This window comes from Pusillimonas sp. NJUB218 (assembly GCF_003788685.1).
GTDB lineage: Bacteria > Pseudomonadota > Gammaproteobacteria > Burkholderiales > Burkholderiaceae_B > Neopusillimonas.
Window position 1 is genome coordinate 170221 of the sequence record NZ_NQMK01000004.1, and the last position, 93864, is coordinate 264084.

The 93864-nt window shown below is 55.9% G+C and carries 82 protein-coding genes and 3 tRNA genes (1 of these 85 only partly in view); 38 read left to right on the forward strand and 47 right to left on the reverse strand.

Annotated elements, in window-relative coordinates; genetic code table 11:
* The 6 genes from CHR62_RS07220 to CHR62_RS07245 all read right to left on the reverse strand — a co-directional run.
* On the reverse strand, positions 1 to 397 hold the 5' portion of the coding sequence (locus tag CHR62_RS07220; RefSeq protein WP_093969231.1) for an arginyltransferase. It extends 338 nt beyond the left edge of the window; only the first 397 of its 735 coding nucleotides appear in the window; its start codon is at positions 395 to 397; its stop codon lies beyond the left edge, outside the window.
* A gap of 42 nt (positions 398 to 439) precedes the next feature.
* Positions 440 to 1180 carry a leucyl/phenylalanyl-tRNA--protein transferase gene (gene aat, locus CHR62_RS07225; protein WP_123660475.1) on the reverse strand — a complete coding sequence of 247 codons (741 nt, stop codon included), beginning with the start codon at positions 1178 to 1180 and terminating at the stop codon, positions 440 to 442.
* A gap of 20 nt (positions 1181 to 1200) precedes the next feature.
* Positions 1201 to 1812, reverse strand: a complete 612-nt coding sequence (locus CHR62_RS07230) for an NUDIX hydrolase (protein ID WP_093969229.1) — start codon at positions 1810 to 1812, stop codon at positions 1201 to 1203.
* Between the two features lie 44 nt (positions 1813 to 1856).
* Positions 1857 to 2480 (reverse strand): DUF2946 family protein, encoded by a 624-nt coding sequence (locus CHR62_RS07235; protein WP_123660476.1) that lies wholly within the window; start codon positions 2478 to 2480, stop codon positions 1857 to 1859.
* A gap of 28 nt (positions 2481 to 2508) precedes the next feature.
* Positions 2509 to 2582: transfer RNA gene (locus tag CHR62_RS07240), tRNA-Cys, on the reverse strand.
* 58 nt (positions 2583 to 2640) lie between these two features.
* Positions 2641 to 2716: transfer RNA gene (locus CHR62_RS07245), tRNA-Gly, on the reverse strand.
* Positions 2717 to 3158: 442 nt separating this feature from the next.
* On the opposite strand from CHR62_RS07245, the gene murB reads away from it, so the two are divergent.
* Complete coding sequence (gene murB, locus CHR62_RS07250) at positions 3159 to 4178, forward strand: UDP-N-acetylmuramate dehydrogenase (RefSeq protein WP_123660477.1); 1020 nt, start codon at positions 3159 to 3161, stop codon at positions 4176 to 4178.
* Positions 4179 to 4240: 62 nt separating this feature from the next.
* On the opposite strand, the gene dapB is transcribed toward murB, so the two are convergent.
* Both dapB and CHR62_RS07260 read right to left on the reverse strand, forming a co-directional pair.
* Complete coding sequence (gene dapB / locus CHR62_RS07255) at positions 4241 to 5032, reverse strand: 4-hydroxy-tetrahydrodipicolinate reductase (RefSeq protein ID WP_093969226.1); 792 nt, start codon at positions 5030 to 5032, stop codon at positions 4241 to 4243.
* A 9-nt stretch (positions 5033 to 5041) separates the two neighbouring features.
* Positions 5042 to 5581 carry an outer membrane protein assembly factor BamE gene (locus CHR62_RS07260; protein ID WP_233574906.1) on the reverse strand — a complete coding sequence of 180 codons (540 nt, stop codon included), beginning with the start codon at positions 5579 to 5581 and terminating at the stop codon, positions 5042 to 5044.
* A gap of 77 nt (positions 5582 to 5658) precedes the next feature.
* Here CHR62_RS07260 and fur point away from each other — a divergent pair, with 77 nt between their 5' ends.
* The gene (fur, locus tag CHR62_RS07265) at positions 5659 to 6078 is read left to right on the forward strand and encodes a ferric iron uptake transcriptional regulator (RefSeq protein WP_123660478.1); all 420 of its coding nucleotides are present in this window, start codon (positions 5659 to 5661) and stop codon (positions 6076 to 6078) included.
* A 3-nt stretch (positions 6079 to 6081) separates the two neighbouring features.
* Here fur and recN read toward each other — a convergent pair whose 3' ends face one another.
* Both recN and CHR62_RS07275 read right to left on the reverse strand, forming a co-directional pair.
* Positions 6082 to 7725 carry a DNA repair protein RecN gene (recN, locus tag CHR62_RS07270; RefSeq protein ID WP_123660479.1) on the reverse strand — a complete coding sequence of 548 codons (1644 nt, stop codon included), beginning with the start codon at positions 7723 to 7725 and terminating at the stop codon, positions 6082 to 6084.
* Positions 7726 to 7728: 3 nt separating this feature from the next.
* Positions 7729 to 8628 (reverse strand): NAD kinase, encoded by a 900-nt coding sequence (locus CHR62_RS07275; protein ID WP_093969223.1) that lies wholly within the window; start codon positions 8626 to 8628, stop codon positions 7729 to 7731.
* Positions 8629 to 8751: 123 nt separating this feature from the next.
* Between CHR62_RS07275 and hrcA the strand changes: the two genes are divergently transcribed.
* From hrcA to dnaJ, 5 genes are all read left to right on the forward strand, one after another.
* Positions 8752 to 9762: a heat-inducible transcriptional repressor HrcA gene (gene hrcA, locus CHR62_RS07280; protein ID WP_093969566.1), complete on the forward strand. Its 1011-nt coding sequence runs from the start codon at positions 8752 to 8754 to the stop codon at positions 9760 to 9762.
* A 23-nt stretch (positions 9763 to 9785) separates the two neighbouring features.
* Complete coding sequence (gene hemH, locus CHR62_RS07285) at positions 9786 to 10847, forward strand: ferrochelatase (RefSeq protein ID WP_123660480.1); 1062 nt, start codon at positions 9786 to 9788, stop codon at positions 10845 to 10847.
* A gap of 143 nt (positions 10848 to 10990) precedes the next feature.
* Positions 10991 to 11554 (forward strand): nucleotide exchange factor GrpE, encoded by a 564-nt coding sequence (grpE, locus tag CHR62_RS07290; RefSeq protein ID WP_093969221.1) that lies wholly within the window; start codon positions 10991 to 10993, stop codon positions 11552 to 11554.
* A 99-nt stretch (positions 11555 to 11653) separates the two neighbouring features.
* Positions 11654 to 13579: a molecular chaperone DnaK gene (dnaK, locus tag CHR62_RS07295; protein WP_093969220.1), complete on the forward strand. Its 1926-nt coding sequence runs from the start codon at positions 11654 to 11656 to the stop codon at positions 13577 to 13579.
* A 102-nt stretch (positions 13580 to 13681) separates the two neighbouring features.
* Complete coding sequence (gene dnaJ, locus CHR62_RS07300; RefSeq protein ID WP_093969219.1) at positions 13682 to 14815, forward strand: molecular chaperone DnaJ; 1134 nt, start codon at positions 13682 to 13684, stop codon at positions 14813 to 14815.
* Positions 14816 to 14942: 127 nt separating this feature from the next.
* Here dnaJ and CHR62_RS07305 read toward each other — a convergent pair whose 3' ends face one another.
* The 3 genes from CHR62_RS07305 to CHR62_RS07315 are packed head-to-tail and all read right to left on the reverse strand — an operon-like array spanning position 14943 to position 19903.
* Positions 14943 to 17804 carry a pitrilysin family protein gene (locus tag CHR62_RS07305; protein WP_123660481.1) on the reverse strand — a complete coding sequence of 954 codons (2862 nt, stop codon included), beginning with the start codon at positions 17802 to 17804 and terminating at the stop codon, positions 14943 to 14945.
* Positions 17805 to 17825: 21 nt separating this feature from the next.
* A complete protein-coding gene (locus CHR62_RS07310; RefSeq protein ID WP_093969217.1) occupies positions 17826 to 18998 on the reverse strand; it encodes a VWA domain-containing protein in 1173 nt (390 codons plus the stop codon).
* A 32-nt stretch (positions 18999 to 19030) separates the two neighbouring features.
* Entirely contained in the window at positions 19031 to 19903 is an 873-nt protein-coding gene (locus CHR62_RS07315; RefSeq protein WP_093969565.1) for a MoxR family ATPase, read from the reverse strand.
* Between the two features lie 144 nt (positions 19904 to 20047).
* Between CHR62_RS07315 and CHR62_RS07320 the strand changes: the two genes are divergently transcribed.
* Both CHR62_RS07320 and CHR62_RS07325 read left to right on the forward strand, forming a co-directional pair.
* Entirely contained in the window at positions 20048 to 20401 is a 354-nt protein-coding gene (locus tag CHR62_RS07320; RefSeq protein WP_093969216.1) for a cytochrome c, read from the forward strand.
* A gap of 12 nt (positions 20402 to 20413) precedes the next feature.
* A complete protein-coding gene (locus CHR62_RS07325) occupies positions 20414 to 20773 on the forward strand; it encodes a cytochrome c (protein WP_093969215.1) in 360 nt (119 codons plus the stop codon).
* A gap of 107 nt (positions 20774 to 20880) precedes the next feature.
* Here the strand turns inward: CHR62_RS07325 and CHR62_RS07330 are convergent, their stop codons facing one another.
* From CHR62_RS07330 to CHR62_RS07355, 6 genes are all read right to left on the reverse strand, one after another.
* The gene (locus tag CHR62_RS07330) at positions 20881 to 21318 is read right to left on the reverse strand and encodes a DUF1841 family protein (protein ID WP_093969214.1); all 438 of its coding nucleotides are present in this window, start codon (positions 21316 to 21318) and stop codon (positions 20881 to 20883) included.
* Between the two features lie 166 nt (positions 21319 to 21484).
* A complete protein-coding gene (locus CHR62_RS07335; protein WP_123660482.1) occupies positions 21485 to 22132 on the reverse strand; it encodes a CoxG family protein in 648 nt (215 codons plus the stop codon).
* Positions 22133 to 22155: 23 nt separating this feature from the next.
* Positions 22156 to 22632 (reverse strand): (2Fe-2S)-binding protein, encoded by a 477-nt coding sequence (locus tag CHR62_RS07340; RefSeq protein WP_093969212.1) that lies wholly within the window; start codon positions 22630 to 22632, stop codon positions 22156 to 22158.
* Positions 22633 to 22642: 10 nt separating this feature from the next.
* The gene (locus tag CHR62_RS07345) at positions 22643 to 23512 is read right to left on the reverse strand and encodes a xanthine dehydrogenase family protein subunit M (RefSeq protein WP_123660483.1); all 870 of its coding nucleotides are present in this window, start codon (positions 23510 to 23512) and stop codon (positions 22643 to 22645) included.
* Positions 23505 to 25799: a xanthine dehydrogenase family protein molybdopterin-binding subunit gene (locus CHR62_RS07350; RefSeq protein WP_123660484.1), complete on the reverse strand. Its 2295-nt coding sequence runs from the start codon at positions 25797 to 25799 to the stop codon at positions 23505 to 23507. The genes CHR62_RS07345 and CHR62_RS07350 overlap by 8 nt, the downstream gene beginning before the upstream one ends.
* A gap of 194 nt (positions 25800 to 25993) precedes the next feature.
* A complete protein-coding gene (locus CHR62_RS07355; RefSeq protein ID WP_093969209.1) occupies positions 25994 to 26548 on the reverse strand; it encodes a MarR family winged helix-turn-helix transcriptional regulator in 555 nt (184 codons plus the stop codon).
* A gap of 101 nt (positions 26549 to 26649) precedes the next feature.
* Between CHR62_RS07355 and CHR62_RS07360 the strand changes: the two genes are divergently transcribed.
* Complete coding sequence (locus CHR62_RS07360; RefSeq protein ID WP_123660485.1) at positions 26650 to 27417, forward strand: SDR family oxidoreductase; 768 nt, start codon at positions 26650 to 26652, stop codon at positions 27415 to 27417.
* Positions 27418 to 27536: 119 nt separating this feature from the next.
* Here the strand turns inward: CHR62_RS07360 and CHR62_RS07365 are convergent, their stop codons facing one another.
* A complete protein-coding gene (locus tag CHR62_RS07365; RefSeq protein WP_093969207.1) occupies positions 27537 to 28259 on the reverse strand; it encodes a hypothetical protein in 723 nt (240 codons plus the stop codon).
* A 159-nt stretch (positions 28260 to 28418) separates the two neighbouring features.
* Here CHR62_RS07365 and CHR62_RS07370 point away from each other — a divergent pair, with 159 nt between their 5' ends.
* Positions 28419 to 29207: an SDR family oxidoreductase gene (locus CHR62_RS07370; protein WP_093969206.1), complete on the forward strand. Its 789-nt coding sequence runs from the start codon at positions 28419 to 28421 to the stop codon at positions 29205 to 29207.
* 13 nt (positions 29208 to 29220) lie between these two features.
* Positions 29221 to 30741 (forward strand): NAD(P)/FAD-dependent oxidoreductase, encoded by a 1521-nt coding sequence (locus CHR62_RS07375; RefSeq protein ID WP_123660486.1) that lies wholly within the window; start codon positions 29221 to 29223, stop codon positions 30739 to 30741.
* Here the strand turns inward: CHR62_RS07375 and CHR62_RS07380 are convergent.
* The 5 genes from CHR62_RS07380 to trxB all read right to left on the reverse strand — a co-directional run bounded on the left by CHR62_RS07380 (position 30707) and on the right by trxB (position 36328).
* Positions 30707 to 31708: an AraC family transcriptional regulator gene (locus CHR62_RS07380; protein WP_093969204.1), complete on the reverse strand. Its 1002-nt coding sequence runs from the start codon at positions 31706 to 31708 to the stop codon at positions 30707 to 30709. The two genes, CHR62_RS07375 and CHR62_RS07380, sit on opposite strands and share 35 nt — an antisense overlap.
* A gap of 92 nt (positions 31709 to 31800) precedes the next feature.
* Positions 31801 to 32355, reverse strand: coding sequence for a DUF934 domain-containing protein (locus CHR62_RS07385; RefSeq protein ID WP_123660487.1), 555 nt, complete (start codon positions 32353 to 32355; stop codon positions 31801 to 31803).
* Complete coding sequence (locus CHR62_RS07390; protein ID WP_123660488.1) at positions 32348 to 34087, reverse strand: nitrite/sulfite reductase; 1740 nt, start codon at positions 34085 to 34087, stop codon at positions 32348 to 32350. Before CHR62_RS07390 ends, CHR62_RS07385 begins: the two co-directional genes overlap by 8 nt.
* 479 nt (positions 34088 to 34566) lie before the next feature.
* Positions 34567 to 35379 (reverse strand): Smr/MutS family protein, encoded by an 813-nt coding sequence (locus tag CHR62_RS07395; RefSeq protein WP_123660489.1) that lies wholly within the window; start codon positions 35377 to 35379, stop codon positions 34567 to 34569.
* On the reverse strand, positions 35369 to 36328 hold the full coding sequence (gene trxB, locus CHR62_RS07400) for a thioredoxin-disulfide reductase (RefSeq protein WP_123660490.1): 960 nt from the start codon (positions 36326 to 36328) through the stop codon (positions 35369 to 35371). Before trxB ends, CHR62_RS07395 begins: the two co-directional genes overlap by 11 nt.
* A 45-nt stretch (positions 36329 to 36373) precedes the next feature.
* On the opposite strand from trxB, the gene CHR62_RS07405 reads away from it, so the two are divergent.
* From CHR62_RS07405 to CHR62_RS07415, 3 genes are read left to right on the forward strand one after another with little or no spacing between them, the layout of a single operon-like run.
* Positions 36374 to 38728: a DNA translocase FtsK gene (locus CHR62_RS07405; protein ID WP_123660491.1), complete on the forward strand. Its 2355-nt coding sequence runs from the start codon at positions 36374 to 36376 to the stop codon at positions 38726 to 38728.
* Entirely contained in the window at positions 38718 to 39353 is a 636-nt protein-coding gene (gene lolA, locus CHR62_RS07410) for an outer membrane lipoprotein chaperone LolA (protein ID WP_123660492.1), read from the forward strand. Before CHR62_RS07405 ends, lolA begins: the two co-directional genes overlap by 11 nt.
* Positions 39350 to 40675, forward strand: coding sequence for a replication-associated recombination protein A (locus tag CHR62_RS07415; RefSeq protein WP_123660493.1), 1326 nt, complete (start codon positions 39350 to 39352; stop codon positions 40673 to 40675). Before lolA ends, CHR62_RS07415 begins: the two co-directional genes overlap by 4 nt.
* A gap of 74 nt (positions 40676 to 40749) precedes the next feature.
* Here the strand turns inward: CHR62_RS07415 and CHR62_RS07420 are convergent, their stop codons facing one another.
* Positions 40750 to 41502 carry an SDR family oxidoreductase gene (locus tag CHR62_RS07420; RefSeq protein ID WP_123660494.1) on the reverse strand — a complete coding sequence of 251 codons (753 nt, stop codon included), beginning with the start codon at positions 41500 to 41502 and terminating at the stop codon, positions 40750 to 40752.
* Between the two features lie 124 nt (positions 41503 to 41626).
* Here CHR62_RS07420 and CHR62_RS07425 point away from each other — a divergent pair, with 124 nt between their 5' ends.
* Positions 41627 to 42520: a LysR family transcriptional regulator gene (locus tag CHR62_RS07425; RefSeq protein WP_123660495.1), complete on the forward strand. Its 894-nt coding sequence runs from the start codon at positions 41627 to 41629 to the stop codon at positions 42518 to 42520.
* Positions 42521 to 42760: 240 nt separating this feature from the next.
* Positions 42761 to 44101: a serine--tRNA ligase gene (gene serS, locus CHR62_RS07430; protein ID WP_093969196.1), complete on the forward strand. Its 1341-nt coding sequence runs from the start codon at positions 42761 to 42763 to the stop codon at positions 44099 to 44101.
* A 68-nt stretch (positions 44102 to 44169) separates the two neighbouring features.
* Here the strand turns inward: serS and CHR62_RS07435 are convergent, their stop codons facing one another.
* Together CHR62_RS07435 and CHR62_RS07440 are read right to left on the reverse strand one after the other, a co-directional pair.
* On the reverse strand, positions 44170 to 44499 hold the full coding sequence (locus tag CHR62_RS07435) for a hypothetical protein (RefSeq protein WP_093969195.1): 330 nt from the start codon (positions 44497 to 44499) through the stop codon (positions 44170 to 44172).
* Positions 44500 to 44647: 148 nt separating this feature from the next.
* Entirely contained in the window at positions 44648 to 45019 is a 372-nt protein-coding gene (locus CHR62_RS07440; RefSeq protein ID WP_093969194.1) for a hypothetical protein, read from the reverse strand.
* A 225-nt stretch (positions 45020 to 45244) separates the two neighbouring features.
* Here CHR62_RS07440 and CHR62_RS07445 point away from each other — a divergent pair, with 225 nt between their 5' ends.
* Genes CHR62_RS07445 through CHR62_RS07460 form a run of 4 tightly spaced genes read left to right on the forward strand, consistent with a single transcriptional unit; the run spans position 45245 to position 48886 of the window.
* Positions 45245 to 45595, forward strand: coding sequence for a c-type cytochrome (locus CHR62_RS07445; RefSeq protein ID WP_123660496.1), 351 nt, complete (start codon positions 45245 to 45247; stop codon positions 45593 to 45595).
* Positions 45596 to 45607: 12 nt separating this feature from the next.
* Entirely contained in the window at positions 45608 to 46903 is a 1296-nt protein-coding gene (locus CHR62_RS07450) for an NAD(P)/FAD-dependent oxidoreductase (protein WP_233574908.1), read from the forward strand.
* Between the two features lie 52 nt (positions 46904 to 46955).
* Positions 46956 to 48077: a YeeE/YedE family protein gene (locus CHR62_RS07455; protein WP_123660497.1), complete on the forward strand. Its 1122-nt coding sequence runs from the start codon at positions 46956 to 46958 to the stop codon at positions 48075 to 48077.
* On the forward strand, positions 48074 to 48886 hold the full coding sequence (locus tag CHR62_RS07460) for a thiosulfate oxidation carrier protein SoxY (RefSeq protein WP_123660498.1): 813 nt from the start codon (positions 48074 to 48076) through the stop codon (positions 48884 to 48886). The genes CHR62_RS07455 and CHR62_RS07460 overlap by 4 nt, the downstream gene beginning before the upstream one ends.
* Positions 48887 to 48903: 17 nt before the next feature.
* Here the strand turns inward: CHR62_RS07460 and CHR62_RS07465 are convergent, their stop codons facing one another.
* The 4 genes from CHR62_RS07465 to CHR62_RS07480 all read right to left on the reverse strand — a co-directional run bounded on the left by CHR62_RS07465 (position 48904) and on the right by CHR62_RS07480 (position 55142).
* A complete protein-coding gene (locus CHR62_RS07465) occupies positions 48904 to 51480 on the reverse strand; it encodes an EAL domain-containing protein (protein WP_123660499.1) in 2577 nt (858 codons plus the stop codon).
* Positions 51481 to 51499: 19 nt separating this feature from the next.
* The gene (locus CHR62_RS07470) at positions 51500 to 53194 is read right to left on the reverse strand and encodes a PAS domain-containing methyl-accepting chemotaxis protein (protein WP_123660500.1); all 1695 of its coding nucleotides are present in this window, start codon (positions 53192 to 53194) and stop codon (positions 51500 to 51502) included.
* A gap of 251 nt (positions 53195 to 53445) precedes the next feature.
* On the reverse strand, positions 53446 to 54060 hold the full coding sequence (locus CHR62_RS07475) for an ANTAR domain-containing response regulator (RefSeq protein ID WP_123660501.1): 615 nt from the start codon (positions 54058 to 54060) through the stop codon (positions 53446 to 53448).
* Positions 54057 to 55142, reverse strand: a complete 1086-nt coding sequence (locus CHR62_RS07480; protein ID WP_123660502.1) for a PAS domain-containing protein — start codon at positions 55140 to 55142, stop codon at positions 54057 to 54059. Before CHR62_RS07480 ends, CHR62_RS07475 begins: the two co-directional genes overlap by 4 nt.
* A 160-nt stretch (positions 55143 to 55302) precedes the next feature.
* Between CHR62_RS07480 and icd the strand changes: the two genes are divergently transcribed.
* The 5 genes from icd (at position 55303) to CHR62_RS07505 (ending at position 65297) form a co-directional block, all read left to right on the forward strand.
* Complete coding sequence (gene icd, locus CHR62_RS07485) at positions 55303 to 56562, forward strand: NADP-dependent isocitrate dehydrogenase (RefSeq protein ID WP_123660503.1); 1260 nt, start codon at positions 55303 to 55305, stop codon at positions 56560 to 56562.
* A 127-nt stretch (positions 56563 to 56689) separates the two neighbouring features.
* Positions 56690 to 58912 carry an NADP-dependent isocitrate dehydrogenase gene (locus tag CHR62_RS07490; protein ID WP_123660504.1) on the forward strand — a complete coding sequence of 741 codons (2223 nt, stop codon included), beginning with the start codon at positions 56690 to 56692 and terminating at the stop codon, positions 58910 to 58912.
* Positions 58913 to 59224: 312 nt separating this feature from the next.
* Positions 59225 to 59986 carry a carbonic anhydrase gene (locus tag CHR62_RS07495; protein WP_093969184.1) on the forward strand — a complete coding sequence of 254 codons (762 nt, stop codon included), beginning with the start codon at positions 59225 to 59227 and terminating at the stop codon, positions 59984 to 59986.
* 551 nt (positions 59987 to 60537) lie between these two features.
* On the forward strand, positions 60538 to 64506 hold the full coding sequence (locus CHR62_RS07500) for an autotransporter domain-containing protein (RefSeq protein WP_123660528.1): 3969 nt from the start codon (positions 60538 to 60540) through the stop codon (positions 64504 to 64506).
* Between the two features lie 260 nt (positions 64507 to 64766).
* On the forward strand, positions 64767 to 65297 hold the full coding sequence (locus CHR62_RS07505; protein ID WP_123660505.1) for a GAF domain-containing protein: 531 nt from the start codon (positions 64767 to 64769) through the stop codon (positions 65295 to 65297).
* 8 nt (positions 65298 to 65305) lie between these two features.
* On the opposite strand, the gene CHR62_RS07510 is transcribed toward CHR62_RS07505, so the two are convergent.
* From CHR62_RS07510 to CHR62_RS07525, 4 genes are all read right to left on the reverse strand, one after another.
* Positions 65306 to 67384: an ATP-binding protein gene (locus tag CHR62_RS07510; RefSeq protein WP_123660506.1), complete on the reverse strand. Its 2079-nt coding sequence runs from the start codon at positions 67382 to 67384 to the stop codon at positions 65306 to 65308.
* Positions 67385 to 67564: 180 nt separating this feature from the next.
* Positions 67565 to 68212 carry a class I SAM-dependent methyltransferase gene (locus CHR62_RS07515; RefSeq protein WP_123660507.1) on the reverse strand — a complete coding sequence of 216 codons (648 nt, stop codon included), beginning with the start codon at positions 68210 to 68212 and terminating at the stop codon, positions 67565 to 67567.
* A 202-nt stretch (positions 68213 to 68414) separates the two neighbouring features.
* On the reverse strand, positions 68415 to 68828 hold the full coding sequence (locus tag CHR62_RS07520) for a PIN domain-containing protein (RefSeq protein WP_093969168.1): 414 nt from the start codon (positions 68826 to 68828) through the stop codon (positions 68415 to 68417).
* Entirely contained in the window at positions 68815 to 69048 is a 234-nt protein-coding gene (locus tag CHR62_RS07525; RefSeq protein ID WP_123660508.1) for an AbrB/MazE/SpoVT family DNA-binding domain-containing protein, read from the reverse strand. Before CHR62_RS07525 ends, CHR62_RS07520 begins: the two co-directional genes overlap by 14 nt.
* Before the next feature lie 284 nt (positions 69049 to 69332).
* Here CHR62_RS07525 and CHR62_RS07530 point away from each other — a divergent pair, with 284 nt between their 5' ends.
* Positions 69333 to 70778, forward strand: coding sequence for an amidase family protein (locus tag CHR62_RS07530; protein WP_123660509.1), 1446 nt, complete (start codon positions 69333 to 69335; stop codon positions 70776 to 70778).
* Between the two features lie 87 nt (positions 70779 to 70865).
* Here CHR62_RS07530 and CHR62_RS07535 read toward each other — a convergent pair whose 3' ends face one another.
* From CHR62_RS07535 to CHR62_RS07550, 4 genes are all read right to left on the reverse strand, one after another.
* Positions 70866 to 71771, reverse strand: coding sequence for an AraC family transcriptional regulator (locus CHR62_RS07535; RefSeq protein ID WP_158213991.1), 906 nt, complete (start codon positions 71769 to 71771; stop codon positions 70866 to 70868).
* 81 nt (positions 71772 to 71852) lie between these two features.
* Positions 71853 to 72194, reverse strand: a complete 342-nt coding sequence (gene fdxA / locus CHR62_RS07540) for a ferredoxin FdxA (protein WP_123660511.1) — start codon at positions 72192 to 72194, stop codon at positions 71853 to 71855.
* Between the two features lie 171 nt (positions 72195 to 72365).
* Positions 72366 to 74534: a catalase/peroxidase HPI gene (gene katG / locus CHR62_RS07545; RefSeq protein ID WP_093969163.1), complete on the reverse strand. Its 2169-nt coding sequence runs from the start codon at positions 74532 to 74534 to the stop codon at positions 72366 to 72368.
* Between the two features lie 297 nt (positions 74535 to 74831).
* Positions 74832 to 74921 (reverse strand) — tRNA-Ser (locus CHR62_RS07550).
* Between the two features lie 187 nt (positions 74922 to 75108).
* Here CHR62_RS07550 and CHR62_RS07555 point away from each other — a divergent pair.
* The 3 genes from CHR62_RS07555 to CHR62_RS07565 all read left to right on the forward strand — a co-directional run bounded on the left by CHR62_RS07555 (position 75109) and on the right by CHR62_RS07565 (position 78015).
* Positions 75109 to 75894: a 3-hydroxybutyrate dehydrogenase gene (locus CHR62_RS07555; protein WP_093969162.1), complete on the forward strand. Its 786-nt coding sequence runs from the start codon at positions 75109 to 75111 to the stop codon at positions 75892 to 75894.
* A gap of 106 nt (positions 75895 to 76000) precedes the next feature.
* Positions 76001 to 76774 carry a peroxide stress protein YaaA gene (gene yaaA / locus CHR62_RS07560; protein WP_123660512.1) on the forward strand — a complete coding sequence of 258 codons (774 nt, stop codon included), beginning with the start codon at positions 76001 to 76003 and terminating at the stop codon, positions 76772 to 76774.
* A 14-nt stretch (positions 76775 to 76788) separates the two neighbouring features.
* Positions 76789 to 78015, forward strand: a complete 1227-nt coding sequence (locus CHR62_RS07565; protein ID WP_123660513.1) for a nitrate/nitrite transporter — start codon at positions 76789 to 76791, stop codon at positions 78013 to 78015.
* 11 nt (positions 78016 to 78026) lie between these two features.
* Here CHR62_RS07565 and CHR62_RS07570 read toward each other — a convergent pair whose 3' ends face one another.
* Entirely contained in the window at positions 78027 to 80240 is a 2214-nt protein-coding gene (locus CHR62_RS07570; RefSeq protein WP_093969159.1) for an FUSC family membrane protein, read from the reverse strand.
* A gap of 430 nt (positions 80241 to 80670) precedes the next feature.
* Between CHR62_RS07570 and CHR62_RS07575 the strand changes: the two genes are divergently transcribed.
* From CHR62_RS07575 to pssA, 5 genes are all read left to right on the forward strand, one after another.
* Positions 80671 to 82395 (forward strand): acetolactate synthase 3 catalytic subunit, encoded by a 1725-nt coding sequence (locus CHR62_RS07575; RefSeq protein WP_123660514.1) that lies wholly within the window; start codon positions 80671 to 80673, stop codon positions 82393 to 82395.
* A 10-nt stretch (positions 82396 to 82405) separates the two neighbouring features.
* Entirely contained in the window at positions 82406 to 82897 is a 492-nt protein-coding gene (gene ilvN, locus CHR62_RS07580) for an acetolactate synthase small subunit (protein ID WP_093969157.1), read from the forward strand.
* A 119-nt stretch (positions 82898 to 83016) separates the two neighbouring features.
* The gene (gene ilvC, locus CHR62_RS07585) at positions 83017 to 84033 is read left to right on the forward strand and encodes a ketol-acid reductoisomerase (protein ID WP_093969156.1); all 1017 of its coding nucleotides are present in this window, start codon (positions 83017 to 83019) and stop codon (positions 84031 to 84033) included.
* An 84-nt stretch (positions 84034 to 84117) separates the two neighbouring features.
* The gene (locus CHR62_RS07590; protein WP_123660515.1) at positions 84118 to 84771 is read left to right on the forward strand and encodes a phosphatidylserine decarboxylase; all 654 of its coding nucleotides are present in this window, start codon (positions 84118 to 84120) and stop codon (positions 84769 to 84771) included.
* A gap of 93 nt (positions 84772 to 84864) precedes the next feature.
* Positions 84865 to 85641: a CDP-diacylglycerol--serine O-phosphatidyltransferase gene (gene pssA / locus CHR62_RS07595; RefSeq protein ID WP_123660516.1), complete on the forward strand. Its 777-nt coding sequence runs from the start codon at positions 84865 to 84867 to the stop codon at positions 85639 to 85641.
* 12 nt (positions 85642 to 85653) lie between these two features.
* Here pssA and CHR62_RS07600 read toward each other — a convergent pair whose 3' ends face one another.
* Entirely contained in the window at positions 85654 to 86238 is a 585-nt protein-coding gene (locus CHR62_RS07600; protein ID WP_199722908.1) for a hypothetical protein, read from the reverse strand.
* A 206-nt stretch (positions 86239 to 86444) separates the two neighbouring features.
* On the opposite strand from CHR62_RS07600, the gene rpsO reads away from it, so the two are divergent.
* The 3 genes from rpsO to CHR62_RS07615 all read left to right on the forward strand — a co-directional run bounded on the left by rpsO (position 86445) and on the right by CHR62_RS07615 (position 89739).
* Entirely contained in the window at positions 86445 to 86714 is a 270-nt protein-coding gene (gene rpsO / locus CHR62_RS07605; RefSeq protein WP_093969153.1) for a 30S ribosomal protein S15, read from the forward strand.
* A gap of 91 nt (positions 86715 to 86805) precedes the next feature.
* A complete protein-coding gene (gene pnp, locus CHR62_RS07610) occupies positions 86806 to 88956 on the forward strand; it encodes a polyribonucleotide nucleotidyltransferase (RefSeq protein WP_123660517.1) in 2151 nt (716 codons plus the stop codon).
* Between the two features lie 144 nt (positions 88957 to 89100).
* The gene (locus CHR62_RS07615) at positions 89101 to 89739 is read left to right on the forward strand and encodes a carbonic anhydrase (protein ID WP_123660518.1); all 639 of its coding nucleotides are present in this window, start codon (positions 89101 to 89103) and stop codon (positions 89737 to 89739) included.
* A gap of 323 nt (positions 89740 to 90062) precedes the next feature.
* Here CHR62_RS07615 and CHR62_RS07620 read toward each other — a convergent pair whose 3' ends face one another.
* The 5 genes from CHR62_RS07620 to CHR62_RS07640 are packed head-to-tail and all read right to left on the reverse strand — an operon-like array spanning position 90063 to position 93178.
* Positions 90063 to 91088: an integrase gene (locus CHR62_RS07620; protein WP_233574909.1), complete on the reverse strand. Its 1026-nt coding sequence runs from the start codon at positions 91086 to 91088 to the stop codon at positions 90063 to 90065.
* Positions 91088 to 91294: a DUF4224 domain-containing protein gene (locus tag CHR62_RS07625; protein ID WP_123660519.1), complete on the reverse strand. Its 207-nt coding sequence runs from the start codon at positions 91292 to 91294 to the stop codon at positions 91088 to 91090. Before CHR62_RS07625 ends, CHR62_RS07620 begins: the two co-directional genes overlap by 1 nt.
* 50 nt (positions 91295 to 91344) lie before the next feature.
* On the reverse strand, positions 91345 to 91599 hold the full coding sequence (locus CHR62_RS07630) for a hypothetical protein (protein ID WP_123660520.1): 255 nt from the start codon (positions 91597 to 91599) through the stop codon (positions 91345 to 91347).
* Between the two features lie 56 nt (positions 91600 to 91655).
* Positions 91656 to 92924, reverse strand: coding sequence for a DUF1173 family protein (locus CHR62_RS07635; RefSeq protein WP_123660521.1), 1269 nt, complete (start codon positions 92922 to 92924; stop codon positions 91656 to 91658).
* Complete coding sequence (locus CHR62_RS07640; protein ID WP_123660522.1) at positions 92921 to 93178, reverse strand: hypothetical protein; 258 nt, start codon at positions 93176 to 93178, stop codon at positions 92921 to 92923. The genes CHR62_RS07635 and CHR62_RS07640 overlap by 4 nt, the downstream gene beginning before the upstream one ends.
* Positions 93179 to 93864: the final 686 nt, after the last annotated feature.

Below are 93864 nucleotides of genomic sequence, written 5' to 3' on the forward strand. Positions count from 1 at the left end.
CGCTGTCGTCATCCATGCCTGCATTGGCGTGTCGCGTCCCGATGTACTGTTGGTAAAGCTGGTAGTGCTCTGGGTGAAACTCAAGCGGAAGGACGCTGGCCGTTAGCGCAGCATGCCGCTTCCAGACACGTTTTTGCGTGCGTGTTGGCACAAAATTATTGACGTCGACACGAATGGGCCTGCAGGCCTGGCATTGATCGCAGTGTGGGCGATACGTAAAAATGCCGCTGCGACGAAAACCTTGTTCGACCAAGCGGCTGTATAGCGTGGTGTCGATCAGATGATTGGGGGCGGCAACCTGAGAGCGCGCGTTGCGGCCCTCGAGGTAGCTGCACGGGTAAGCTGCCGTGGCGTAAAACTGAAGCGTTTGACAATGGGGGTCGGTAGGACGGCTCATGACAGGGCATCGGGGTTGTTTGCCCGTTCATTATCGGTGCTTTCAGGGCAATGGTGCAATCGTACCGTTTTGTAATAGCGTGCCAGAGCGCCAAGGCGGCGGTGGGCGGTTAAGGGCTGTGCTCAGCCAGCTCATAAAGACAGCCCTGGGCACGGGTTTGGCACCCAGGCTGGCCAGATGTGGAGTTTCTTGCTGGCAGTCTATGTGTTCGACCCCGTGGCATTTTAAAAAGCCGGTTAAGTACACCAGCGCAAGTTTCGAGGCGTCTGGTGCGTGGCTGAACATGGACTCGCCAAAAAAGAAACCACCCAAACTGACGCCGTACAAGCCGCCTATCAGCTTGCCATCAAGCCAGGTTTCGATGCTGTGGGCTTTGCCTTGGTCGTGCAGCGCGCCATAGGCCGCCTTGATTTGCGGTGAAATCCAGGTGCCGGGCTGTCCTTTTCTGGGAGCGCTGCAGGCGTCTATGACTTGGTTGAAGGCGGTGTCGACGCGAATTTGCAGGCCAGAGGCGTCAATCGATTCAGAGCGCTTGAGCTGCCGTAGCTTCTTGGCCATGGAGTGCGAAACGATCAGATCGCAGCAAGCTAGCACCATGCGTGGGTCTGGGCTCCACCACAAGACCGGGTCGCCTTCATTGAACCAGGGGAAAATGCCTTTGCGATAGGCGGCCTCGAGGCGTGCGGGGCCGAGGTCTAGACCGGCGGCCAGCAGGCCGTCGGGTTGTGCATGGTGTGGGTCAGGTAGCGCGTCGTGCGGCCCAACCCAGGGTAAAACTGTCATGCCGGAAGGATGAGCGTGGATTAGTAGTCGCGTTTTGGGAGCGAAACTTCGTAGTAGTGCACCGGCGGATGCGCTCCGGGCTTGAAGTGGCCGCGTTTTTTGTCTTCGAGGTAGTGTTCGAGTGTTGTGATCACCGTACGGAACGCGAGTTCGGGCCAGGGGATTTCATCTTCGGTAAAGAAGCGGGCCTCGAGGCTCTCGGGCCCGGGAGCCAGTTCGGGACTGAGTACGTGCGCAAGATAAAAGAAATGTACCTGTTCGGCGTGTGGCACATCGATAACGGTGTACAGCGGCCCTAGTTCGATCTGGGCGCCAGCCTCTTCCTGGGTTTCCCGCATGGCGCCTTGAGCGGTGGTTTCGCCCAGCTCCATGAAACCAGCGGGTAAGGTCCATTTGTCATAGCGCGGTTCTATGCCGCGCCGGCACAGCAATATTTTGTCTTCCCATATTGGCAGCACCCCGACGACATTGCGCGGGTTCTGGTAATGAACCGCGCCGCAACTTTCGCATACGGCCCGCAACCGGTTGTCGTCGGGCGGTGTCAGGTAGGTAATGTGCGCGGCGCATTGGCTACAAAACTTTTGTGCGCGCGGCGCGGGGAAGTAAAACGATGATGCGGGTTGGGTGGCCATAAGAAATTATTCTTTTCTGTGTTGCGAAGCTTTATGCATTGCGCCTAAGCATAGCGTAATGCAGGTCGGCGCACAAAACCCAGAAGTGTTTCGATATGGTTTGCTGCGCAAAAGTGCAGCGAGGCAGGCTGTGTCTGGGAGGCGGCAAGTGCGGGTGCCACGACGATGGAATCTACAGTGGTGGCTTCAAGCGCGTCTGACAGCGGCTGCCCTTCGGGGGTGTGAAGGGTGTCGATGACCGCTGGCAAGTCGCGTCCGACAATGAGACCTGGGCCCAGGTTGGTTTGTGCGTAAAGGTGCCCTTCATCGTCGAGCCACCAGCTGCTAACGATGTCGACCACAGTGCCGGTGTGTGCTTGAAGGCTGCTGTTCTTGTTGTCGATGCGCAGTATTAACGGTGCAGCATCGAGCCGGACATAAACTTTTTGCGGCCCATTCTGAAAATACCAGCACCCGCTGTCGTCAGTCATGTAGTTGCGGCTGATGAAACTCGTAATTTGCGGGTTGCTGATGGATTCGCCCTCGGGATCTGGGTCGCCATCGTCTGGGGCCAGCGCGTTACCCGTGGGGTGCAGACGCCATTGGCCGTTGCGGGTTAAAGACAGCCAGCCGAAAACGTCGGGGACGTCTGGCCAGCGAGCCATTGCGGCACGAACGAGGTCATCCATGGGCAGGCCGAAATAGAGGAGGGGGGGATGGAGGCGCAACTCGGAATCGAACCGGGGTACACGGATTTGCAATCCGCTGCATAACCACTCTGCCATTGCGCCGAAACGTACTAAATTGTACGTAAAAAAGGGAAGCTTTGTGGGCTTCCCTTTTGGTATTTGGAGCGGGAAACGAGTCTCGAACTCGCGACCTCAACCTTGGCAAGGTTGCGCTCTACCAACTGAGCTATTCCCGCGTGGTGCGCACTTTTCAGTGTTTTCCTGTTGGCTTGCTAGCCCCAGGAAGCTTTGCATTATAACCTGTTTTTTTTGTTTTGCAAACTTAAAAACCGTTTTTTTTAACTTGTTTTTAAATTTTTACTGCATCACAAATTGCTTGGCTACTACATGCTGGGTTAAGACAGCTGCCTTGCGTTTCAGGTTATGTCATCGCAGTTATTACACTGCGTTTGCTGCTAACTGCTACACTTTTTGCGCTTGCCTTATTCAACTTTATGGCTTCACTTTCGTTTAGGCTTTAAAAGCTGCTTTGTTTCTGGCAAGGCCAAAATAATAACACAAAATTAAATTTGTGCGCAAATGGGTTGATGCGGCCAAAATTTCCGTCGTCGCGTCGGTCATTATTGGGTCATGGTGTAATAGCTGTCTTTCGCCCGCTTGTGTCTACGAGACTTACTCATGTCTTTGTCTGTCGAACCCAAAGATCTTTCTTCCATGAATACGTTGGGGTTGGTGTCGCATGCCTCCGCTTGCGTTGTCTTTACCGACGAGGCCCAATTGCCCGAGCTGACTCGGTTGGCAACTGCTTACGACCACGCCTTGGTGCTGGGGGGCGGGAGTAATGTGGTGCTGGCGCCGCAATTGTCCGGGTTGGTAATTTGTACGCAAACCCAAGGTATTGCCCTGATCGCGGATACGCCGGATGCTTGGCTGGTTGAAGCCCAGGCCGGTGAGACCTGGCATAACTTTGTAGGCAAATGTCTGGAAAATGGCTGGGCCGGCCTTGAGAACCTTGCGCTTATACCCGGCACTGTCGGGGCCGCGCCCGTACAAAATATTGGTGCCTATGGCGTTGAACTCGATACGCGCATCGACCAGGTGCACGCCTGGGACATTCAGCAGGGCAAAAGTCGGGTGTTTTCGCGGAGCGAGTGCGAGTTCGCCTATCGAGACAGTTTTTTTAAACGCCAGCCCGCGGGCCGGTGGCTGATTACACGGGTTCGGTTTCGTTTGCCCAAGCCTTGGGTACCGCAATTGTCGTACCCCGATTTATCGACATGTCGCGAAATGGCTGCATCGGGGCAGTTGACGCCCCGACAGGTATTTGATGCAGTTTGCGCTATCAGGCAAAGCAAATTGCCCGACCCGGCGGTGCTGGGCAATGCAGGCAGTTTCTTTAAAAATCCGGTGGTTGAGGCGTCGGTTTGGGAAGGCCTGAGGGCTGGCTTCCCTGACCTGGTTGGTTACCCGCAGCCTGACGGCACCTTTAAGCTGGCGGCCGGCTGGCTGATTGATCGTGCTGGCTGGAAAGGGCGCCGCCAGGGTGCGGTGGGTGTGCACGACCGGCAAGCGCTTGTATTGGTTAATTTTGGTGGGGCGACGTCTGCAGAGTTGCTGACGTTGGCGCAGAATATTTGCGCCGATGTTTACGCCCGCTTTGGGGTAAGGTTAGAGCAAGAGCCCGTGTTGTGTGCTTGATTGCCGGCCTCCAGGCGGTAGGCCGGCAAGCTTTGTGTTTTATTGGGTAATGCCTGTTCTGATCAACTAGAGAGCACGTCTTGCATGTCGAACAGGCCGAACTCTTTACGCGCCAGGTAACGTGCGGCACGCAGGCTGCCTTGGGCGTAGGTGGTCCGGCTGCTAGAGCGATGTGAGATCTCGATGCGCTCGCCGGCACCGCAAAAAAACACCGTGTGGTCACCCACGATATCGCCGCCGCGCATGACCGAAAAACCAATGCGGCCGTCTTCACGTGCGCCTGTATGCCCGTGGCGCGCCCAATCGGCGATATCGTCTAGCTTCTCGCCCCAAGCCCGGGCGACGGTTTCGCCCATAGCCAAAGCAGTGCCCGAAGGCGCGTCGACTTTGTTGCGATGATGGGCTTCGAAGACTTCGACGTCGTAGCCACTATTGAGCAGGCGCGCTGCCATGTCCAGCAATTTGAGCGTCGCGTTGACGCCTACGCTCATGTTTGGGGCGAACACAATGGCTGTTTTTTGACTTGCGGCCTGAATGGCCTGCTTACCCGCGATATCGAAGCCTGTTGTGCCGATAACGCACTTGACCTTATGTTTGACGCATGCCTCGAGGTGGGTAAGTGTGCCTTCTGGGCGCGTGAAGTCGATGAGACAGTCGGCGTGACTTAATGCGTCGAGGTCGTCGGTAATGTGCACGCCCGTCGTGTGGCCCAGAAAGCCACCGGCGTCTTGGCCTATGCAGGCCGAACCGGCGCGGTCGAGCGCAACGGCGAGCGTCAGGTCGGGCGAATTAATGACAGCTTCGATCAGCATGCGGCCCATGCGGCCGTCGGATCCTGCAATGGCGATGCGCATAGGGGTCTCTTAGCGTAAGGGTTCGGAAACAGGCTGGCTTTGAATCACGGCAGCCGGCGTGCGCTCAGGGTTGATCTCGATCTCGGTGTTGGGGCCAGCCCGGCGTTCGATGGCGGCTTTGCCAGCGTCGGCGTCTTGCGGTGCGCCTTCGGCCGATTGGGCGCCCGAATCACTCTTTTCGAAAGGTTGGCGGTCGGGCATTTGGTCTCCGGCCCATCGCAGTAGTACGTCGCCTTCGAACCAGACAGTGAACTTACGCTCTTCTTCTTCGCCGTAACCGGGTTTGTTGAAGTAGGGGTAATCCCAGCGGTCGTTGCGGAAGATGTCTTGCAGGGTGGGTGTGCCCAAAATGAAGCGAACTTGCTCACGGGTCATGCCGGGTTCGAGTCGCGCGACTTGCTCGGCAGTCACCCAGTTGCCCTGCTGAACGTCGGCCCGGTAAGGGAAGCCCCACTTGGTGCCGCCGCATGCGGTGAGCGTCAGGGCCAGCGCACCAACGGTCAAGCCTGTGCGCAACTTTGAAAATAGTGGTTTAGCAGTCGTAAGCACGAAGCGCCCCTGTGATTCAGGTTGAATAAAACCGTTATGATAAAGGCATAATGTCCACCTGCCCGAGAGCCTCGAACATGAATGAACAAAACGAACTGAAAAACATGGGTCTTAAGGCAACGTTTCCACGCCTTAAAATTCTGGATGTTTTTCGTAAATCAGACACACGCCACCAAAGCGCCGAAGACGTTTACCGTGCCCTTATCGCAGAAGATATCGATATTGGCCTGGCAACCGTTTACCGCGTGCTGACGCAGTTTGAACAGGCAGGTATTCTAACGCGTAGCCAGTTCGATGGGGGCAAGGCCGTTTTCGAGCTTAACGACGGCGACCACCACGACCATCTTATCTGCACCAACTGTGGCAAGGTGGTCGAGTTCACCGACCCCGACATCGAAAAGCGTCAGCACCTGATCGCCGAGCAAAAAAACTTTACGCTCGAAAGCCACACTATGATGCTTTACGGCATTTGCGGGTCGTGCCAGAAGAAAAAATAAGCTTCAGGCCCCCAGCATTTCGGCGGCATGCTGACGCGTAGTGTCGGTAATGCTTAGCCCACCCAGCATGCGCGCTATCTCATCGATGCGCGCTTTTTTATCGAGTAAATCGATGCGCGAGGTCGTTTTGCCTTTGTGCTGAGACTTGCTGACCTTGAAGTGATGGTTGCCGCAAGCCGCTACCTGGGGCAAGTGTGTGACGCATAGCACCTGATGGCGTTCGCCCAGGGCCCCAAGCAGTTTGCCCACTACTTCGGCCACCCCGCCGCCAATACCGCTGTCGACCTCGTCGAAAATAAGTGTAGGGACGCGTGCAGCCTGGCTGGCGATGACTGACAGCGCCAGCGACAGCCGGGCCAGTTCGCCGCCTGAGGCCACCTTGGCCAGCGGGCGAGGCTGTGTGCCGGTGTGGGCCGCCACCAAAAATTCAATGGTTTCGTTGCCGTTAGGGCCAGATGCACAAGGGGTGATGGCCACATCGAAGCGCCCGCCGGCCATGGCTAGCGTTTGCATGGCTTGAGTGACGGCGGGTGCCATGAGGCTGGCAGCCTTTTTTCGTGCGGCTGTCAATTGTGCCGCCCATGTCGTGTAGTGGTCGTGCGCTGCCTGGGCTTTGGCTTCGAGTGCTGCCAGGTCGATGCCAGCTTGTGTTTCGTGTAGCCGTTCACGCAAGCGTGTGGCCAAGGCGGGGATCTCGTCGGGTTCGACGCGGAATTTGCGAGCGGCGTCGAAGATGGCCGACATTCGCGCCTCGGCTTGCTGCAGGGCGTCGGGGTCGAGGTCGAGCTTGCTGATGTAGCTGTTCAGGTCGGATATGGCCTCGGCAGTCGCGATGCGAGCCGATTCGAGTGTGTCGCAAATTACGGCGAGTTGTGCGTCATGGCGAAGCATGCCTTGCAGCCGATGCGCTGCGGTGTTCAGGATGTGATGCGCGCCGGCGGTGTCGTCGTCTAATGCGCTTAAAGCCTGTGTGGCGTTTTCAAGTAACGATTGGGCGTGAGCCAGGCGGTTGTGTTCAGCCGAGAGGGCGTCCCATTCGCCGTCGGCCAGGCTTAGCTGTTCAAGCTCGTTGACTTGCCATTCGAGCCGGTTTTGTTCTTCTTGAAGTGTGTCGGTATGTGCGCGCGCATTGTCGAGCTGTTTGGTCAGTGTTTGCCAGGCCTGCCAAGCTTGCGCCACATTTTGGACTAGATCGGTGTGGCGGCCTTGCGTGTCGAGTAGTTCGCGCTGGCTACCGGGTTTGAGCAGGCTTTGGTGGGCGTGCTGGCCATGGATATCGACCAACTGTTCGCTTAGTTCGCGTAATTGGCCCAGCGTGGCGGGCACCCCGTTAATGTAGGCGCGGCTTTTGCCTTGCTGGTCGATTACGCGACGAAGCACCAGCGTATCGTCGGTATCAAGGTCGTGTTCGGTCAGCCAGCCGACCAGGTTGTCGGGCACGTTAAATACCGCGCTGATGTCGGCCTTGTCGGCGCCATCGCGAATAAAAGCGGTGTCGGCACGCGCGCCCAGCACCAGCGACAGGGCGTCGATAAGAATTGACTTGCCAGCGCCTGTCTCGCCTGAAAACACTGTGAAACCCGAGTCGAATTGGATTTCGGAGTGCTCGACAATGACGAAATCGGTAAGGCTCAGGGATCGCAACATGGTTTATTCGGTCTCGTCTGACAGGGTGGGCATTTGGTTCCAGAGCAATTTGCGCCGCAACGTCGAGAAAAAGCTGTAACCGGTTGGGTGAACGAAGCGTATGGTATCTTGCGCGCGCCGCACTTCGATGCGGTCGCCGGCTTGGCATTCGGACCAGGTTTGCATGTCGAAGTGAACGCTGGCACCTGATTCGACGCGGCTGAGCGATGTGATGGTGATGCTGAGTACGCCGCTGTCGGGGATGACGATGGGTCGGTTTGACAATGTTTGCGGTGCGACCGGTACCAGCAGCATGGTGCGCAGTTGCGGGTGCAAAATGGGGCCGTTGGCCGACAGCGCGTAAGCGGTCGAGCCCGTCGGGGTAGAGATGATCAGGCCGTCGGCGCGTTGGTTGTACATCAGGTTGCCATCGAGCTCGACGCCCAGTTCGATCATGCCGCCGCGGCCGGCGCGATTGATGACGACGTCGTTCAGGGCAACCCCCGAAAACATGATCTGGTCGCCGCGCATGACGCGGCCTTCAAGTAAGATGCGCTCTTCGATATTGAAGTTGCCTTCGATGACGCGTGTTAAAGCGGCGGCTGCCGACTGCAGCGGGATGTCGGTAATAAACCCGAGCCGTCCGTGGTTGATGCCGATAAGCGGTACATGGGCCCGCGCCAGCATGCGGGCTGCGCCCAGCATGGTGCCGTCGCCGCCCATAATAACGGCCAGGTCGGCCTGGCCGCCGATTTCGGCGTACGACGCGACAGCGTATTCGGTGACTCCGGTATTAACGGCAGTATCGGTTTCGACAAGAACGCGGCACCCTGCTTTTTCGAGGGTCGCGGCCAGTTCGCGCAGCGGGGCGTCAAGTCCGCTGTCCTGGTAGCGCCCGACCAACGCTACAGTTTTGAAATGCATTGTGCCGATACCTTGTTTATGATGTTTGGGTTCAGATAAATTTATTATATGTTCCACAAGCGTTTGTTGTTGTACCCGGAACGACAACTTTGTCTTCCGGAGGCGTAAGGTTTAAACATGGACATGGACGACAGAGCCAAAGCCCTGCTCAAGGCACTCATCGAGCGTTATATTGCCGATGGTCAACCCGTGGGGTCGCGCACACTTTCAAAAATGTTCGAGCTGTCCCCGGCCACCATTCGTAATGTCATGGCCGACCTCGAAGAGCTGGGGCTTATCCATAGCCCGCATACGTCGGCCGGGCGGGTGCCAACCCCGCGAGGCTACCGTCTGTTTGTCGATCGTCTGCTGGCGACGCAACGCTTCGAGGTTTTGCAACCCAGCCAGATACGCGAGATGTTGCCGGCATCCGAGCCGACACGAGCCGTTAATGCTGCGGCGAATTTGTTGTCTAACCTTACCCGCTTTGCCGGTGTGGTGCTGGCCCCAAAGCGCTCGCAAGTATTTCGGCAAATCGAATTCATCCGTCTTTCCGACAAGCGCGTTCTGCTGATCATCGTGACACCGGACGGTGACGTACAAAACCGCATTTTGTTTGTTCAGCGCGATTACCTCGACCAAGAGCTGACCGAAGCCAGTAATTTCTTTAATGCGCATTTTGCAGGCCGGTCGTTTTATGAAGTCCGCGAGGCCATTACCAACGAGTTGTCATCGCTTAAAGAAGATATTTCGCGTCTGATGCAACAGGCGGTTGAGGCGGGTACGGCGTCTGACGGCAGTGATGACGGCGTGGTGATTTCCGGCGAAAGCAAATTACTCGATATTTCCGACATCGCGTCAGACATGGATCGCTTGCGTCGCATGTTTGCACTTTTCGAGAAAAAAACCGATCTGTTGCAGTTGCTCGATGTCTCCAGCCGCGCGCATGGTGTGCAAATTTATATCGGCGGCGATTCACAGCTTGTCCCGCTAGAAGACGTCTCGGTTATTACAGCACCCTATGGTATCGACGGTAAAATCGTCGGCACTCTGGGTGTGATCGGGCCTACCCGTATGGCCTACGATCGCGTCATTCCCATCGTCGACATCACGGCGCGCCTGCTCTCAAACGCGCTTAGCCACAACACGTCCTGACCCCGATTCTTTCAAGGCCTTTCATGTCCAGTTTTTTGCCGTCTCGTTATCTGCCCGAAACGCCCGATCCTCATGGCCTTGATCCGAACCCGCCGGCGCGCGCCGAGGGCCCCGTCGGCGTTCTGCTGGTCAATCTGGGTACGCCCGATGCACCGACAGCGCCCGCTATCCGCCGGTATTTGTCCGAGTTTCTGTCCGACCCGCGCGTCATCGAAATTCCGCAATGGATCTGGCAATTTATTTTGCAGGGCATTATTTTGCGTATCCGGCCCCGTAAGCTGGTGCCGCGTTATGCCGGTATTTGGCTCGAAAACGGCTCACCGCTTACGGTGTACAGCCAGGCGCAGGCCGACCGCGTGCAAGACCTGTTAACCGAGCAGGGGCACGACGTGCACGTGGTCCTGGCTATGCGCTACGGCAACCCTTCCGTGGCGCAGGGTATCGAAGCCCTGCGAGCGAAAGGGTGCGAGCGCATCCTGACGGTGCCCATGTATCCGCAGTATGCAGCCAGTACTACCGCCACCGCGGTTGATGCGGTGTGCACTTATGCAGCGCGCTTGCGTAATCAGCCCGAACTGCGGTTTGTGAAACGTTACCCGACTTTGCCCGCCTATATTAAAGCCATGGCCGACAAGGTTCGCGCACTGTGGCAATCGCAAGGTAAGCCCGAGCGTCTGTTGTTGAGTTTTCATGGTTTGCCCCAGCGCACTATTAATCAGGGTGATCCTTATCATCGCGACTGCATGGACACGGCAGCAGCGCTGCGTGAATGTCTGGGCGAAGACGGCCATTTGGTGCATGTGTCGTTTCAAAGCCGGTTTGGCGCCGAGAAATGGTTGCAGCCCTATACCGAGCCCACCCTCAAAGCCTGGGCTGAACAAGGGGTGCGCCGGGTCGATGTCATGTGTCCGGGTTTTCTGGCCGATTGTCTCGAGACGCTCGAGGAAATCCAGGTGGAGTGTCAAGAGGCGTTTTTACATGCAGGCGGCGAACAGTTCCGTTATATCGAATGCCTCAACGATGACGAAACCTGGGCGCGCGGCCTGACCGGCCTGGTCAAGCAGCATCTGCAGGGCTGGTTGTAAAAGGGGCGGTCGCCGGCACATGGCTAACCCTCGGCGGGGCTAATCGCCTGCGCACTTTGTACACAGCTATTTCTGGTCTTGAAATGGGGGCGAGTGCCCCCATTTGCATTGAATTGAATCACTTGAAGTGGAGAGCTTTAACTATGTCGACGAACCAGCAGCCCCTTGATCCCAAAGACGAAAATCCGGCAACGGACACTTCCGAGCAGCTCGAGTCGAACGAGCCTCTAGGCGCCGAGGGTGCAGACCATGATCTGGCCGCTTTGCTCGAGGCCGCTCAGGCCCAGGTCGCCCAATACCACGATGAGCTTTTGCGCGCCAAAGCCGAGGTCGAAAATATTCGCCGCCGTGCACAGGATGACGTTGCCAAGGCTCGCAAGTTCGGCACCGAGTCGTTTGCCGAGAGCCTGGTGCCTGTCAAAGACAGCCTTGAGGCCGCGCTTGCATTGCCTGACCAAACGCCCGATGCCTGGCGTGCAGGTGTCGAGGCCACACTTAAGCAACTGGTGTCCGCGTTCGAGCGTAACCTCATGAAAGATGTAGCGCCGGTTCCTGGCGACAAATTCGACCCCAACGTGCATCAAGCCATTTCGTCGATTCCGTCCGACTTCCCCGAAGGGAGCATTGTGCAAACCCTCCAGAAGGGGTACACCATTGCCGACCGCGTCTTGCGGCCTGCGTTGGTTACGGTGTCTTCCGGCAAGTAAAAAAAATCGGGGCGTCGCCTTGAAAAGGTGTTATCAGGCCCCAATTACTCGACATCAAGCTGATTTTTACTAATTTCGAATTTTTCAGGGCTATATATTATGGGCAAGATTATTGGCATCGACCTGGGTACCACCAACAGCTGCGTGGCAGTCATGGATGGCGGCAAGGTCAAAATCATCGAAAACGCTGAAGGCGCCCGTACCACGCCTTCTATCGTGGCTTACATGCAAGACGGCGAGATTCTGGTGGGTGCACCCGCCAAGCGCCAGGCAGTCACCAACCCTGCCAACACGCTTTACGCCGTCAAACGTCTGATCGGCCGTAAGTTTGAAGAAAAAGCCGTACAAAAAGACATCGACCTGATGCCTTACAAGATCGTCAAAGCCGACAACGGCGATGCATGGGTTGAGGCGCAAGGCAAGAAGCTCGCGCCACCTCAGGTGTCGGCCGACGTGCTGCGCAAAATGAAGAAAACCGCCGAAGATTACCTTGGCGAAGAGGTGACCGAAGCCGTTATTACAGTGCCGGCTTACTTCAACGACAGCCAGCGCCAGGCGACCAAAGACGCCGGCCGTATTGCCGGTCTTGAAGTCAAGCGCATTATCAACGAGCCGACCGCCGCTGCACTGGCGTTTGGTATGGACAAAACGGAAAAGGGCGACCGCAAGATTGCGGTTTACGACCTTGGCGGTGGTACGTTCGACGTATCTATCATCGAAATCGCTGACATCGATGGCGAGAAGCAGTTCGAAGTGTTGTCGACCAACGGCGACACCTTCCTGGGCGGTGAGGACTTCGACCAGCGCATTATCGACTACATCATCGACGAGTTCAAAAAAGAAAGCGGCGTTGATCTGTCCAAAGATGTGCTTGCGCTTCAGCGCCTCAAAGAAGCTGCTGAAAAGGCAAAAATCGAACTGTCCTCGACTCAGCAAACCGAAATCAACCTGCCGTACATCACGGCCGACGCTTCTGGTCCTAAGCACCTGGCGCTTAAAATCTCGCGCTCCAAGCTCGAGGCTTTGGTTGAAGAGCTGATCGAACGTACCATCGATCCTTGCCGTATCGCCATCAAAGATGCCGGCGTCAAGGTATCTGAAATCGACGACGTTATTTTGGTCGGCGGTATGACCCGCATGCCCAAAGTGCAGGAAAAGGTCAAAGAGTTCTTCGGCCGCGACCCACGTAAAGATGTCAACCCCGACGAAGCCGTTGCTGCAGGCGCTGCCATTCAGGGTTCGGTGTTGTCTGGTGATCGTAAAGACGTTCTGCTGCTCGACGTTACCCCGCTGTCCCTGGGTATCGAAACCCTGGGCGGCGTGATGACCAAGATGATCAACAAGAACACGACGATTCCTACCCGGTTCTCGCAAGTGTTCTCGACCGCTGACGACAACCAGCCGGCGGTGACCATCAAGGTTTTCCAGGGCGAACGTGAAATTGCTGCCGGTAACAAGGCGCTGGGCGAATTCAACCTCGAGGGCATTCCGCCCGCACCGCGTGGTGTGCCTCAGGTCGAGGTTACCTTCGACATCGACGCCAACGGTATTTTGCATGTGTCTGCCAAAGACAAGGGCACAGGCAAAGAGAACAAAATCACCATCAAGGCCAATTCTGGTCTGAGCGATGAAGAAGTCGAGCGTATGGTGAAGGACGCCGAGGCGCATGCCGAAGAAGACCATCGTATTGCAGAGCTGGCCATTGCCCGCAACCAGGCCGAAAGCCTGATTCACTCGACACGCAAATCGCTTGAAGAGTACGGCAGCCAGCTTGATGACGCCGAGAAGCAGGCTATTGAAACCGCCATTAAAGATCTCGAAGAGGTCTTGAAAGACGGTGACAAGGAAGCTATCGACGCCAAAGTCGAGGCCTTGACGACGGCAGCTCAAAAACTGGGTGAGAAGATGTACGCCGACATGCAGGCTAAGGCCGCAGCTCAAGGTGGCGCCGAAGGGGCCACCGATAAGCCGGCCGACGACGATGTCGTCGACGCAGACTTCAAAGAAGTCAAGCGCGATCAATAAGGTCAATTCTTATTGATTAAGGCCCGGTTTCTGGTGTTTGCCGGAAATCGGGCATTCTTATTCATGTACAAGATACGCGTCGTGCGACGCACTTAGAAAATTATGGCAAAACGCGACTTTTACGAAGTTCTGGGCGTAGGCAAGAACGCGACTGATGACGAACTGAAAAAGGCTTATCGCAAACTCGCGATGAAGTACCACCCTGACCGTAATCCGGACAGCAAAGAAGCCGAGGAAAAGTTCAAAGAGGTCAAAGAAGCCTACGAAATCCTGAGTGACGAAGGGAAGCGATCCGCCTACGATCGCTTTGGCCATGCCGGTGTTGACCCGAATGCAGCCGGCGGCGGTGGCATGGGCGGCATGGGTGGCGCCGGCTTTGCCGATGCGTTCGGCGATATCTTTGGCGAAATTTTCGGTGGCGGCGGTGGTGGCCGTCGTGGCGGCCCGCAAGTGTATCGGGGCGCCGACCTTAAATACACGCTCGATATCACGCTCGAACAGGCCGCCAACGGTTTTGATACTGAAATCCGGGTGCCTAGCTGGGAAAATTGCGAAACCTGCAAAGGCTCGGGCGCCAAGCCGGGTACCAAGCCGCAAACCTGCCACACCTGTGGCGGCAACGGGGCCGTGCGCATGCAGCAGGGCTTTTTCAGTGTCCAGCAAACCTGCCCGACATGCCATGGCAGCGGCCAGGAAATCACAGACCCTTGCGTGGCTTGCGACGGCGTGGGTCGTATTCGTAAAAATAAAACCCTGCAGGTCAAGATCCCGGCGGGTATCGATGACGGCATGCGTATTCGTTCGGCCGGCAACGGTGAACCCGGCGTCAATGGTGGCCCACCCGGTGATCTTTACGTCGAAATCCACCTTAAGCCGCACGCTATATTCCAGCGCGATGGCGAAGACCTGCACTGCGAGCTGACGCTGCCCTTCACCACGGCGGCATTGGGTGGCGAAATGGAAGTACCCACGCTGTCGGGCAAAGGCTCAATTTCCATTCCCGAAGGCACGCAAACGGGTAAAACCTTCCGTTTGCGCGGCAAGGGGGTTAAAGGGGTCCGGTCCAGCTACCCGGGTGATTTGTATTGCCACATCGTGGTCGAAACCCCGGTTCGTCTGAACGAAGAGCAAAAGAAAATTTTGCGTCAATTCGAAGCCTCGTTGTCGCAGGGGGGAGAAAAGCATTCACCCAAAAGCGACTCGTGGAAAGACAGGGTGAAAAGCTTCTTTAGCTGAAAGTCGGTAACACTACCGCGCGTATAGGCCAAAAAAATGCCCGGGAATACCCGGGCATTTTTTGTTTGGTAACTTGCAACATCAAAGACCATGCTTTGCGCGTTGATGTTGCCTGAAAATGCGCAAACTATGGTTTGTTTTTGTCGAAGTCGCCGGCCAGTGCGTTGCTGAACGCATCGGGCTTAAGGTACGTGCGTAGCGCCGCATTGACGTCTTTAGCCGTCATTTTTGATAGCAAGTCGTCGATCTGAGCTGACCAGGCGAAACTGCGCCCTTCTTGCATGTAGTTGATCCACACGGCGGCCAGTACCTCGTCGTTGCTGCGGTTAAGTCGACGAAGGTTCATCAAGGCCTGAACGGCTTCCTTGACCTCTTCATCGGAGAACCCCGAATTGAGGGCCTTGTTCAGTTCGTCGTTCAGTGCTGCCCGGAAACGATCGCGGTTTTCGGGTGCCAGAATAGCCGACATGGACCATTCGCCCGACGGCTCGTAGGCCGACGCGTTGACGCCTGACCCGACGCTGTAAGAGATCCCTTCGGTGACACGAATGCGCTCCCAGAGTCGTGAGCGACTGGACCCGCCCAATAGGTAATTGGCGACGTACAGCGCCTGGAACTCGGGGTTGTCGTCACGCAATTTGAGCGGCAACGAGGCGATGTAAACCGCATTGGCCTTGTCGGGGGTGTTGATCGTGAATGATTGGGGTGTGACGTTGCGCCACGGGTCGTCGAGGCGGGTGTAGGCCGGGGCTTTCTTCCAGTCTGAGAACCCAGCTTTCAAGGCTTGGCGTACAGCGTCTGCGTCGAAGGTGCCGATTGCCGAGAAGCGCAACGTGCCCGTTCCGTAGAACTGCGCATGAAAATCTGCCAGTGCCTTTTGATTCAGTGCTTCGACGCGTTGTAACGCCTCTTCGAAGGTGGGTGTGTAGCGCGGGTCTTCTTTAGGCCAGGGGTTGTCGTGGCGCGCCAGCGCGCGCGAGGCCAATGCGCCGGGCTCTGTCATGCCGCTACGAATGGACGTGATCACCTGGGTCTTGTATGTGTCGAGCTCGTCAGCTGGAAATACGGGTTCGCGCAGAAGATGGGTGACCAGCGCAATGACTTGCGGCAGATTGTTGCCCGGCACCGAGATTTCGGCCACCACAACGCCATTGCCGCCGCCCAGGCCGACATCGGCTTGTAGTTCGGTGAATTTGTCCTGGATGTCCTGGCGCGACAGCGTTTTGCTGCCGTGATCGAGCAGAGACGCGGCGGCGGCCGCAACGGTGCTTTTACCGGCCAAAGACGCTGCGTCACCGAATTGCATCACTAGTTTGGCCTCAACCCGATTGCCGCGAGTCGGCTTGGGCAGCAAGGCCATGTCGATCTGTGTGCCGTCGGCCAATGCTAAGGGTTCGCGCTGGGTTTGGGCGTCGATGTTTTTTGGCGTGGCATCGAAGGCGGCCGTGTCGCCTTCCAGCGCGCGCCCGGTGTAGTCAGCCAGCATCTGTTCGATATTGATAGGTGTGGCGGCAGGGGCGCGCGTGGGTTGGTCTGTGGGCAGGTATATGCCTTCGGTTCTGTTATCGGGTACCAGATAGGCAGTCGTGACGCGTTGTATGTTGTCAAGCGTGGTTTGCTCTACCTGGTCTCGCTGCCAGTAAAACAGGCGCCAGTCGCCTAATGCAGCGGCTTCCGACAGGGCCGATGTCAGGTGTGCCGGGTCGGCATAGACTTGATTCCATTGCGCAAGGGCGCGCGATTTGACGCGATCGAGCTCTTGCTGGGTAAAGGGCGTTTGGGCCACGTCAGCAATAGCGGCGTTCATCGCACTTAGTGTTTTGTATGGGTCGGCGCCAGACTCGAGCTGAGCGCCGAAAAGGGCGTAGCCCGGTTGTTGCATAGGGCGGGCGAACCCGAAGCTTAGCACCGCCAGCCTTTTGTCGACCAGGGCCTTGTATAGGCGGCCCGAAGGTACGTCGGCAATGATGGATACCCCAAGGTCGAGCGCAACGAAATCGGGGCTGGCCCCTTGGGGAATGTGGTACTGACTGACGACGAGCGGGGTGCCGCCATTTCGTTTAACTACCACCTGCCGCTGGCCCTCTTGCACCGGTTCGACGGTGTACTCGGGGGGCAAGGTGCGTTCGGGTTTGGGGATGCCTTTGAAGGCGTCAGCGACCAAGGCTAAGGTCTGTGCAGGGTCGAACTTGCCAGAAATGATCAGGACGGCGTTGTCGGGCTGGTAGTACTGCCGATAAAACGCCCGCAGCTGCTGGATATCGACGTTTTCGACGTCGGAGCGAGCACCGATGGTGTCATTGGCGTAGCTGTGCCACTGGTAGGCCGCCGCCTGTGTTTTTTGCATCAGGGTTTCGAAAGGATTGTTTTCCCCAGCCTCCATTTCGTTGCGTACCACAGTCATTTCGGCGTCAAGGTCGCTGCGTGCAATGGTCGCATTGACCATGACGTCTGCCTGCCAGCGTACATACCAGTCAAGCAGGGCAGGGTCGGCGGCAAACGACGCGTAGTAGTTGGTGCGGTCGCTTGAAGTGGTGCCATTGGCCCTCAGCCCGCGCTTTGAAAACTCTGCCAAGGCATTGGGTAAGGATGGGGTGCCGCGAAACAGCATGTGCTCGAGCAGATGCGCCATCCCGGTTTCACCGTAGTTTTCGTGTCGTGAACCCACGAGGTAGGTCATGTTGACGGTGACTGAGGCCTGGGCTTCGTCGGGCGTCAACAGTACCTTGAGCCCATTAGGCAGGGTGTACGCGTGCGTGCCTTCGATGGCAGGGCCTGCAATAACGCCTTCAGGTAATGCGACAGACGTACCGGATTTTGCCGAGACGGTTTTGGCTGGGCTTTGCGCCGGCGCTGGGGCCGTTTGTGCGTGAACCAGCGGTAGGCTTGCCAGTGCTGCAATGGTCAGCGCCAGGCCGGCAACGCCGTTGCGCAGCGTTTGCACTGTAGCGGGTATTAGTCGATCGTTAAACAGCTTTAAACCAGGCATCGGGACTCCGGGGTGGCGGGGTTATTTGGAAAGGTGTCGCATGGCTTGTTCGAGCCCGCTGACGGTGACGCTGTACATTTGGTCGTGCATCAGGTTTTTTACAATGGCAATAGACTGCCGGTAAGGCCAGTACCCTTCGGGTTCGGGGTTGAGCCATACTGATTTGGGCCAGTTGTCGAGTAGGCGTTGCAACCAGGTGGCACCGGTTTCTTTGTTGTGATGCTCAACAGAGCCGCCCGGATGCAATAGCTCGTAAGGGCTCATGGTGGCGTCGCCCACAAGAATCAGGCGCCAGTCTTCGTTGTATTTGCGTATGACATCCCAAGTCTCGAAACGTTCAGCGTGACGTCGACTGTTCGTCTTCCAGAGGTACTCGTACGGGCAATTGTGGAAGTAGTAGACATCGAGATGGTGGAATTCGCTGCGGGCCGCAGAAAACAACTCTTCGACCCGCTGTATATGGTCGTCCATGCTGCCGCCGACGTCGAGCAGCATGAGCACCTTGACCGCATTGTGTCGCTCGGGAACCATGCGCAGGTCGAGAAAGCCAGCGTTTCTGGCGGTGTGGCTGATGGTGTCGTCCAGATCGAGCTCAAGTTCGGCGCCTTCGCGCGCAAAGCGCCGTAGTCGCCGCAATGCCATTTTGAAATTGCGGGTGCCCAGCTCCTGGCTATCGTCGTAATCACGAAATTCGCGTTTTTCCCAGACTTTTACAGCAGTGCGGTTGCCGGCCGATGGCCCGCCCACGCGGATGCCCTCGGGGTGATAACCGCCATGCCCAAATGCTGAGCTGCCGCCTGTCCCGATCCATTTGTTGCCGCCTGCATGACGTTCTTTCTGTTCTTCCAGCCGTTGCTTGAAGAGCTCCATGAGTTTGTCCCAGCCGTGTTTTTCAATGGCTGCCTTTTCTTCGGGCGACAGTTGTTTTTGGAACTCTTTGATGAGCCAGTCCAGCGGAAGGTCTTTGTCGGCCGGCAGACTGGCTTCGAGCTGCCGATAGAACGCGCCGAATGCCTGGTCGAAGCGGTCGAACAGGGTTTCGTCTTTGATGAGGGTCAGGCGCGACAAATGATAAAAGTCGTCGAGCGTGGGCGGCATGATGCCGCTTTTAAGCGCGCCCAGCAGTGTCAGATACTCGTTGACCGAGACCGGAAGACGGTGACTGCGCAAATGGTAGAAGAAATCCAGCAACATGACGTGAGATTACCAAACAAGGTTGCCGGAACTTAACGACGGGTACTGGCGCGCGTAATGGCGGCCAGGCGCTGCAAAAGGGTGAGGTCTTGCTCGTTCTTCAGCAGGGCGCCGGCCATGACGGGCAAGTCGTGGTCGGGGCGGCGGATATCGTCGGCACTGATGCTCTCGTTCATGAGCAGACGCAGCCAGTCGAGGAACTCGGATGTGGATGGCTTTTTCTTGAGACCGGGGGCGTCGCGAAGTGCAAAGAACGTATCGAGAGCCGCCGCCAGTACCTCTTGTTTGATGTTGGGGTAGTGCACATTGACGATCTCTTGCAGGGTGTCGCGCTCGGGGAAGTTGATGTAATGAAAGAAGCAACGACGCAGGAAGGCATCGGGCAGGTCTTTTTCGTTGTTGGACGTGATGATGATTAGCGGGCGATGACGGGCCTGAATGGTTTGCCGCGTTTCGTAGACATGAAATGTCATCTGATCGAGTTCGCGCAGCAGATCGTTAGGGAACTCGATGTCGGCCTTGTCGATTTCATCGATGAGCACGACGGTGGGTACGTCGGATTCGAAGGCCTGCCAAAGTACGCCCTTGACGATGTAGTTGGCGATGTCGCGTACTTTTTCGTCGCCCAGTTGCGAATCGCGCAGGCGCGAGACGGCGTCGTACTCGTACAGGCCCTGGTGCGCCTTGGTGGTTGATTTGATGTGCCATTGCAGCAGTGGGCGTCCGAGTGCTGCGGCCACTTCCTCTGCAAGCATCGTTTTGCCGGTGCCTGGTTCGCCTTTAATAAGAAGCGGGCGCTGAAGTGCAATGGCGGCATTGACGGCCAGCTTCAGGTCGTCGGTGGCCACATAGCGGTCGGTGCCGGTAAAGCGTTGTTCGGATGAGGCGGGTGCTGCAGAAGTCATGTTTTTGGTCCGTATTAAAATAGCGTCTTGCAGTGTAATTTTGGGTGAATAGCGATCTTCACAACAATTATCGTACAATCCCAACGTTTCGTCGGTCACCTGTGCGGTGAGCGGCCTTTTATTTACCGCCAAACAAGAGCTACTATGAAGTTGCGAACAAATTTCAAGCGCACGCTGTCTGCGCTGGCCGTTACGGCATCCTGTGCGTTCGTGGGTCAGGCCCATGCGGCCGATTCGGCCACCGTTGGCGATGCCAAAGCCGCCGTAAATAAAGTGTCCATGTGCATTGGCTGTCACGGTATCGAAGGCTACAAAGCCAGCTTCCCCGAGGTTTACCACGTACCTAAAATTGCAGGCCAAAATGCCGAATACATTGTGGCTGCCCTGAAAGAGTACGCCAGCGGTGCGCGCAGCTTCCCCACCATGGAAGCCATTGCCAAGAGCCTGTCTGAAAAAGACATGGCCGACCTGGCTGCTTACTACGCTAATTTGAAATAATCGGGGGCGACCATGAAGAAATTGACTCTTGCCCTGCTGGGTTCCGTTATGTTTGCCGCGGGTGCCGCTCAGGCCGCCGATCTGGCTGCTGGCCAAGCCGCTTATCAGCAATTTAACTGTGCCAGTTGCCATGGCGCCGATGCCAAAACGCCCATCATGCCGGCTTACCCCATTTTGGCTGGCCAGCATGCCGACTACCTCGAGCATGCCTTAAAAGCCTACAAGCGCGGCCAGGCCGGTGCGCCTGCAACGGCAAATATCCGTAAAAACGCCATCATGGGTGGCATGGCTATGGCGTTGTCCAACGAAGACATCAAAAACATGGCCGCCTGGATGGCCAGCCTGCCATCGCCTTTGGCTATTCGCAAGTAATCGCGTTTCCGCTGTCCTGTTTAAGGGCGGTGGTTCCGCATTAAAAAGATCAGGCCCGGGTGATACCCGGGCCTGATCTTTTGTGTCGGCGTCGTCTTGCGCCAGTTTTATCGACCGTGGCGTGTGCTGCGTTGCCTGATCAGTTCCAGATAGGTGTCGTTGCTGAACGGCTTGCCCAGTCGTTGGGCTTCCCACACCACTTCGCCCAAACACTCCATAATTTCGTGAGCGGCTTCGTGCGCTCCAATGCGCTGCGCCAGGCCGTCGTGGGCCGCTCGAATGCCGGGAGGCTGGTCAACAGAGAGCTGTTCGGAAATAGCGAGGTGCATCGACAGGTGCAGGTACGGGTTGGTTTGCCCGCCTTCCACCGTATATTCGGCTTCAAGCGCATCCGGGCGGTTCAGTTCGTCGTGATATTCGGGGTGCTGCACAATCCACTCAACGGCCATCGATTCAATCGGTGTCAGTACGTTGTTTTGGGTGTGTTTATGCCAGGCGCCACAAAAAAACTGCCTGACCTGTTCGCGGGATGGATTGAAAAGCATGGGCATTGAGCCTTTTTGGCGCGTGTTTAAAAACAAAGGGCCGGCCCCGGTTGTGGGGTCGACCCTTCAGATTTTACGTCAACGGCCGTTCGTCGAGAGGCCAGCCGTCTTTTACCATTTGCCCGAAGGCCTGTTGCCTTTTGGTTGGCCGCGTCTGGGCCGTGCTTTAAGACGATGGCCCAAACGCCGAGCGCATGCGTGACATCAGTGATGTTTTTGACGACTTGGCGTTCTTGTCTTGCGCATTAGCGCCGGCAGTCGTTGCGCCGGTTTCGGGCACAGTGGTCGCGCTTGCAATCGTATTTGCACCTTGACCAACGCCGTCTGTACCCGCAGCAGGCGTGTCGGCGGCCTTGGCGCCATTAACGCCGGTCACAATACGTTCGGCCAGGTTCTTGCCAAAGTCATCCCACATGCGGTCGGCCTTGGTTTTGACCATATTCATGCCAAAGCTGCCCAGGCGACCCAGCAGTTCAACGTTGACCTTGGTACGGAACTCGGTTTCGTTCGGTCCCAGTTCGGTCAGGAACACCTCGCTGGTATGTTTGAGCGAGCTGGTAATGCTGGAGTCCTCACCTGTACCTTCGCTTTTCAGGTAGGCGGGTGCGTCTGTTTGGGTAATGATCGTGCGCACTTTAAAGCGCGCACTGATGAACGACATTTTGACGTGGATGTTCACCAGGTACTCGGTATCGCTGATGACATCAATCGACTCCATGCCGGGTACACAGGCCCCCATTACGTTGGGGTCAAGCAACAGCGTCCAGACCTTGTCCCTGGGCGCTGCAATCGTCATTTTCTTTTCAATTTCCATTTGATTTTCCGGTGTTGGCGTCTTTATTTGGCCGCGAGCTTATGCGCGGCAGCTTGTACCGACTCGACTATGCTGACGTAGCCGGTGCAGCGACAAAGGTTGCCATTCAGGCCCTTGCGAATCTCGGCTTCAGACGGGTCGGGGGTTTGGTCGAGCATGGCGGTTGTGGTCATGATGAAGCCGGGCGTGCAGTAACCGCATTGCATGCCGCCACAGGTCAGGAAGGCTTCTTGCACAGGGTGCAATTCACCCTCGCACGACAAGCCCTCAATGGTGGTGATCGACTTCCCGTTGACCTGTACGGCCAATGACAGACAGGACTTGATGACTTTGCCGTCGACGATGACCGAGCAGGCGCCGCAAATGCCGGTTTCGCATCCGCGCTTGGTGCCTGTTAGATTCAGGTCGTCACGTATGAAGTCTGCCAATAGCCGGCGAGCGTCGATATCGACGGTCAGGGCTTCGCCGTTAACGACAACATCAATGGTGTGTTTGCTCATGAGCGTGTCCTTATTGCGCCGTCAGGCCGAAGAGGTTGATCAAGGCGCGGCGGATAACGACGCGGGCCATGTCTGCGCGGTAGTCGGCGGACCCGCGCGAGTCCGAGATCGGGTTGATATGCTGAACGGCAATGTTGGCCGCTTCCGCCGCCAGGGCCAGTGTCAGGGTTTGACCGGCCAGCAATTGTTCGGCGGGTGTCAGACGCACAGCGGTTGGCGTTGAGGCACCTAGCGCCATACGGATCTCTTTGCAATGCGTGCCGTTTTCAACGCGTGCGAGCAACGCCACGTTGACCAGCGGCCGATGCTCTGCCGCTGTGCGCAGGAAGCGTGTGTACGACCCAATGGCATCGTCGGGCAGCGCGGGTACCAGGACGTGTGTCAGGATTTCGTCCGGCCCCAGCGCGGTCTGAAAATAATCGACCAGAAAATCTTCGATGGGCAGCAGTCGCTCGCCTTCGGGCCCCGCAATGACCAGTTGCGCCCCAAGGGCCATCAGACAGCCTGGGGGGTCGGTGGCGGGGTCGCCGTAGCACAGGTTGCCGCCCAGCGTGCCGGCGTTGCGCACTTGCGGGTTGGCTACCTGTCGAGCCATGTCGGCCAACATGGGAAAGTGCTCTTGAATGACCGCCGAACTGGCGATATCGGCATGGCGCGCCCGCGCGCCAATACTTAACCCCACGCCGGGCTCAAACTCAATGTTGCTCAGGTCGTCGATTTTGCCCAGTGAAATTAAGTGCGTTGGCGACAGCATGCGCTGACGCATGCCCAGCAACAGGGCAGTGCCGCCGGAAATAATGCGGCTGTCTTCGCCGCATTCGCGCAGCAATTGGCAGGCTTCCTGTGCCGTGGTTGGTTCCAGATAAGTGAAATCATGCATGTTGGTCTCCTGCGTTGTGTTTCTCGCGCAGTGCGGCAAGGACTTTTTCGGGCGTAATCGGCAGGTCGTTGATGCGTACGCCGACAGCGTCGTAAACGGCATTGGCAATGGCGGCCGCGCCCGGCAAGACGGCGGTTTCACTGGCACCTTTTGCACCGTAGGGGCCATTCGGGTCATTCGATTCGATAAAGCCGCTCTTGAACGCAGGCAGGGCGTCGGCGGTGGGCATGGCGTAATCAGCAAAGTTGCCGTTCATGAGCCGGCCGTCTTCAAAGTTCAGGCTTTCATAAAGCGCCCATGCGGTAGATTGAGCGGTGGCGCCATTGGTTTGGCCATGCACGGCCATGGGGTTAAGGGCTTTGCCGCAGTCGTCTGACACAAAGCTATCAACGACGCGCACCTGGCCGGTTTCTGTATCGACTTCGACTTCGACGGCTTGTGCCGCGAACGAGTAGGCGGGGGCGACGTTGCCGTAGTAGTTGGCGTCGGCCATGACGGTTGGCGGGTCGTAGGTGGCTTGAGCGAAGATGCCCTGGCCGCCCACGCGAAACAGATGTAGCCGCACCGCGTCGGGCAACGACACCGCACGGGAGGTGTCTGCTTTGACGCGGATCATGCCGTCTTGGATTTCCAGTGCGTGCGGGTCCGAGTCGAGTTTCTCGGCGGCGACTTCAAAGAGTTGCTCACGCGCTTTGATGGCCGCTAAACGCACGGCGTTGCCGGCGATAATGGTGACGCGCGATGCGACGGTGCCAATACCAAACGGCGTCGAGTCGGTATCGGGTTGCGGTACGGTAACGTGGCTGATAGGGATGTTTAGTTCATGGGCGCAAATCTGACTAAGGACGGTGGCTGCGCCCTGGCCCATGTCGCATTCTGGCGTAATCAATGTCACTCGTCCGTCTTCATTCATTTTGACGATGGCCGTCGAGCCGTCCCAGTTGCCCAGTTGGCGGTTGGCGCTGACATGAATGCCCGCCGCTACACCCGTTCCGCGTTTGATGGGGCCGGCGTCTTTAGACGCCTTGCGTTTTTCGGCCCAACCAATGCCCTGGGTAGCCTGCGTCAGGCAGTCAGACAGGCCACAACTGCCCATATGCCAACCATGTACGCTGGTTTCACCGGTTTTGATGGCATTGCGTAATTGCACTTCAAGTGGGTCGATGCCGACCATCTCGGCCAGCATCGCAAGGTGGCTGTTTAACGGAAAAGCCATTTGTTGACCACCAAAGCCACGGAACGCGCCGCTGGGGATCTTGTTGGTGTAAACCAGCTTGCCACGTGCCCGGACGTTTTCAATGCGATGCATGTTGTCGCTACGCATGGATGTGACATGGATAACGTGCCCGGCCAGGCCGGTGTATGCACCGTTGTCACCGATAATCATCGAGTCTTTGGCCACGATCAGCCCGTCTTTTGAAAGGCCCATGCGCAGCCAGACTGTAGCCGGCATGCTTGACGGGGCCGCCAGGAAGTCTTCCAGGCGGTTATTGGCCAGACGCACCGGCTTGCCCGATTTGATGGCAAGCAATGCTGCGATGGGCGTATTGGCGTCTTCGACCGCTTTGCCGCCAAAGGCGCCGCCAGTCATGGTCTGGATAAAGCGGATTTGTGAGTGGGGCACGTCGAGCGCCTCAGCCAGTCGCGAACGCGACATGAAAATGGACTGCGTGGCGGCCCATACCGTAATGCGGCCGGTCGCGGTGTCGACGTCAACGACCGAGGCCATGGGTTCAAGATACCCGGGGTACTGATAAGGCATGCTGTAGGTGGCTTCGTAGACCGCAGCCGCTTGGTCGAAACCGCGTTCAACGTCGCCTCGATCGACATGGGTCTCGTAGGCAATGTTGCCCGTGCCTTCGTGGATCTCGATAGCGGCGGGTTCAAGGGCGCTGAACGGGTCAAGAACAGCGGGGAGTTCTTCATATTCCACCCGGATGAGGTCGATCGCATCGCGGGCGATGTCCTCGCTGATTGCGGCGACTGCGGCCACTTCTTCACCGGCGTACCGGACTTTGCCCGCGGCCAGGATACGGCGCTCTTTTCGCGATACCCCCCAAAGACGGGTAGGCGTGTCTTCGCCGGTGATCACTGCTTTGACGCCTTTCAGGGCTTTGGCTTTGGAGGTGTCGATACTGACGATACGGGCGTGAGGATAGGGGCTGCGCAGCACTTTGCCGTGCAGCATGCCGGCTAGCTTGATGTCGCCCGCATAGATGGCGGTGCCCGAAACCTTGGCGCGCCCGGTGACCTGTGGGACGTTGGCGCCGATGATTGCGTCTGTCATGTTGAGTGCTTCCCATGAGCGGTGAAGAAAGCAGCGCACTGCAATGCTGATGGATCGGCGGATGGCAGTGTGCCGTTGATTTGCTAGTGAAACGACGTATCGTTTCTGGAAAGCTAAAGTTAACGCTCATTTTGTTGATGTGTCAACAAAATGAGCGACAGGGAAAACCCGATGTCGGCCCGTGAATATCAGGTTTATCGGTCAGTAGCGTCGTGAGCGGTTGGAACGCGCAGCAATCCGGCGTCGGCGGCCTTTCTGAGCTTCATCAGGGCGGTGTACAAGGCAACGCGCTCGGGTTCATCCAGCTGCGCCAGGACATTGGCCTGGTATTTTTGCGCAACGGGCATGATTTGCTCGTACAGGTCGGTACCGGCTTCAGAGGCAACACACACCAGTTTCTTGCGGTTGCCACCGGGCTCGGGCTGAACCGAACAGAAGCCGCGTTGTTCCAGAATGCGCAAGGTGCGGCTGACCAGGGCTTTGTCCGAACTCGAGAGACGAACCAGCTCGCCAAAGGGCAACGGTGAAAATCGCACAATCAGCGCGAGAAGCCGCCATTCGGAGACGGTCAGCCCGAATCGTTCCGCGTATTGCGTCGTCACTTCACGGCGCAGCATATTGGCCAGTTGCACAATCAACGTGCTGGGAAACTTGTCGACGGTAAGGTTACTGCCGTCCGGCTCAACCCGCTGCCAGGGACAATTATCTTTACCTTGACGCGCCAAGGCGGCGGGTGATTTGGTTACCATGACGATTCAAGTCAAAATCAAACAGGCCTGAAGTGTAATGGCTGGTTCAACAAGGCGGCAAATAATTAGACGGCGGCCGGGCGTCGCCCAAAGGGGGAGAAGTGAGTCAGCAGCGTGTTCTGATTACAGCCGGCGCGTCCGGCATTGGTCGGGCGATTGCCCAGGCATTTGTGGCCAAGGGCGCACGGGTTTTTGTGTGCGATATCGATGAGCCCGCGTTGCGGGCCATGGCGGACGTTTTACCCGGCGTGCATACGGCCGTATGCGACATTTCCAGTCGTACGGCGATTGAGCAGATGGTGCCCGATGCCGCTGAACGCATGGGGGGGATTGATGTGTTGGTTAATAACGCCGGCATTCCGGGCCCGACAGCTGCCGTCGAAAATTTCGACCCCGATGCCTGGGAGCGCGTCATGCAAATCAATCTTACCGGTACGTTCAACGTGACCCGTGTTGCCATTCCCTATTTAAAACAGTCCGGGGCCGGGGTCATTATCAATATGTCGTCGGTGGCTGGGCGCTTTGGTTATCCGAATCGTTCTGCCTACTCAACCAGCAAATGGGGGCTCATCGGTTTTACCAAAAGCCTGTCTATTGAACTGGGGGGCGATGGTATACGCGTCAATGCGCTGTTGCCGGGCGCTACCGATGGCCCACGCTTTCAGCAAGTGCTTCAGGGTCGTGCCGCCATCAGCGGCAAAACACTGGAGCAGGTCAGTGCTGATGCCATGTCGTCGCAATCGCTCAAGTTCTTGGTCGACCCGAACCATATCGCCGACCTGGCGGTGTTTCTGGCGTCTGACAGCGGTCGTTCGATTTCTGGCCAAGCGCTGTCAATTGATGGTGATATGCAGCACACCAGCACCTGAATCGAAAGCGCGCCGGGTAAAAAAAGTTGGTGTTAGTTGCCAGCGGCGTGCCCGCACCCGGGCTTAGCCTGGGAGGCAAAATACATTTAATGTGGCACGGCGCTTGGCTTGCTTGTCGCTTACCGTACAGGCAAAAAGTTGAAGAACAACAGGCCCTGTACGTAGTTGATGCCCACCCGACGCAGGTTCTCGTCCAGCAGGTTGGCGATCAGGTCAAGGCGGCCCACAAGTTGGCCAAACTCACGCTCGAAACTCAGGTTGCTGGTTTCGGGCGTGATTTCGTTGGCCAGCAGCAAAGGTTGCCCCAGGCTGTTTTTGCGTGTCGATAGCATCCAGGCGGCTATTTCAACATTACGTGCGGCGTTATACACCTTTTGTGCCTCAAGAGCATCGGTGACGTAAAAGCGGGTTTTGCCGTTGTGGGCGCGCACGATGGTGTCGGCGAGCCCGAATACAAAGGCAGCCACGCGATCGCCCGTGTAGCTTGGATCGAGGGATACCGACAGGATCTGGATGTCGGCCAGCCCACGCAGGGGAGCCGGCGCCTGGCCGGATTCGATGGCAGCCTGCCCCCGTTTGATGGCGGTTTCTATGTCGCCGGCGCCTGATTTGCGCCATTCGGCCGGATTGCGTCTGTAAAGCTTTTCAAGCAGTCTGTTCAGGCTGTCGAGGTTGTCGCGCATGGCGACGGTAACGGTGCGGTTGAAATCGGTTTGCGCCATTTGATCGACCGACATGTCTTCGGTGCGCGGCGTGTTCGGGCCGGAAGGGCCAGGCAGTGCACAGCCTGAAAGTGCCAGCGCTGTGACGAATGCAAGGGTACCGGTGAAAAGTCGATTCATTCGAGGGTGCCTTTGTTTTACCGGTTGCACTGTAGCAGAAAAAGAATACCGTTCTTTGCACTTTCGGGATAACGATAGGCCTTGAGCAGGGCTGCTTCGCATAATGCTTCTGTCAAAAACACATAACTAAGCTTTCATTAATTGACAGGAGACAAGATCATGCAGGATATGCAAGATAAAGTGGCCATCGTGACGGGTGGCTCGACACTAATCGGCGCCGCCGTAGCCAAAGCGTTTTGCGACCGTGGTGCAGCCGTTGTCATTGCCGATATCGACGAGGCAGGCGGCCAGCGGGTAGCCGACAGTCTGGGCGAACGCGCCGTATTTGTAAAAACCGATCTGTCCGACGACTCGCAAATTGATGCATGCGTGCATCAGGCTGTCGCGCGCTTCGGTGGCGTTGACTATCTGGTTAACCTGGCGTGCAGCTACGTCGACAACGGCATCGAGGCCAGCCGCGATGACTGGCACCAAAGCTACGATGTGAATGTGGTGGGCGCTGTCATGATGATGCGTGCGTGCCGTCCCTACATGATCAAGCGGGGCGGTGGCGCTATTGTCAATTTCAGCAGCATCAGCGCCAAGGTAGCCCAAACAGGTCGTTGGCTTTACCCCGTAACCAAGGCCGCCATTGCTCAGCTGACACGCAATATGGCCATGGACCTCGCGGCCGATCATATTCGTGTCAATTCGGTCTCGCCAGGCTGGACATGGTCGCGCATCATGAATGAGCTGACCGGCGGCGACCGTGCCAAGACTGATCGGGTGGCCGAACCCTACCATTTGCTGGGGCGTGTCGGCGACCCATCCGAAGTGGCCGAGGGTGTTGTGTTCCTGTGCTCGCCGGGCGCTTCTTTTATTACCGGAACCGACCTCGCTATCGATGGCGGCTACAGCGCCATGGGACCCGAGCAGGCTGTTCCCGCCATTCCCCGTCTGTGTGAGTAACCGGAGTCAAGCCATGAAAATTGCAATCATTGGTGCCGGTTTTGCCGGCCTGTCGTCTGCCAAAGTACTGACCCAGTTTGGTCATGATGTGACCGTATTCGAGAAGGCACCCGATGTCGGGGGCGTCTGGAGTGCGACGCGTCGGTATCCCGGCCTGCGTACCCAGAACAATAAAGACACTTACTTTTTATCCGACTTCCCGATGCCGGCCGAGTACCCCGAGTGGCCCAGCGGTGAGCAAGTGCAGCGATACCTGGCGGCGTTTGCCAAACATTTCGATTTGGATCGCCGCATCCAGCTGAACACCGAGGTCATCGTCGCAGAGCCCGAGGGCGATAAAGGCTGGCGCGTCAAAGTACGCAACACGCAAACTGGGCAAGAACATGAGCATCAGTTTGAACATCTGGTGGTGGCTAACGGTATTTTCTCCGAGCCATTTATTCCGCCCTATTCGGGTGTGGCCGAGTTCGAGGCGGCCGGCGGTCGTCTGTGTGCAACGTCCGAGTTCAATAACCTGGAAGACGCGCGCAACAAGAATGTGCTGGTGGTAGGGTATGGCAAGTCGTCTTGCGATGTGGCGGCCGCCATTGGCGAAGTTGCAGCATCGACCAAAGTCATTGCCCGCGAACTCCTTTGGAAAATGCCGCGTAAGGTCATGAATGTACTGAACTACAAGTACCTGATGTTGACCCGGATGGGTGAAGGTCTGTTTCAGTATATCGAGGTCAAAGGCTTCGAGAAATTCTTGCACGGTGCGGGCAGCGGGGTTCGCGACAGCATGATTTCGTCGTTGCAAAAAATAGCAACGCGTCAGCTTAAGCTCGACAAACTGGGGCTGGTACCCGAGGGCACGTTCGACCGTATCGCCCGCAGTACCGTCAGTTTGTCTACCGACGAACTGTACGAGCAGGTCATTGCGGGCAAAACCGAAATCGCCCGTGAGTGCGAGATTGCTTCGTTGGGGGCCCGCGATGGCAAGCCTGTGGCGACCTTGACTGATGGGCGTACCGTGCCCGCCGACCTCGTCGTATGCGGTACCGGGTTTAAGCAGGTCGTGCCATTTTTACCGCAGTCGGTGCAAGATGAGATTACTGACGAGCGCGGTAACTTTGAGCTGTATCGTCAAATCTTGCCGCTAACCGTAAAGCGTCTGCATTTTTGCGGCTATAACTCGTCGTTCTACAGCCCGTTAAGCGCCGAAGTTGCAGCCTTATGGATTGCCACCCACCTGATGGGCGGGTTGGAGCTGCCTTCGGTAGAAAAGCGCCGCGAGCATGTGCGTCGACGCCTGAAATGGATGGAAGAGCGCACCGAGGGCAAACATGCGCGAGGTACCAATATTATTCCGTTCTCGATGCACAACGTTGACGAAATGCTGGACGAAATTGGTATTAATGTGGGGCCATTTACCCGCTTTAAACAGTGGTTGCTGCCCATTGATGCCCGTGACTACCGCATGGTGACACGCAAGTTGCTGGAACGGCAGAAGCAGGTGCAGGCTAACCCCGCAGCGTTTGCGAAGGCAGTTCATTGAACTGCTTGCGATAAGCTTGCGTAAAGTGACCCAGGTGCCCGAAACCCCAGTCCAGGGCTACCTGGGTGACGCTAATGCTTTGCCCAGCGCGTCGTGCCTGCAACAGGGCGTCGCGCACCTTTTGCAGACGCACCTGCCTGACGTAGCCCATGGGGCTGATGCCCCGGTGTTCTTGAAACCCCTTGTACAAACTACGCGTACTGATATGAGCATGACGCGCCAGGTCTTGCATGGTGATGGGCTCTTTGCAGTGCGCCAGAATGTATTCTTCGGCCCGCCGAATGTAGGGCAGGTCGGGTGTTGGCGCCGGGTTAAGCAGCGCAGCCGAATAGTTATGCGGATGTTGGGTTAACAGGGTGGTGGCCAATAGCTGCTCGAGTTGGCTGGTAACCAAATTACGCTGGTCGGCCCCGGCAATGAACTGGCTGGTGGTTAAAAATGCAATAAGTTGGCGCCAGGCCAGGCCACCGTCGCGACTTAAGTCCATGCCCAGTTTGAATTCGATGGGGCTGGGCAGGGCGTGGCCCAGCGCTGCTGCACACGCGGTTTCAAGGGCGTGTCGTTCTATTTTTACAATAAGCTGATCACAGACCCCTTGCCATTGCATGTGCACTGGCAAAGACGGCGTCAGAACTGACGCCATGTCGGGCGTGGAAATGATGTGGTCGGTGCCGCAGTGAATAACGGCTCTTCCGGCCATGGGCATTTGCACCAACAGGAAGTCATCGAGCGACTCGGGTTCGATGGTGACGTCTGCCCCATAGCGCAGCCGATTGATGGATGCCTTGCCCAACGACAGGTGATCCATTTCGGCATCGAGCTTTTGGCGCCGCCCACGTACGCCCAGTTCGTGGGGCTTGAAAATTCTCCCCACAGTGTCTCGGGTTTCGTCCAGGTCGTTCGAGTGAAAAAGCCGGTGTGCGGCCAAATGGCCGACAAGCTCGGGTTCTTTCGGGAAAAGCGCCATGGCAGCCTCGGTAGAACAGGGCGCGCCGATACGACTGGTGCGTGGGGTTGGTCAAGGGGTTAATCCTTGAATTCTAAAATAATTTCACGCGTTCAGATACCTAGGGGATACACCGTCTGGTAAGCAGCGGTGAAGGTGTGCAAGGCCTGTTGGGCGGCGGGCGTATCGTGGCCTGGCTTGAGCAGATAGCTGTCAAAACCGCAGCGGCGCAGGTAAAACACCGTGTCAATCATGACGTCGCCCGATGCGCGCAGTTCACCGGTCCAGTGGTGCCGGGTCCGTAGCAGTTGGGCCAGGGTAAAGCCTCGGCCGTCGGTGTACACCGGAAACTCGATGGTGATCCAGGCGGGGGCTATGGTTGTGTCGAGCCCCCCTAGCGCCGCCGGGTCGGTATCGCTGGTCAGCACCAGACCGGGAATATGCGTGCGGTTCGCCCAATCTGCCTGGTGAGTCAGCCAGTCGTTCAGTCCGACCTGCCAGTGAGGTGCGTCAGGAGGCAGGGCGGGCGCGGCGTCAGGCGCTGTTGACGAGGTATGCTCTGGCGGCACGGTCGAGCCATGACCTGTTTCCCAGGTGATGGGTTTCGGGATGCGCCGTGTATCGCCGCTCGCCGTCAGAAGTGTCTGGGGGTCTTGGGTATCAGGCATGTGCGTCTTCTTCGTTACGTGTGTGCTGGATTTTGCCGGTCACAATATTGGGGTCGCTGTACACCGCGGTTTTGAAAGGTTCGGGCCCAACCCGGTCGATGACGTCGATGAAGCGCTCGGTGTCGTCGTCGCGCAGGCCAAGATAGGTTTGTATCAGCCGCTCGATGACGTCCGGAATCTGTTCGCGGCTGAACGACGGCCCTATGATGCGGCCGATTTCAGCGCCTGTATCGCCGACTTGTTCAGTGCGTGCGGCACTTTGGCGGCCGCCCAGCGTGACCTGGTACCACTCCTGGCCCGCCTTGTCGACGCCCAGAATGCCAATATGTCCAACGTGGTGATGCCCGCAGGCGTTTATGCAGCCCGAAATATTCAGGTCCAGTTCGCCGATGTCGTGCAGGTAATCCAGGTCGTCGAATCGAGCCTGGATGGCGGCGGCTACCGGAATGGATACGGCATTGGCCAGCGCGCAGAAGTCTCCGCCTGGGCATGAAATGATGTTGGTGAGCAGGCCGATGTTGGGCGTGGCCAGGCCCAGTGCGTTCAGCGCATGCCAAAGTGCGGGCAGGTCTTGACGGGGTACGTCGGGCAGTAACAGGTTTTGTTCGTGAGTCACCCGTAATTGGCCCTGACTGTATTGTTCGGCCAGTGTGGCTATGCTGTCCATTTGGTCGGCCGTGATGTCTCCAGGGGGCGAACCCGTGGGTTTAAGCGATACGGATACAGCGGCATACCCGGCAACCTTGTGGGCGTGGGTATTGGTGCGCAGCCAGCGTGTAAAGGCCGGGTTGTTGGCCTTCAGTTCGGTAACCTGGCTGTCATGGCCGGCTTCGAAGGCTTGGTAGACCGGCCAATTGAAGCGTGAGGCAATTTGGTCAACGTGGGCTTGAGTCAGCGTGTCCGGGCCGTTTTTCAGGGCTTGCCAGTGCTCGTCTACCGCCTTTGCAAAGCCTTCGGGGGTCATGTCCCGAACCAGAATCTTGATGCGTGCCTTGTATTTGTTGTCACGGCGCCCATGCAGGTTATACACCCGCAAAATGGCACTTAAGTATGTCAGTAGATGGGGCCAGGGAACAAACGGGCTGATTTGTTTGCCCACGATGGGTGTGCGCCCCAGCCCGCCACCCGCCCAAACCTGGAACCCGGTTTCGCCGTTCTGGGTAACCGCCTGCAGCCCGATATCGTTGACGGCAATGGCTGCGCGGTCGGTAGTGGCGCCGCTGACGGCGATTTTGAATTTACGTGGCAAAAATGCAAATTCGGGGTGAAATGTCGACCATTGCCGGATGATTTCGCACCACACCAGCGGGTTGACGATTTCGTCGGGCGCAACGCCGGCGAGGTGGTCGCTGGTGGTATTGCGGATGCAGTTGCCGCTGGTTTGTATCGCATGCAGCTGCACGGTTGCCAGCTCGCCCAATATGGTCGGGACATCTTCAAGGCGGGGCCAGTTGAACTGCATGTTCTGGCGGGTGCTGAAGTGACCGTATCCGCGGTCGTAGCGCCGTGCAATGTCAGCCAATTTGCGCAGTTGGTCGGCGCGCAACAGGCCGTATGGGATGGCGACACGTAGCATCGGCGCGTGGCGTTGTATGTAAAGACCGTTTTGCAGACGCAGGGTGCGGAACTCGTCTTCGGTGAGCTCACCGGCGAGGAAACGTTGCGTTTGGCCTTCAAATTGGGCCACGCGTTCATTTACCAGTTGCTGGTCTGTTTCGTTGTAGGTGTACATCGGATCATCCTTCCAGGGTATGCGCAGAATTCTATAGAGTTGTGTGTTTCTCGTTGCTATATGCAAGGTGCTGCAAGTCATAAGGGACAGGGTCAATACCCTGTTGCCCACTTTTGGTATGATGATCGCGACCCGGCCTGGGGCAGCGCGCGCAACCTTGGTGAATGCATTTCGCCCCGTTGTGTTTCTGCAGCGCACAATATAGGTGCAATCCCTAAGTGTTTATTGCTAACAATTGGTGCACAATTCAATACATGCAGGTGAGGAGACAAAGCCCTGCATGGGCAAACCGATACAATCGGAAATAACTATACTTGCCACTCATGGCAAGAAGCGGTACCCATAAAAATCAAAAAATGCAAAAAGGCCAGCGTTTAGCGCTGGCCTTTTTGCGTTTTCTTTCTGGTGCGGCTTACATAGGGGTGTCGTGGACGACGAGGGGCGGTCTATGTCGGTGCGTCGGGTATTTGGCTTGGCCTTTAATTTGCCGACGCTGCTTTTAGCAAAACCTGCACCGCACCGCTGCCGCCGTTGTTTTCGGGGCACTCGGTGTAGGCCTGTACGGCGTCAAACTGGGTAAGCCAGCGCCGAACCACCTCTTTAAGTACTGGGGCGCCATCGCGCGACCCATACCCTTTGCCGTGTACAACCTGCACGCAACGCACATTGTGTGTAATGCACGATTGAATGAACTGGTCGAGCCGGTCGCGAGCTTGTTCCAGCGTGGCGCCGTGCAGGTCGATGCTGGCCACAATGGCCCATTTCCCGCGTTTCAGGTTTTTAAGAACATCGGGCCCGACGCCATGGCGCAGATAGTCGCTGTCGCCGCGTTCGGCATGTGGCAATGCCGGGGCGAAAACATCGGATACTTTTGGGGTAGGGCGCTCAAAGTCTTGCCCTTGGGCGGCAGCACGACGGTCTTTAAGTATGGTTTTGGCCGCTTTGGGCACAGGCGGCAAAATGGCCCGCCCGGTGTCTTTGATGGGCTGGACAAAGCGCATAGTTTGCCGGAACAACGCAACATCTTGCTCTGGAACGGCTTCGGTGCCGGCCGGCCAGGGCGCTGCGTTGCGCGCTCCTTGCCTGGACAGGTGCGCAGCGGGGCTTGCGCTAGCAGGCGAGACTGATTGATTGGAGGTTGTAGCAGACGACAACCCGCCAGAACCCAGGGGCTTGCCCCGGGTTCCTTTTTTCAGATTCTTGTTAGGCCTTGCCGCAGGTTTGGGTGCGGTGGCGGCTTCGGCCTGCTGGCGTAGCTTTTTAAGATCGGCCAGCCCGGGTTTATTGGCCACCGTTCTCGAGCCAGCGTTGGGCGTCGAGCGCGGCCATGCAGCCGGTGCCTGCGCTGGTAATGGCTTGGCGATAAACGTGGTCTTGCACGTCGCCCGCTGCAAAAACGCCGGGTACAGACGTCTGGGTAGCCATACCGCTTAAGCCGCTCTGGGTCACGATGTAGCCGTTTTCCATTTTAAGTTGGCCTTCGAAGATGCCGGTATTGGGCTTGTGGCCAATCGCAATAAAGGCGCCCGTGACGGCCAGGTCTTCGGTTTGGCCGGTTTGATTGTTCAGAATCCGTACCCCGGTGACCCCGGAATCATCGCCCAGCACTTCTTGCAGTTCGTAGAACAGTTTCAGTCGCATATTGCCGTTATTGACCTTGTCCATCATTTTGTCGATAAGGATGGGCTCGGCGCGGAACTTGTCGCGGCGGTGAATGACGGTAACCGTGTTGCAAATATTCGACAGGTAAAGGGCTTCTTCGACAGCGGTGTTGCCACCGCCAACTACGACAACGTTTTGTTTTTTATAGAAAAAGCCGTCGCAAGTGGCGCAGCCCGAGACGCCTCGGCCCATAAACGCTTGTTCTGAGGGTAAGCCCAGGTATTGGGCTGATGCGCCAGTGGCAATGATCAGGGCGTCGCAGGTGTAGACCTCGCCCGAGTCGCCATTGAGTGTAAAGGGGCGTTTCGATAGATCGACACTGGAAATGTGGTCGTAAACGAATTCGGTATCGAATCGTGCGGCATGCTCTTGAAAGCGCTGCATCAGGTCTGGGCCTTGCACGCCTTGGGCATCGGCTGGCCAGTTGTCGACGTCAGTAGTGGTCATCAGCTGCCCGCCTTGCTCCAGGCCGGTAATCAGGACAGGGTTCAGGTTGGCGCGCGCGGCGTAAACCGCAGCCGTGTAGCCGGCCGGGCCGGAACCAAGAATCATTACTTTGGCGTGTTTTGCAGTCGTCATCGCATCAATATCCGAAATTAGTGTGTAGCCAATTATAATGAGTCCATGGCTCGAATACCTGCAGCATCTCCCCGTTCGTCGCGCAACGCGCGCAATGGTCCCTCGGCATTGCAAACCCGTATTTCGGGCTTGCTGCGCGAGGCTCGTTGGATCGCGTTCGCCGCGCTGGCCGCCTGGCTTGGGTTGGTGCTGGCCACCTGGTCGCCTTCCGATCCCGCCTGGTCGCATTCCATGCAGTCAACGGTCACGCTTAACAAAGGCGGTACGGTAGGGGCCTATGTGGCCGACTTGCTGCTTTTTCTGTTCGGCTATTCGGCCTGGTTATGGGTGGTGTTGCTGGTGCAGCGCGTCGGGGTTGGTTTTTACCGGCTTACCGGCCAACTGCCTCCTGAAGAAAAGCTCGATGTCCTCCCTCGTTTGCGCTGGGAAGCTGGCGTTGGTTATGCGCTGATGTTTGTGGGGGTTATGGGCACCGAAGCCATGCAGTTGGTCGAAACGGGTTCGCATTTGCCCGCTGGGGCGGGTGGCGAACTGGGTAAATTATTGGCTAAGGCCTTGGGTTACACCTTGGGCACCACGGGGTGCACCTTGTTGTTGCTGGTGTTCATTGCCGTAGGATCCAGTCTGTTTTTCCGGTTTTCGTGGTTGCAGGTAGCCGAACGCATCGGGCTCTGCATCGAGCGGTTTGCGTTGTACCTGTGGCAACTTAAGTTAGCGCGCGAAGATCGCAAAGTGGGTCAAGTCAAAAAGGCCGAGCGTAAAGAGGTCGTCGAAGCCAAACAAGAACAGCTGGTTCACGAGCAGCCGGTACGCATTGAACCGGCGATCGTCAGCGTGCCCAAATCTATTCGCGCCGAAAAAGAAAAACAAAAAACCTTGTTCGCGGCGCCAGTGACTACAGATACCTCGGGCTTGCTGCCGGAAATCGGGCTGCTCGACGCGGTGACCGAACTACCCGAATCGGTGTCGCCCGAAACCATCGAATTCACCTCCAGGCTCATCGAAAAGAAATTGTCTGATTTCGGCGTGAATGTCACTGTCGTGGCGGCGCAGGCCGGTCCGGTAATTACACGCTACGAAATCGAGCCGGCCACAGGGGTTAAGGGCAGTCAAATTGTCAATCTAGCCAAAGACCTGGCCCGGGCGCTTAGTCTGGTCAGCATACGCGTGGTTGAAACCATCCCGGGTAAAAACTTGATGGGGCTTGAGCTGCCCAACCCGCGTCGCCAAATGGTCAAGCTCTCCGAAATCATCGGGTCGCAAACCTACCATGCGGCACCGTCGGTGCTGACCATCGCGCTGGGTAAAGACATTGCTGGTAATCCGGTTGTGGCCGATCTGGCCAAAATGCCCCACCTGCTGGTGGCGGGTACCACGGGCTCGGGTAAGTCGGTGGGCATTAACGCCATGATCTTGTCGTTGCTGTACAAGGCCGATGCTTCCCAAACCCGTCTGATTCTTATCGACCCCAAAATGCTCGAAATGAGCATTTACGAAGGTATTCCGCATTTGCTGGCGCCGGTGGTCACCGATATGCGGCATGCCGCCAACGCGCTTAATTGGTGCGTGGGCGAAATGGAAAAGCGCTATCGCCTGATGAGTAAGCTTGGCGTACGGAACTTGGCCGGCTACAACGCCAAAATCCGCGATGCTGCAAAACGCGACGAAACTATCCCCAATCCGTTCTCGTTAACACCCGACGAACCCGAGCCGCTATCGACCTTGCCCATGATTGTGGTTGTCATCGACGAGCTGGCCGACCTGATGATGGTGGTGGGTAAAAAAATTGAAGAACTCATCGCCCGCCTGGCGCAAAAAGCGCGTGCCGCAGGTATTCATTTGGTGTTGGCCACGCAGCGGCCCAGCGTCGACGTCATTACCGGCTTGATCAAGGCCAATATCCCAACGCGTATCGCGTTCCAGGTATCGTCCAAAATCGATTCGCGCACCATTCTTGATCAGATGGGCGCCGAAACGTTGTTGGGGCAGGGCGACATGCTGTATATGCCGCCGGGCACTGGGCTGCCAGTGCGCGTGCACGGTGCCTTTGTCAGCGACGACGAAGTGCACCGGGTGGTCGACAAACTCAAAGAGCAGGGTGAACCAAATTACGTCGACGGGGTCTTAGAAGGAGCCCCTGAAGGCGAGACCGGCGACGGGCTTGGATCGGTTACAGGCTTTGCCGATGCCGAGTCCGACCCGCTTTACGATCAAGCCGTTCAGGTCATTCTCAAAAATAAACGGGCGTCAATTTCGTCGGTACAACGGCACCTGCGCATTGGCTATAACCGGGCGGCGCGCTTGCTCGAGCAAATGGAGCAAGCTGGCTTGGTGTCGGCGATGCAATCCAACGGTAACCGCGAAATTCTTGTTCCGGGGGATTCTGCCAATGCAGATTAATCAAAAAATTGCGGCTTTTTTTGCAGCTGCTTTGCTGGCCACTGCGCCGCTCGCCAGTTGGGCGGCGTCGGCCGAAGCGCAATTGCGCCACTTTATTGGAAACGTACAGTCGGCCACCGGTCAGTTCCAGCAACAAACCATCACGCCGCAGGGGCAGGGTAAGCCATCGCAAACCGGCGACTTTTCCTTTCAGCGCCCGGGCAAGTTTCGTTGGGACGTCAAAAAGCCCTACGAGCAACTCATTGTGTCGGACGGGCGCCATGTATTGCAGTACGACCCCGACCTGGCGCAAGTGACCCAGCGCAGCGTCGATCAATCCATTGGCGCGTCGCCCGCTGCCATTTTGTTTGGCTCCGGTTCGCTCGACGAATCCTTCACGCTCGAAGCCTTGCCCGAGCGCGATGGCCTGGCCTGGCTAAGGGCAACGCCCAAAGGTGCCGATGCCGGTTTCAAATATGTCGATATAGCGTTTGCCGACAACCTGCCTGCGCGCCTCGAGTTGCTCGATGCCTTTGGCCAAACGACCGTTATCGACCTGGGCAAGGTATCGGTTAACCCCAGTTTGCCGGCCGGTAGTTTTCAGTTCAAGGCACCCGCCGGCGTCGACGTCGTCAAGCTTCAATGACGCCTCCCGACCTTTTTTCCGGCTCGGCCGGTGCGGCTTATGTGCCGTTGGCCGAAGCTCTGCGTCCTAAGACCTTAGACGAAGTCATTGGGCAGTCTCATTTGCTGGGTGAAGGTAAGCCATTGAGGCTCGCGTTCCGGTCGGGCAAGCCTCACTCCATGATTTTTTGGGGGCCTCCGGGCGTCGGCAAAACCACTTTGGCGAGGTTGACAGCTACAGCCTTCAAATGCGAGTTCATCGCCTTGTCTGCAGTCTTGTCTGGCGTTAAGGACATCAGAGAGGCAATGGAACAAGCGAGGCAATTTCTTGCGCAAGGCAAGAGCACCATCTTGTTTGTGGATGAGATTCACAGATTTAATAAGTCTCAACAAGACGCTCTGTTGCCTCATGTGGAGTCAGGGCTGTTCACCTTTATAGGGGCAACCACAGAGAACCCTTCATTTGAAGTGAACTCCGCTCTTCTGTCTCGTGCCCAAGTCTATGTGCTTAAGTCACTGACAGAAGAGGAATTGAAGCTTCTCCTGAAGCGAGCACAAGAAATAGCCCTTGGTGATTTGGCGTTTGAAGGCAAAGCTGTAGATACCATTGTTGGCTATGCAGACGGCGATGCAAGAAGGTTCTTGAACCTGCTTGAACAATGCAAGACGTCTGCTAGTACTGCAGGTGTTCAGAATATTGATGTTGAATTTATCCAGAATGCCTTGTCTCTCAATGCAAGGCGTTTTGATAAAGGCGGGGACAGTTTTTATGACCAGATTTCGGCATTGCACAAGTCTGTGCGTGGCTCACATCCAGATGCTGCCCTTTACTGGCTAACACGCATGTTGGACGGTGGTGCTGATGCAAGGTATCTGTCCAGAAGAATCGTTCGTATGGCATGGGAAGACATTGGGCTTGCTGATCCAAGAGCAATGCAGATAGCCAATGATGCGGCCTTGACTTATGAGCGGTTGGGCAGTCCAGAAGGCGAGTTAGCCCTTGCTCAGGCAGTCATCTATCTGGCAGTAGCCGCCAAGAGCAATGCTGGGTACATGGCGTATAACCAAGCAAGATCCTTCGTAAAGCACGACAAGAGCCGTGAAGTTCCTGTTCATCTTCGCAATGCGCCAACAAAGCTCATGAAGGAGTTGGGTTACGGACATGAGTACCGTTATGCTCATGATGAACCTAATGCCTATGCTGCGGGTGAGGCCTATCTTCCAGACGGAATGCAGGAACCGGGCTGGTATCAACCTGCTCCAAGAGGGTTGGAAATCAAGATTGGCGAAAAGCTGGCCCTGCTGAAAAAATGGGATGAAGACGCACGTAAGAAGCGACAGTAGAAAGATCGCTAATGGCAGGCTGCCTCTAACCGGAAATTGCAGACTTGCTTTTCTTGATGCGCAATGTTGGTCCCTTAAACAATACCGCCATTGGCGCGAATGACTTGGCCATTGACCCAAGATGCATCGTGCCCTGCAAGTACGGCGATCATCGCGGCAATATCTTCAGGTTGGCCCAACCTTTCCAACGGCGCCATTTTGGACAAATGTGCGATTTGTTCGGGCGTTTTTCCACTAAGGAACAACGCCGTTGCGGTGGGGCCAGGAGCCACTGCGTTGACCGTGATGTTCTTGCCACGAAGTTCTTTGGCAAGGATGTTGGTCATAGTTTCAATCGCCGCTTTGGTCGCGGCATAGATTGCATATCCGGGCAGGCCAAGACCAATCACGCTGCTGGAGAAATTGATGATTCGACCGCCGTTGCTCATACGGCGCGCCGCTTCACGCATAGTGTTGAAGCTACCTTTCACATTAGTGGCAAACAGGCGGTCAAAAGTCTCGTCGTCTGTGTCGGCCACATTTGGAAGTGACGGGGGCATGATGCCGGCATTATTCACTAACACAGCTACCGAGCCAAGCTGATGCTCTGTTTCATCGAATAAGCGCCGTGCCGCGAGGGGATCGGACACATCAGCTTGGATGGCTACAGCACGACCCCCTGCAGAAGTGATGACATCAACTATTCTTTGGGCTTCTGCTTGGCTGTTCGCATAGTTTACAGCTACAGCATACCCGTCACTTGCTAGACGGAGGGAAATCGCGGCCCCGATGCCGCGAGAGGCTCCAGTGACAAGGGCTACAGCGTTTGAAGATACCGTGTTGGTCATAAAAGGCTCCAGAGAGATACAGGCAGAAAAAATCATCTGTTGCCACTATATTGTTTTTTATAAATAGAATAAATTCTTATATATGAAAAAATAATCCATAAAATCTAAACAGTAGGAAGATCGTATGGATCGCCTTGACGCAATGCACCTGTTCTCACGGATCGTGGACCTAGGTAGCTTCTCAAAAGCGGCTGAGGAGCTGCGGTTACCAAGAGCCTCCGTGAGCTTGGCCATACAGCAACTGGAAGGCCGTTTGGGTGTTCGCCTACTCCAGCGCACTACACGGCATGTGAGTCCAACGGAGGATGGGCTGGCTTACTATCTTCGCTGCCAACAGATACTGGCGGATGTTGATGATGCTGAGACACAGTTCAGGAGCAATGCTGCGACGCCTCGAGGCAAGATAAGGGTTGATTTACAGGGCACGCAGGCGTTGCGCTTTGTGTTGCCTCGCCTCGGAGAGTTCCACGAAAGGTATCCGGACATTGAGTTGGATATTGGGCTTGGCGACCGGTATGTAGATCTGCTTCGCGAGGGACTGGATTGTGCGCTGAGATCCGGGGAGCCCAAGGATTCATCTATGGTGTGCCGTCGTGTGGCTCTACTTGAACAGGTTACATGCGCTGGCAAAGACTATCTGGCCCACAACGGCATGCCGCAAACTTTAGACGAATTCAAAACCCATGATGCTGTGAATTACATTGGAGCCAATGGTCGCAAATTGCCGTTTGAGTTTCTGATTGACGATGTGAAACGGAGTATGCAACTTGATGGGCCGGTCACAGTGAGTAGTGCTTATGCCTATGTGGCCTGTTGTCGTGCGGGTTTGGGGTTTATCCAGGTACCTCGATATCATGTTGAAACTTTTTTAAAGAGCGGGGAGCTGGTTGAGATTTTCCCTGAATGGGCTCCCGCACCAATGCCTGTTTCTGTCATGTATCCCCATGCACGATACTTGTCGTCACGGGTACGTGTTTTTATTGAGTGGGTGGCTGAATGCATGTCAATCGCCAAATAACGCATCCGTCGGGGCTCAGATTGCTGATCCTCGCCCTTGTTTTTCTCAAAGGGAAGCTCGGGGGTGGGCTTCTATCAGCCGACAGACCGCGGGCTAGAGGGTAAAATCACCGAAAAGCTGGCGTTTTTGCGTGATCTCGACCGTCGGCATCGCGGTAAAAAATAGCCGGTGCGGTCTTGGCAGTGTCTGGTACGGCCCACGCGCTATCGGCTTCCTTTCAATTATTTTATTTGGCTCAATATGTTAGACCCCAATCAGTTGCGTAAAGATTTGCCCAGTGTGGTCGCGGCGCTCGCCCGGCGTGGCGTGTCCTTCGATACCGAACGTTTCGCCCAGCTCGAGTCCCGTCGCAAGGCCGTGCAGGTCGAAACCGAAACCCTTCAGGCGCGTCGTAACGCGGTATCCAAACTGATTGGCCAGTTAAAGTCCAAGGGCGAAGATGCCTCTAAAGAAATGGCCGAATCCCAGGCCATCCCCGAGCAGCTTAAAGCGCTCGAGCAAGACTTGTCGGCTATCCAGGCCGAACTCAACGAATGGCTCATGACCATTCCTAATTTGCCGCATGACAGCGTGCCCGAAGGTAAGTCGTCCGACGACAACGTCGAGGTACGCCGCTGGGTGCCGGGCCCGACCGATGCCAATGGCAATCCGGCCCCCTTGCCTTTCGAGGTCAAAGACCACGTCACGCTAGCCGAGCGTTTCGGCCTTGACTTCGAGTCGGCACGCAAGCTGGCCGGTTCGCGCTTCATGATGCTGCGCGGGGCCGCGGCACGTTTGCATCGTGGGTTAGCCCAGTTCATGCTCGACCTTCAAACCGAGTCGCACGGCTACACCGAGTGCTACACCCCCTATATCGTCAACAGCTCAACCCTGTACGGTACGGGTCAGTTGCCCAAATTCAAAGACGACATGTTCTGGGTGACCAAGGGGGGGCAAGACAAAGAGCCCCAACTCGACGAACAGGGTAACCCGGTCGAGCGCGAAGACCTTTATCTTATTTCGACGTCTGAAATTACATTGGCTGGTTCGATGCGCGACACCATCACGCCGGCGGCCGAGCTGCCCATCAAACTGACGGCACACACACCATGTTTCCGTTCTGAGGCGGGTAGCGGCGGGCGCGACGTGCGTGGCGTAATTCGTCAGCACCAGTTCGACAAAGTCGAGTTGGTGCAGGTGGTGCATCCCGATGCCTCGTATCAGGCCCTCGAAGACATGGTCACGCACGCCGAAGCTGTGTTGCAAAAGCTGGGCATCCCGTACCGTGTGATGTTGTTGTGTGGCGGCGATATGGGCTTTGGCGCGGCTAAAACCTACGACCTCGAAGTCTGGTTGCCGGCCCAAAATACGTGGCGCGAAATTTCATCAGTTTCAAACTGCGAGGCCTTCCAGGCACGTCGTTTGCAAGCGCGTTATCGCCCCGAAAAAGGCAAGCCCGAATATCTGCATACATTGAATGGCTCGGGTCTGGCGGTGGGCCGGGCGCTGGTGGCCCTCATCGAAAACTATCAGCAAGCAGACGGTACGGTTATTGTGCCCGAGGCCTTGCGGCCTTATATGGGCGGTATCGAACGTCTGTAATGTAAAAAGCCCGGCGTGTTGCACAACGACGCCGGGCGATCACAGTCGAAAAAACAATTTAGTTCTTTTTAATCGCGGTGCCCGCGGTGTTTATGATGGCGCTTACCCCTGTGGTCGCGCCATTTTTTATGCGGATGGTAGTCGTGCCTTTTGTAGTAGCGGGGGTAGTCGTTGTAAACGACGCCGCCGGGCACCACCACAACCTGGGGCTGGCCCACGGTCACACTCCAGCCATTGGGTTCGTAATGCCGGTGATGGTGTCCATAGCGCGGCGGGTGCGGGGTGCTGTAAACAATGCCCGGCACGCCCACGGCAATGTCAATATCGACGTCGGCCAACGCGGGCTGTGCGCCGGCAAAACCCAGTGCCGCCAGGCCCGTCATGATCAGTCGCTTCATTCTTCACCTCTTGTTCAGCTTCAATGAGCCTATTTTGGCAATAAACCCGGCCAAAAGGTGTAAGTGCAATCAACTGAAGTGCTTCTAATCACAACGGCGCTGCTGCCGTTGTTACAACCTGGCAGCAAGGTGGCTGCATGACGGCGGGCTAATGCAGTACCGGGGGTTGGTGGTTTTGCTTGCCGCCCAACCCGGGGGCTCTGGCTGTCGCCTTGCCGACGTTGTCTTCGGCGTCGGTATCGGCATCCGGCGATGCCCAGGCCATCAAGCCCAGTATCAGGGCGATCCAGAACAACAAAGATAGCGTAACCGCCAGTAACCCGTTCAGGCTGCCATAGCCCATGGCTTCGGAGGCGTGAATACCTAAAGCGTTGGATACATAAGGAATATGGCCAAGACCTTCGACCAGCAGGTTACCCGGAAGACGGTAGAGATCGCGGATCAGCTCCCAGATTTCCCAGAAACTGTAGCGGCCGTCGGCATTGATATCAACAACCAGATTGAGCGATTTGATGTTCATGGCAGCTCCTTAAAACCGACCATGCAAGACCCGCGTGCACTAGGCCGGAGTCGAAAAACAGAACATAAATACGGCGTCCTGTATGGTCATCTTATGCTTCGGCGCGACGCAAATCAACTATATTTCTTCTGGTTATAAATAGGTCTCGATTAATTAGTTCTCGTGCCGGATGAAATTCGCTAGCATGCCTCAATTCTTTCAAGTTTCTGAACAAACGGAAAAATTATGAAAACTTTGATCAAGCAACTGTCTACCGGCGTTGTATCGGCTGTTGGGGTGCTAGTCCTGGGCTTGTCTGCACCTGCTCAGGCTCAGTCCACCTTTGATGTCACGGTACTGGCGGCGGCTTGTGCCAACTGTCATGGCACCGATGGGCGGTCGCCGGGAGGCATGCCGTCTTTGGCGGGCCGCCCCGAAGCCGTGCTCAAGGCCCAGTTAATGGCCTATAAGTCCGACACGCCGCCGGCGGGTACGACGGTCATGAACCGTTTGGCTAAGGGCTATTCCGACGACGAGCTTGCTGCCCTGGCGAAGCATTTTTCGCAAATCAAGCCTCAAGCTACCAATAAGAACTAAAGGGTAACCATCATGATCAATTCGAAAAAAATGACACGTCGCGAAATGCTGGCCACCGTGGGTAAGGTCGGTGCGGCAGGGGCTTTGCTGGTGGGTGCACCATCGTTTGCCAGTGGTTCGGCCGGTCGGGTGGTCGTTGTCGGCGGTGGGTTTGGTGGCGCTACGGCAGCCAAATACCTCAAGCGTCGCAACCCTGCCATTCAGGTCACGCTCATCGAGCCGGCGCGCGAGTTCATGACTTGCCCGTTTACGAATCTGTACTTGGGTGGCCTGCGTACGTTAGAGCAGCAGTCACATAACTACGACGAGTTGCGCGCTCTGGGCGTAACGGTTGTGCACGACTACGCTGATGCGGTCGATGCCCAGAAGCAAACCGTCAAGGTGGCGGGTGGCCAAACGTTCGCCTACGACAAGCTCGTGTTATCGCCCGGTATCGATTTCCGTTGGAATGCCTTGGAAGGTTATGACGAGGCTGCAGCGCAAAAAGCGCCACACGCCTGGAAAGCAGGTGCGCAAACCGAACTGCTTAAAAAGCAGCTTGATGCCATGCCCGATGGCGGGGTGTTCGTCATGGTGGCGCCTGCCAACCCCTATCGTTGCCCACCCGGCCCCTACGAGCGCATCAGCATGGTGGCGCATTACTTCAAAACGCAAAAGCCCAAGTCGAAAATCCTGGTGCTCGACCCTAAAGACGCGTTTTCCAAGCAGGGCTTGTTTACCGACGGATGGAAGCGTTTTTATGGCGATATGATCGAGTGGGTGCCGCTGTCTAAAGACGGTAAAGTTGTACGTGTCGATGCCAATACATTAACGGTCGAGTCCGAGTTCGGCGAGAAGCACAAGGCCGATGTGCTCAACGTCATTCCACCCCAAAAGGCCGGCGTCATCGCCGAGCGTGCAGGGGTCACCAACGAAAGCGGTTGGGTGCCGGTCAACCCCGAAACTTTCGAGTCGACGCGCGTGCCTAATATCTACGTGGTGGGCGATGCCACCGTTGCGGCGCCGATGCCCAAGTCGGGCTTTGTGGCTAATGCGCAGGCCAAAGTTGCCGCGGCAGCCATTGCCAATGCTCTGGCTGGCCGTCCAGCCGTAAAGCCGTCTTTCATTAACACCTGCTACAGCTTGATTGCGCCCGATTACGGTATCTCGGTGGCCGGCGTTTACGCGGTGCAAGACGGTAAAATCGTCGAAACTAGCGGTGGCGTCAGCCCGAAAGAGGCCGATGCCGGTTTCCGCAAGCTCGAGGCCGAATATGGCGTGGCTTGGTATAACGCCATCGCCCAAGATACCTGGGGTACGCAGGCCTAAGTCGCGCGGTTGCGCAGGCCTGGGCCCGGGTTAAACATCGCAAGGAAGCATTATGTCGAATGTCGAGCTCGTGCTCTGGTCTGCCCTGTGTATCGGGGTTGTTTTCGGGGTGGCCGGGCAACTCAGCGGTTTTTGTTTGCATCGTGGTTTGGCTCAGCACTTTCAGCGCTTGCAGCGTAGGCGATCGGGGTCGTCAGAGCACGTAGCCGCGCATGCTCATAGTGCAGCTGCGGCAAATCCGGGTCGCTCGGCTGTATCCGTTGCAACGCCCGAAACCGTGCCCGCCGTCAAGCTTCAAAGTTTCGCGCTGGCATTGTTCGTGGCTATTGTGGGTACTCAATGGGCCGCCTATGCAGGTTGGGTTGATCTGACGCAATCCATTTATCTGGCCGGTACGTTTTCCTGGCTATTGGTGCCCTTGGGCGGCGTGTTGTTCGGTTACGGCATGACGCTGTCCAATGGCTGTGGCGCAAGGGCGCTGGTCTTGTTGGGGCAGGGCAATCTGCGTGCCGCAGTGGTTTTGCTGTGTCTGGGTGTGTCGGCCTACGCTACGCTTACGGGCGTTTTGGCGCCGCTGCGGGTCGGCCTGGCCGAACTCACCTCGTGGTCGCCAGGCAGTTTCCGAGGGCCTTTCACGCCTTATTACGTGGCGGCGGCTTTGTTGTTCCTGGTGGGCTTGCTAGGGTTTTCGTTGCGTAAGGCAACCTTGCTAAGACACAAGGCCGACTTCTTCGGTGCGTTGGTCATTGGGTTGCTGGTGGTAGCCGGGTGGCTGGTCACGGGCGTGCTGGGTGCCGACGACTTTGATCCGGTCCCCCTCGAGTCCATGACTTTTGTTGCACCTGTGGGCGCAACGCTTCAATACCTGATGATTGCCACGGGGGTCGATGCAGGCTTTGGTGTGTTGGTGGTTGCCGGTGTGGTGGCAGGCTCGTTGGTGTCTGCGCTAGTTGGAAAACGCTTCAAATGGCAAGGGTTCGAGTCACCGCCCCAAATGCGTCGCTATATGGCCGGCGGCATTCTAATGGGGGTGGGTGGCGCCCTGGCCATGGGGTGCTCCATCGGCCAGGGTCTGACCGGTTTATCTACCCTTGCGCTGGGTTCTGTTATGGCCTTGCTGGGTATACTGGCTGGGTCGCGTCTGGCGCTTAATTTGCATCAAACCTCATCATGATTTTCCCTCGTTTTTTTGTTCGTCGCGTTCTGTCGGCGGCTTGTTTCTCGGCCGGGATGCTGGCTGCACCCCTGACGGTGGTGGCGCAAACACCCGCGTGGCAGCGCGTCGACGCGGTCAAGGCCCTGGTTGGCAACAACCTGCAGGCAGGGCAGGCGGTCAAGCTCGAATTGCCGCTCGTGTCTGAAGACGGTTCGTCTGTTGCGTTGTCGGTTATCGCTGATCAGCCCCTTGGCGACGGCGTATACATTCGTTATCTCGACATTTTTGCGCTGGGTAACCCCACACCGCAAGTGGCGCACTTCGAGCTGGGGCCCGAGGTGGCGCCGCTGAACCTGGGCTTGCGTGTTCGTCTGGGCGAATCGCAAACCGTGGTTGTGGTGGCCCGCAGCAGCGACGGTCGCGCGTTCGTTTCCGAGCGCGCAATTCGTATCACCACCAGTGGCTGTATTGCCGGGGCGGCTCTTCCCGACAAGGCGCTTGAAATGAAAGAGCGGGTGCGTTTGCCCAAGCAATTTGTGGCCGGCAAACCAGCCGAAGTGCTGACCATGATCACGCATCCGATGGAAACAGGGCTAGTGCCCGATGCTAGCGGCAAGTTGCCCGATCAGCGCATTATCGATAGCTTTACGGCTAGTCTGGGTGATCGTCAGTTCATTAAGGCTCAGTTTTACCGCTCAATGGCTGCAAACCCCTATGTGCGCTTTACATTGGCACCAACTGCAAGCTCAGACCTGCAGTTGGTTTGGCGCGAAGACACCGGGCGGCAAACCGAGTACAAAGCCACCATACAAGTGGCCGCCCAGTAAGTTAATTGATTTCCAAGTTAATTGATTTCCGCACCAGTCAGCAGTAGTTCTTCCAATGCCGGGGCGGGTACGGGCCGACTAAAAAAGTAACCCTGCATGTGGTCGCATTGCTCGTTGCGCAGGTAGGCCAGTTGGGCCTCGGTTTCAACGCCTTCGGCCAGCACGGTCAACTTCATGCTGTGGGCTAGCGTAATAATGGCCTTCACGATGGCCGCGTGGCTTTCGTCTTGTGTAATGTCCTCAATAAACGATCGGTCAATCTTCAATTCGTGAATTGGGAAATTACGTAGATAGCTCAGGCTGGAGTAGCCGGTGCCAAAGTCGTCTATCGAAAGCCGGATACCCATGTCGTTCAGGGTGTGCAGGGTGGCGGTTACGTGGTCCGGGCGTTCCATCAGCACGCTTTCCGTAATTTCCAGCTCAAGCGCATTTGCTGGGCATTGCGAGTCTTCAAGGATTTTTTCTATCTGCGAGACGATGTCCTGATTCTTGAACTGGCGTGCCGATAAATTCACCGACACGCGCATGTCGGGGTTGCCATGAGTGCGCCATTTCACAATATTTGTGCAGGCTTGTTTCAGCACCCATTGGCCGGCGGGCAAAATCAGACCCGTGTCTTCGGCAACCGGTATGAACTCGTCGGGGGCGATGCTTGTGCCGTCGGGCAATGTCCATCGCAGCAAGGCTTCGACGCCGATGATCTGCCCGCAACTAGCGCGGATCTTGGGCTGGTAGTGTAGTTGGAGTTCGTTCTGCTCTAGCGCGCGGCGCAAGCCGTCGGCAATGTACAGTCGCCGAATGTGCTGGGCATTGACTTCGGGGGTGTAGAACTGCACGTTATTGCGTCCGGCCTCTTTGGCCTGGTACATGGCTGAGTCGGCATGTTTCAACAGGGTATCGCCATCTTCTCCGTCTTTCGGGAACAACGCAATGCCAATGCTGGCGCCTGTGTACAGGTTACGGTCTTTGTATGTAAATGGGGCGGCCAGGGCACGCAAAATGCCTTGGGCTCTTGCCGTGGCAACGCGGTTCTCGTCTATGTTTTCCAGAATGACGACAAACTCGTCGCCCCCCAGTCTGGCGACGGTATCGGTTTCCCTGATGCTCGCAGTCAGCCGTTGAGCGGCTTCGGCCAGCATAGCGTCGCCTGCGGCGTGCCCCTGGCTGTCGTTCACATGCTTGAAACGATCAAGATCCAGATACATCACAGCAACTTGCTGGTGGTGTCGTTTTGCGCGGGCTAATGCCTTGGCTAGTCGATCTTGCAACAGTACCCGGTTGGGCAAGCCGGTCAGCGCGTCGTGTCCCGCCAGTCTGACCAGTTCCTCCTCCATGCGCTTCCGCTCGGAAATATCTTCAAGCACAACAATCAGGCCGATGCGGGCATCGTCTTCGCGAAGGCACGATACCGTTGCGCGAGTCCAGATAATATGGCCTTCTTTGTGCAGGTATCGCCGCTCTTTACTGTAGTGTTCCAGCTCGCCGGCCATGACGCGGCGGGTCATGGCGTCGGCGTCATTGCGGTCATCGGGGTGCGTAAGCTGCGGGAAACGCATACCCAGCAGTTCCTGACGTTCGTACCCCAATACATGGCACAGCTTTGGGTTGATGCGCGTGATACGGCCGTCTGCATCTGTTTGCGCCATCCCTACAGCGGCCAGGTTGAAGGTCAGGCGGTAGCGCTCCTCGCTTTGTGCGAGCTTGGCCTTGACCTGCAGCTTTTCGGTAATATCTTGCGCCATCACCAGCAGTAGCGGTTTGCCTCTGAACCTGATGCAGCTCAAGTTGAACTCGAGCCTCAGGCACGCATCGGCTTGATCCAGCGTGACGAAGATGCTGTTCTGGGCGTTGCCGGTATCCAGCACGTCAGCGCCGGCTTCAAGCAGCAAACTGCTTTTTACAAGGCTGGACAAAGGCAAACCTTCTGCCGACAAGTCATCATCCAGTCTGAAGATGGCGCGCATGGCCGGGTTCATCGACAGCACCATAAGGCTTGCACTGACGACCATCAGCCCCGTCGGCATAGTCGAAACAATGCTTTCGGCGTATTCCTTGTGTTCACGGATTTCTTCCGTATCGGCCTGAAAATAGGTATCCAGCGCCAGGCCAATATCAAAATTCACGACCTTCATTAGTGCGTCGCAGGTCTTCATGAATTCGTCTGGCATATGGCCCAAAACTTGCCACAACAGCTTTTGCATTTCTGCGACGTATTTTCGGTAGGCGCCCAAATACCAGGTCGGTTCAAGCCCGATGTGCTGGTGTACAAGGCCCACGCGCAGACGGTCGCGTACATAGTCGGGCCCATAATTGCCTGCAGTCAAGGTATTGAAGTACTGTCCTTGCACGTGCTTCAGCCTGTCCAGGCGGCCGTCCCCATCCAGCAGTGGTTTGAGTGCGTCAAATCGCGACAAATGCGCGTAAAACGCGTCGGCAAAACGTTTCGATTCTTTGCCCAGTAATTCATGAGCGCGTCGCAATCGTAGTGCGTCCTCTTCCGTCAGCTCCAGAAACGCCTTGCGTTGACGGATTTCATCTTCGTCAAGCCCGAGACTTTGGGCCAGAGCGTCTACAGCTTCTTTCAAGTCTTTCATGCGTCGGCCTTGTTGTTCTTTAACCCAGTTTCAGGCGGGCCACAGGTGCATTTCGTTTAAGCTGATGCAAAGGCTGCCGCTTCTTGGCCGAGCGTGTCGGTGGCAAGCCCGGCATTGTTGTGCGGGTCTCGATCAGCTTGAATGCGTCCAGCAGTGCATTAAGGTGAGTCGCCTGTACTTGCAGGGATTCGGCTGTTTTCGCCGTGCTTGCCACAGCTGCAGCGTTGTCCTGGGTAATGGCCTCAATTTGTCCGACGGCCTGGTTAATGTGAACAATGCCGGCGCTCTGTTCCTTTCCAGCAGAGGCTATTTCGCTCATGAGCGTGGTGGCTCGATGCGCTGAGTCCAGAATGTCATGCATGATCTGTGCGGTTTGGTCGACCTGTAGACTACCGGCATCAATGCGCGTAACTGACGCCTCGATCAGTGTCTTGATGTCTTTTGCTGCATCGGCGCTGCGCAGCGCCAGACTGCGCACTTCCGCGGCGACTACGGCGAATCCGCGCCCTTGGTCGCCGGCGCGTGCGGCCTCTACTGCGGCGTTCAACGCCAAAATATTGGTCTGGAAAGCAATCGTGTTGATCATGCCGATGATGTCAACCACCTTGCGGGCGCTTTCCTGAATTTCGGTCATGGTGCACGTGACCTGCGCCGCTGCTTGTGCCCCCCGGGTTGCGGCCTCGGCGGTCGAGGCGACCAGTTGGTTGGCCGCTTCGGAGTTTTCGGCATGCTGTTGAACAATCGAAGTCAGTTCGGCGACCGATGCTGAGGTTTCTTCGACGTTAGCGGCTTGCGATTCCGTGCGTTGTGCGAGCAGTGCATTGTCACGGGTCAAGTGCACAGCTTGTGCGCTTACCTGCTGTGTAGATTCCTTGATTTGCCCCACCAGCAGCTTGACGTTGATTTGCAGTTTGCGCAGTGACTGCATGAGATTGGCAATTTCGTTGTTGCCTATAGCGTCTATGCGGCCGGACAAATCGCCCGCGCTCATTCGGTCAATATCCTGCTGAGCACGCGCCAGCGGACTGATTAGGCGTCGGTAGATGGCGATGCCGCCGTAGGCCGACAGGGCTGCCCCAAAAAGCATCAGCAGCTCGGCCAGTAGCGGGAGGGCCGATGTGTCGCTGGTGTGAGCGAGGTTTAACTGCCACACGACGAAAGCATTGATCAGGAACAGACCCATCATGCACAGCGTCCATACAATCAGACGGGTTTTCAATGACAGTTCGTTGGGTGGCGTTTGAGGGTGGCGCGACAGACGGGGGCGTCGCACGACAGCGCCTTCTCTGACGGTAATGCGTCGCGTGCCTTCGCGTATTTCTTGGTAGGCCGCTTCTGCCGCTTCAACTTGTTCGCGAGAGGGTTTGACACGAACCGAGGTGTAGCCTGTGACCGCCCCGTTCTCGGTGATGGGAGCGGCGTGGGCCTCGACCCAATAGTGGTCGCCATTTTTGCATCGGTTCTTGACCAGGCCAGTCCAGGCTTTGCCGCTGCGCAACGTTTGCCATAGGTCGTAAAAGGCTTCTTTGGGCATGTCCGGGTGGCGCACAATATTCTGCGGTGCCCCCAGCAACTCTTGCTCTGAAAAGCCGCTGACACGGACAAAATCTTGATTGACGTATGTGATGTTGCCCTGCAGGTCTGTTTTCGAGACGATGGTCTCGGTGTCCTGCAATATATATTCCCGATGCGTGACTGCGCGTTCCTGTCTCATATCCTCTGGTCCTGGTGACGCCGGATGGCGCAACGCGCAATGCGGTCGCAACGCGCTTCATGTTGCCGGCGGTTTACGGGCAATGGCGGGTGCTGGGCCAGGTTTGAGATGGGTCGCGGGTTTTGGGCGACTGTGGCAAACGCGAGAGCGGGCGGGTTTGGGGCCGGCGGGCGTTGCCAGGTATTCGTTTGTTCTTGCTTTGTGCCCTGATTATTAAGGCATGAAAAGCCATTGGCTAGGTGTGGATTACCCTAGGCGTCGAACTGGCTAAGCGTTTCGTGAGCGGCAATCAGTGACTTGGCCAGATCTTGAACTTGCCGGCGAGTGCGACGCGCCTGTGACCGCAGCGCCTGAAAAGCCTTTTCGTGGTCCAGGCGAGCCCGTTCCATGATGATGCCTACCGCAATGCTGATTTCACGGCTTGATTCGAGGGCGTGGTTCAGTTGTGCTTCGCTTCTTTGAAGTTCAACAATGTCGGCGGCGCGTGCCAGGCCCGCTTTGATCGCCGGGATCAGTTGTGCAGTGTCGATGGGCTTGACCAGATAGCCGACGGCACCGCTTTCGGTAGCTTCTTTAACCGTTTCTTCGTCGCCGTAGGCGGTAAGAAAAATAAACGGAATCTGGGTGTTGGCCCGAAGTTGACGTGCTACGTCAAGCCCAGACACGCCTGGCATGCTGATATCCAGTATGGCCAGATCGGGGGTAATGTCTTGCAGCAGTTGCAGGGCTTGCTCGCCCGAGTAGGCTTCGCTGACGGTAAAGCCGGCATACTTGAGCCCCTTTGACAGTGTGGCCAGCACAAGGCGGTCGTCGTCGACAACCAGCAGGTGGGGGGCGACGGCGATGGTAGACGGCTGAGGTGTCATGTTGGGTGAGGTAGACGTGAGGGGTTGACGCTGTAAATGACCGGGGGTGAAAGCGTGAGCTGTGTTTCGACGAACCCGGCGCGATTGGCAAAGGTCAGGGTGGCGCCGTTTGCAGGCAGCATCGAGCGGACGAGTTCAAGCCCCGTGCCGATGCCCTGTTCGGCCGCAAAATCAAAGTCATCGGGTAGGCGGCCGGGGTTGGTAATGGTAATGCGCGCGCACTCAAGCTGCGCCTGCCAGGCGACACCCACGCTTAATGTGCTGTACCGTTCGGTGGCCGACAGATGCTTGGCGGCATTAAGTATCAATTCGTTCAGGATCAGGGCAATGGGTACGCGTTCTTGTTCGCAGACCCGGATGCGTTCGGGCACGTTCACGGTTACTGTAAAGTGCGGGCCGTCGGGTAGCACCAGCTCTTGCACCATACGGGCGATACTGGGCGCCATCTCGCACAACACTACTTCGTTGTATAGCGCTTTGCCTTCCAGCCCATGTACGACCGCAATGGTGCGTACCTGGGCGATTGCTTTTTCCAGTACATGGGCGGCCTGGGGTTCTGACTGGGCATGCTGGCGAAGCATGCCGGCAACCCCTTGCAAGCTGTTCTTGATGCGGTGATGCACTTCCCGGATCAGTACGTTGCGTTGCCGTTCCATGCGCGTTACGTAAGCCCGCGTCTGCTCTTCAATAAACGCTGTATAGGTATTGACGGTTTGGATCGCGACAAAATGCTGGAATTCGTTGTGATCGTTAAATATGGGGTTAAAGCTCAAGTGGACCCAAAACGACGTCCCGTCCTTTTTGTAGTTCAGCATTTCGCCTGAAAAATGCTTTTTATGGGCGACGCACTCACGCAACTGGTCGAGGGTACCCGTGTCGGTGTCGGGGCCATGCAGGAAGTCGCCGGGGTTTTTGCCGAGTACGTCGTCGGTGGCGTATCCCGTTAATACAGGCAGTTCGGGCGATGCCCAAATTACCTGCCAGTTTTCATCGCACATCAGGGTAAAAGCGCCGGCGCACGGAGAAACGACCGGTCGTTGCAGGTCGGGCAAGGTCAGGACGGGTTGTTGCAGTTGTGGCATGGTGTTCACTCAAATTTGTGCCAAATTGTATTTGGGTGTGCCTGAAATTAAAAGGTCGGGTTAGTCCCCATCGCGCCGCGTGATTACTGTCGCTGTTTTGCTCGCGATAAAATGCCTGAAACGCCGCATGCCGGCCACGCAATTACTCACCGGAGCACTCATGTCTTACCAGCATATTCAGGTCCCCAGCCAGGGCGGCAAGGTTACGGTCAACCCCGACGGTACGCTGCAGGTACCCGATCAGGTTGTCATCCCGTTTATCGAGGGTGACGGCACGGGTAAAGACATCATGCCGGTGATGCGTAATGTTGTAGATGCCGCCCTACAAAAGGCCTACAACGGCGCACGCAAAATTCACTGGATGGAAATTTATGCCGGGCAAAGCGCTGCCGAGCGTTATGGGCAAACGGCGTTGCCCGCCGAAACGGTACAGGCTATTAAAGATTACGTCGTCGGCATCAAGGGCCCGCTGACCACGCCGGTCAGTGGGGGTATTCGTTCGTTCAACGTGGCCTTGCGACATCAGCTCGACCTGTACGTGTGTTTGCGTCCGGTGCGTTATATCAAGGGTGTGCCGTCGCCCGTCCACCACCCCGAACGCGTCGATATGGTGATCTTCCGCGAGAACCAAGAAGATGTGTACGCAGGTATCGAGTTTCCGGCCGAGTCCGATCAGGCCGACGCGTTGATCGATTTTTTGCAGAATACGCTGGGGGCGCAAGATATTCGTTACCCCAAAACATCGGCCATCGGCATTAAAACAGCGTCTCGCGAAGGGTCTGAGCGCCTGATTCGTAAAGCGATTCAGTACGCCATCGACCACGACCGCAGTTCGGTCACGCTGGTGCACAAGGGCAACATCATGAAGTTCACCGAAGGGGCGTTCCGTGATTGGGGTTACGACCTGGCCCGACGCGAGTTTGGTGCGCAGCTCATCGACGAAGGGCCGTGGTGTCGCATTAAAAATCCTGTTTCGGGCCGCGATATCGTCATTAAAGACGCCATTGCCGACGCCTTTCTGCCGCAGGCTTTGTTGCGCCCTAAAGAGTTCGACGTTATTGCCACCACCAACTTGAACGGCGATTATTTTTCGGCTGCGGTCGCGGCACAGGTGGGGGGGACGGGTATTGCCCCGGGCGCCAATCTGTCCGATTCGGTGGCCTTGTTCGAAGTGACGCACGGCACGGCGCCCAAGTACGCCGGCAAAGATTACGTTAATCCGGGGGCGGCTATTTTGTCCGCCGAAATGATGCTGCGCCATCTGGGCTGGTCCGAAGCCGCCGACCTGATTGTGGCCGGCATCGAGGCAGCTATTCAAGACAAAGTTGTGACCTACGATTTTGCGCGACGCCTGCCAGGCGCCACACAGGTGTCTTGCTCAGGTTTTGGTCAGGAAATTATCAACCGTATGCCAACTTGACAGCGCTCTCGCTATAATAGGGGGCTGTCTTGTATCTTATATAAGACATATCACGCTAACCCGCGGTGCCAGTCCCGGATAACGGTGCCTGCTTTTTCCGCGACAGACACAGGCTCAAGAGGACACTATGACTTCCAAGATTATCTATACCCTTACCGATGAAGCGCCGGCTTTGGCGACGTATTCGTTGCTGCCAATGGTCGAAGCGTTTGCCCGTACAGCTGGTATCGCCATGGAAACGCGTGATATCTCTCTGTCGGGCCGCATTCTGGCGGTATTCGCCGACAAGCTGACCGCTGACCAGAAAATTTCCGACGCGCTGTCCGAGCTGGGTCAATTGGCAACGCAACCCGAAGCCAATATCATCAAGCTGCCCAACATCAGTGCTTCGATGCCGCAACTGAAGGCTGCCATTAAAGAATTGCAGGCCCAAGGTTATGCTTTGCCCGATTACCCCGATGAGCCTAAAACCGACGAAGAAAAAGACATCAAGGCGCGTTACGACAAGGTTAAGGGCAGCGCAGTTAACCCCGTCTTGCGTGAAGGTAACTCCGATCGTCGTGCCCCCCTCTCGGTTAAAAATTATGCACGCAAGCATCCCCATAAAATGGGTGCCTGGGCAGCTGATTCCAAAGCGCATGTGGCCAGCATGGCCGACGGCGACTTTTACGGCAGCGAAAAATCCGTCACAGTTGGGCAGGCTGGCGACGTCAAAATTGAATTGACGGCCAACGATGGCAGCAAAACCGTCCTGAAAGAAAAAACGACGCTTAAAGCCGGTGAAGTGATCGATGCTTCGGTCATGTCGGTGGCCAAGCTGCGCAGCTTTTTGCAAGCGCAAATCGAAGACGCCAAGCGTCAGGGTGTACTGTTTTCTGTGCACCTGAAAGCCACCATGATGAAGGTGTCCGATCCGGTCCTGTTCGGCCACGTTGTTTCGGTGTTTTATCAAGATGTACTGGCCAAGCATGCCGAAGCGCTTAAAGCCATTGGCTTCAACCCCAACAATGGTATCGGCGATTTGTACGCTCGTCTGGGCGACTTGCCTGCCGACCAGCAAAGCGCCATCAAGGCCGACATCGATGCGGTCTATCAAGCGCAGCCCGCGTTGGCCATGGTCAATTCCGACAAAGGCATCACCAACCTGCACGTACCTAGCGACGTCATTGTCGACGCCTCGATGCCTGCGATGATTCGCGATTCGGGCAAGATGTGGAACGCCGAGGGTAACTTGCAAGACGCCAAGGCCGTGATCCCCGATCGTTGCTATGCAGGTGTATATCAGGCCGTTATCGACGATTGCAAACGCCATGGCGCGTTCGATCCTGCCACTATGGGTAGTGTTCCTAACGTAGGCCTGATGGCGCAAGCCGCCGAAGAGTACGGCTCGCACGACAAAACGTTTGTTGTGCCGGCCGACGGTGTCGTGCGTGTTACCGACGCGTCGGGCAACGTTTTGCTCGAGCATGCCGTACAGGCAGGCGACCTCTGGCGCATGTGCCAAACCAAAGATGCCCCGATTCAAGATTGGGTAAAACTGGCTGTCAATCGTGCGCGCCTTAGCAACACCCCGGCGGTATTCTGGCTCGACCCTGCACGCGGTCACGACGCTCAGCTTATCGAAAAAGTCGAGCGCTACCTTAAAGACCACGATACCAACGGTCTCGATATCCGCATCATGACCCCGGTCGATGCCACCCTGTTCTCGCTCGAGCGTATTCGTCAGGGTAAAGACACTATCTCGGTCACCGGCAACGTGCTGCGCGACTACCTGACCGATCTGTTCCCCATCATGGAACTGGGCACCAGCGCGAAAATGTTGTCTATCGTGCCTTTGATGGCCGGTGGCGGCCTATTCGAAACAGGTGCAGGCGGTTCGGCGCCCAAGCACGTACAACAGTTCGTCGAAGAAGGTTTCCTGCGCTGGGATTCACTGGGTGAGTTCCTGGCTCTGGCCGCATCGCTTGAACACCTGGCCAACAGTTACAACAACCCCAAAGCCAAAGTGCTGGCCGATACCCTCGACAGCGCAACCGGTAAATTCCTCGACGACAACCGCTCGCCCGATCGTAAAGTCGGCGGCCTCGACAACCGCGGCAGCCATTTCTACCTGGTCATGTTCTGGGCTCAGGCCTTGGCCGAGCAAACCGCCGACGCCGACTTGCAAGCCAAGTTTGCCGAAGTGGCCAAGGCGCTGACCGAAAACGAAGCCAAGATCGTCGCCGAACTGGCTGCACCGCAAGGTAAACCGGTGGATATCGGTGGTTACTACCGTCCCAACAAAGCCAAGGTTGATGCCGCAATGCGCCCCAGCGCAACGCTGAACGCGGCGATTGCCAAGCTGGGTTAATCACTCGGCCGGGTAAGCCCGGGCTGTCGGTGGTGCGGCGCGCTGTAACGCATGCTGTGCCCAAGCGCTAGCCCGGCGACACCAAACCGCGCCCGAGCACCTGCCGACAAGGCGGTGCCCGGGCGTTTTTTATGGCGTGTATTCCCAGTGATGACGGTGTTGCTGCCATTACCTATTGACACAAGCTTTAATCGGGCGCAGCGTTAGCGGTGATCCACAGCAAAGCGGTGCCCGCTTTTTAGAATTGCGTTTCAGGTAGCCCAGGCTGTATCGGGTTGACTCATGCCTGACTTTCCCTGACGGAGGGCGATTATGTGTGTCACTTGTTTTTCGCGGTTTCATCGGGGTTTAGGCGGCGTTGATCAACGCCAGGTCTCGGCGGGTAGGCGCAAGCTTCTTGCGGGGTTCTCGGCGGCGCTGTTATTTGGCTCCCTGGGTGCGAAATCGCAAGCCCAGTCGGCGCCGCCAAAAATAGAAAACAAGCTGTCGCCTGACCAGGCGCTTGAGCGCCTGATGGCGGGCAATGCACGTTATGTGAGAGGCGACACGTCGAAAAAAGATTTCGCGACATCTCGCGCCGCGCTATCCGAAGGTCAAAACCCTTATGCGTGTCTGTTAAGTTGTGCGGACTCTCGTGTCGGCCCCGAGTTTTGCTTCGACGAATCGCGTGGCGACCTGTTTGTTACCCGTGTGGCCGGCAATTATGTCAATGTCGACATTTTGGGTAGCCTTGAATATGCGGTGGCTGTATTAGGCGCGCCTCTGATTATGGTGTTGGGCCACAGCCGCTGTGGTGCCGTTTCGGCAGCCATTTCCGCCTACGAAAAAAATACAGATTACCCAGGCCACATTCAAAGCTTGGCAACGGCTATTGTTCCTGCGGTACAAGCAGCCAGTCGTCAGCCCGGCAATTTGTCTTTGCTAGAGCGGGCTACGGAAGAAAATGTCCGGTTGAATGTTCAACGCCTGGCAACCGCCACACCAATTTTGCGGCAACGCGTCGAAACCGGCGCTCTTAAAGTGGTGGGCGGTATCTATCAGTTAGACACCGGGCAAGTGATGTTGTTGTCTTAGTTGGGCTGATCAAGCACGCATATTCGAATAGTTTCTGGCTAGGCCGGAACACATGCCATAGGGCGGTGTTCCGGCCTTTTTGCGTTGGTTGGTTGTGTTGTTCTTTGGTTGTTGTTGCCAAAGGCGCGGGCTGTTTGCTTACATTTAAGCGTGCTTCTTGCCTCGTCTGATCTTTGATGTATACAAAAAATATAATGTAATTGAAGGAATATGTAATTTATTTGTTGGGCAGTTGGCTTGCTGTTCTAGTGTGCTTTTCTCTGAATTTTTCTTGTTTATTAGGCTTTTAAATAAAAATAGGGCTAAAAAACTACTTCATTTCCGCGTTTTGAGCTTTGGTTTTTTGCAATTCCTATGAAGTTATTTGAAATATTGCATTCATTTTTCAACCGAAAATAATGTTATTTATATAATTACGGTTGCTTGATCAATGTGAGTAAAAATGTTTCAATGGATACAAAAATCTACTTGTATCCAAATAAATCACGTTGAACCAGGCTTTCTACGGTTAGCCAACGGCAACACCGGGCATAAGCTGCACAGGAGAGAAAATGAATAGGGTCTACAAAACCATCTGGAACGAAAAAACCGGCACATACGTAGCCGTTTCAGAACTAAGCCACGCGCGCGGAAAGCGCTCGGGCTCTTCGGTGCAGAAAAGCTGCGCAGAAAGCATGTTGCGCAGCGGTGTACTTGCCTTGGCGGGTGCGGGCTTGATAGGAGTAGCGGGAACAGCGGTGGCGGATACTCAGTACGACAACCAGGCAACCAACGCTGCAGCCTATAGTCACAGAGATGGTGAGTCGGCATCCATTGATGGCAAAAACTACAAAGCAAGTACTACAGATTCTTCCAAACGCGCTTGGGGCGTTCTGGTTCACGAAAATGGAAGCAGTGCTGCGTCCACGCTGAACGCATCCAATATGATCGTACACACCGTGGGCAATAAAGCCCACGGCATTCAGTCGGGCGCTAGCTCTAAAGACGGCACAGACAAGTCTGTAATCAATCTTGGCGTCGGCGTTACCGTTTCGACAACCGGTGACGACTCTTTTGCTCTGCACGCCATCGACGGCAGTCTCATCAGCACGACAGGTGCATCAGACGTCACTATCGACACCACGGGGAAAAATGGCTTTGGTGCGTTTGCCGAAAGCTGGTCAACCATCACGCTGAACAACACGAAAATAACCACCAGCGGTGAGCTCGGCCATGGCTTGGTCGCTAATAACGATAAAAACGCCACTGGCGGGGTCATTTCAGTCGACAACACTACAATTGTTACCACTGGTTCGAAGGCTCGCGGCGCAACTGCCGAACGCGGCGGGAAGATAACGCTTACAAATAGCTCTATCAGCACCAGCCACAATGGGGTCACAGTTGCTGACGGTAACCTCGGCATAGACGGCGCCCACGGTTTGTACTCGCTGGGCGCCAACTCAAGCATCACAGGCGTCAACACGAACGTCGTTACAACAGGGCTTGGTTACGGCGCTTATGCAAATGAGGGCGGAACAATAACGCTTACTGGCGGCACCATAGAAACAAAGAACGAGAATGGCAAAGGAAGCCAAGGTGAAGGCCAGGGATCACGCGGGTACGCCCTCTATGCTGATGGTGCGGGGTCGACAATCTCAACAACCGGCACCACCATAGTTACTCAAGGTCAGCGAGCTTACGGAGCACATGCTTATAACGGTGGAAGCGTCGAATTAACTGGGGGCTCTGTTACTACAAACGGCTTCATGGCTTATGGCCTTTACGCACGCGACGCTGGGTCGACCGTTACGGCCGACGGCGTGGACGTAACAACATCAGGTCAGGTAGGCTATGGGCTCTGGGCTTTGAACGGTGGCGTGGCTACTTACAGCAACGCAAACATTCTGGTTCAAGGGGGTGGGGCCTCAGTCTATAAAAATATGGGGGCACTCGCTGAGGAAGGAGCTGCTCGTGTCAATCTCAATAACGCGTCGATCACCACCCTTAGTGATGGCAGTTATGGTGTTTTGGCGCAAAAAACTGGTGTCATTGACTTGAACAAGACTCGCGTGGAGACACGCGGTACAAACTCAGTTGCCGCCAGAGTTTCTGGTCTGGGTAGCCAACTGACAAGCTCGAATGGTAGCAGTCTTGTCGCCCTCAAGAGCAACGCCATTGAAATACTGAATGGTGCTGAAGTTACTCTGAATGACACTACTGTCGAGGCAGGCCTGGCGTCGATAAGCTCCAACTTCGACACACATGGTCAGACTCAAAAAATTACCGTTGGCAGCGGCTCAACGCTGACCAAGAATAACGGTACATTGCTGCGCGTGGATCGTACCGGCAGTGGCGAAGATGGCGTAGTCAACCTTACGTTAAAAGCCGGCTCTTATGCCGATGGCAACATTGAGAACTATTACGGAGGCTTAAGGGATACGGATTCAAACAGAATTGCCCAAACCGTTCTGGATGTTCAAGACGGGGCGTTCTGGGCAGGGCTGGTTGTTGACGGCAACACCACCGTTGCCGATGGAAGTGAACCCATTACCGGCAGCACTGGCAGTGTTACCAACACATCGAACACCACCGTTACCTTCAACGATGTCAATACAGTGACGGGCAGTGTTTCGGCCGCCTCTAACTCCACCATGACGTTTCAAGGGTCGGGCACCACCACCATTACCCAGAGCCTGTCTGGGCAAACGGGTTCTACCCTGCAGTTCAACAACAATGCCGTTATTCAAGGCGGCGTAACCGCCGTGGGTAGCACACTGAACTTTGCCGGATCCTCCAACACCATTGGCAGCGGTACTGGCACCGCGCTGGCCGCCAGCAACAGTAGCGTCAGCCTGGGGAGTGGCAGCACCACCATCAATGGTGGCGTTCAACTGGACAGCAACTCGTCGCTACGCGGCGGTACCACGCAAAACCCCGTCACCATTACCGGCGATGCGGTTGTAAATAGCGGCGCCACCCTGGGTGGCAACCTGAACGTGGCCGGCGTACTGCGGGGCTCGGGCGGTACTTTGGGCCCTGGTAACTCCGTGGGTGTTCAAACCTATGGTTCTATGGCGGGTTTTACGGGTACTTATGTTGCCGAAGTTAATGCGGCAGGTGCATCCGACCTGATCCGCATTTCAACCGGTAACGTAGACCTTAGCGGTATCGACCTGCAAGTGCGTCAAGAAGACGGTAAGGGCGGTTACAAGCTGAACCATGACTACACTATTGTAGAAGCTGTGGCCGGTGCCATTGATGGGGCAACTGATCCAACAAAACGATTCAAATCCGAAGCCCTCGACAGCAGTTTTGACGGCACATTAGTCAAGCTTAACGCTACCCAGTACGGCGCTAAAGACGTCAAGATCAGTCTGTCTTTTGACGCGGCCAAGGTAGCCAAGATACGTCCTGGCTTGTCGGCTAACCAAAATGCCACGTTAGACGGCGTGACGTCGGTAGAGGGCGAAAATGCTGCTGTCGACGCGGTGGCAGTGTCTTCAGATCCTGCTGACGCCCTCAATCAACTTTCAGGTGAACTTCACGGCAGCACGCAGTCGGCACTTTTAAGTGGCGCCAGCGTTATCACCAAAACCTTGTCCAACCGTATGCGCGGCAATCTGGGTGCAGGTATGTCCCCTGGCGCGCCGGTCGCGCAGTCGTCAGGTAGTTTGCCTGCGGGTGCCATGCCCACATCTAACGCACGCCCGTTGTGGGCCGAGGTCGTTGGCAACTGGGGTTCGCTTGAAGACAATGGCAATGCTGCCAAGGTCAGTACGCGGACCACAGGTCTGTTCGTGGGGGGCGATGGGGCAGTGGGTAACGGTTGGCGTGTGGGTGCCGCTTTCGGCTTTACCGATGGCAAAATCGAAGTCAACGACCGGTCATCAAAATCAGACGTCAACAGCTACACCGCTGCGCTTTATGGCGGCAACAGCTGGGCAACTGGTGAAGGCAAAGTCAACTTCATGGCCGGTGCGTCCTATACCCGTCACAATGTCGACAGCCGCCGTTACGTTACCCTGGGGGGCAATCAAACCCTCAAGGCCGACTACCATGTCAATACGACGCAACTGTTTACCGAGCTGGGTTATGCCATGCCGGTGGGGCAGGCCAGCGAAGTTGAGCCATACCTGGGCGTTGCGTGGCTGAGTCAGCGTGCCAAGGGTTTTGCCGAATCGGGTGGGGCTGCTGCACTTAGCAGCGATAGCCAAACCGACGACGTCACCATGTTTACCTTGGGCCTGCGCGGTAAAACTACCATTGATACCGGGACTAACAAGGCTACATTGTTTGCCGGGTTGGGCTGGCGCCATGCGGCGGGCGATATCGAATCGTCTCGCAGCATGCGCTTCACTCAGGGTAATGGTGCGAGCTTCAAGGTGGCAGGTTCGCCTATTGCCAAGAACGCAGCGCTGGTCGACTTAGGTGCTGAAATGGCTGTTGGTAAGCAGGCCGCTCTGGGGCTGTCGTACAACGGCCAGTTTGGTAACGGTAACACCGAAAATACGGGTTCTTTGTATTTGCGTGTGAAGTTCTAAGGGGGGGGCGGCGCTCTTGTGGCGCCGCCACTATCCAACAACAAGGCCGGAGAAAAATGGCTGGCCTTGTTGTTGATTCTCGTGCGTATAGAAGCTCAAAAGCCTAGTTTACGTAAACGACGCGTGTATCGAGCCTAGCGAATCAGTACCCTTTCAATTTATAGGGCTATTAAGGCGCTTGGTGAGCATCTCAAATATTATAATTAACAAAACGTATCTATAAGAAACAAAGTCAACTATCGTCACTTATATGTAAAGCCATGGTTACTTGCGAAGCAGACCCTCGAGTTGACGCTATGGTGTCCGACAGCCAAAGGTTACGTGTTTTAGATCAGTTGGGCATTCTCGATACCGAGTACGAGGAGGCCTTCGACGACATCGTGAGTTTGGCCGCTCTCACGTGGGGTGTGCCGGCTGCGGCCATAAACTTCATAGATAAAGATCGTTTTTGGTTCAAGGCTGAAGTGGGCCTAGGTGCGCGCGAGCTGCCGATTTGTCCATACATTTGTTCGCAAACGCTGCTCGAGCCGAACCCTTATGCCGACCTGGTTGTTGGAGGCGATTTTTGTGCTGCATTGCAAGGTAAAAAAACGCCGCAATTGGCTTCTTGGTGGCATGGGTTGCAGTTTTATGCAGGTGCGCTTATTCGGTTTAACGGTTGTGTTTTGGGCGCACTGAGTATTTTTGATCACGCCCCGCGGAACCCTTCTGAACGCGAGTTACAGGTCTTGATACTGCTGCGTGATCAGGTTGTTCGTGAATTGGCAAGCAGGTCGGCCAAGCGCGGGTGAGTTGGGACCTAAGTGGCTAAGGTAGCAAGTGCTTTTTTCAGCAAAGTGGCCAAATCAATTCGTAAATAAGGTTTGGGTAACAGCCAATAGCCTTCGGCGGTGCGGTCTTGATCTTTGGCCAGTTTGTGCGAATACCCCGACGACAACACTACGCGTATGTTGGGGTTGTGCCGGCGCGCCAGGGTGGCTAACTGTTGGCCGTCCATACCGCCGGGCATCATCATGTCAGTAAGCAACAGGTCGATATCGGGGTGGCGTTGCAGCTCGAGCAAGCCTTCGTGGCCGTTGCCCGCAGCCAGCACCTGGTAGCCCAGTTTTTGTAATTGCCGCACCAGTGTGGCTTGTACCGCAGGCTCGTCTTCGACAACCAAAATTTTGCCGGTACCGCTGGGTGGGGTTTCGATTTCTGATTTGGCGCCGGACGCAGTGACGACGTCGGCCATCACCGGGAAATAAAGGCTTATTGTGGTGCCTTGCCCTAAGGCTGAGGTTACGGCGACGCCGCCTTTCGACTGTTTAACAAAGCCATCGACCATGCTTAGCCCGAGTCCACTGCCATTACCCACGTCTTTGGTGGTGTAGAACGGGTCAAAGATATGCTCCCGGGCGTCGGGCGCAATGCCGTGGCCATCGTCTTGTACCTCGAGGAGAAGGTAGGTGGCATTGACTGGTAAAGTGCGGGGAAGGGCAGCGTTATAGTGATTGACGGTGCGGGTGCGCAGCGTCACCGTGCCCGAGTTTTGAATTGCGTCTCGTGCGTTTAACAATATGTTAAGGACGGCATTTTCTAGCTGGGCCGGGTCAACCATAATTGTGGCGGGGCGGGCTTCAAGGGCCAGGTTAAGCGTAATTCGGCTGTCGAGTACCCGTTCGGCCAGGGTGTGCATGTCCGTAAGCAGGGAGTTAACGTGTACCGGCTTAGGCTGCAGCAACTGTTGTCTTGAAAATGACAGCAGGTTGCGAATCATGTCGGCCCCGCGGCGCGCCGCGCGTTTTATGTCTAACGCCATTTCCTGGTGTTCGCTGCCTTCGGTAAGCTCTTCGGCCAATTGGCCGGCATTACTTAAAATGACCGTGAGCAAATTGTTGAAATCGTGTGCCAAGCCGCCCGTAAGCTTGACAATGGCCTCGCGGCTTTGCGACAACTGCAGTTGTCTCTCTATCTGGCGGGCGGCTTCGCGCTGTTGGGTACGTTCGATAGCCACACGCACAAACTGGCAAATATGGTTAATAGTGGCTAGCTGCTCGTCGGTTGGGAGTGCGGGGTGATGGCTGTATATGCCAAACGTGGCCAGCACTTTGCCAGTGGCCCCGATAACCGGGATTGACCAACACGCCTTCGCGTCGATAAGTTCGACCAGGTCGTTAACCGACGCCCATAGTGGGTCGGTGTTTATGTCGGTAACAATCACCGGCTCTTGCCGGGCGGCCGAGGTGCCGCAAGAGCCATTGCCTTCGCCAACACTTATTCCATTAATGGCTTCAATGTAGTCTTGCGGATGTTTAGGGGCCGACCCATGCCACAAGCACCCGTTTTTAACCAGCAAAATAGAAGACCGAACCTCAGGGATGAAGTCGTCAACAGCGTGGGTGACGATGTCGAGCATGTCTTGCAGCTCGCGCTCTTGGCTGATGGCGTCGAGCACTTTGCTTTCGAGGGCCTGCAGCGCAACCACGCGTTTAAGCTCGTCGTGGGCCTTGTCAACGGCTCGGTTGGCCAGTTTGATGTCGTGGATGTCGGTGGTGATGCCGTACCAGCGCCTAATTGTGCCGTCGGCGTTGTGGTGCGGGGTAGCGGCCACATGGTGCCAGCGGTAACTGTTGCTGGGCTTATGGAAAATTCTGAATTCAGCCTGATACTTGGCGCCTGACGCGATGCAGTTGCCCCAAATGCGCAGTGTAGATTCGTGGTCGTCGGGGTGCACGACCGCCAGCCAGTCGATTGTGTCGTCTTGGTTGGCCGGGTGCCCGGTGTAGTGCGCGAACACGTGGTTAACGTAATCGACCTGGCCGCTTGGGGTAGCTGTCCAGATCATGCTGGGCAACGCCTCGGCCATATCGCGCTGGTTGTCGGTAAATGTGGGCATTTGGCCTATTGCTAAAAGTTGGAAGCCTATTACATATTAAATGCAATTGATTTCCAGTTTATCTTTTCTGGGCCTAAAAGTAATGTTTTTTATAGCTGTTTTCGTGGCTCGGTAAACGGCAATAGTGGTCGTCCGTTATTGGGTTTATTCCGCCGTGCGCGAGCCTCTGGAGGATGTTTGTCAGCCTTGCGTTGCGTCTGGCACCCTCGTAATACAAAAAACGCATGCCGGGGGCAGGTTTTTAACCACAAAAGCCGTTAGCCGGCTGGTCAGGCCCAGTGCGTTTAGTGTGTACGCCGACACTGGACAAGTCGGGCCATAGGTAAACAAGTACAGCGCGCCCTCTGGACGCATCGCGTCGAAAGTAGCTTTAAGCATTTGCGCATGAACGCTGCGGTTCATATTGCGCAAGGGCAGACCGCATACCGTGGCGACAATATCGCGCTGGGTCGTGTCGTAGTGCAAATGCAAGGTTTGCGCCGGTATTTGCAGTAAGGTAGATTGGGGAAACCTGCGGCGCAACCTGGCAGCTAGCGCCGCGTCTTGTTCGACCAGGATAAGGTCGGCAGGGTCAAACCCTCTGGTCAGCATATATTGGGTGAAAGCTCCTGTGCCGCTGCCCAGCTCGAGAACTTTCCCGGAACCCGGCTGTAGATGAGCCGTGATGGCTGCCGCCAGCGCTCGGCTCGAGGGCAGGATGGCACCGATGCCCAACGGGTTTTTGGCAAAAGCCTGCACAAACTGTACGTGATCTTGCAGCCATTTCAGGCGGCTGTCGGTGTCTTGCGTTGTCTTGGCTACGGTTTCGTGCGCTGACGGTGAAGACATGGTGCGTCGTCCTTTTTTGGGTTTGGCGATAGCCTGGGCCGTCTGGCCTGTTTCGAACTATAAGCTAAATGCTCGCAAGAATCGATCGGCTTTGTAAACAGATGTCAGCCTTGCTGCGGTACAACGCTGTCCCGGTCTGGTACCGGTTTATGTCATTTCCTGCGGTTTTTGCGTAACGCGGCTTTGTCGGTAGCTGCGGGCGCTATTTGAAAGGATTCTTGACGCTAATTTGTTGATCTGGCAACCGCAGCCCGTTATGCATGTCTTCGGTGTACAAAGTGTGGCAGCCCGCATCGGCTGCAGCCGCCACAATGCAGGCATCGTAAAACGGCAACTGATACCGCGCCGAAATTGTCCTGCCTTGGTCGTGGATGGTTTCGGTAAGGGGCACAACCTTGCAAAAGCCCCGTACCAGTGTCAGAAACTGGGTAATGTCGTCCCACGTCATTTGCAGCTTGCGCCTGCATACGTGAGCCACTTCGTTAAGCACTTGTACGCTGATCACCGGGCCGGCCGCCAGCAGATGTTCGGCCTGATCGGCCTTCTGAGGGTCGGTCGAGAGCAGATATAAAATGACATTACTGTCAAGAAAATGCCCAAATTTAGTCGCGCGCATTGGCTTGTTCGCGGTCGAAGTGGAAGTCGGCGGGCAGCTTCCCCCGGAACGTACGCAAGCGTTTCAGTAATTGGTCGGCGCCTGGCTTTTTACGTACTGCAAAGGTTCTTGAGTCATCAATAATAATTTCAATGTCGTCGCCTTCCCGCAGCTCAAGTGCCTCGACCAGGCTGGCAGGGAGGCGTACCGCAAGGCTATTGCCCCATTTTGCAACTTGCATGATGAGTCTCCTGTTTTGGATATACATTTTCATTGTATATCTTGGCTGTAAGAAGGCAACAGGCAAATATGTCACCGCCACGGGTCGGAAAGCGCTAATTGGGGCAGGTTGTGCACGCGGATCCAATATGCGAGATTCTGCTGTTGTCATTTCCTGCGGTTTTTGCGTAATGCTGCTTTGCCGGCGGCCGCAGGGGCTGTTGTGGTGTCTGTCGTGTTGATAAGCTGGTTTTAGTTGGGTTTGGCCAGCGCCAGCCCACATAAACCAATAACGGAGACACAAACATGACGAACATTTTTGACCCTGCTCAGCAACCCTCGGAACTATGGCGTTGGAGCGCAACGGCGCTGGCGCATGGCATTCGAACTGGTGCGATTTCTTCGCGTGAAGCCACTTTGGCGAGCTTGCAACGTATCGAGCAAGTCAACCCTCACGTCAATGCACTGGTTGAGGTCTCGCCCGAAGAAGCGCTGGAAATGGCTGATGCGGCAGATCGCGCGGTGGCGTCAGGTGAAAACCTTGGGCCGTTGCATGGTGTGCCTGTATCGATCAAGGTCAACAGCGACCAGAAAGGGCATGCGACCACCAATGGCGTCGTCGCATTTAAAGACATGGTGGCGCACGAAGACGCGCCGCACGTCGCAAACCTGCGCCGGTCAGGGGCCGTATTTGTCGGGCGCAGTAATACACCTGCGTTCTCATATCGTTGGTTTACCAATAACGACCTGCATGGCCGTACGCTTAACCCTTGGGATGCAACCCGCACACCGGGCGGCTCGAGTGGCGGGGCTGCTGCTGCGGCGGCGACTGGCATGGTGGCGATGGCGCACGGTAATGATATCGGGGGTTCGATTCGGCAGCCGGCGTATTGTTGCGGCGTGACGGGTTTGCGTCCCACCGTAGGTCGCATCCCTTCATGGTTTGGTCCTGCCAATGCAGATCAGGCGTTATCTGTTCAAACCATGTTGACTCAAGGGCCGCTGGCGCGTTGTGTGTCAGATCTGCGCCTTTCGCTGGCGGCGATGAGCCCATTCGACCCCCGGGATCTGGTGCATGCCTCGCCGGCGCTTCCGGGGCCGGGTCTGGCCCGGCCTATTAAAGTCGCCTTTTTACGCGATGCGGGGCCGTCTAAGCCTACAGCAGCAGCGTTGGCGGCATTGGATCAGGCCGCCGACTGGTTGCGCGACGCCGGCTATGTCGTCGAAGAGGTCGCCGACCCCGTTTTCGAGGAGGCCTACAAGCTTTGGTACCTGCTGGCGATGGAGGAGTTTCGTCAGTTGATGCCGTTGGTTGAAGAGGTTGGCGATTACGGTATGAAGAAAACGGCCGAACACTACTATGCTGTGGCCAAAGACTGGTGGGGCGAGCAACCTGACTTGACGACCTACATGAACGGATACGCCCGTCGCGGAACCCTGATCGTCAAGTTGCAGCAGTTCATGCAAAAATATCCGCTAATGTTGATGCCGGTGGCCGCCGAGCAGGCCTTCGAGCAAGATGCCGATATCCAGAGTGTGGAGAGTATGCGACGCGTTATGGCAGCCAATTGGTTGATGATGGCGATCCCGATGTTGGGCTTTCCCGCGATGTCGGTGCCAACGGGTGTGGCTGGAGGTCTGCCGGTTGGGGTTCAATTGCTGGGGCAACGGTTCCGCGAGGACGTTGTTCTGGATGCCGGCGAGGTGATTGAAGCCAGGGCTGGTATCTTGACCCCGATAGACCCGCGTTAAAGTGTCAACCCTCCCCCTTGCTGGTTATTTAAGTGGCTTGTGGGGGAGGGCGCCGATATAAAGAAGGACGGGGCCTGACAGCCCCGGTCAATGACATCGAAAACCTTGCTGTGTTCGATACCGGCGGGGAGAGCAGCCGGCGTGCCGGCTGAAGGCACGAGTGAACTGACTTGGGTTGGCAAAGCCTAACTGCCCCCCGATATCGCCTATGGATGCCGATGTCCCGGTTAAAAGGTCGCAAGCGCGCTGAAAACGTAGTTCATCGTAATACCGGTAGGGCGTGCGACCCGTGCTGTTCTGAAATAGCCTGCTGAAATGAAACGGGCTGAGCCCGGCGATTTGCGCCAGCCGCTCGACGGATACCCCCTCAGGAGGCAGGGCATGAATAGCCTCTAGTACCCGGTTCAGTAAACGGCGTTCGAGTTTGGGTGTTGTTTTTGCGGCCGGAGTCGGTTCACGCTGAAACCGGCGTGCCAGGGTATGTAGTAAGGCGACGCGGCAGCTGCTTTCCAGCAAAGGCGTCGGCCCCACATTAGAGACCTCTTGCCATAACCGAAGTACAAGCTCGTGCACCAGGCGTTCGTCAAAGCCGCGACCTGCTAGCCGCCACAAGTGCTCGGCAGGTGCCGTGACGCCAAAGGCTTCGAATAGTTGAGTTACGTCTTGCGCGGGTAGCGCGAGGTAAACACACTGCGACTCGCCATTGAGCGTCCATTGTGCATTTGCTTCGGCGGGCACGATATATACCGGCGATGTCGACGGGCAGAAGTGCTCGTTTGGACCAAACCCCAGGTCAAACATTACCGACGTTGCATTGATGTTTTGCTGAGCAATAATCAGGACATCGGAGGTAATGCCGCGTTTGAACGTATGCGCTTTGGCACGGTGCCTGGCCAAAGACACGCTGCTGGGCAGGGCCGGCCCAACGTCGACTTCACCCACAATATGTTGCGGGTGCCGCAGTAACGTCATGAAATTTGGAGATGAACCCATAAATATTGCCTGGCCGATATTTTGTCGGGTTGACCGGCCCATTCTATCGGGCAAAGGTACGGCTGGCGATGGGTGTTTTTGCTAGGTTTCGATTTGCTGCTTTAGCAGATGAAGCTTGTTTTTTGTAGCGGCCCAGACCTCATGCTCCGGCAAGGGTGGCTTGGCTTGTGTAATGCGCTTCCAGCGCGGGTCGTGCGATAGGTCACGGTTCAGTTGCACAAAATGCGCCTGGTCGGGCGCGATTTCGCTGGCCTCGACAATGGCACCGACGGGACATTGGCCGACACAAATCGAGCAATCAATACATTCGTCGGGGTTGATAACCATGAAATTAGGCCCCTCGAAAAAACATTCCATGGGGCAGACACTGACGCAGTCGGTGTACTTGCAGGCAATACAACTTTCGGTTACTACAAAGGCCATGCTTTTAAATCACCCTGTTTAATTGTTTATGTAGGTGACGACTGTACTCGCTTTTTGTGACAGCCAATAGCAACGGTACTGCAAACATTAATTCCCGAAACAGGAATATTCAGCTTATCAATTTGAACAGCCGGTAGCCGACTGTTGTCAGCTACCGGCTGCATGGGCTGCTTACTGCAGGTCGAAACGGTCAGCGTTCATTACTTTTGTCCAAGCGGCAACGAAGTCGTTGACGAATTTTTCGCGGTTATCGTCTTGGGCGTACACCTCGGCGTAAGCGCGCAAAATAGAGTTCGAGCCGAATACCAGGTCGACACGTGTGGCGGTCCACTTGGTGGCACCGCTGGCGCGATCGACAATATCGTAGCTGTTCCGGCCGGTCGGCTTCCAGCTATAGTTCATGTCGGTCAGGTTCACGAAAAAGTCGTTGGTTAACGCACCGACACGATCGGTAAACACGCCATGGCCCGCACCGCCGTAATTGGTGCCCAAGACACGCATACCGCCAACCAACACCGTCATTTCTGATGCGGTCAGGCCCATCAGTTGGGCGCGGTCCAGAAGCAGCTCTTCGGGTTTGACGACATAATGGGCTTTTTGCCAATTACGGAAGCCGTCGGCCAGGGGCTCCAGCACTTCGAAGGAATCGACGTCGGTTTGTTCTTGTGTTGCGTCGCCACGACCCGGCGCAAATGGCACGCTAACCGAAACACCCGCCGCTTTAGCCGCTTGCTCGATACCCACGTTGCCCGCCAGCACAATGACGTCGGCCACGCTGGCGCCCGTCTCGTTTGCGATCTGCTCATAAACTTTCAAGACCTTAGCCAGGCGTGCAGGTTCGTTACCTTCCCAGTCCTTTTGCGGGGCCAGTCGGATGCGTGCGCCGTTAGCGCCGCCACGATAGTCTGAACCACGGAAAGTACGTGCGCTGTCCCAGGCGGTAGATACCATATCGCTGACGCTTAAGCCGGCGGCGATAATTTTTGCCTTGACGGCAGCGACGTCATACTTTGCATTGCCGGCAGGTACCGGATCTTGCCAGATCAAGTCTTCGGCAGGCACTTCGGGGCCAATGTAGCGTGCTTTAGGGCCCATGTCGCGGTGGGTCAGCTTGAACCAGGCGCGAGCGAAAACATCTTCGAAATAGGCCTGGTCAGCTGCAAAACGTTCGGAAATTTTGCGGTATTCAGGATCCATTTTCAGGGCCATGTCGGCGTCAGTCATCATGGGCATGCAGCGGATCGATGGATCTTCGACATCGACGGGCATGTCTTCCTCTTTGATGCTGACGGGTTTCCACTGCCAGGCGCCGGCCGGGCTTTTTGTCTGTTCCCAATCATGCTTGAGTAGCATTTGGAAGTAACCGGCGTCCCATTTTGTCGGGTGGGTAGTCCAGGCGCCTTCAACCCCGCTGGTCACTGTGTCGCGACCAATGCCGCGTGTTTTGTGGTTCATCCAGCCCAGCCCTTGTTCTTCAACGTCGGTGCCTTCCGGGGCGGGGCCAAGGTTGGCGGCGTTGCCATTGCCGTGCGCCTTGCCCACGGTATGGCCGCCGGCAGTCAGGGCAACGGTTTCTTCGTCATTCATGGCCATGCGTTCAAACGTCACGCGCATGTCTTGGGCTGTTTTCAGTGGGTCGGGGTTGCCGTCAACGCCTTCGGGGTTGACGTAGATCAGCCCCATCATTACTGCGGCCAGCGGGTTTTCCAGGTCGCGTTCACCGCTGTACCGGCTGCCTTCGCCGCCGCTCTTGGCCAGCCATTCTTTCTCGGAGCCCCAGTAGATATCCTTTTCTGGGTGCCAGATGTCTTCCCGGCCGAAGGCAAAGCCAAACGTTTTGAAGCCCATTGATTCGTAGGCGACATTGCCGGCCAAAACAATAAGATCGGCCCAGCTGATTTTGTTGCCATATTTTTTCTTGATCGGCCAAAGCAAGCGACGCGCCTTGTCGAGGTTGCCATTGTCGGGCCAGGAATTGAGCGGGGCAAAGCGTTGGTTACCTGTGCCCGCACCGCCTCGACCATCGGCAACACGGTAGGTGCCGGCAGCGTGCCATGCCATGCGAATCATCAGGCCACCGTAGTGCCCCCAGTCGGCAGGCCACCAGGGTTGGCTGCTGGTCATCAGTTCGGCCAGATCTTTTTTGAGCGCGTCGACATCGAGAGATTTCACGGCCTCGCGGTAATTGAAACCGGCTAGCGGATTGGTCTTGCTGTCATGCTGGTGCAAGATGTCGAGGTTCAGGGCTTCGGGCCACCAGGCCATGGGCCCTTGGCTTGAGGCGGTATTGCCGCCGTGCATTACCGGGCATTGGCCTGCTTTTGTCTGGTTGCTTTCCATGTCGCGCTCCTGTGTTGCGTTACGAGTTATCGTGCGTTGATACAAGGACCATTGTTAAGCAGGCTTCAATATTAGTAAAGTTTATTATTTAAATAAACTTGATAGTAATATTCTATTTAAAGCCGCTTTAGGCAAGTCGTTAGAACGTACCAAGCCTACATAAGCCAAGTTTCAGGAAAAGGTCAGGAAAGGTCAAGCAAAGTTTGGCGTAAGTCGGCTGGTGGGGCTCGACTTTTGCTGCCAAGAGAAGAGACCAAATAAAAAAGCGCCCCGGGGGGCGCTTAAATATAGACTGCTTGGCGGACAGGGTGGGATTCGAACCCACGGTACGCTTGCACGTACGCCTGATTTCGAGTCAGGTACATTCGACCACTCTGCCACCTGTCCGTGTTGCGGTCGTTACCAGCAAGTCCGCAATTCTAACAGAGGTATTTATTTTTTGCACGGTGCCAGGGCTTTGCGCTGAGAAATTTGCAGGTTGTGCGAAGGTTTATCTGATTTGCGCAGTGCACTGATTAAGTTTTATAGAATACAGTACGACTTTAAGTTCAAAATCCAAAATCAAGGGGGTTGCATGCTGACAGGTAAACGCGCCGTTGTAACAGGGTCTACCAGCGGAATTGGTTTGGCCATAGCGCGCGAATTGGCGTCCAACGGCGCCGATATTGTCATCAATGGGTTTGGTGATGCGCACGAGATCGAGCAGGCCCGTGTCAATATCGAGCTTGAGTTTGCCGTCAAGGCCTACTACATTGCTGCCGACCTTTCGCAGGCCGCGGCGACCCGAAAATTCATTGATGATGCGGCAACCGTACTGGGCGGGGGACTGGATATCCTCGTCAATAACGCCGGCATTCAGCATACCGATCTTATTGAAAATTTCCCCGTCGATCGATGGGATGCGATTATTGCCCTGAATCTCTCGGCGGTGTTTCATGGCACTGCGGCCGCGCTGCCGTACATGAAGCGCCAGGGGTGGGGGCGCATCATTAATATCGCATCGGCGCATGGCCTGGTTGCGTCGCCGCAAAAGTCTGCCTATGTGGCTGCCAAGCATGGGGTGGTCGGCCTGACAAAAGTCACGGCACTTGAAAACGCCGGCAATGGCATTACCGCCAATGCCATTTGCCCGGGCTGGGTGCGTACTCCACTTGTTGAACGCCAAATCGAGGCGTTGGCCGAGAAAAACGGTACCGACATAGAAACTGCCGCCAAAGACCTGCTGGGCGAGAAGCAACCCTCGTTGCAGTTCGTGACCCCAAAACAGCTTGGCGCCGCTGCAGTGTTTCTGGCGTCCGATGCCGCCGAGCAAATGACTGGGACCAGCCTTTCCATGGACGGCGGCTGGACGGCCCGTTAACCTCCGCGACTGTTGACTTTGGCGTGCCAATGCGTCGGCGCTTCGCGCCGGCGTCGCCATTACCAAACTATCTATTCAATTTTTGCGATCAGGAACGTTTTTAAACATGTTAGTTCTTCTGTCACCCGCCAAAAAACTTGATTACGACTCGCCGGTGCGTACAACAAAGCATACGCAGCCTTTATTTGTAGAGCAGGCCCAGGGGCTCATCGATGTACTCAAACAAAAGTCGGCTTCTGAAATTGCCGGTTTGATGAGCCTGAGCGATAACTTGGCTAGTCTTAACGTCGAGCGCTATGCAGCCTGGACACCAAAATTTACGCAAACCAATTCGCGCCAAGCTGTGCTGGCGTTCAACGGCGATGTATACGAGGGCCTTGAAGCCCCTACGCTGAATGAAGGCCAGCTCGATTGGGCGCAGCAGCATGTGGCTATCTTGAGCGGTCTTTATGGTGTCTTGCGTCCACTCGACCTGATGCAACCTTACCGCCTGGAAATGGGCACACGCCTGGCGACTGAAAAAGGCAGGAACTTGTACGACTACTGGGGCAGCGAAATCGCCAAGTATCTTAACGCGCGCCTGGCTGAACAAGGCGCTGATACGATCGTCAACCTTGCATCTGAAGAGTATTTCAAATCGGTCGATCAGAAAACACTTAAAGCCCGCATCGTGCAATGTGTTTTCCAGGATGAGAAAAACGGTAGCTGGAAAGTCATCAGTTTTCATGCCAAGCGCGCCCGTGGCTTGATGGCCCGCTACATCATCGAGAATCAGATTACCGATTCTGCAAAGCTCAAAGGTTTTGACGCCGAGGGCTATGCTTTCCATGCCGATGCGTCCTCCGACTTGAAGCTGGTTTTTCGTCGCCCCGAACGCTAAGCGGCAGGCAGGTCATGACCAACTCAACCCGTATCTTTTTATTTTTTTCGTTCGGCTATTTTGTCTCGTACTTGTATCGAGGCGTCAACATTGGCTTTTCGGGCTTTCTCATCGAAGAAATCGGGCTGTCGGCTGCCGATCTTGGTCTGTTGACCAGCTTGTATTTTTTGGGCTTTGCGTTAACCCAGATACCTGCGGGCGCTGCGCTTGATACCTGGGGGCCGCGCAAGGTTAACGGGGTGCTTGTGCTGGTGGCCGCTGTTGGCTCGGTGATTTTCGCGCTTAGTGACACCATGTGGGGTCTGATGTTGGGCCGCTTTGTCATTGGCGTGGGCGTGGCCGTTTGTCTGGGGGCGGCGTTCCAGGCCATGGCGCTCACCTTTCCTACGCATCGTTTGCCCATGATCAACGGGGCAGTCGTGGCGCTGGGTGGACTGGGCGGGGCAGTGGTGGGGACGCCGTTGTCGCTGGTGCTCGATGTGATTACATGGCGTACGGCCAGTTTCTTGTTGGCTGCGCTGACGGTAATGGTGTCGTTGTGCCTGCTGTTTGGTGCGCGCGACACAGCACCGTTGCATAATCGCAAGCGTCCCACAATGGGCGACCAGCTTCGCGGTACCTGGGAAATCGCCAGAACGCGCGCGTTCTGGCAGATTCTGCTGTTCCCGTCTATTGTTGCGGGCACCTTTTATGCGGTGCAATCTTTATGGGTTAAGCCGTATCTGCTTGACGTCAACGGGCTGCCCGGTGCGACTGTCGATGGGCTTGTGTCGCTGCTAGGGTTTGCCGCCGTGTTCGGGAGCGCGGCTTCGGGGCTTGTGGCCCGGCGGGTTGAGCGCTGGGGTATCAGTCTTTACCACTTCTGTGGTTTGCTGTTGGCCTTGTTTGTGCTGACCGAGGTGCTGATTCTTCTCGACGTGCCATTGCCACGAGCTTTTTTCTGGATAGCTTATGGATTCCTTGGGGGTACCAACGCGCTGATTTACGCTGTCTTGGTAGAAACCTTTCCTCGCCATACGCTGGGGCGGGTGGGCACCAGCTTTAATATGCTGGTGTTCTTCCTTATTTTCTTGTTCCAGAACGCCGTAGGCTGGGTTGTGGAGTTGTGGGAGCCTATCAGTGTGGGCGTGTATCCAGCCCAAGCTCATATTGCCGCATGGACTATTTTGCTTGCCCTGCAAATCGGGGCGGGTATTTGGTACTTTGCCAGCAAGCAACCTAAAAAGCTCGAACACTTGTAAGGCAAAGCGGGCTATGCCGTTCCTGGCGTCAGTGCCCGCATTTCTTGTCGAATCAACTGAGTCGCTTTAAGCATTTGCTTCATCGGGTAGGCCAAGGCCGCCAGCTCGCCTTCAGTTTCAATTGATTGGGGTGGGTTGGCGTCTTTGTCGTTCAGGTATTCTTCGATTGCATCAAGCGACAACCGTATCCCTTCGGGGACATCGTGCAGTTGGGCCAGTAACGGGATTGCCGCGCTGATCTGTGAGGCCAGTAAATGGTTCTGGATGAGCAGGTGGTTGAGCTCGGGTACATTGCGCTGGCGGCGCACGGGCTCTGCCATCATGCGATAAAACGCGGCTGTAAAGTTACCCAGCGCAATGTAGGCATTTTTACGGGTTAGTCGCCACGCGACATCGGCTTCCTCAACGTCGCGGGTAAGGGCTTGACGCGCAGGTTCGTCAAGATCAGTCGCTTGCATCAGCTTGCGGCTCAGATCGGCGTAGTGCATGCCGGCTCTGAAGAATTTGGCATTGGCGTTTTTCGCCGCAGCCGCCAGCGAGCCCATAAAGTTGTGTTCCCACCAGGGCAAAATATAGCTGCACCCCAGTGCCAGCGCGCTGCCCAGCACGGTGTCCAGCAGGCGCTCACCGATCAGGAAGTTGGTGGCGGGTGACAGGAAATGGAACGCCAACATCAGGCACAGCGTGTTCAACGCGGCCGACATCATGAAATTGACCTGCACCATGCTGTAGCCCAAGATGCACGCAGCGACCAGCACGGTAAAGTAAATGTTGATGCTGGGTTCTAGGTTGAACATGGCCAGGGCCAGCACACAGCCCAGGAAGGTACCCGCCAAACGGAAAAGGTTACGCTGCCGTGTCAGTGCATAGCCGGGTTTCATGACGACGACCGTTGTCAAAATAATCCAGTACCCATGAATTTCGATCGACGCGCTGTCGGGGCGCGATGCCAGTATGGCCGTAAGCACAGCATCGACAACCAGTGCCAGGGTGGCTGCGATCGCCACCCGAATCGAGTAACGGAAACTGGGTGAATCGAGTCGCAGGTTGCTGGTGATCATGCCCAGCCGTAATTCGTTATGCGATAAAAACCGGCCTAGCGTTTTGTCCAGCCGCATATCGACCAGTTCGAACGATTGTTTGGGCTGGGTGTGTTCGGTCATGCGCTCGACGATGCGCGTCGCATTACGCAGGCGCCGAAGCACTTGTACCAGCAAGGCATAGACTTCGGGCTGGTTGTCGGCCAGCCCCTGTTGTCGATACTGCTCAAGTTCGTATTCGATGGCGCGAATTTCTGCCTTGACGCTACTGCGTTCGGTTACCGGCCGATCTCGGGCGACATCCAGCGCGATTTGGCGTGTGTTGTTTGCCAGCTTTCGCAGCGCGTCGCGTGCAAACACCAGCAGGTCGCTGTCGTGCAGGGAACGGTGGAGCGTCGCGTAGTCGGTCTGCGTAGCCACAAGCGTGTCGAGTAACGCTACCATATCTATAAAGATATTCAGGGCAGCGTAACGCCGTCGGTCCGATCTTGACTTGCCTGTTGGCAACTCGCGCAATACCGTGTTGCGTGCAGCCTGCTGGCTCTCTGTCATGGCGGACTGCGTGCGCATTAATTGACGGTATGAGTCCTCCAGGTCAAGGGTAACGTCATATAGCCTTGATCGTGAGTCAATGTAGTCGGCGGTAGCGAATAGGGCGACCGAGAGCGCTTGTTGTTCTTCTCGGTGCCAGAACACGCGGTGAACGGCGCTACTGAACAAGAAGTAAAACAGCCCCCCCGCAAATGAGCTTAACGAGTGGATCAGCACTTCGTGCGGCTCAAGCGCTTCACGCATGGTCAGGGTCATGATGAACAGGCAGGCGTAGCCCATCAGGCCGCCTTGGCGACCATATACCGTAAACATCGAAAACAAAAAACACAACGCCGGGATGACAAACCAGATGAGGGTGCTGTGCGATGCGCTAAGCCCGGTAACAACGGTAGTGGCAGTGCCCAGCAGTACGGCCCCCAGCATGGTGTTGACGCTGTAGCGTCGGGGGCTGCCGGGTTGGTCGATGACGGCAACGCAGGCTGCGCCTATAGAGGCCACCATGCCAAGGCCGTACTGGCCCAGCACTAGCCCGGCGAATAAAGCCGGGATAATGACGCCGGTGGCTTGCCGCAGCCCGCCAAAAAAGTAGTGGCTGTAAAAAAAACGTTGGAGCAGCGGCAAGGTGGCGGTCATTCTGGTGTCAATTGCACAACGAAAGTGTCTAGTATAGAGATTAAGCGTTGCATTTTGATCGCTTTTGGGGCCTTCGATTTGATTCTGATGCTGCAACGCGGTAAATTAGCCGATTAATCTGCTAAATACCGTTAGCCGATTGTGTAAGGTTTTGCTTTGCCGGCGTACCCGCCCGGTTTTTTGCGCCCTAAATCAACTTGCTGTTGGCCGCGTCACAAACGTGTGTGTCAACGCATTCCGTTTCTACCTCTTGCATTCACCCGAATGCGCGTACTGCATCTCGATGGGTGTGTGCCGAATCGGCAGGGTGTCTGGGTGGCGTGGTTCCGTGAATCACAAAGCGCCAGATTATGTTGCCGCAGTCGGTATAGCCCGGGCTGTCATGGCCGGTCGGGGTGTCAGTGCCGGTTACGAAAGGAATTAATTTACTATGGAACTCAATGGCGCCGACATCGTCGTACGCTGCCTTGCCGAACAAGGTGTTGATCACATTTTCGGTTATCCAGGTGGCGCGGTCCTTTACATTTACGACGCAATTTATAAACAAGACAGTTTCAAACACGTCCTTGTTCGTCACGAACAGGCTGCCGTGCACGCAGCCGACGCCTATTCGCGTTCGTCGAACAAAATCGGCGTCGCACTGGTTACCAGCGGCCCGGGCCTGACCAACGCCGTCACGGGTATTGCTACCGCCTACATGGACTCCATTCCCATGGTGATCCTCAGTGGCCAAGTGCCTACCGCGGTCATTGGCGAAGACGCATTCCAGGAGTGCGATGCCATCGGCATTACCCGCCCCTGCGTAAAACATAATTTCTTGGTGCGCGATGTCAAAGACCTGGCCGACACCATGCGCAAGGCCTTTTACATTGCCAAAACCGGTCGTCCCGGCCCTGTCTTGGTCGATATCCCCAAAGATGTCACCGTGGCTACCTGCAAGTACACCGCGCAGCGCGAAGAAGTCGCCTTGCGGTCGTATACACCCGTTGTCAAAGGGCATCAGGGGCAAATCAAAAAGGCCGTGCAAATGTTGCTGGCGGCCGAGCGCCCCATGATTTACGCCGGCGGTGGCGTGGTGCTGGCTGATGCTGCCCCCGAGCTGCGTCAACTGGTTGACCTGGTGGGCGCGCCGTGTACCAATACCCTCATGGGGTTGGGCGCATTCCCTGCCTCCGACGACAAATTCGTGGGCATGCCGGGCATGCACGGTACTTACGAAGCTAACATGGCCATGCAAAACTGCGACGTTCTGGTCGCGGTTGGGGCGCGCTTCGATGATCGTGTTATCGGCAACCCGAAGCACTTTGCGCAAAACCAGCGCAAAATCATTCATATTGATATCGACCCGTCGTCCATTTCCAAGCGCGTCAAGGTTGACGTGCCTATTGTCGGCAGCGTCAAAGACGTACTGCAAGAGTTCAACGCCATGTATGCCCAAATGGCCGTGGCCGAAGAGCGCACCGACCCGGCACGTTTGGCCGACTGGTGGAAACAGGTGCAAACCTGGCGCGGCAAAGAGTGTCTCAAGTTCAAGAACTCTACCAGCGTCATCAAGCCTCAGTTTGTTGTTCAAAAACTCTGGGAAGTGACCGGTGGCGAAGCCATCGTTACCTCCGATGTCGGACAGCACCAAATGTGGGCCGCCCAGTACTACGGGTTTAATGAACCCCGTCGTTGGATCAATTCGGGTGGTTTGGGCACCATGGGTGTAGGTTTGCCCTATGCCATGGGTGCGCAAATGGCCAACCCTGGGCGCGATGTTGCTGTCATTACAGGCGAAGGCTCCATCCAGATGAACATCCAGGAGCTCTCGACCTGCAAACAGTACCACCTGACGCCCAAGGTTTTGTGCCTAAACAACCGTTACCTGGGTATGGTGCGGCAGTGGCAACAAATCGACTATGGTTCGCGCTACTCCGAGTCTTATGTCGACGCCTTGCCCGACTTCGTCAAACTGGTCGAAAGCTATGGGCATGTGGGTATTCGTACCGACAAACCTGCCGACGTCGAACCGGCGTTGCGTGAGGCCTTTACTAAGTACAAAGACCGTTTGGTATTCCTCGACTTCATTACCGACCAAACTGAAAACGTTTGGCCCATGGTAAAAGCCGGGCGCGGCCTGACCGAAATGCTGCTGGGTTCAGAAGAGCTGTAAGGACATAACAATGAAACATGTAATTTCCATTCTTCTCGAAAACGAACCCGGTGCGTTGTCTCGTGTAGTGGGCCTGTTCTCTGCCCGTGGTTACAACATCGAAACGCTTACCGTTGCGCCAACCGAAGACGAAACGCTGTCTCGCATGACAGTTGTTACGCAAGGTTCCGATGAGGTCATCGAACAGATCACCAAGCACCTTAACCGTCTGATTGACGTGGTCAAGGTCGTCGATTTGTCCGAAGGGCCGCACATCGAGCGCGAGCTGATGCTGATCAAAGTGCGTGCTGTGGGCAAAGAGCGCGATGAGCTCAAGCGTATGGCCGATATTTTCCGCGGCCGCATCATCGATGTTACCGACAAGGCCTACACTATCGAGCTCACCGGCGACCAAGGCAAAATCGAAGCCTTCATCGGCGCGCTCGATCGCAGCGCCATTCTTGAAACCGTTCGCACCGGCGTGTCTGGCATTGGCCGCGGCGAACGTGTTCTAAAATTGTAGTCATGTTGTTCCGGCGGCCTTGCCAGTGTTGGTCGGGGCCGTTGTTTAACCCATTTATTCAAATCCTATAAACTGCGCACTTCGCGGTTTACAAGAACATACGCTTGGAGCACTTATAAATGAAAGTTTTTTACGACAAAGATTGTGACCTCTCGCTGGTTAAGGGCAAACAGGTCGCCATTATTGGTTATGGTTCGCAAGGCCACGCCCACGCACTCAACCTGCACGAGTCCGGGGTCAACGTCGTTGTCGGTCTGCGCAAAGGTGGCGCTTCGTGGTCGAAAGCCGAAAACGCTGGCCTGAAAGTAGCTGAAGTTGCCGACGCGGTTAAAACCGCTGACCTGGTCATGATTCTTCTGCCCGATGAAAACATCGCCGAAGTCTATCGTACCCAGATCGAAGCCAACCTCAAGCCCGGCGCAGCACTGGCTTTCGCGCATGGTTTCAACGTTCACTACGGTCAGGTTCAGCCTCGCGCCGACGTCGACGTCATCATGGTTGCACCTAAAGCGCCTGGTCACACCGTTCGTGGCACATACCGCCAAGGCGGCGGCGTACCTGCACTGGTTGCCGTTTACCAAGACAAATCCGGCTCTGCCCGCGACATCGCTTTGTCGTATGCCAGCGCCATTGGTAGCGGCCGTGCCGGTATCATCGAAACCAACTTCCGCGAAGAAACTGAAACCGACTTGTTCGGTGAGCAGGCAGTTTTGTGCGGCGGCGCCGTTGAGCTGATCAAGGCCGGTTTCGAAACGCTGGTTGAGGCCGGTTATGCCCCCGAAATGGCTTACTTCGAGTGCTTGCACGAACTCAAGCTCATCGTCGACCTGATCTACGAAGGCGGCATTGCCAACATGAACTACTCGATCTCGAACAACGCCGAGTACGGTGAGTACGTCACCGGCCCCCGTATCGTGACCGATGCCACCAAAGAAGCCATGCGTCAGTGCCTGAAAGACATCCAGACCGGCGAATACGCCAAGAGCTTCATCCTGGAAAACCAGGCCGGTGCACCTACGCTCATTTCGCGTCGCCGTATCAACGCCGAATCGCAAATCGAGCAAGTGGGCGGTAAATTGCGCGCCATGATGCCCTGGATTGCAGCTAACAAGCTGGTTGATCAGTCCAAGAACTAAGCAGTTCTAACAAAACCGGCGGGGTCAGGTCGCACAATAGGCTGCAAGACCGGGCCCCGCCGTTTTTTTGTCTCAAATAAATTTATGCATAAACCATCGTACCCACATCCGATCATCGCGCGCGAAGGCTGGCCATTCCTGGCTGGTATTGTTGTTATTTCCATTTTGGTCACGTTCTGGTCGCCGGGGGCATCCGTTGTATTCTGGCTGCTGTCGTTGTTCGTATTGCAGTTTTTTCGCGATCCAGCGCGTATGGCACCTGATGGCGCCAATAATGTACTTAGCCCGGCTGATGGCCGAATTGTGGCGGTGGAAGAGGTTGACGACACCTATGCACAGCGTCGCGCCCTGAAAATCAGTGTGTTCATGAATGTGTTCAATGTGCACTCCAACCGCGCACCCGTTAATGGGTCGGTGGTGTCGGTCGATTACTTTCCTGGCAAATTCGTTAACGCAGCGCTCGAAAAGGCTTCCCTCGAAAACGAACGCAATGCCATGGTCATTCATACGGCGTCGGGACACACGGTAACGGCGGTGCAGGTGGCAGGTCTGGTCGCCAAGCGCATTCTTTGTTACGCTAAGCCCGGCGACCAACTATACAGTGGCCAACGTTACGGGTTTATCCGCTTTGGTTCGCGTGTCGACGTCTACCTGCCGCTGGGTTCGCGCCCGCGCGTTTCTATTGGCGACAAGGTCAGTGCGACCAGTACCGTATTGGCCGAACTGCCCGAGCAGTAATTGCGCTATGTTTGCGCCTCGCGTGCCCGGTTTTTGTCCGGGGGCGCAGGCGGCAGGTCAGCCTGATCAGCCTATTTAACCGTACACCTGAATATGCCTAATTCTTTCAACGACGAAACCCGTCGCCGGCGCAGTATTTACTTGCTGCCCAACGCCTTTACCACCGCTAATTTGTTTGCCGGCTTTTATGCCATCGTGCAGGCCATGAATGGTCGGTACGAGCTGGCGGCAATTGCCATTTTTTTGGCAATGGTGTTCGACGGCATGGATGGTCGGGTGGCCAGGCTGACCAACACTCAATCGGCGTTTGGCGAGCAATACGACTCGCTGTCCGATATGACGTCTTTTGGCATTGCGCCCGCGCTTATTCTTTACGAGTGGTCGTTAAATGGCCTGGGGCGTTGGGGTTGGCTGGCAGCGTTTATTTATGTCGTTGGGGCGGCACTGCGTCTGGCGCGTTTTAACACCAATATTGCGGTCGTCGACAAGCGTTTCTTTCAGGGTTTGCCCAGCCCGGCAGCGGCGGCCCTTCTGGCCGGTTTTATGTGGTTAGCGGTCGACAACAAATTTCAATTTGAAGACGCTACCATTGCCTGGGTCGCCTTTGCCATAACCGTGTATGCCGGTGTGGCCATGGTGACCAACCTGCCTTTTTATAGCGGCAAGTCTTTTGCGCTTGGGCGCAGTGTGCCGTTTTGGGTCATTTTGGTCGTGGTGGCGGCATTTGTGTTTGTCTCCAGCGATCCGCCGCTTGTGCTTTTTGGCTTGTTTGTTATTTACGGCCTATCTGGGTGGGGCGTCTTTTTATGGCGCCTACGCAAGGCGCGCCAGCTCAGCTTCCGACGCACCGACACCCCCCAAGACAGCTAAATTACGTTGGCGTTAAAACCACCAGAACCGGTCTCCCTCGTACCGAGGGTCGGGGCCAGGGTGGAATCGGGTGACGCGCTCGCCGTCGCGGCCCAGGTACACATGCATCATCGCGTACCAGACACCGTCCTGCATATAACGCCAGCTCCAGACAATTTGTATTGAAGAGGGTAGTCCAACACCGGTTTTCTCGGCGGGTGGCCCAAATTCGCACAGCAGTTTTTCAGGTGTCCATTCGCCCGATTTCAATACCTGAAAGTGGGCGTCAGTCAGTAATTGCTCAACAGGCCCCACACGCCCCTCGGCGTCGGTATTGGTGCCCCATGCCTGCTGACCAAAGGGTTGCATGCTCCAGATCAGGCGCTGGCCGCCGTTATCAAGCGGGCAGGTGTAGGTGGGTTGGCCAAACTGGCTGATAACCTGGTTTGCCGGTGTGCCGGGTGGCACTTTGGCAATGTTTGCACAGGCGGTCAGCGCCGAAAGCAAGAGCGCAGCGCCGGCGGTCTTGAATATACGTGGCCAATCGGCTATCGGCCGCCTGAGGCGGTTGCTGGTTTTTGCCGCTGCCTGGCTTGCAAGGCCTACGCCTATCTTCATGCGCGAGGGGGGCTTGGTCGGGGAAGTGTCTGCTTCGGGTTGCGCGCGGTAGTAGGGCATATCTTTTCCTGCATGTTGGCTGATCTGCAAATTCTACCGAATCCGTTATAATGCCGTTTGCTCGCCGTTGTGGCGGGCTATTGCATTGTTGCTTTTAATCTCACGTCAGGGCACCTCGGCCCTGTCGCCAGTCTTCGAGGTCTAGTATGTCTGTAGCAGAAATCAAAAAATCAGAAATCGTTTCTCAGTTCCAACGCGCTCAAGGCGACACTGGTTCACCAGAAGTTCAGGTCGCGCTGCTTACCGCACGCATCAACGAACTTACCGGCCACTTCAAAGAGCACAAAAAAGACCATCACTCGCGCCGCGGTCTGCTGCGCATGGTCAGCCGTCGCCGTAAATTGCTCGATTACCTGAAGGGTCGCAACCCCGACGCTTATCGCTCGCTCATCGAAAAACTCGGTCTGCGTAAGTGATATCTGGGGCGGGTTCCCCAAATGTATAACCGTGCGCACCACGAAATCTATCGTGGTGCGCACGGTTTTTTAATTGTAAGGATAGTCAATAATGTTCAATAAAGTGACCAAGTCGTTTCAATACGGCCAGCACACCGTGGTTCTCGAAACGGGCGAAATCGCCCGTCAGGCCGGCGGCGCCGTCGTTGTCTCGATTGACGACACTGTTGTATTGGCAACGGTAGTCGCGGCCAAAAAGGCCAAACCCGGTCAAGATTTTTTCCCACTCACTGTCGATTACGTCGAAAAAACCTACGCTGCTGGTCGTATTCCCGGTGGTTTCTTCAAGCGCGAAGGTAAGCCCTCCGAAAAAGAAACACTGACATCGCGTCTTATCGACCGCCCGTTGCGCCCCTTGTTCCCCGAGGGTTTCTACAACGACGTGCAGGTCATCATCCACACGTTGTCGGTCAACCCCGAAGTCGACCCCGACATCCCCGCCATGATCGGCGCGTCCGCCGCACTGGCTATTTCGGGTATTCCGTTTAATGGCCCCATTGGTGCTGCGCGCGTCGGCTACATCGACGGCCAATACCTTATCAACCCCACGACCACCCAGCTCAAGTCCTCCAGCATGGACCTGATTGTTGCGGGTACCGAAGCGGCGGTGCTGATGGTCGAATCCGAAGCCAAGCAACTGCCCGAAGATGTCATGTTGGGCGGTGTGGTCTACGGTCACGAGCAAATGCAAACCGTCATCAATGCCATTCACGATCTGGTCGCCGAAGCCGGCAAGCCAGAATGGGATTGGCAGCCTGCAGCCAAGAACGAGCCACTTATTACGGCCGTGAAAGCTGTAGCAGGCGACGACTTGTCTGCTGCGTATCAAATCCGCGAAAAACAGGCGCGTACCGAAGCTGTGCGTAATGTGTACGCCAACGTCAAAGCCAAGCTTCAAGAGCATGCGGCAGCCAAAGAAGAAGCGGCTCCCGATGTTGTCGAGGTTGAGAATATTCTGTTCGAACTTGAGTCTGCCATTGTTCGCAGTCAGATTCTTTCGGGCGAGCCCCGTATCGACGGCCGTGACACGCGTACCGTGCGTCCGATCAGCATCCGTTTGGGCGTGCTTCCTCGTGCCCACGGCAGCGCATTGTTCACTCGTGGCGAAACTCAGGCACTGGTTGTTGCTACGCTGGGTACCAAGCAAGACGAACAAATCATCGACTCCATCATGGGCGAGTCGCGCGACCGCTTTATGTTGCACTACAACATGCCTCCGTTCGCTACAGGCGAAACAGGCCGTTTTGGTGTGCCCAAGCGTCGCGAAATCGGTCACGGTCGTTTGGCCAAGCGTTCGCTTATTTCCACGCTGCCTGCTGCCGACGAGTTCCAGTACACCATTCGTATTGTGTCCGAGATCACTGAATCCAACGGTTCGTCGTCCATGGCGTCGGTTTGCGGTGGTTCGTTGGCCATGATGGATGCCGGTGTTCCTGTTAAAGAGCACGTTGCCGGTGTAGCCATGGGGCTTATCAAAGAGGGCGGCAAGTTCGCCGTGCTTACCGATATTTTGGGCGACGAAGATCACCTGGGCGATATGGACTTTAAAGTAGCGGGTACCGTTAATGGTATTACTGCGCTGCAAATGGACATCAAAATCCAGGGTATTACGAAAGAAATCATGCAGGTTGCTTTGGCACAAGCGCGCGAAGGCCGTTTGCATATTCTGGGCAAAATGCAAGAAGCCATCGACGGCTCGCGCACCGAGCTGTCGGCGTTTGCGCCGCGTATGATTTCGGTCAAGATCAACCCCGAGAAAATCCGTGACGTCATCGGTAAGGGTGGGGCCACCATTCGCGCACTGACCGAAGAAACCGGTACGCAAATCGATATCTCCGACGATGGCACCATCACGATCTCCAGTGCTGACCTCGATCGTGCTCACGAAGCCGAGCGTCGCATCAAAGAGCTGACTGCCGATGTCGAAGTGGGTCAAGACTACGAAGGTCCGGTATTGCGCCTGCTCGACTTTGGTGCGATCGTTCAGGTATTGCCCGGTCGCGATGGTTTGTTGCACATCTCCGAAATCGCCAACTATCGCATCAACAACATCAACGACGTGCTGAAAGTGGGCCAGGTTGTTAAAGTCAAGGTCATCGAGGCCGACGACAAAGGCCGCCTGCGTTTGTCCATCAAGGCCATTGGTGGCATCGAAGCACAGGGCGGGCCTGCCGCGCCCGCTGCGTCTGCGCCCGAGGCCTGATTCTCGTAGTGATCGGGTCTGACGTGTATTTTTCAGGCCCGATAGCTGCGATAAAGCACAAAAAGTGCACCCGGTCGGGTTGCATTTTTTGTGCTTTTTTTTGTGGCGCGTGACTCACCAACAACAACATCAAGAGGTCATTTAATGTTTCCAGAACGACTCACCGAAGGCTATCAACACTTTCTCGATGGCCGCTTCCAGACCGAAAGCAGACGCTACCAGAAGCTGGCCGAAAAAGGACAAAACCCTGAAATTATGTTGATCGGCTGTTGCGACTCGCGCGTCTCGCCCGAAGTGATTTTTGACGCGGGTCCAGGCGAAATGTTTGTCGTACGTAACGTGGCTAACTTGGTGCCGCCCTTTGAGGCAGACACCGAATCTTCCTATCACGGTACTAGTGCCGCTATCGAATTTGGCGTCAATGGCTTAAACGTCAAGCATATTGTGGTGCTTGGCCATGCATCGTGCGGTGGTGTCAAAGCCTTTCATGACAACGCCAAGCCGTTAAGTCAAGGCGATTTCATTCGCAAATGGATGTCGCAGATTGAACCGGTTGCCGAGCGCCTTGGGGCCTCGACAGGCGACTACAAGGCAGACCTGAAACGCCTTGAACTGGCTGTTGTCGAAGCCAGCTTGAATAACCTGATGACGTTTCCGTTCATTCGTCGTCGTGTCGAGGCCGGCGAGATTGAGTTGCACGGGGCATATTTTGGCGTAGCGACCGGGTTGCTGTACTTGCGCAACCCTGCCTCGGGCCATTTCGAACCATGCCTGGAGCAGTAATCGGCGGGGCAGGGCGTCTGGCGTCAAAGGCGCTTAAAGCCCGGCTTGGTTGGCCGGCGCTGACGAGTGGGTGTCCCACGCTAATGGGCAAAGAGCCCGGGCATAAAAAAACCGCGTAAACACAAATTACGCGGTTTTTTTTCGCCGTTAAGCGTTGAATATGTTATTTGGTGCGTCCAGCCGGAATCGAACCGGCACGATCAAAGATCGAGAGATTTTAAGTCGCTTATCGAAATGGCTTAACCATGCGCTTTTCCGCGTGAAATGTTCCGCATTTCTCTGATACGTCGTCACTATGACGATTTTGCTATGCGGAACATAGGCTAACGCACTGTACGAAGCTTTTCCGGTCTGGTTCGGTAATGCTTTCGAGTGACGTGAATGCTACTGTGTTGTAGCAACTGCGACGCCTCCTCAATTGTTTCAACCATGTCGCTGGCTCGTTTTCTCATGTCCCTGAGAAACATTTTTCTAATCTCTTTTGCTAATGTTTCATTGCCATTGGCTTCGGCTTTTTTTGCCGCACTCTCACGCGCCTCCTCCCATCGCGCCCGTAGCATTGAATACGTAACTTTTCGGCCGGTAGATGTCGATAGAAACATATCGTGATCAGCTTTTATGGCTTCTCTACGCTTGAGAATTGCGGATAGTGTTGGCGACGATTCGATCTCGAAATAAGCTGGCTTACCTGTTTTGCTGGCAGAAATGATTAATTTGCCGTTGACTGGCATCAAGATCGTATGGGCGTCCGTGATTCGAAGCGCAGTAGCTGTTGATATGTCCATGCAGTCTTTTAGAACCTGGTCAGCTTCATCATATACAGCGTCGAACAAGTCATCTGTGACCTCGAACGTTCGTGCCTTCTCCTTGTTCTTCCATCCTGATCTTTCCATGCCAGCTGCTGGCCAGGGCTTGTCAGTTAACCCTTCTAGGCGTGCCCAGTTCCAAACAATGGACAACAAGGACATTTCGCGGTTGGCTTGTGTTTTTGCGCTTCTGGCCTTTAGGTATCCTTTTAAATGCGATACCGAGATGGCATCCCAAGTTGACATGCCAAATGCCGGGCGTATCTTGCGCAAATGACGCACATATCCGTCTCGGGTGCCTTTATTTTTGTAGCCTGGAAGAACTTCTTGTTCCCAACGTGCAAACGCTTCTTCAAGCGTTCCTGCTATGCGTGGTTGGTGATTATGAATTTCCTCCCAGCGGACAATGGCCTGGTCATAATCAGTACCTAGAGGCACATCAGGCTTGCCCGTTCCTCGCATATCGTAAAAATAATATATGACGACGCGTCCACTTTTGCGCTTTCGCGCATGATGACGCAGTTTCGGGAATGTGTTAACCATCAACGTACCATCGAAAAATCAGGCTCAACTGATTTTTTAATTTTGCGTCCTTCAACCCAAGCTGTAACGTGTTCGGAAAGGACGATAGGTCGCCCTGACACTTCTTTATAAGGAATGCCAAGCTGGTCAAGGACGTTCTTTTGCTTTGCAGCCAGATGGTAGCCTGTCAGCTCGACAAGGTCCGCTTTTGGCAGAATCGTTGTCATAGGATTCTCTCATCATTCAGTGATCACTTGCCATTAACGCGCCTGCGTTTTTAGTCGCGCAATTTGCGTAGTTGTTTAAGGGGTCCTCTTACAGAACCTACAGCAGTTAGCAGCGGATTAATGTCGGCTTCAGAAAATAGAAGTCCCTGCAAGTCGCTACGGGTGATTCTTCTGAGAAGGTTTTCAAACAGCTCGGCTTGCTCGGGATTTCTAAAAACAACATAGACCCGAATCGGTGTGATTTGAGTCGAGTTGTCGGCCTGGTCGCATGGAGGGCCGTGCTCGTGCTTGTTTAAAGTATTCACGGAATCATTACCTTGTTTGCCAACCCAGGTTGTTCGGGCGACGCCGCGCCCGTGGGTCATTGGTGGTCAGTAGGGAAGTCGGGAACCTGGTCCCCGGCGGCGCCATTCCAGGACCACCAGTTGCCTGGTCCGTATTGGGCGTCGTAATGTGAAATCTTTTCTTGTTTGCGCGCTTGGTAATCGGGTGTCGCCATCCCCCACACTTCCATGGGGATAGGTGCGCCTCGATCTTTGAGCCAGAAGTCTGGAAATACAGCGTCCTGGCTATCAAAGCGCAGCGGCTTTTCAAATCGACGTTGTTCAGCAACAAGCTTCTCGGCAATCAAGGCCTCAAAGCCGGAGTCAACAGGAATCCATTCTTTGGTGACCCACATCAGTGCCAGATTAATAACTTCGGCCTGCAGCGCGCCAGCGACAATTGTGGGTGCATCAGTTTGCGCAATGACGATAGTCGGTTGCGCAGTGAACCAGGCTCCCAATTCGCGTGCATAGCGTTGTTGCCAGAGCTCCCGCACTTCATCGCTAACGACCAGGTGTGGGATGCCATGAAAGCCTGCAATTGGTAAGGTCGGTGATGCTTCGAGGCCTTCGCGGTATCGTGCTAGCGGTGCCACAACCACAAGTCGCCTGCGTTCGTCGCTTGCAGAACGCGCCTTGGCTTCGTTGAGCTTGCTTTGTGCGGTATCGGCGCCGGGTGTGCCAATCAACAGGTTCTGGGCCAGCTTGACGCGTCCTGCGTAGGTTGTCATCGCAACACGCATTAAGTGGTGGTGCACAATACCCAGATTGCGCTTACCTTCCATGGCTGGCGACCAGGTGTTCAGTCCAGCATTTGTCCACAAGAAATGCAGCAGACCCAGCAGGGTCATACTCGATTGGCCAGCGCGCGTACTTTTGGTCATTGCCGGCCCCTTTGGCATCACGTCGCTTTCTTCAGGGGCTTTGGTAAGGCGCTGTTGCAGACCGACTTTTAGCTTGATTTTGACGTTACCGTCATCCAGCTCTTCGACAACTCCGCGTTTGTAGGCACCAAGGCCTGAGGCATTGGGATCGACCCCGAAGAATACGCAGTCTTCAGCATGTTCAGGGCCCGTGTCCGGGAAGCGTGCAAGATGAAAGTGATCTGAGTTAGAGCGACTATGCACTGAAAGCCGCTTTTCACCAGCGCCAAGGCACTGACACCGGACAACAGCTTTACCGTGAGCCATCATTAAGACTTTTTTCCATGCTTGGCTGTATTGAGCTTCGGTCTGGAATGAGGGGCTGTAGGTTTGGGTTTGTTCGCCCAGACTAATCAGCACCGGGTAAATACGTTGGTCTTTCATTGCTGCTCGCTGTTAAGTTTGAACTGTTGGGCGAACTCCCAGACTTGCTCTTCTACTTGGTCAGACAATACTTGAGCCTTGTTGACGTCACCTGATCGGGCCATTTCGTCGTTGAATGCCTTGCTGCCTTCGTTCAGCGCAAGAAGCTCACCGAAACTCAAAAAACCACTGCCATCGTTGTCTGGGGCTGAGTAATGGACGTATTCATCTTCAAGCTGATGGCGCAATTGCTCAAGGTCGAGGGGATTAGTCATGCTTCACAGGTGGTTGGACGCGATCAGGGCCAGATTTGATCTTTTAGACGGCCAAGGACTGCATAAACTTTGTAGAGCTGAGCGGGTGTCAGCCCTTCAAAGCCGTTGTCATAGACTCGCAAGATTTCTGCGGACTCATCGGCTGTAAGTGTTACGGCTAGCGTGCAATCAGTCACTATGTGTTCATAGGGAAATTGTTCGGATTTCATCGCTCATACTCTTGGTCAATGATTGGTCAGGTTACGTTAAGGATTTGTTATTCATAAGTGTTTCGGTTACGTCGCACTAATTGTTTTCTAGTTATCAACAGTTTTTGTGGATAACCAAGATTTGGTTTGATGAGTGTTTAGCGGCTAAACAGATGAGTAAGACTTGAATGCGCTCGGCGCTGGAAAACGACGCTTAAAGCTTTAGTTCAATCGGATTTTCAAGTCGCTTTGGGTATCCAACACCCAAAGCCATACATCTCGTAGGCGATAGTCGTTTTGAGTGCCGTGAACCACATAATCACCACGGACGCTGATTGACACTGGAAACAATTCGCCATGAAGCGCCCCGGTTTTCGTGGAGGCCGGTTGGTTTAAGTTAGACCTCGACGGCGACCTTTTCAGTCAGCTGTCGGTAATAGTTTTCTTCAGCCTCTGCCGGTGGAATATACCCGATGGGAGCCAGCAGGCGATGATGGT

Bases quoted from the DNA above. Each gene is read 5' to 3' on its own strand.
- CHR62_RS07505 (WP_123660505.1), top strand. From the start codon at position 64,767: ATGGTTACTTGCGAAGCAGACCCTCGAGTTGACGCTATGGTGTCCGAC.
- CHR62_RS07425 (WP_123660495.1), top strand. From the start codon at position 41,627: ATGGATCGCCTTGACGCAATGCACCTGTTCTCACGGATCGTGGACCTA.
- CHR62_RS07325 (WP_093969215.1), top strand. From the start codon at position 20,414: ATGAAGAAATTGACTCTTGCCCTGCTGGGTTCCGTTATGTTTGCCGCG.
- CHR62_RS07480 (WP_123660502.1), bottom strand. From the start codon at position 55,142: ATGCCACAACTGCAACAACCCGTCCTGACCTTGCCCGACCTGCAACGA.
- dapB (WP_093969226.1), bottom strand. From the start codon at position 5,032: ATGCGCATCGCCATTGCAGGATCCGACGGCCGCATGGGCCGCATGCTG.
- CHR62_RS07460 (WP_123660498.1), top strand. From the start codon at position 48,074: ATGATTTTCCCTCGTTTTTTTGTTCGTCGCGTTCTGTCGGCGGCTTGT.
- trxB (WP_123660490.1), bottom strand. From the start codon at position 36,328: ATGACGACTGCAAAACACGCCAAAGTAATGATTCTTGGTTCCGGCCCG.
- yaaA (WP_123660512.1), top strand. From the start codon at position 76,001: ATGTTAGTTCTTCTGTCACCCGCCAAAAAACTTGATTACGACTCGCCG.
- hrcA (WP_093969566.1), top strand. From the start codon at position 8,752: ATGGACGACAGAGCCAAAGCCCTGCTCAAGGCACTCATCGAGCGTTAT.
- CHR62_RS07385 (WP_123660487.1), bottom strand. From the start codon at position 32,355: ATGCCTGATACCCAAGACCCCCAGACACTTCTGACGGCGAGCGGCGAT.
- CHR62_RS07615 (WP_123660518.1), top strand. From the start codon at position 89,101: ATGTTTCCAGAACGACTCACCGAAGGCTATCAACACTTTCTCGATGGC.
- CHR62_RS07450 (WP_233574908.1), top strand. From the start codon at position 45,608: ATGATCAATTCGAAAAAAATGACACGTCGCGAAATGCTGGCCACCGTG.
- CHR62_RS07390 (WP_123660488.1), bottom strand. From the start codon at position 34,087: ATGTACACCTACAACGAAACAGACCAGCAACTGGTAAATGAACGCGTG.
- CHR62_RS07465 (WP_123660499.1), bottom strand. From the start codon at position 51,480: ATGAAAGACTTGAAAGAAGCTGTAGACGCTCTGGCCCAAAGTCTCGGG.
- grpE (WP_093969221.1), top strand. From the start codon at position 10,991: ATGTCGACGAACCAGCAGCCCCTTGATCCCAAAGACGAAAATCCGGCA.
- CHR62_RS07375 (WP_123660486.1), top strand. From the start codon at position 29,221: ATGAAAATTGCAATCATTGGTGCCGGTTTTGCCGGCCTGTCGTCTGCC.
- CHR62_RS07535 (WP_158213991.1), bottom strand. From the start codon at position 71,771: ATGGGTTCATCTCCAAATTTCATGACGTTACTGCGGCACCCGCAACAT.
- CHR62_RS07320 (WP_093969216.1), top strand. From the start codon at position 20,048: ATGAAGTTGCGAACAAATTTCAAGCGCACGCTGTCTGCGCTGGCCGTT.
- CHR62_RS07440 (WP_093969194.1), bottom strand. From the start codon at position 45,019: ATGAACATCAAATCGCTCAATCTGGTTGTTGATATCAATGCCGACGGC.
- CHR62_RS07345 (WP_123660483.1), bottom strand. From the start codon at position 23,512: ATGCATGATTTCACTTATCTGGAACCAACCACGGCACAGGAAGCCTGC.
- hemH (WP_123660480.1), top strand. From the start codon at position 9,786: ATGTCCAGTTTTTTGCCGTCTCGTTATCTGCCCGAAACGCCCGATCCT.
- CHR62_RS07380 (WP_093969204.1), bottom strand. From the start codon at position 31,708: ATGGCGCTTTTCCCGAAAGAACCCGAGCTTGTCGGCCATTTGGCCGCA.
- CHR62_RS07525 (WP_123660508.1), bottom strand. From the start codon at position 69,048: ATGCAAGTTGCAAAATGGGGCAATAGCCTTGCGGTACGCCTCCCTGCC.
- CHR62_RS07470 (WP_123660500.1), bottom strand. From the start codon at position 53,194: ATGAGACAGGAACGCGCAGTCACGCATCGGGAATATATATTGCAGGAC.
- CHR62_RS07355 (WP_093969209.1), bottom strand. From the start codon at position 26,548: ATGGTAACCAAATCACCCGCCGCCTTGGCGCGTCAAGGTAAAGATAAT.
- lolA (WP_123660492.1), top strand. From the start codon at position 38,718: ATGCAGATTAATCAAAAAATTGCGGCTTTTTTTGCAGCTGCTTTGCTG.
- katG (WP_093969163.1), bottom strand. From the start codon at position 74,534: ATGGAAAGCAACCAGACAAAAGCAGGCCAATGCCCGGTAATGCACGGC.
- icd (WP_123660503.1), top strand. From the start codon at position 55,303: ATGTCTTACCAGCATATTCAGGTCCCCAGCCAGGGCGGCAAGGTTACG.
- CHR62_RS07305 (WP_123660481.1), bottom strand. From the start codon at position 17,804: ATGCCTGGTTTAAAGCTGTTTAACGATCGACTAATACCCGCTACAGTG.
- ilvN (WP_093969157.1), top strand. From the start codon at position 82,406: ATGAAACATGTAATTTCCATTCTTCTCGAAAACGAACCCGGTGCGTTG.
- CHR62_RS07365 (WP_093969207.1), bottom strand. From the start codon at position 28,259: ATGAATCGACTTTTCACCGGTACCCTTGCATTCGTCACAGCGCTGGCA.
- CHR62_RS07235 (WP_123660476.1), bottom strand. From the start codon at position 2,480: ATGGATGACCTCGTTCGTGCCGCAATGGCTCGCTGGCCAGACGTCCCC.
- CHR62_RS07530 (WP_123660509.1), top strand. From the start codon at position 69,333: ATGACGAACATTTTTGACCCTGCTCAGCAACCCTCGGAACTATGGCGT.
- murB (WP_123660477.1), top strand. From the start codon at position 3,159: ATGTCTTTGTCTGTCGAACCCAAAGATCTTTCTTCCATGAATACGTTG.
- fdxA (WP_123660511.1), bottom strand. From the start codon at position 72,194: ATGGCCTTTGTAGTAACCGAAAGTTGTATTGCCTGCAAGTACACCGAC.
- CHR62_RS07640 (WP_123660522.1), bottom strand. From the start codon at position 93,178: ATGACTAATCCCCTCGACCTTGAGCAATTGCGCCATCAGCTTGAAGAT.
- CHR62_RS07230 (WP_093969229.1), bottom strand. From the start codon at position 1,812: ATGGCCACCCAACCCGCATCATCGTTTTACTTCCCCGCGCCGCGCGCA.
- CHR62_RS07600 (WP_199722908.1), bottom strand. From the start codon at position 86,238: ATGAAGATAGGCGTAGGCCTTGCAAGCCAGGCAGCGGCAAAAACCAGC.
- CHR62_RS07555 (WP_093969162.1), top strand. From the start codon at position 75,109: ATGCTGACAGGTAAACGCGCCGTTGTAACAGGGTCTACCAGCGGAATT.
- dnaJ (WP_093969219.1), top strand. From the start codon at position 13,682: ATGGCAAAACGCGACTTTTACGAAGTTCTGGGCGTAGGCAAGAACGCG.
- CHR62_RS07275 (WP_093969223.1), bottom strand. From the start codon at position 8,628: ATGCATTTCAAAACTGTAGCGTTGGTCGGGCGCTACCAGGACAGCGGA.
- CHR62_RS07340 (WP_093969212.1), bottom strand. From the start codon at position 22,632: ATGAGCAAACACACCATTGATGTTGTCGTTAACGGCGAAGCCCTGACC.
- CHR62_RS07310 (WP_093969217.1), bottom strand. From the start codon at position 18,998: ATGTTGCTGGATTTCTTCTACCATTTGCGCAGTCACCGTCTTCCGGTC.
- CHR62_RS07445 (WP_123660496.1), top strand. From the start codon at position 45,245: ATGAAAACTTTGATCAAGCAACTGTCTACCGGCGTTGTATCGGCTGTT.
- CHR62_RS07515 (WP_123660507.1), bottom strand. From the start codon at position 68,212: ATGTCTTCACCGTCAGCGCACGAAACCGTAGCCAAGACAACGCAAGAC.
- CHR62_RS07330 (WP_093969214.1), bottom strand. From the start codon at position 21,318: ATGCTTTTCAATCCATCCCGCGAACAGGTCAGGCAGTTTTTTTGTGGC.
- CHR62_RS07520 (WP_093969168.1), bottom strand. From the start codon at position 68,828: ATGCGCGCGACTAAATTTGGGCATTTTCTTGACAGTAATGTCATTTTA.
- ilvC (WP_093969156.1), top strand. From the start codon at position 83,017: ATGAAAGTTTTTTACGACAAAGATTGTGACCTCTCGCTGGTTAAGGGC.
- CHR62_RS07500 (WP_123660528.1), top strand. From the start codon at position 60,538: ATGAATAGGGTCTACAAAACCATCTGGAACGAAAAAACCGGCACATAC.
- CHR62_RS07435 (WP_093969195.1), bottom strand. From the start codon at position 44,499: ATGAAGCGACTGATCATGACGGGCCTGGCGGCACTGGGTTTTGCCGGC.
- serS (WP_093969196.1), top strand. From the start codon at position 42,761: ATGTTAGACCCCAATCAGTTGCGTAAAGATTTGCCCAGTGTGGTCGCG.
- fur (WP_123660478.1), top strand. From the start codon at position 5,659: ATGAATGAACAAAACGAACTGAAAAACATGGGTCTTAAGGCAACGTTT.
- CHR62_RS07495 (WP_093969184.1), top strand. From the start codon at position 59,225: ATGTGTGTCACTTGTTTTTCGCGGTTTCATCGGGGTTTAGGCGGCGTT.
- CHR62_RS07625 (WP_123660519.1), bottom strand. From the start codon at position 91,294: ATGACAACGATTCTGCCAAAAGCGGACCTTGTCGAGCTGACAGGCTAC.
- CHR62_RS07420 (WP_123660494.1), bottom strand. From the start codon at position 41,502: ATGACCAACACGGTATCTTCAAACGCTGTAGCCCTTGTCACTGGAGCC.
- CHR62_RS07405 (WP_123660491.1), top strand. From the start codon at position 36,374: ATGGCTCGAATACCTGCAGCATCTCCCCGTTCGTCGCGCAACGCGCGC.
- CHR62_RS07415 (WP_123660493.1), top strand. From the start codon at position 39,350: ATGACGCCTCCCGACCTTTTTTCCGGCTCGGCCGGTGCGGCTTATGTG.
- CHR62_RS07570 (WP_093969159.1), bottom strand. From the start codon at position 80,240: ATGACCGCCACCTTGCCGCTGCTCCAACGTTTTTTTTACAGCCACTAC.
- CHR62_RS07475 (WP_123660501.1), bottom strand. From the start codon at position 54,060: ATGACACCTCAGCCGTCTACCATCGCCGTCGCCCCCCACCTGCTGGTT.
- aat (WP_123660475.1), bottom strand. From the start codon at position 1,180: ATGACAGTTTTACCCTGGGTTGGGCCGCACGACGCGCTACCTGACCCA.
- dnaK (WP_093969220.1), top strand. From the start codon at position 11,654: ATGGGCAAGATTATTGGCATCGACCTGGGTACCACCAACAGCTGCGTG.
- CHR62_RS07590 (WP_123660515.1), top strand. From the start codon at position 84,118: ATGCATAAACCATCGTACCCACATCCGATCATCGCGCGCGAAGGCTGG.
- CHR62_RS07510 (WP_123660506.1), bottom strand. From the start codon at position 67,384: ATGCCCACATTTACCGACAACCAGCGCGATATGGCCGAGGCGTTGCCC.
- CHR62_RS07490 (WP_123660504.1), top strand. From the start codon at position 56,690: ATGACTTCCAAGATTATCTATACCCTTACCGATGAAGCGCCGGCTTTG.
- rpsO (WP_093969153.1), top strand. From the start codon at position 86,445: ATGTCTGTAGCAGAAATCAAAAAATCAGAAATCGTTTCTCAGTTCCAA.
- CHR62_RS07620 (WP_233574909.1), bottom strand. From the start codon at position 91,088: ATGGTTAACACATTCCCGAAACTGCGTCATCATGCGCGAAAGCGCAAA.
- CHR62_RS07335 (WP_123660482.1), bottom strand. From the start codon at position 22,132: ATGGAAATTGAAAAGAAAATGACGATTGCAGCGCCCAGGGACAAGGTC.
- recN (WP_123660479.1), bottom strand. From the start codon at position 7,725: ATGTTGCGATCCCTGAGCCTTACCGATTTCGTCATTGTCGAGCACTCC.
- CHR62_RS07315 (WP_093969565.1), bottom strand. From the start codon at position 19,903: ATGACTTCTGCAGCACCCGCCTCATCCGAACAACGCTTTACCGGCACC.
- CHR62_RS07565 (WP_123660513.1), top strand. From the start codon at position 76,789: ATGACCAACTCAACCCGTATCTTTTTATTTTTTTCGTTCGGCTATTTT.
- pssA (WP_123660516.1), top strand. From the start codon at position 84,865: ATGCCTAATTCTTTCAACGACGAAACCCGTCGCCGGCGCAGTATTTAC.
- CHR62_RS07575 (WP_123660514.1), top strand. From the start codon at position 80,671: ATGGAACTCAATGGCGCCGACATCGTCGTACGCTGCCTTGCCGAACAA.
- CHR62_RS07350 (WP_123660484.1), bottom strand. From the start codon at position 25,799: ATGACAGACGCAATCATCGGCGCCAACGTCCCACAGGTCACCGGGCGC.
- CHR62_RS07635 (WP_123660521.1), bottom strand. From the start codon at position 92,924: ATGAAAGACCAACGTATTTACCCGGTGCTGATTAGTCTGGGCGAACAA.
- CHR62_RS07370 (WP_093969206.1), top strand. From the start codon at position 28,419: ATGCAGGATATGCAAGATAAAGTGGCCATCGTGACGGGTGGCTCGACA.
- CHR62_RS07455 (WP_123660497.1), top strand. From the start codon at position 46,956: ATGTCGAATGTCGAGCTCGTGCTCTGGTCTGCCCTGTGTATCGGGGTT.
- pnp (WP_123660517.1), top strand. From the start codon at position 86,806: ATGTTCAATAAAGTGACCAAGTCGTTTCAATACGGCCAGCACACCGTG.